Origin of the sequence: Pseudomonas sp. 382, assembly GCF_002759075.1 — a bacterium.
GTDB classification, from domain to species: domain Bacteria; phylum Pseudomonadota; class Gammaproteobacteria; order Pseudomonadales; family Pseudomonadaceae; genus Aquipseudomonas; species Aquipseudomonas vlassakiae.
Window position 1 is genome coordinate 1 of record NZ_PEMX01000010.1, and the last position, 112516, is coordinate 112516.

The window sequence follows — 112516 nt, forward strand, 5'->3', positions numbered from 1 at the left end:
TCTTTGCGGGTCTGCTTGCGCTTGCCGGCGTACTCGGCATCGGCGAAGGTCATCTGCTTCATCAGAAAACTCGGTGGGTGGCGTTCGGCTATTTTGCCAAAATCAGAAAGTCTTTTTCAGACTGTCCCTAACAGGCGCCACGTGCTGAGCAACCCATCGAAGGCCACCAGGTCTAGGGGCAACACGGGCGACAGGAGTACCTGCTGCATGCGGCCTCCTCATGTCTCGCTGGGTCAAGCTGACTATTCCTAGATCAAGCTAGGAGGCGCGATGTAGTGATGATCGTTGTCCTCTCCCAGCTAGGAGACGAGCACGGCTCGACGAGCCCGTGTAGATAGATCGTGTCTATCTGCACATAGATTATTCCAGTTTGACCACTTCTGAGCTTGATCCGATGCTGTCAAGACCGCAGAAGGAGACGCGGCCAACGGCTAGGCAGTACCACGATCGTTCTTCTTGACAGCGGTAAGTCTCGTTTCCCACTTCGATTTAGAAGATGGAAACATTAACGCACAGAGGTGACGAAATGACTCCGACCGGTAACCGAATCGTGACTTTCGAGAAGCCCTTGGAAATGAAGGTCAACACCTTCAAATTTCCAGAGCTGATAACCCCTCAAGGGAAAAGTGCACCCCACGGCGCTATCCTCAAAATAGTTACCACAAATATCTGTGGCAGCGACCTTCACATTTATCGCGGTTCGTTTGCTGTTCCCAAGGGAATGACCATGGGCCATGAAATGACCGGCGAAGTGATCGAAGTGGGATCAGACGTCGAAGTCGTGAAGAAGGGCGACATCGTTTCCGTCCCCTTCAATGTGGGTTGTGGGCGTTGCTACAACTGCAAGCATATGCGCTCCGATGTATGCGAGAACACCAACCCCGAAATCGACTGCGGAGCCTACGGGTTCAACCTCGGTGGCTGGACGGGGGGCCAAGGTGATTATCTCTTCGTACCGTATGCGGATTTCAATCTCCTGCGCTTTCCTGACAAGGATGCCGCCATGGAAAAGATCCGCGACCTGACCCTTCTCTCTGACGTACTACCCACAGCTTTCCATGGGTTCGCTGGCCCTGATTGGCCAGCCGCACCGGCCTACGTCGTCGGCGAAAACATCCTGATCTTCGGTGCCGGGCCGGTCGGCAGAGCGGGTGCCGCCTGCGCCAGACTTCTGGGTGCAGGCGCCATCATCGTTGCCGATTACATTCAAGAGCGGCTGGACCTTCTCAAGCCACACGGCGTGGAAACCATCAACCTTTCCGACGGCGTGCCGATCGAGGAACATCTCGAACGCATTACCGGGCACAGGGAGGTGGATCGCGTCATCGACTATGTTGGTGTGGACTGCCGCGGGTTTGGCGCGGAGGCTGACAAGATCGTGGAGAGCGCTGTTACCAACGCAATGCTCAAATATGTCCGCTTCGGCGGAATGACCAGCACGGTCGGTGTGTACTGCGCAAACCCGATCTCGAAAGACCCGAAAGCCAAGAAAGGCCATATGGATCTGGAATGGTCCAACGCCTGGATCAAGTCGCCGCGAATGTCGGCTGGTCAATCCCCGACGGCCAATTACAACCACGCGTTAATGCGGGCGATACTGAACGATCGCATGCCTTACCTTTCGCCGATGATGAACACTAAGTTCATCAAGCTCGAAGACGCGCCCGCCGCGTACAAAGAGTTCGACGCGGGTTCTGCATACAAGTACGTCATCGACCCGCATGGTTCAGTGCGGCAGTAAGTATCCGGCGCGGGCTACGCATCAGGATGTCTCACACTTTCTGGTGAGAGACATTCTGGCTCCTCTAGTCTCCGGCCAGCAACTGAAGCCGGCGAATATTTTCGCCGGCATTTGTCTGCTGCCCCAAGGCGTTGTGATTTTGACGGGGTGCTTGCCTTGGCTCGGGCCAGGAGCAGAACCTCAGCAATCCGCAGGTGATGATCAACCGCAGGCGTGTTCGAGCGCCTGGTTCGCAATCGGTCAAGGGTCGGACGGAGAAGATGCGCGGCATCCATTGATGTGCGTGGCTGAACATAGCCTTCGCCTGATCCTGACCACCCCACGGACTTGATCAGTCTCGCCTGGTGTTGTGCCGGCCTCGGGCCATCGCACGATCAGCCCAGCCCTGGCTCATTTAGCCAGAAGTTTCCAAAGACGTGGCCGAACTCGCCGCCGCCGAAATGGCAGTCACTTCTATAGGGAGATAGCACAGTGTTGGATAAGTCGGAACGGGAGGGTGGCCTATGGAGCTGCGCCATCTTCGCTGCTTCGTAGTTCTTGCTGAGGAGCTACATTTCACGCGGGCGGCTGAGCGCTTGCATATCGAACAACCACCGCTATCACGAGCCATCAAGGAACTTGAGGACGAGTTGGGCGTAGTGCTCTTCGACCGAAACCGACGAGGAACAGTTCTGACGGCGGCGGGTGCGGTCTTCTTGCAAGATGTACGCCGTCTATTCACTGTGCTGGAACAGGCTCGTGAAAATGCCAAGGCTGTGGCATCGGGCTTGCGCGGTAGCCTGCGCATCGCAGTATCAGATGGAGCTATCGATCCACGACTGTCGGCATTTCTGGCTCGTTGTCGCGCCGAGGAGCCGGAGATCGAAATACGCTTGTCAGAAGTGCCTCTGGCAGAGCAAGTGCGCGGTTTGCGCTCGGGCGACTTCATGATCGGGTTCGCGCACACGGCCGATGTCGGCGACGGTATCGCTGCCGAGGCAATCTGGCACGACCCGCTGGTGATTGCTGTGCCAGCTCGGCACTCATTGCTCACCTACAAGGAGGTGCCACTTCAAGAACTCCAAGGCCATCCACTTGTCCTGTGCGACCCGCAGGTATGCGAGGGTTATTGCCGCGAACTCAAGCGGCTGCTCAACACGTTGGAGCACAAGCTGAATGTTGTCGAGGAAGTATCCTCACTGGACATGATGCTCACCTTGGTCGGCGCCGGCTACGGCATCGGCTTCATGACGGCGACCAAGATTCCCATCTCTCAACGGCCGGATGTGGTGATCCGCCCCTTGGCGATGGATTCTGCCGTGATCACGACCTACCTGCTTCGGCCCGACGGCAGCAATTTATCGGCTTCGGTAGAGCGATTTGTCGTTCGCCTACGCGACTCATCGGACGGTTGACGGAGCCTGGCAAGCCAGACACTCAGGGATCGGTGTCGGCACGCAGATTGCGTTCGGTCGCCGTCATCAGGTCAGCCGCGCTTATTCCGAGTGCCGTAGAAATTTTCAGTATGAGCGGAAGCGTGGGCACGTGCTCACCACGCTCGATCTTACCCATGTGAGAACGCGAAATGCTTGCCCGAGATGCGAACTCGTCTTGCGCGACTCCTTGAGCGACGCGCGCAGCGCGCACGGCCTGTCCGAAGGCTAACGCCGACTCGGATTCATACGTCGATGTGCCAGAAGGACGGCCTGGCTGAATTGTTGATTTCTGCATTAGCAGAAGCGTCAAACAATCTGCCACAATTAACCACGTTAAAGATAACGACGTTAAACTTCACTCTTTACTGCGACGCTGGTTTGCCTTTCTGGACAGATCGCTTATTGGGGGCCCTCATGCATGACGCCACCAGCCAGTTTTCCCATTTCAGGCTTGCTATCGCACCTGGAGTGCCATCCTCTTGCCTCATAACGCTTCTTGCCCTTCAGCGCGCAGAGGAGCCTGAAGTCACCATCGCGTTCTTTGAGACCTCGGGCGACGACCTGATGACGGGCCTTGAGGAAGGCCGCTACGACGCCGGAATCTCGCTTCGGAACGCTGGTGCTCCAGCCGTGAAAAGCCAGCCGCTCTGGGTCGAGAACGTGGCCGTTGCAATGCCGCTGGGGTCCCCCTTACTTGCCCAGGCGAAGATCACGCTTGCCGAGCTTCTGGACTATCCGGTGTTTCGCTGGCCGGCGGAGGCATGCCTACTGCTCGATCAGCGACTGTCTTCCCTTCCGTTGAGCCAACAGAGCGTGCAGCATGTGACTTCGTTCGAGATGATGGCGCTTTGGGTCACCGCTGGCTACGGTGTGGGGCTCTCGGCGCAATCGCGCATGGAGCGTGCCCATGCGTGGGGGATCACTATGCGACCGCTTTCAGACGGCCCCTACGAGATCGTGACATACCTGCAGCGGCCCCACGGACGAGCCAATGCTGTTTCTGAGCGGTTCGAGCACAGGGCAATGCTGGTTGCCAGGGATAGGGCGGCTTGCTCGAATATCCCATAGCCCGCTCTCGCCGAGGCTGCGTTCGGGTAATTACCGCGGCACGCACCTGTTAGCGCGCCAGTGATAGCGCTTCCATCTTTGGCAATATGATGAATTAACATGGTCTTTGGAGGCACGAATGGTTGGAAGTGGTTGGGACCGAGTACCAATTGACTCGCAAAGCATCGATGCGCCGCTGTCGCGCGCGGCGGTGTTTCTCACGTTGACGGTCGCCGAGGGCCACGAGGCCCTTCAGGCGGTCGCCGGCATCTTGGACGGGCTGGACGACCTGATCAAAACGGTGGGCTTCCGCGATCTCAACGGCCGGCTGTCGTGCATCACTGCGCTGGGATCGGCGCTATGGGACCGTTTCCAGACCGGGAAGCGCCCGAAGGAACTACGGCCCTTCGTGCCCATCGAGGGTGCCAAGCACACCGCGCCTGCCACGCCCGGCGACCTGTTCTTTCACATCCGTGCCGAACGTGAGGATCTCTGTTTTGAATTCGAGCGCCTGCTGCTGGACCAACTGGGCAGCAGCGTGACGGTGGCCGACGAGGTGGTCGGTTTTCGCTACTTCGACTCCCGCGACCTGCTTGGCTTTGTCGATGGCACGGCCAACCCGACCGGGCACGACATCGGCGCCTCGACGCTGGTCGGCAGTGAAGATCAGGCGTTCGCCGGCGGTAGCTACTTGGTGGTGCAGAAGTATCTGCACCAAATGCAGCCGTGGGCTCGGCTCGCCAAGGACGAGCAAGAGCGGATCATCGGCCGGGAGATCGTCAGCAATGTCGAATTGCCCGACGCGACGAGCGGCCAGAAATCGCACAAGACCCTCGCCACAATCGTGGACGACGACGGCACCGAGCACGACATCCTGCGCGACAACATGCCCTTCGGCCGCCCCGGCCAGGGCGAATATGGCACCTACTTCATCGGCTACTCCAGGCATCTGTGGGTGACGCAGAAGATGCTGGAGCGCATGTTCCTCGGCGATCCGCCAGGCATGCACGACCGCCTGCTCGATTTCTCGACGGCGCACACCGGCGCCGTGTTCTTCGCTCCCGCACCGCGCACGCTGAGCGAACTCGTGGAGGCGGTGCAAGCGTAATGCAGGGGCCACAAGGCCCCTGCAAGGTTTGAGAGCCCTATGCTCCGTCTAGAACTACTGCGCTATCCACCAGCCGACGAACGCTTTGCCGCACATCCTCGGGGATGGGGTAAGGGGCAATGGCCTCGGGCATATCCGCATGGTGCTGGTAGTCGCCCATGATGACCCGGATGATCGCCGGCACGTTGGTCGGCGTGACCGCATCAATGGCCGCGCGGTCCCCCAGGTCAGGGTGCGGCTGGGTCAGCATGCGGTACAGATCCCACGAATCCGCGTGCAGGCACTGGTTCATGAGCACCTGGGCCAGCTTGTGCTTGAGCGGCACCAGTTGCCAATCGGGAACACGCTGCCCCCGATTACCCAAACTGATGGACAGCAACTTGCCCGCTTTCAGTTCGCGGTTGATCTGGTCCTTGGACTTTCCAGCCAGCTTGCCGAACAGCGGGACCGGCAAGCTGCTTGGAGACTCGTAGATGGTCAGCATTTCCTCGCGCTCGCGCTGGATCGCGGACACTTCCGGCTCTGGGGCATGCGTCGGAGGCGGCGGCACCTGAGACAGCCGCTGGAACGTGATCCCGCCGCTGCTCGGGGTTACGACAATAGGCGTGGCCACGACGGGCGGGACGCCGGGAGGAGTGGGCTCGGCCATCGTGAGGGTCGCATCCATCGTTTCCTCCACTTCTGCCATTGCCGGCACCCCGTCGATACGGATGGTCAGGTGCGCGCTCGCGGCTTCCACTTCGCCCTGTTCGAGCAGGTCGAGCCGATCGGCCCAGTCCTGCATCATCCGACGGCGCGGCTCAACGTACTTGGCGTGGTTGTAGGACGAACTCACCTTATTGGGGTCGGAATGGGAAAGCTGCGCGTCCACCCAAATCTTCGGGTAGCCAATCTCGTTGAGCGCCGTCGAGATGGTGCCGCGGATGCCGTGGCCGGTCAGGCGCCCCTCATAGCCCATGAGCTGCACGGCCTTGTTGAGGGTGTTCTCGCTGATGCGCTTCTTGAGTTCGCTGCGGTGTGACAGCAGGTACCTCTGCGCCGGCCGCATCACCCCCAGAAGATAGCGCACGATCTCGATGGCCTGCAGGGATAGCGGCACGATATAGGGGGGCACATCCTGCGGCCGCTTCCCTGCCTTGCGCATTTCATCCTGGAGCTGCTTGACGATCTGCGGCGGGATGATCCACAAGCCCCTGTCGAGGTCGAACTGTTCGGGTTCGGCCAACCGCAGTTCGCCGGTGCGCACCCCGGTCAGGAACAGCAGCCGGACGCCAAGCTGGGTCTGCCAGCCACGGGGGTTGTAGAGCCGGAGCTTCTGGAGGAACTCGGGCATCTCGGGCAGGTGCAAGTAGGGGTTGTGGGCTACCGGGGGCTTGGGTTCGGCTACCACGTCCAGGTCTGCGGCCGGGTTGACCTCCAGCCCCTCGGCGATGACCAGGGCATAACGGAACATCTGGTTGAACCAGGTGCGGACCTTTTCCGCAGTAGTGAACGCCTTGCGCTTCTCGATCGCCGCCAGGACGCCCAGAAGCTGAGGGCGGCGAATGTCATAGATCGACATCTTCCCCAGAGTGGGCAGCACGTCTTTGTTAAAGATGCGCAGGATCTGGGAAAGCGTGCTCTGACGGCCTTCCTTGAGTTCCTTACGGCGATGCTCGACCCAAGCATCGAAGACGGTCTTGAAGGTGTATTCGCCCGCCAGCTTGGCCGCGTGCCGTTTCTGGTCGCGCTCGACCTGGGGATCGATCCCCCTGGCAAGCAGGGCCTGGGCCTTGTCTCGCTCGGTCCGGGCTTCACGCAGGCTGAGGGCAGGATAGCCGCCCAGGCACAGGCGCTTTTGCTTGCCCAGCCAGTAGTAGCGGAATTGCCATGACTTGCCGCCTGCGGCTGAGACCATCAGGCCCAGGCAGTCGTTGTCGGAGAGGGTGTAGCGTTTTCCGGTGGTCTTCGCCTGCCGGACGGTCAGATCAGAGAGCGCCATTTCGAGACTCCTAAGTAATGACTTAGGCCCTATGCTCGTCATGGTTCCCGCTCAGCCCCAGCAACTATCCGGTAGCCGCCCCACCCGTATTCTTGTGCCTTATTTGGTCACTCAAAAACGGTAGCTGTGGGTGGATTTCCGTGGCACTCGCTGGAATGAAAAAAGGAGCCGAAGCTCCTTTTTTCAATGACCTACAGACCCCAGTAGAAGTCTGTGGATCAAAATTTGGAGCGGGAAACGAGACTCGAACTCGCGACCCCGACCTTGGCAAGGTCGTGCTCTACCAACTGAGCTATTCCCGCATTGGCGTCCCCTAGGGGACTCGAACCCCTGTTACCGCCGTGAAAGGGCGGTGTCCTAGGCCACTAGACGAAGGGGACACGCTGCTGGCATTGCTGCCTGCTTTCACTCCCTGCCGCGTTTCGCTGTGTGCTTTACGCTGCAAGTGGCGCGCATTCTAGGGAGGGTTGGAAGAGGCGTCAACCCCTTTGTAGAAATTTATTTAAATCAATGACTTCCGGGTTCGTTGGGGTGCAGATGCGGGCGGCGTGGTCGATATAGAGAAAGGGTTTGCCTGTGCTGCTATTCGCACCTTGGCAAACTCACTACACTCAAAGCTGTAATTCTTCTTCAATGAGGCGTTAACGGTGACACCACTTCTGATCACTCTGCTCATCGTGGCGGGTATCGCGTTGCTGATCGTGATCGGCTACCTCAACAACGTGGTCGAAAACAGCAAGCTTGAACGCGCCCGGCTGAAAGTCGAACTCGCCGACCGGGTGCGCCGCTGCGGCGAAATCACCGAGACCTTCCCGGGCCAGTTCATGACCCCGGCGCTCAAGCTGCTGCTGGCACGCCTGGAGCTGAACCTCAACCAGCGGCAACTGGCGCTGGACAAGCACAATGCGCAACTAAAGGCACGCATCGCTGAACTCGAAGGGCTGATTGCCCAAGGCGAGCGGATTCCGGTGAACAACCCGCCCTGCCCGATCCAGACCGAGGCCAAGGCCAAGGATGTGCGGTTCTTGCTAGAAGCCCTGCACACCCAGATCGTCAAAGGCACCCAGGAAAACGTCCTGCAGACCAACGAAGGCAAGCACTGGGTCAGGGAAATCCGCCACATGCTGGTGCTGCTGCACATAGAGTTCTTCAACAACCTTGGCCAGCAGGCCCTGCAGCAGGAGCAGCCCGGCCAGGCGCGCCTGGCTTTCGAACGCGGCGTGCAATACCTGCGCAAGCAGCCGGAACCGAAAGTGTATGAAGAGCAGCTGACCTATCTGGAGAAGCTGCTGGCGCGGGCCAATGCCCAGGTGCTGGACAAGATGGAGCCGGCGGAGAACGAGCAGAACGAACTGACCCAGGGGCTCAAGACCGATGACGAAGAGACCTGGAAGAAGCGCGTGATCTACGACTGATCTTCAAGCCTGCACCGGCCCTGTGGGAGCGGCCTTGTGTCGCGAAAGGGCCGCAACGCGGCCCCCGCAATTCTTGCTGCGAAGCTGAAACCCTCTGGGGCGCTTCGCACCCCTTTCGCGACACAAGACCGCTCCCACAGGGATTGGCGCAGGGTTAGCAGTCGGTCAACTGCAGAAAGATCGCCACCAACCTTTCCAGCCCTACCTGGTCTGCCTCACTGAAACGCGCCAGTTTCGGGCTATCCAGGTCCAGCACACCAATCAACCGCCCGTCCTTTACCAGCGGAATCACCAGCTCGCTGTTGGACGCGCTGTCACAAGCGATATGCCCAGGGAATGCATGCACATCCTCGACTCGCTGGGTCTGCCGGGTGGCTGCAGCCGCGCCGCACACACCTTTGCTGAACGGAATGCGCACACAGGCTACCTGGCCCTGGAACGGGCCGAGCACCAGCTGTTCGTTGCGGTTGAGGTAGAACCCCGCCCAGTTCAGGTCATCCACCTGGTGGTAGAGAAACGCCGAAAACTGCGCCGCATTGGCGATGAAGTCGCGCTCGTCGGCAAACAGCGCCTGTACTTGCGCGGCCAGCAGGTTGTAGCCGTCGAGGCCGGTGCTACTGGCATTGAGGTCGATCATGTTTACTTTTGCTCCAGCAATTGCAGCCCGACCCAGTAGCGGGCGAACTGATAGGCACAACGGCCATTACGGTTGCCGCGCCCGGTTGCCCAGCGCACGGCGAGAATGTCCAGGGCTTCGTCACGCTGCCAGGCCAGGCCTGCAGGGCGGGCCAACTGGCCGATCCAGTGCTCGACCACGTCGAGGAAGTGTTCCTGGCTGAACGGGTAGAACGACAGCCACAGGCCAAAACGGTCGGACAGGGCGATCTTGTCCTCCACCGCTTCGTTGGGGTGCAGCTCGCCGTCGACCATCTTCCAGTTTTCGTTGTCGCTCTGTTTTTCCGGCACCAGGTGGCGGCGGTTGGACGTCGCGTACAGCAGCACGTTGTCCGGGGCCTGCTCCAGCGAGCCATCGAGCACGCTTTTGAGCACCCGGTAGTCGCCCTCCCCGGCTTCGAACGAGAGGTCATCGCAGAACAGGATGAAGCGTTGCGGCAGCTTCTGCAGCTGCTCGACGACACGCGGCAGGTCGGCCAGGTGGTCGCGCTCGATCTCGATCAGGCGCAGCCCTGCACCCGCATGCTCGGCCAGCAGGGCACGTACCAGCGACGACTTGCCGGTGCCACGCGAACCCCACAGCAGGGCGTGGTTGGCCGGCATGCCATTGATGAACTGGTGGGTGTTGCGGCCCAACTGATCACGTTGCTTGTCGACACCGATCAGGTCGCTCAGGCGGATGTCCAGGCTGACTTCCAGCGGCATCAGGTAGCCCGTGCGGCCGTCGCGCTGCCAGCGTGCAGCCAGGGTGGTGCTCCAGTCGATGTGCGGGCGCGGCGCCGGCAACAAAGGTTCGAGACGCGCCAGCACCGATTCGGCACGTTCCAGGAAAGCATTCAAGCGAGCGTCCATGACGACTCCTACGGATTTCAGTTTTTTTGGGGCCGCAAAGCGGCCCCCGCTTGGCGATCAACTGAAATGAAAAGACAGACCCGCCAGCAGCCGGGGCTGATCGGCTATGCTTGCGCAGCGCAAGGGACGTTAAACCGGCTCGGGACTCATGGATATCAAGTTCACCAATCGCCTGTCATACAAGCAAGCCCGGTTGACAGTCCTGGTCGGCTTCATCCTGGGAACATTGCTGAGTCTCATCCAGATCGGCATCGATTATGCCAGCGAAGACGCATCCATCAACCGTGAAGTGCAGGCGTTGCTGCAAATCAGCCACAACCCGGCCTCGCGCATCGCCTACAACATCGATGCGGAGCTGGCGCTGGAACTCACCCGCGGCCTGCTGGAGTCGCCAGCAGTCATCCGTGCGCGGCTGATCGACAACAACGAAACGGTGCTGGCCGATGTCGAACGGCCACGGCTCGAGGACCGCTACCGGCCGCTGAGCGACTTTCTGTTCGGTGAAAAACGCCAGTTCAAGGAACGCCTGTACCTGACCCACATGCCCGAGGAATACCTCGGCACGCTGTACCTGGACGTCGACACCTTCACCTTCGGCAGCCGCTTCCTCGACCGCGCCGGGGTTACCTTGCTCAATGGTTTCGCCCGCAGCCTGGTGCTGACCGGCATCCTCCTTGCGCTGTTCTACATGATGCTGACCAAACCGCTGGTCACCGTGATCGCAGCCCTCACCGGGCGCGACCCGCGCCAGCCGGGGCAAACCCGGGTGGACTGCCCGCCCGGGCACGAACAGGACGAGATCGGCGTGCTGGTGCGGGTCGCCAACCAGCAGTTCGTCAGCATGGCCACCGAGATCCAGCAGCGGCGCACCGCGGAAAACCGCTTGACGTAGTACCTCAACGAACTGGAAGACATCGTCTCGGCCCGCACCGAAGAGCTAAAGGCCAGCAACAATCGCCTCAGCCAGTCCAATCAGGAGCTGGAAGAGGCCCGCCAACGAGCCCTGGACATGGCCCAGGCGCGCGCTGCGTTCCTGGCCAACATGAGCCATGAGATCCGCACCCCGCTCAACGGCATGCTCGGCATGATCGCCCTGGCCCTGGACAGCCCACTGGCCGGGGAACAGCGTCAGCAGCTGTCGATTGCCCACGATTCGGGCAAGGTGCTGGTGGAATTGCTCAACGATATTCTCGACCTGTCCAAGTTCGATGCCGGGCAGCTGGAACTGGAGCGCATCCCCTTCGACATGGGCGCCATGGTCGAGGACACCGCCAACCTGCTGTCGCAGAATGCCGCGCAGAACGTCGAGCTGACCTGCCTGATCGCTGGCGACTTCCCGAGTTCGGTGCTCGGCGACCCCACGCGGGTACGCCAGGTGGTCAGCAACCTGCTGTCCAACGCCCTGAAGTTCACCCGCTTCGGCCGCGTCGACGTGCGCCTGGCACGCATCGTCGGCGGTGTGCGCCTGGAAGTGCGCGACACCGGCATCGGCATTCCCGAAGCGGCCCAGGCGCGGATCTTCCAGCCGTTCACCCAGGCCGGCGCCGGCATAACCCGCCAGTACGGCGGCACCGGGCTGGGCCTGGCCCTGACCCGCAACCTGTGCAAGGCCATGCAGGGGCATCTGCACATCCAGTCCGAGCCTGGCTTTGGCAGCCGCTTCAGCGCCGAGCTGCCATTGCCCACTCACACCGAGGCCATCGCACCGGCCGCCCTGCAGGGCAAGGTCGTCGCCCTCAGCGACGCCGGCAGCGGCCTCAGCGAGCTGCTGCAGGGCCTGCTGCCGGGCTGGGGGCTGGACTATCAACGGCACGACGGCCGCGCCACGCTCGACGGCAGCGTCGACCTGCTGATCACCGACGACCTGGAGCAGCTGTTCCAGCTACGCCCGGCGCTGAAGGCGCCGATCCTGCTGGTGACCGCCTATGGCAACTTCCTGCCCGGCGAGCAATCGGCGCAACTGGCGCCTTTGCACCAACTGGCCCGGCCATTGGCGCGCAACGCGCTGTATCAGACCCTGCGCCGCACCTTGCAGGGGCATGCCCCGGAGCACCCCCTGGCCACCCCGCTGCTCACCGCCACCGAAGGCCGTGCGCGCATCCTGCTGGTGGAGGACAACCCGGTGAACCAGCTGGTGGCCAAGGGCATGCTGGCCAAGCTCGGCTGCCGGGTAGAAGTCGCCACCCAAGGCGCCGAGGCCCTGGAACGGCTGGAGCGAGAAGACTTCGACCTGGTGCTGATGGACTGCAACATGCCGGTGATGGACGGCTACGAGGCCAGCCGGCGGATTCGCCAGAGCGGGCGCTGGCCCCAGCTGCCGATCGTCGCCCTGACCGCCAACGCCATGCCTGAAGAACGCGAGCGCTGCCGCGCGGCGGGCATGAGCGACTACCTGGCCAAGCCGTTCCGCCGCGAGGAGCTACTGGCGCTGATCGACCACTGGGTGCCGCTCAGCGGCTGAGCAGGCGCTCGATGTCGGCTTGCAGTGCCTGTGGCTTGGTGGTCGGCGCGTAGCGAGCGACCTTGCCGCTGGCCGGGTCGACCAGGAACTTGGTGAAGTTCCACTTGATCTTCTGCGTGCCAAGCAAGCCTGGTGCACGCTGCTTGAGTTCGACGAACAGCGGGTGGGCGCCGGGGCCATTGACTTCGATCTTGCGAAACAGCGGGAAACTCACGCCGAAATTGGCCTCGCAGAACTGCGCGATGTCCCGCGCATCACCTGGCTCCTGCTGGCCAAACTGGTTGCAAGGGAAGCCCAGCACCACCAGGCCACGTTCGCGGTAGTCCCGCCACAGCTGCTCCAGCCCCTGGTACTGCGGGGTGAAGCCGCACTGGCTGGCGGTGTTGACCACCAGCAACGCCTTGCCAGCAAAGTCGCCGAGCTTTTTCTGCTCGCCGCCCAAGGTCACACAAGGGATGTCCAGCATCGATCCGGCCATTCTCAGGCTCCGTCACGGGGTTTGAAGTCCAGGCACACCGAGTTGATGCAGTAGCGCAGGCCGGTCGGTGGCGGGCCGTCGGGGAACACATGGCCCAGGTGGGCGTCGCACCGGGCGCAGGTGACCTCGGTGCGGATCATGCCGTGGGAGGTATCGCGGATTTCGATCATCGCGCTCGCTTCGATCGGCGCATAGAAGCTCGGCCAGCCGCAGCCGGAGTCGAACTTGGTCTGCGCGTCGAACAACGGCAGATCACAGCAGATGCAGTGGTACACGCCGGCACGGCGCTCGCTGTTGTACTTGCCGCTGAACGGCCGCTCGGTGCCCTTGAGGCGGCACACCTGATACTGGGCGGGGTCGAGCATTTCGCGCCATTCTTCAAGTGTCTTGTCGATCTTTTGCATGTGGGGACCTCGGCAGGCTGAATTTCACCTCGCGCCGTCTTTTCCGTAGCGCGGGTGGCACGTATATTAGTTGGCTTCGTGTGCAAGGCTTCCAGTCTGGCACCCGCTTCCTGCCCTTTCAAACCTTTCGAACGTTTCGGAGGGCCGCAGTGCGTATTCTCAATCGGGACCACATCATGCAGTTCAGCAAATCGAACAAGCTCGCCAATGTCTGCTACGACATTCGCGGCCCGGTGCTCAAGCACGCCAAACGCCTCGAAGAGGAAGGCCACCGCATCCTCAAGCTGAACATCGGCAACCCGGCGCCGTTTGGCTTCGAGGCGCCGGACGAAATTCTCCAGGATGTGATCCGCAACCTGCCCACCGCCCAGGGCTACAGCGATTCCAAGGGCCTGTTCAGCGCGCGCAAGGCAGTGATGCAGTACTGCCAGCAGAAGGAAATCGAAGGCGTCACCATCGAGGACATCTACCTCGGCAACGGTGTGTCCGAGCTGATCGTGATGTCGATGCAGGCGCTGCTGAACAACGGCGACGAAGTGCTGATCCCGGCCCCTGACTACCCGCTGTGGACCGCGGCCGTGAGCCTGGCCGGTGGCAAGCCGGTGCACTACCTGTGCGACGAGCAGGCCGACTGGTTCCCGGACCTGGAAGACATCAAGGCCAAGATCACCCCGAACACCAAGGCGCTGGTGATCATCAACCCGAACAACCCGACTGGCGCGGTGTATTCCAAGGAGTTGCTGCTGGGCATGCTGGAGCTGGCGCGCCAGCACAACCTGGTGGTGTTCTCCGACGAGATCTACGACAAGATCCTCTATGACGAAGCCGTGCACATCAGCACCGCCTCGCTGGCCCCGGACCTGCTGTGCCTGACCTTCAACGGCCTGTCCAAGTCGTACCGGGTGGCCGGTTTCCGTTCCGGCTGGCTGATCATCTCCGGGCCCAAGCACCACGCCCAGAGCTACATCGAAGGCATCGACATGCTGGCCAACATGCGCCTGTGCGCCAACGTGCCGGCCCAGCACGCCATCCAGACCGCCCTGGGCGGCTACCAGAGCATCAACGACCTGGTGCTGCCGCCGGGCCGCCTGCTGGAGCAGCGCAACCGCACCTACGAGCTGCTCAATGACATCCCGGGCGTCAGCTGCGTCAAGCCGATGGGCGCGCTGTATGCATTCCCGCGGATCGACCCGAAAGTCTGCCCGATCCTCAACGACGAGAAGTTCGCCCTCGACCTGCTGCTGTCGGAAAAACTGCTGATTGTTCAGGGGACGGCGTTCAACTGGCCGTGGCCGGACCACTTCCGCGTGGTGACCTTGCCGCGGGTGGATGACCTTGAGGCGGCGATCGGGCGGATCGGCAACTTCCTGCGGACTTATTCGCAGTAAGGTTCGACGGGATATTTGCGGTGGCGCCGAGATCGCGCGCCGCCCGCGCGGCGCATCGCGGGCAAGCCCGCTCCCACATCTGTTTCGGGCCAGTTATTCCTGTGCCGCCAACAGGATCCGCCTTGTTGGCATGGCGATACATCTCGGTGGCTCCACCTGTCTCCAGTCATGCACCAAGGCGGTCCCTGTTGGCTTCACAGGAGTGACTGGCCCGAAACAGATGTGGGAGCGGCGGTGCGGCGATCCGACTTGCCCGCGATGCGCCGCGCGGGCGGCGCTCGATCTCTATACCACCACAAATCTCATGGCATGGACCTTTTCTTACATCCTGCAACGCTCTATCTCACAGCCCGCGCAAAATCCTCTGCCATACTCCGCCGTACACAGTTTGAAATAGTCGCCCGATTGAAACCCAGCGACCGGCACCTTATATACCCCGCAGTAAGCAACAACTCATCCGTCAGGAGAACGTAACAACCATGATGCGCATTCTGTTGTTTGTAGCCACCAACCTCGCGGTGGTGCTGGTTGCAAGCATTACCCTGAGCCTGTTCGGTTTCAACGGGTTCATGGCCGCCAACGGGGTTGACCTCAACCTCAGCAGCCTGCTGGTGTTCTGCGCCGTGTTCGGCTTCGCCGGCTCCCTGGTTTCGCTGTTCATCTCCAAGTGGATGGCGAAGATGACCACCGGCACCCAGATCATCAGCCAGCCGCGCACCCGCCACGAGCAGTGGCTGCTGCAAACGGTCGAAGAGCTGTCGCGCGAGGCCGGCATCAAGATGCCCGAAGTGGGTATCTTCCCGGCCTACGAGGCCAACGCCTTCGCCACCGGCTGGAACCGCAACGACGCGCTGGTAGCCGTGTCCCAGGGCTTGCTGGAGCGCTTCTCGCCCGATGAAGTGCGCGCCGTGCTGGCCCACGAGATCGGCCACGTGGCCAACGGTGACATGGTCACCCTGGCGCTGGTGCAGGGTGTGGTGAACACCTTCGTGATGTTCTTCGCCCGCATCATCGGCAACTTCGTCGACAAGGTGATCTTCAAGAACGAAGAAGGCCAGGGCATCGCCTACTACGTGGCGACCATCGTTGCCGAGCTGATCCTGGGCATTCTGGCCAGCATGATCGTCATGTGGTTCTCGCGCCGCCGCGAATACCGTGCCGACGAAGCCGGTGCCCAACTGGCCGGTACCGCCGCGATGATCGGCGCCCTGCAGCGCCTGCGCGTGGAGCAAGGCCTGCCGGTACACATGCCCGACACCATGAAGGCCTTCGGCATCAATGGCGGCCTCAAGCACGGCCTGGCTGGCCTGCTGATGAGCCACCCGCCACTGGAAGACCGCATCGAGGCGCTGCGCCGCCGCGGTTGATCCAACCGGTAAAGGAAAGGGCGACCTCGGTCGCCCTTTTTCGTTTCCGCTCAGAACTTCACGCGGTACACCCGTTCGATCAGACTCGTGACCCCGGCCTGCAGGAACTTTGGGCTGTCGCTGATCACTTGCTGCGCTTCCAGCTCCTCCACCTGCCAGTTGGCAAACCCGCGCCTCACCTCCTCGTCAGCCACCGAAAACGGCGGCCCGGCCAGCAGTTCCTGCTGATAATCCAATGTCACCAGCAAGCCGGCGCCTACCGGCAATGCCTGTGAAAGCAAAGCCATGTATTGCGCACGCATTTGCGGCGGTAGGGCAATCACTGCGGCGCGATCATAGAGCGCTACGCAATCCGCCACATCCTCGGCCTGCAAGGCAAAGAAGTCGCCACACCAAAGCTCCACATCGCCATTGCGCCAGACTTCGAAGACACCCTGCTGCGTCACCTGTGGCTCCAGCCCATGCTCACGGAAGAACGCCTCCACTGCCTGGCGTGACAACTCTACCCCCAATACCCGGTGCCCCTGCCCCGCCAGCCAAGCGAGGTCCAGGCTCTTGCCGCACAGTGGTACCAGCACACGGCTGCCCGGCGCCAGCTGCAGTTGCGGCCAATACTTCGGCAGAAATGGGTTCACCCGAGATTGATGAAAACCGATCTGGTTGTCGGCCCACCGCTTCTGCCAGAACGCTGGCTCCATGATTACTCCCGATTTTTAGATGGTTTGTCGGTAAAACTTGGTTTGGATTTCGATCGATAGTTGATTGAAGATGACTGCATCATAACCTTCAGGACCCCGCCATGCTGCCCAGCCTGTTCATTTCCCACGGTTCTCCCATGCTCGCCTTGCAACCAGGCGCCAGCGGGCCGGCATTGGCCGGGCTGGCCAACGCCCTGCCACGGCCGAAGGCGATCGTGGTGGTGTCGGCGCACTGGGAAAGCCCTGAGCTGTGGGTGACCAGCAGCGCACAACCAGAGACCTGGCACGACTTCTACGGCTTCCCGCCGGCGCTGTACGCGGTGCAGTATCCGGCGCCGGGCGAACCAGGCCTGGCAAGCCGGGTCGCTGAACGGCTGCAGGCGCGCCTGGACCCGCAACGACCGTTCGATCATGGCGCCTGGGTGCCGCTGTCGCTGATGTACCCGGATGCGAGCATTCCGGTGATTCAAGTGTCACTGCCCAGCCAGATGGGGCCGGGGTTGCAGGTCAAGATGGGCAAGGCGCTGGCTGGGTTGCGTGCTGAAGGCGTTTTGCTGGTGGGCTCCGGCAGCATCACGCACAACCTGGGTGAACTGGACTGGCATGCCGGGCCGGATGCGATCGAGCCGTGGGCCCTGGCGTTCCGGGACTGGGTGGTGGAGCGGCTGAAGGCAGATGACCAGGCTGCGCTCCTGGATTACCGGAAACAGGCGCCGTTTGCAGCGCGTAACCATCCCAGTGATGAGCATTTGCTGCCGCTGTTCTTTGCCATGGGGGCTGGGGACAGGTTCGGGATCGTGCACCAGGGGTTCACACTGGGGGCGTTGGGGATGGACATTTACCGGTTCGACTGAATAACGCCGGGGGCGCTTTGCGCCCCTTTCGCGACACAAGGCCGCTCCTACAGGGGACCGCCCTCTCTTGTAGGAGCGGCCTTGCGTCGCGAAAGGGCTGCGCAGCAGCCCCAAAATGGCACAGGCAAAAAAAATCCCCGACCTAGGCCGGGGATTTTTTCATAGCATCAGGATCAATCTTCGCGATAACGGCGCAGCTTCAGCTGCTTGCCGGCTACGCGAGTGTCCTTGAGCTTGGACAGCAGCTTCTCCAGGCCATCTTCCGGCAGCTCGATCAGGCTGAAGCTGTCGCGCACCTGGATGCGGCCGATGGCGTCACGGGCCAGGCCACCTTCGTTGAGGATCGCGCCCAGCAGGTTCTTGGCAGCGATACCGTCACGGGCACCCAGGGCAGTACGGCAGCGCACGCGGCCTTCGGCCAGCGGCATTGGCGCACGACGCTCACGGTCACCACCGCGATCGCCACGATCGCTGCGCTCACCACGCTCGGTACGCTCGCCACGCGGGGCGAAGCTTGGTACCAGCGGCTGCTCGCGCTCGACGGTCGCCAGGTCCAGCGCCTGGCCGTTGGTGGCCTTGCGCAGCAGGGCCGAAGCCAGGGCGCGTGCGCTGCAGCCGAGGTCGGCAGTCAGGCGGTCGAACAGCTCGCCATGGGTGGCTTCTGCTTCGGCAACCAGCGGCGCCAGGCTGTTGGTCAGCTTCTTGATGCGGGCATCCAGCACAGCCTGGGCGTTCGGCAGGCGGGCTTCGGCAACCTTCTGCCCGGTCACGCGCTCGATCACCTGCAGCATGCGGCGCTCACGCGGGGTGACCAGCAGCAGCGCACGGCCATCGCGGCCGGCACGGCCGGTACGGCCGATACGGTGCACGTAGGATTCCGGGTCGTACGGCATGTCGACGTTGAACACGTGGGTGATGCGCGGTACGTCCAGACCACGGGCAGCGACGTCAGTGGCGACGACGATGTCCAGGCGGCCATCCTTCAGCGAGTCGATCACCCGCTCACGCTGGTTCTGAGCGATGTCGCCGTTCAGAGCGGCAGCCTTGTAGCCCTTGGCTTCCAGCGCGGCGGCCAGGTCCAGGGTGGCTTGCTTGGTGCGCACGAAGGCGATCAGCGCGTCGAACTCTTCGACTTCCAGCAGACGCAGCACAGCCGGGATCTTCTGGTCGGCATGGACCATCAGGTGGGCCTGCTCGATCGCGGTGACGGTCTGGGTCTTGCTCTGGATCTTGACGTGCTTGGGCTCGCGCAGGTGGCGTTCGGCGATCGAGCGGATCGACGACGGCAGGGTGGCGGAGAACAGCACGGTCTGGCGGCTGGCCGGGATTGCATCGAAGATCACTTCGAGGTCGTCCATGAAGCCCAGCTTGAGCATTTCGTCGGCTTCGTCCAGCACCAGGTACTGCACGGTCGACAGGACTTTCTCGTCACGACGCAGGTGGTCGCACAGACGGCCCGGGGTGGCGACGACGATTTGCGCGCCGTTGCGAATGGCGCGCAGCTGTGGGCCCATCGGGGCACCACCGTAGACGGCCACTACATTTACGCCTGGCATCTGCTTGGCGTAGGTTTCGAAAGCGGTAGCAACTTGCAGCGCCAACTCACGGGTTGGCGCCAGGATCAGGGCTTGCGGTTCGCGCTTGCTCACATCGATCTTGTTGAGGATCGGCAGGGCGAAGGCAGCGGTCTTGCCGGTGCCAGTCTGCGCCTGGCCGATCATGTCGTGACCGGCGAGGATGATCGGGATCGATTGTTGCTGAATGGCCGACGGCTCTTCGTAGCCGGTAGCCAGTACGGCAGCAACAATGTTCTGATTGAGATCGAGAGCGGCGAAGCCGCCGGTTTCCTGGGTCATGGGTCTGCCTCTAAGTGCATCCGCAAAGACCCATGCTGCAAAGCTGCACATGCCTTGAAAGACCGGAACGGTCACCCAGGCAGCTTTGTCGGCGGGGATTTGCGAAAACGATTGAAAAAGAAAAACTTGAGAAGGTCCGCCTAGCGGACGTGCAGCCGAAGCTGGACTCGGAGGATTTGCACCACCTGATTTTGAGGTCCGCTAAAAGACCGGCGCGTACTATACCCGAATTAATGCCGGGGAGTGAGTAAATTTTTCTGGCCGGTTAGCCAGTATCCGGCCATCAGCCTTGGCCTGCTGAATCGATTCCTTCTGATGGTTCCGAGTTGCCCTTTTCGCGGGCTCGCCCGCTCCCACAGGTACCGCGCAGATCCTGAGGGCAGAGGTATTCCTGTGGGAGCGGGCAAGCCCGCGAAGCAGGCGACGCGGTCTTCAGGTAGCTGGCCGGATCTCGCGGATCAGCCCGTCCAGGCTATACCCCAGGCGTGGCGCCAGGGCCTCGGCCCGCGCCCGCAGGCCATCGAGGTCCAGGTGCTGGTCCAGGTCCGCCGGCACCAGCAGGATGACATTGCCCTCCTTCACCGGCAGCTCCCAGTAATGCCGGTGGTACAACCCGCGCAGCAGCGCCGCGCCCAACGGCTTGCCGTCGTCGTTGGCCCACTGGTTGATCACCAGCCAGCCACCAGGGTTGAGTTGCTTCTGGCAGTTCTCGAGGAAGTTCCACGCCAGGTGCCCGACACCCGGCCCATGGTCGGTGTACAGGTCGACGAACAGCAGGTCGGCCTGCTCGGCCGTGGGCAACAACTCCAGGGCGTCGCCAATGCGCACGTACAACCGCGGATCATCGTCCAGCCCCATGTATTGCATGGCCAGACGCGGCACGTCGGCACGCAGCTCGATGGCCTCGATGTCCTCCAGCGGCAGGAATTTCATGCAGGCCTGGGTCAGGGTACCGGCGCCCAAGCCAAGAAACAGCGCACTTTCCGGCTGTTCATGGCACAGCGCACCGACCAGCATGGCGCGGGTGTAGTCGTACTCCAGCCAGCTGGGGTCAGCGGTGAATACGCAGCTCTGCTCGATGGCATCACCGAACTCGAGGAAGCGGTAATCCTCCACCTCGTACACGCTGATGACGCCAAAGGCATCCTCGACCCGGGCCAACAGCTTCTCTTCCCGCTCCGTCGCCATCTACCTGCCACCCACCCGCACAAAACACGCATTGTCCGCCAACGCCCCGGATGCAACAAGCTCGGCGCCGCTGTTACCATGGCAGGCAGCCTATAACAGCCAAAACCGAGCCTGTGATGAACCGACCGTGGAGCCCCGACAGCTGGCGTGCCCTGCCGATCCAGCAGCAACCGACCTACCCCGACGCCGCGCACCTGCACAAGGTCGAGCAGACCCTGGCCAGCTACCCACCCCTGGTGTTCGCCGGCGAGGCCCGCGAGCTGCGCCGGCAGTTCGCTGAAGTTACCGAGGGCCGCGCCTTCCTGCTGCAGGGTGGCGACTGCGCCGAGAGCTTCGCCGAGTTCTCGGCAGCGAAGATCCGCGACACCTTCAAGGTATTGCTGCAGATGGCCATCGTCATGACCTTCGCCGCCGGTTGCCCGGTGGTCAAGGTCGGGCGCATGGCCGGGCAGTTTGCCAAGCCGCGCTCCTCAGGCGACGAAACCATCGGCAACCTCACCCTGCCGGCTTACCGTGGCGACATCGTCAACGGTATCGGCTTCGACGAAAAGAGCCGCGTGCCGGACCCGGAGCGCCTGCTGCAGGCCTACCACCAGGCCACCGCCAGCCTCAACCTGCTGCGCGCCTTCGCCCAGGGCGGTTTCGCCGACCTGCACCAGGTGCACAAGTGGAACCTCGACTTCATCGCCAACTCGGCGCTGGCCGACAAATACCACCAGCTGGCCAACCGCATCGACGAAACCCTCGCCTTCATGCGCGCCTGCGGCCTGGACAGCGCGCCACAACTGCGCGAGACCAGTTTCTTCACGGCCCACGAAGCGCTGCTGCTCAACTATGAAGAAGCCTTCGTGCGCCAGGACAGCCTGACCGGCGACTACTACGACTGCTCGGCGCACATGCTGTGGATCGGCGACCGCACCCGCCAGCTCGACGGCGCCCATGTCGAATTCCTGCGCGGCGTGCACAACCCGATCGGGGTCAAGGTTGGCCCGAGCATGAACCCCGAAGAGCTGATCCGCCTGATCGACACCCTCAACCCGGCCAACGACCCTGGCCGCCTCAACCTGATCGTGCGCATGGGCGCCGGCAAGGTCGGCGCGCACCTGCCTGGGCTGATCCGCACCGTCGAGCGCGAGGGGCGCAAGGTGCTGTGGAGCTCCGACCCGATGCACGGCAACACCATCAAGGCCAGCAGCGGCTACAAGACCCGCGACTTCGCGCAGATCCTCGACGAGGTGAAGCAATTCTTCCAGGTGCACCAGGCCGAGGGCAGCCATGCCGGCGGCATCCATATCGAGATGACCGGGCAGAACGTCACCGAGTGCATCGGCGGCGCCCGGCCGATCACCGAAGATGCCCTGTCCGACCGCTACCACACCCACTGCGACCCACGGATGAACGCCGATCAGTCGCTGGAACTGGCCTTCCTGATCGCCGAAACCCTCAAGCAGGTGCGGCGCTGAGCAGGGCCTCACGCAGCTGGCTGCCCTCTGCCCGAGGGCAGTTCAGTTGCACCCGCTCCAGGCCCAGCCACTGGGCCATGCGCAGCAGATTCCCCGCCAGGGCCTGATAGCCCTCCGCGTCCAACGCTATCGATTGCGCGTGCACGGCATGCACCGCCAGTTGCCCTTGGGCGCGCTCGGCGCGCAGGTCCAGGCGCGCGGCGATGCGTTCGCGGTGCAGAAACGGCAACACGTAGTAGCCGTACACCCGCTTGTGCGCCGGGGTGTAGATCTCCAGGCGGTAGTGGAAATCGAACAGCCGCTCGGTGCGGTTGCGCTCCCAGACCAGCGAATCGAACGGCGACAGCAACGCGCTGGCGTCGATGCGCCGCGAAATGCGCGGTGTGCCGGCACAGTAGGCCAGCTGCTTCCAGCCCTGCACTTCGACCGGCTGCAATCGGCCATCGGCGACCAGTTCATCGAGCGCCGCCCTGCCCTGGCCGGGCTCAAGGCGGAAGTAGTCGCGCAGGTCACGCTCGGTAGCCACGCCCAAGGCCGTGGCGGCATGCAGCATCAGGCCTTGATGGGCTTCGGCTTCGCTTGGCAGCGCCTGATCGAGGATCGCCTTGGGCAAGACCTTTTCCGGTACGTCGTAGAGCCGCTCGAAGCCGCGACGCCCCGCGACCGTGACTTCACCGGCGGCGAATAGCCATTCCAGTGCGCGTTTTTCTTCGCTCCAGTCCCACCATGGGCCGGCCCGCTCCTGACGGGTGGACAGGCTGCCTGCGCCCAGGGCGCCCTGTTCGCGCACGGCGGCCAGCACGCGGGCAATCACGTCCTGGCGTTCGCGGCCGAACAGCGCGAGTTGACGGTAGATGCCGCGGCCATCAGCGGCATGGGCCATGCGCCAGCGCAGCAATGGGTAGAGGTTCAGGGGTAGCAGCGAAGCTTCGTGGCCCCAGTATTCGAACAGCTGGCGCTGGCGGCCACGGCCCCAGGCGAGTTGGTCGAGCATGGCTGTTGGATAGTCGCCAAGGCGGGAGAACAGCGGCAGGTAATGGGAGCGGACCACGGCGTTGACCGAGTCGATCTGCACCACACCCAGGCGTTGCAGCATGCGTTTCAGTGCGGGAAGGGTCGGTGGGGCGTCAGGCTGTTTGCCGAATCCCTGGGCTGACAGGGCCACACGGCGGGCCTGGCTTATGGACAACTTGAGCGGCAAGCCTGATCTCCTTTTATTGTCTGTTCCGGCCTCTTCGCCGGCACGCCCGCTCCCACAGGGATCGCACATAACCTGTGGGAGCGGGCGTGCCCGCGAAGAGGCCTTTACAGGTTTAGCCTATTTGCGCAACGGATCATCCCAGAAATGCCGCTCAGCCTCTTGCTGGATGTCCGCCCGGCTCAAGCCCAGGTCATGCAGGGTCGCATCACTCAGGCTGGCCAGTTCCTGGCGCTGGCGGTACAGCTGCAGCCACCGGGCCGGGCGGTCCAGGGCCACATGCCACAGGTGGTTCAAGGAAAAGGCAGGTTGCTGGATGCTGCTGACATGACCTTTCATCGTGAAGCCCTCCGTGTTGATGGCTTCAGTCTCCGCCCAGGCTTAAGATCAATCCAACGAATGTTTCTGATGTCATGCATCTCGGAGATTGATGCAATGTCCCAGTATCAGAGCCTTGATGCCGACGTGCTGCGCACCTTTGTCGCCATCGCCGAGCAAGGTGGCTTCACCCGCGCCGGTGAAGTGGTCAACCGCACCCAGTCGGCGGTGAGCATGCAGATGAAACGCCTGGAAGAAGACATCCTGCAGCGCCAGTTGTTCGAGCGTGACGGCCGCCAGGTGCGGCTTACCGCCGAGGGCCAGGTGCTGCTCGGCTACGCCCGGCGCATCCTCAAGCTGCATGGCGAAGTGTTCAACACCCTGCGCATGCCGCACATGGTCGGGCTGGTGCGCATCGGCACGCCGGATGACTACGCCATGCGCTTCCTGCCGACCATCCTCTCCAGCTTCGCCCAGGCTTACCCGCTGGTGCAGGTGGAGGTGCATTGCGACTCGTCCAAACAGCTGATGCTGCGCCAGGACCTGGACCTGACCATCGTCACCCGCGAACCGGGCAACGAGGTTGGCCAGTTGCTGCGCCAGGAACGCCTGGTATGGGCAGCCGCCGAAGGCTTCTGCCCGCAGGAACAACGGCCAATGCCGCTGGCGCTGTTCAACACCGACTGCTTCTGCCGCGCCTGGACCTGCAACGCTCTGGAGGCCCAGGGCATCGACTACCGCATTGCCTATACCAGCCCCAGCCTGGCGGCGATCTTTGCCATCGTCACCGCAGGGCTTGCAGTGACGGCGCAATTGCAGAGCCTGGTTGGTGGCAACATCCGCATTCTCGGCGAGAACGACGGGTTGCCGCAGTTACCACTGGCAAACGTGATGCTGCTGCGCAACAGCCAGGGCCAGTCGCCGATCACCGACTGCATGGCCGATTACATCGTTGAAGGGTTCCTTTGATCTGGGGCTGTTGTGCAGCCCTTTCGCGACACAAGGCCGCTCCTACAGAGGATCGCGCGCTTCTGTAGGAGCGGCCTTGTGTCGCGAAAGGGCCGCAAAGCGGCCCCGGCGATCTCACAGCTCGAACCCCAGCATCACCGCACACGCCACCAGAAACACACAGAACATCGCCCGCAATACTTTCTCTGGCAGTGCATGGGCCAGTTTCACCCCCCAGCTGATGCTCAGCAGCCCACCGACCGCCAATGGAATGCCCACGCTCCAGTCCACGCTGTGGTGCACCCCGTAGGTCACCAAGGTCACCAGGGTACTCGGCGCCGCCAACGCCAGTGACAACCCCTGCGCCACCACCTGGGTGGTACCGAACACACTGGTCAGGATCGGCGTGGCCACCACGGCGCCGCCGACACCGAACAACCCGCCCATGGTGCCGGCAAAGCTGCCCAGCACGCCCAGCCAGGGCCAGGCGTAACGCAGCTCGGCGCTGGGCGGCGAGACCTTGAGGAACATACGCGCCACGTTCCAGATGGCCAGCGCTATCAGGAAGCCGACAAAGCCCAGGCGCATCGAGTGGGCATCGATACCCACCGCCCAGACCGAGCCGAGCCAGGCGAACAGGAAGCTGCACAGCGAAAGCGGCACGGCATGGCGCAGCTCGATGCGGTTGCGCTGGTGATAACGCCACAGCGCCAGCAGCACGTTCGGCACCACCATGACCAGCGCCGTGCCTTGCGCCAACTGCTGGTCGAGGCCAAACAGCACGCCCAGTGCCGGGATGGCGATCAGCCCGCCGCCAATACCGAACAACCCACCCATGGTGCCAAGGCCTGCGCCCAGTACGATATACAACAACCACTCGATCATCAGGGCCTCATCCGCCTGCGTTGGTAATGCGGGCATGCTAACGATTGCGCTCTGGCGGGGAAACGCACAGCAACGCACAATGGCTATGCGTTTCTTGCAAAAGCGGATGATCATGAACCCCGATACCCTGACCGACCAGTTGAGCCTGTTTCTGGATGTGCTGGAGAGCGGAAGCTTCTCTGCTGCCGCTCGCCGCCATCCACTGACCCCGTCCGCCGTGGCTCGGCGCATCGACAACCTGGAGAGCGCAGTCGGTAGCCGCCTGTTCACTCGCAGCACCCATGCCGTACGCGCCACCCCGGCGGGCAATGCCTTCGCCGAACGCGCCCGGCGCATTCTCGAAGAGCTGCGCCTGGCCCGCGCCGAGGCCGTATCGCTGAGCAGTGCCCCGGAAGGCTTGATCCGCATCGATGCCCCGGCCGCCTTCGGTCGCCGTCACCTGGCGCCGGCAATCGCCGATTTCCTGGTGGCCTATCCGGGCCTGGACGTGCAATTGCGCCTGATCGACAGTTTCGTCGACCTGCATGGCAGCCACTTGGGCGAGGTCGACCTGGTGCTGCGCGCCGGCCCCTTGGCCGATACCCGGCTGGTGGCAACCAAGCTGGCGCACATGGTACGCATCGCCTGCGCCAGCCCGGCCTACCTGGCCAGCCGCGGCATGCCCAGCTGCCCCAGCGAATTGCCTAGCCACGACGGCCTTGACTGGGACGGCCTGGCACCGCCGTTCGCCTGGCGTTTTGCGGTCGACGGGCAGATGCGCCTGTACCGCCCGGCGCGCATGCGCATGGCCGCCAACAACGCCGAGACCCTGCTGTTCGGCGCCCTCGCCGGCCTCGGCATCGCCCACCTGCCTACCTGGCTGATCAGCGACTACCTGCTGCGCGGCGAACTGCTGCCGCTGTTCTGCGATAGCGGCCTGCCCGAAGCCGAAACCAGCGGCATTTATGCACTGCGCCTTGAACATGAAACGAACTCTCGCAGCCGTTTGCTGCTCGAATTTCTCAAGAGCCGCTTCAGCCCGGTCCCACCTTGGGACCTGGCGCTGCGCAGTGAACTGCGCTGGCAGTAAGCGCCCCAACCTTCAGCGTGCTAGATTTCTCCATTGATGACATTCAAGGACCTGCATGAACGCCAACACTCAAGCCTCTTGTGACGAGCTGCTGCTGGACAACCAGGTCTGCTTTGCTCTGCACTCCACCTCGTTGCTGATGACCAAGGTCTACAAGCCTCTGCTGCAAGCACTGGGCCTGACCTACCCGCAGTATCTGGCCATGCTCGTACTGTGGGAGCAGGACGGTCTTACCGTAGGCGAAATCAGCCAGCACCTGCTGACCGACCCCGGTTCGCTCACGCCCCTGCTCAAGCGCCTGGAAAGCGAAGGCCTGCTGCAGCGCAACCGCAGCCGCGAGGATGAGCGGGTGGTGCTGGTGCAACTGACCGACAAGGGCCGCGCCCTGCAGCAGCAGGCTCGGGAAGTGCCGCAATGCATTCTCAAGGCCAGCGGCCGCAGCCTCGAACGCCTGCAGCAGCTGCAGACTGACCTGCTGGAACTGCGCGACAGCCTGCAAAAAAACCTCTGACGGCTACGCTGTGTGCTGCCCGTTCCGATAAACGGTAAATATTTATCTTGCGCGCTAACTAATTGCGCGCCAAATTAAATCCCGTACCCACTTGACGCCACCTGATCACCAGGGGCGCACAGCACACTAGCGAGGCTCAAGATGCAAAAGGTCACTCCGCTGTACATCGCAGAAGCCACTTCCACCGGCGGTCGCGACGGCAAATCCCGCTCCAGCGACGGCAAGCTGGAAGTCAAGCTGAGCACCCCCAAGGAGCTCGGCGGCGCCGGTGGTGACGGCACCAACCCTGAACAGATGTTCGCCGCCGGCTACTCGGCCTGCTTCATCGGCGCACTGAAGTTCGTTGCCAGCCAGGAGAAGAAAGCCCTGCCCGCGGATGCCTCGATCACCGCCAAGGTCGGCATCGGCCAGATCCCCGGTGGTTTCGGCCTGGACATCGACCTGAACATCAACCTGCCGGGCCTGGCCCAGGCTGACGCCGAAGCGTTGGTGGAAAAGGCTCATAAGGTCTGCCCTTACTCCAACGCCACCCGCGGCAATGTGGACGTGCGCCTGCATGTGACCGTGTAAATCACAGGCACAAAAAAACCCGGCCAAGGCCGGGTTTTTGCGTTTCGCAAGAAGGATTACTTCTTGGAGCGGCCTTTGAAGCTGTTGTCGCGCGTGTCGATGTCGATGAACTCACCGATTTCGATGAAGTCGGCAACCGAGATCTCGGTACCGTTCTTCAGCTTGGCAGGCTTCATGACCTTGCCCGAGGTGTCGCCGCGAGCAGCGTTCTCGGTGTACTCGACCTGACGGCTGATGGTGGTCGGCAGTTCAACCGATACCAGGCGGCCTTCGAAGAACACGGCTTCGCAGACGTCTTCCATGCCTTCTTCGATGTACGGCAGAACGGCTTCGATGTCCTCGGCGTTCAGCTCGTACATGGTGTAGTCGGTGGTGTCCATGAAGGTGTATTCGTCACCGTTGATGAACGACAGGGTCGCTTCTTTGCGATCCAGGATCACGTCGTCCAGCTTGTCGTCTGCACCGTAGACGGTTTCAGTCTTGTAGCCGGTCAGCAGGTTCTTCAGCTTGGTCTTCATGATCGCGCTGTTGCGACCCGACTTGGTGAACTCGGCTTTCTGAACCAGCCACGGGTCGTTGTCGATCCGCAGTACGGTACCGGGTTTCAGTTCTTTACCAGTTTTCATTACGAAGTATCCGAATCTGGATGGATTTATAAAAATCGAGGCCGCATATCATAGCCAATTTCGGTAAAACTGTACCAGCGCCTTGGCAAGGTCCGGCCGAGCGGCCTGGCAAGTGGCCCAATCACGGGCGTGCTGCTGCAGTTCCGCCCAGTGTTTGCGGGCTCCTTGCCAGGCGGCGTGCATGTCGCGGTTCATGTTCCAGGCACGCCAAAAGGCCATCAGCGCCTCGCTGGCGGCGTCCGACAAGCCCTGTCGATAATGGCTGAGGAAGGCTTCGAGCTTTTCCCAGTGGGCATTTTCCTCCTGCACATAGATGTGCCAGAGCATCGGCCGGCCGGCCCACTGGGCGCGGACGAACGAATCTTCCCCGCGCACCGCGTTGAAATCGCAGCTCCACAGCAGGCGGTCATAGTCATCCTGACTGACGAACGGCAGGATTTGCACGGTCAAGGTGCCGCGCTGGTGCACAGCGCCGGCTTGCAGCTGCTGCTCACCCAGCCAGGCCCCAAGGTCGCCGAGGATGCGCCCTTGCGGGACCAGCAGGTGAACCGGTCGGGCATCCTCGGCCAGCGCATCGAGCCAGCGCCCCAGTTGCCCGTTTTCGTAGGCGAACAGCGATATCAGCAGCGCGCCAGGCTGCGCCTGCACGCCCAGGCTCTGGAGAAATGCCGCACGCGCCTCGGCCGACTGCTCAAAGGCTTGCCGGCGCGATAGCAGGCTGGCCTCGCGCAACAGCCCACCGGTCTTGTCGGTGAAGCCGGGAAAGAAGAACACCTTGCGCAGGCCATTGGGCTGGGGCGATGGCAAGCCATGGCAGCCTTCGACCCAGTCCTCGGCACTGAGGTATTCAAGGTTCAGCCACAGCACCGGCGCCGGGCGAGCGCGCATCGCCTCGATGTAGGCCGCCGGCAACTGGCAGGCAAAGGCACCGATCACCACGTCGGCCGGCTCTGCGGGCTGCCAGTCGGCAGGCCAGGCACGCACCTCGACACCCTGCTGCCATTGCTGCGCGGCACCGGGATCGGCGCCCGGGCACAGCGGCACGAAGGCATTCAGGTCGTCCACCCACAGGCGCACCGCCAGGTCGTGCTCGGCCACCAGCTGCCGGGCCAGGCGCCAAGTCACGCCAATATCGCCATAGTTGTCGACGACACTGCAGAAAATGTCCCAGGTGGTTTTCATATGCCCTGCCTTGCCTTGCGCGAAAAGGGCGAATTCTGCGGATAATTTGTCGTCGACAAAAGCGCCGCACAAAAATTCTCCGGCAGCATGCGACAATGCCCCCTTCGCCCGCTCTGCCAGGAAGCTGCCATGCCCCGCCAACGTGAATTGAAGATCACCCTCAAACCGCTGCAACTGATTTTCTGCGTGGCCTTGGGCCTGTGGCTCGGCGCCGTGGCGATTGGCCTGAGCCTGTGGCTGGCCCTGCAACTATGGCCTGAACAGGTGCAGCCTGTGGCCCAGGTCGTGGCACCGGCCTACAGCAAACCGGCACCGGCGACTGCACCGGCGCAGCCGGTGGACGCGCAGGGCGAGATGTTCGAGCGCTACAAGGACATCCTGCACAAGCAGGAAATCCAGCAGGCCGCTGAGGCTGCCCAAGGCAACCCGCGCAACCTCAATAGCCCCAAGTGCCAGTTCTGGCTTGCGCAGAACCGTACCGCGCCGACCGAGAAGAGCCAGGCCAACGTGCTGGAGTTCTGTTACTGACCATGGACAAGGCCACCCTGCTCAGCCGCATCGTCACTGCTCTGGAAACCGACATGGAGGTGCTGCGCCGTGCGGCGCTGACCGCCTACGAGGCCGCTACCGCCGAAGAGAACATCGCCGAGAACAAGTACGACACCCTTGGGCTGGAGGCGTCGTACCTGGCCACCGGGCAGGCGCGGCGCACGGCCGAGATTCGCCAGGCGCTGCTGACTTACCAGCAGTTGCGGTTGCGCGAGTATGACCCGGCGCGAGGGGTGCAGGTGAGCAACCTGGTGACTCTGGAGGATGACGATGGCGGGCGGCGCTTGCTTTTCCTCGGGCCTGAGGCCGCGGGTTTGAAGATTGGCGAGGGGGACGAGTTGGTGACCGTGATTACCCCCCGTTCGCCATTGGGACAGCAGCTGGTGGGCAAGAAGATCGACGACGAGGTGAAGCTTGGGGATCAGCTTTTCTACATCATTGATGCTGCCTGACCTGGCCTCTTCGCGGGCACGCCCGCTCCCACAGATAAGCACAAGATCTGAAGGCTGTGCAGTACCTGTGGGAGCGGGCGTGCCCGCGAAGAGGCCGGTACAAGCGACACCCCTTTAGGCCAAAGCGTCGAACCTCCCCGCCAACCCCCGCTCGGCAAACTGCTCCACCACAAAATCGATAAACGCCCGGGTCTTGCCCGGCAACAGCTTGTGCTCGGCGTAATACAGGCTGATATGCCCATCATCCACATACCAGTCTGGCAACACCCGCTGTAGCTGCCGGGCCTCCAGGTACGGCACGGCGAACGGCAAGCTGACCAGGGCGATGCCCAACCCTTGCTGCGCCACCGCACACGCCGCATCCGAATCGCTCATGGTCATCGCCTGACGCAACAGCAATGGCTGTTGTTCCTGCCATCGACTGGTCAAGGGCCAGGAACGTACCCGCCCGGTCTGTGGGGAACGGATCAGAATTCCGTCGTGGCGCTGCAGCACCTCAGGGCTGTTGATAGCGGCATGCCGATTCAAGTACGCAGGTGCCGCCACCAGCACCCGATGGGCCGGGGTCAGCTTGCGCGCCACGACGCCCAGCGGCAGCTCGAAACCACCGCCAATGGCCGCATCGAAGCCCTGGCCGATCAAGTCGACCTGGCGGTTGTCGAAATGCCAGTCCGGGATGATTGCCGGGTAGCGGCGCAGAAATTCACCCAGCAGCGGCAGCACGTACAAGCGGCCGAACACGATTCCCATGCTAACCCGCAGCAGCCCGGCCGGCTGGCCCTCGGCGCTGGCCAGGTTGGCCACGGCGTACTGGATGGTGCGGAAGCTGTCGCTCACCTCGCCCAGAAATCGCTGCCCGGCTTCGGTCAGGGTCAGCTTGCGCGTACTACGCTGGAACAGCCGCACCCCGAGGCGCGCCTCCAACTGGGCAACGTGCTTGCCCACCGCCGCCGGGGTGATGCTCAGGCGCCGGGCTGCCTCGGCGAAACTGCCCACCTCGGCACTACGGATGAAGCACTCGAGGGCGTTGAAGGATTCCATGGCCATTGATTACCAACCAAAGGTTTACTCTGCTAATAGTGATTGCGATCTTATCAGCAGGTAATCAGCAGTCGATACTGCGTCCATCCAAGGCATCCGGCCTTGCTTCCAGCAGGAGATCAGCATGTCCAAGCAACTTACCCTCGAAGGCAAAGTCGCCTTCGTCCAAGGCGGTTCGCGCGGTATCGGCGCGGCCATCGTACGGCGCCTGGCTCGAGAAGGTGCACAAGTGGCCTTCACCTACGTCAGTTCTGCCGGCCCGGCCGAAGCGCTGGCCGATGAGGTCAAGGCTGCTGGCGGTCAGGCCCTGGCCTTGCGCGCCGACAGCGCCGACGCCGCCGCGCTGCAACTGGCGATCGACGACGCGGTGAAGGCTTTCGGCCGCCTCGACATCCTGGTCAACAATGCCGGCGTGCTGGCGGTTGCGCCGCTGGCCGAGTTCGACCTGGCGGACTTCGACCGCACCCTCGCGGTCAACGTGCGCAGCGTGTTCGTCGCCAGCCAGGCCGCAGCCCGCTACATGGGCCAGGGCGGGCGCATCATCAACATCGGCAGCACCAACGCCGAACGCATGCCGTTTGCCGGTGGCGCCCCGTATGCCATGAGCAAGTCGGCGCTGGTCGGCCTGACCAAGGGCATGGCCCGCGACCTCGGGCCGCAGGGGATTACCGTGAACAACGTGCAGCCAGGGCCGGTGGACACCGACATGAACCCGGCCAGTGGCGAGTTCGCCGAAAGCCTGATTCCGCTGATGGCGATCGGGCGGTATGGGCAGGCGGACGAAATTGCCAGCTTTGTGGCCTACCTCGCGGGGCCCGAGGCGGGTTACATCACCGGGGCCAGCTTGTTGGCCGATGGTGGGTTTGCGGCCTGATTTCAGCCTGTACCGGCCTCTTCGCGGGGCAAGCCCGCGAAGAGGCCGGTACAGATCAACCACTGACCCCCAGGCTCTGCTCCATGACCTCGAGAAACGCCCGCGCCGCCGGTGTCGGGCTCTGCGCCCAAACGGCATACAGATGGCGCACCGGCGCATCCACCAGCCGCGCTACAGCCACTCCCTGGAAGCCTTGGGCCACGCGCTCCGGCACCAGCCCGAGCGCCATACCCCGCTGCACGAACTTTTCCACCAGGCGAATATGCCCGATCTCGAACTGCACGCGCCTTACCAGCCCCGCCGCCTGAAACGCCTCGTCCGTCTGGCGCCGCGCCCCGGTACCCTCAGGAAAATCCACCAGCACCTGATCCGCCAGGTCTGCCAAAGCCAGCTGCGCCCTGCCCGCCTGCGCATGCCCCGACGGCAACACGGCCACCAGTTCCTCCCGCGCCAGCAAGCGATGCTGCACCCCTTGCAGCACCTCGCCATGCCACAAGCCAATGAAACCGATATCCAGCCGGCGCTCGCAGACATCGGCAATCAACAGTTCGCTTTTTGCGGTAAGCCAACGCACGTCCACATCCGGGAAACGGCCATGAAACACTGCCAGCACATCGACCAGGTCCAACGCTGTCAGCGAGCTGATTTCGCCAATCGACAATCGCCCCCGAACCTGGCCGCACGCCGCCGCCACGTCATCGGCAATGCGCCTGGCCGCCTCCAGGGCAGGCCGGGCACTGAGCACGAACGCCTCACCGGCAGGCGTCAGGCGAACTCGCCGCGAACTACGCTCGAACAGGCTGACACCCAGCTGCGCTTCCAACCTTGCCACCTGGTGGCTGAGGGCCGACTGCACCACATGGCAACGCTCGGCGGCACGGGTGAAACTGCAGGTGTCGGCCACGGCCAGGGCGTATTCGAGTTGCTTGAGGTTCATCGATCTATCTGCTTTCAAGATTGATAAGCTGAAAACTATACATTGGCGTCATTCAAGACACTTCCAGATACTTGTTACCACTTACTGCCCGCGACGAGATTGCCCATGAAATCCCCCTCCCTGAGCCGCGCCCTGATCCTGCTGATGGCCACCGCCACCGGCCTGGCCGTGGCCAGCAATTACTACGCCCAACCGCTGCTGCACAGCATCGCGCAACAGTTCGGCCTGAGTACCGCCAGCGCCGGCAGCATCGTCATCGCCGCACAACTGAGCTACGGCGCCGGCCTGCTGCTGCTGGCACCGCTGGGTGACCTGTTCGAGCAGCGCCGGCTGATCGTGGTGATGACCGCGATCTCCACCTTGGGCCTGGTCATCAGCGCGTGTGCCCCAAGCCTGCCCTGGTTGCTGCTCGGTACCGCGCTTACCGGCCTGTTCTCGGTGGTAGCGCAGATCCTCGTGCCGATGGCGGCGACCCTCAGCGAGCCCCATCAGCGCGGCCGCGCAGTGGGCACCTTGATGAGCGGGTTGCTGCTCGGCATCCTGCTGGCGCGTACCGCGGCCGGCTTCATGGCCGAGCTGGGCGGCTGGCGCAGTATCTATGTGCTGGCCGCCGTGCTGATGGCACTCACCGCGCTGGCGCTGTACCGCAACCTGCCCGAACACAATAGCCATGCAGGCTTGAAATACCCGGCGCTGATCGGCTCGGTGTTTCGCCTGTTCATCGAAGAGCCGGTGCTGCGCCTGCGCTCGCTGCTCGGCCTGCTGGCGTTCAGCCTGTTCGCGCTGTTCTGGACACCGCTGGCGTTCCTGCTGGCACGCGAGCCCTATCACTACTCCGACGCGGCCATCGGGCTGTTTGGCCTGGCCGGCGCCGCAGGTGCACTGGCGGCCAACTGGGCCGGGCGCCTGGCCGACCGTGGCAAGGGCTCGCTGGGCACCACTGTTGGCCTGGCGGCGCTGCTGCTGTCGTGGGTCCCGCTGGGTTTTGCCGAAAGCTCGCTGCTGGCGTTGCTGGTCGGCGTGCTGGCCCTGGACCTGGCCGTGCAGCTGGTACACGTGAGCAACCAGAATGCCGTGATCGCCTTGCGCCCTGAAGCACGCACGCGGCTGAATGCCGGCTACATCACCTGTTACTTCATCGGCGGTGCGCTAGGCTCGTTGCTGGGCACGCAACTGTTCCAGCGCCAAGGGTGGATGGGCATCGTGGTGGCAGGCCTGGTGATCGGCACGCTGGCCTTGGTGGTATGGGGCGTTTCGCAGCGCAAGGCCGCCGCGCAACTGGCTTGAAGCCATCAGCGGACGTGACAACCCGCCGCATTACCCTCCGTCGCCTGGCCGTTGACTTGCCTGCCCCGGCGGCGCTCAGTAAGCGCTGGTCACAGACCTTTCGCTGACAGGACGACTCAATGACAAGACTCACGGTGCAATCCGGCGATTTCTTGCAAGGTGAAGGCGAGTTTCGCAATGGATCGCTCACACTCAAGACCCCGCGTAGCCCTTCACCCGGCGAGCGCATCTCACTGGCCCGCATCGCTGACCTGCGCCTGGCCAGCCTGGAGTCCAGCCGCAGCCTGGGCACCGCCCTCGGCTGGGGCGTGGCCGGGGCGCTGGTGGCCGGCCCGGTGGGGTTGCTTGCCGGGCTCTGGCTGGGCGGCAAAGAGGAAGAAGCCACCTTCCTGGCCACCTTCAAGGATGGGCGCAAACTGATGGCCATCACCGACGGCAAGACCTGGTCGAAGATCGACGACACCTGGCGCCAGCATCGCCGCCCTCCACCTGCCGATTGAAGACCCGCAGGACTGGGGCCTGATAAGATAGCGCCCCTTTTTCTGCCTGTTCCGGCCCTTTCGCGGGTTTACCCGCGAACAGGCCTGCGCGGTCTTTCGCCCCAAGGACGCTCCCTGCATGCCCTTGCTTCGCCCTCACCTGCCCCTGAGCCTGCTCAGCCTGGGCCTGGCCCTGCACACCCCCCACGGCCTCGCACAGGACAGTGTCGAACTGGCCCCGGTGCAGGTCTCCGACAGCTACGGGGATGAGGGCTATCAGGTGCACGAAGCGTCAGTCGGCGGCTTTCAGCCCGCACCACTGCTCGATACCCCGGCCTCGGTCAGCGTATTCAGCCAGCCACTGCTGGAAGACCGTCAGGTCCGCTTGCTCAGCGAAGTGCTGCAAAGCGACGCCTCGGTGGGCGAAAGCTATGCCCCGATCGGTTACTACGAAAACTTCAACGTGCGCGGCTTCGAGCTCAACGCCGCCAGCAGCTACCGCATCAATGGCCAGACCATCGCCGGCGAGCAGAACGTGGCGCTGGAAAACAAGCAGCAGGTCGAGTTGCTCAAGGGCCTGTCCGGGTTGCAGAGCGGCGTATCGGAGCCCGGCGGGCTGATCAACTACGTGACCAAGCGCGCTGCCGACGTGCGCAGCGTGACGATTTCGACCAACGCTCAAGGCCAGCGCTACCTGGCCACCGACCTCGGTGGCTGGTTCGGCAGCGAGCGGCAGTTCGGCCTGCGTGCCAACCTGGCGCACGAGGACATCCGCTCCTACGTCGACCATGCCGACGGCCAGCGCGACTTCGCCTCGCTGGCCTTCGACTGGCAGATCAACCCTGATGCCACCTTGCAGCTCGATGCCGAATACCAGCACCGCGAGCAACGTTCTGTGCCGGGCTACCAGCTGCTGGGGGGCAGCGCACTGCCCCACGCCATCGACCCGAGTGACCGCCTGGCCTACCAGCACTGGGCGAAGCCCGTACAGAACGACGCGTTGAATCTGGGTGGACGCTTCGAATACCGCTTCAACGAGGCCTGGACCGGTACCCTGAGTGCGTCGCGCAGCAAGGTGGTGATCGACGACTACAGTGCCTTCGCCTGGGGCAGCGAAGGTGGCTGGCAAGCGCACTTCAGCCCTGAAGGCGACTACGACATCTATGACTTCCGCAGCCCCGACGATACCCGCCGCACCGACGAGGCCCAGGCCATGCTCAATGGCCATTTCGACGCGCTGGGCATGCAGCACGACCTGACCGTGGGCAGCAGTGCCCAACGTCGCACGCTCGATCAGCGCCCGTATTACAACGAGTGGGTTGGCAGCGGCAACATCTACACCGGCGCACCGCCCGTGGCGCCGTCGGGTCAACAGGTCGGTGCCAGCGAAAGGCGCCTGGACAGCCGCCAGTACGGCCTGTTCGTCAGCGATCGCATCAGCTTCAGCGAGCAATGGCAAACCGTTGTTGGCGCCCGCGAAGTGCGCCTGGACGAAAAGACCTGGGACGAGGACGGCGTAGCCGGGCGCCATACCCGGCAATACCAGTTGCTGCCCAATGTTGCCCTGATCTACAAACCACGCCCGGACACCACGGTGTATGCCAGCTATGCCAAGGGCTTGTCGGCGGGTGGCACTGCCCCGTGGTATACCAGCAACGCGGCCGAGATCCTCGCCCCTACCCTCTCGCACCAGCTGGAGCTAGGCATCAAGCGCGACTGGCAAGGCATGAGCTTCAGCGCCGCACTGTTCCAGATTCGCCAGGCGTACCAATACGCACGCCCGGAAGGCGACGGCAGCTTCACCTATGTGCAACAGGGCCAGCAGAAGAACATCGGCCTTGAACTGGGTGCCAGCGGCTGGGCAACCTCCAACCTGCAACTTCAGGCCAGCGCAGCGGCGATTCGCGCCCGGGTGCAGAACAGCGGCACCGATGCCTATGAAGGCCACCAGGCGATCAACGTGCCGCGACTGCGCGCCGCCCTGCATGCCGAGTACAACCTGCCGGTTCCGGGCCTGGCATTGCTCGGTGGAGCACGCTACAGCGCCAGCAAGTATGCGAGCCAGGCCGGTAACGTCGAGGTGGGTGGGTACACTGTGTTCGACATCGGTAGCCGCTACCGCACGCAGATCGGTGGGTATGACACCGTGCTGCGGCTGACGGTGGATAACGTCTTCGACAAGCGCTACTGGCGCGATGTGGGGGATTACCTGGGCGACAACTACCTGTTCCAGGGGGCACCGCGAACGGCGCGGCTGTCTGCCTCAGTGAACTTTTGAGTCTCTGGAGCGAGTGACGGCCTTGTAGGAGCGGCCTTGTGTCGCGAAAGGGCTGCGAAGCAGCCCCAGCAATTTGTGCGTCTGCGCTGAAACCCTGGGGCTGCTTCGCAGCCCTTTCGCGACACAAGGCCGCTCCTACAAGGCCCCAGAATGCAAAAAGCCCCCGAACTTTTCAGCTCGGGGGCTTCTTGCAGAATGTGGCGGTGAAGAAGGGATTTGAACCCTTGATACGATTTCTCGTATACACACTTTCCAGGCGTGCTCCTTCGACCACTCGGACACTTCACCGTTTTCCCTTCAAGGCTTTCACCCCGTCGAGGCGCGCTAATTTAGTAGAAGAGCTTTTCTTTGGCAAGCATTTTTTTCAAATTTTTCATGCATTTAAGCCAACCCACTGAAAACCCGAGGTTGCCAGGGCAAAGCGGCCAATCTGGCCAGCGCTTTTTCTCGTCACAAACACTGCACCCTCGCCGCACAAGGCATTGCAGCCCGACGCTGACTGGCCGGTCAGCCTTGCTGCTTTACCTGGCTCGCGGTGCTGGGTAACGTCTTCGCCACGTCACCCTAAGGATTGCGCCATGAGCGAGCTGATTACCTACCACGCCGAAGACGGCATCGCCACCCTGACCCTGAACAACGGCAAGGTCAACGCCATCTCGCCGGATGTCATCGCGGCCTTCAATGCCGCCCTCGACCGCGCTACGCAGGAACGCGCCGTGGTGATCATCACCGGCCAGCCAGGCATCCTCTCGGGTGGCTACGACCTCAAGGTGATGACCTCGGGCCCTAAAGAAGCCGTCGCCCTGGTCACCGCCGGTTCCACCCTGGCCCGCCGCCTGCTCTCGCACCCGTTCCCGGTGATCGTCGCCTGCCCCGGCCATGCCGTGGCCAAGGGCGCTTTCCTGCTGCTGTCGGCCGACTACCGCATCGGTGTCGAAGGGCCGTACAAGATCGGCCTGAACGAAGTGCAGATCGGCATGACCATGCACCACGCCGGCATCGAACTGGCCCGCGACCGCCTGCGTCGCTCGGCCTTCCACCGCTCGGTGATCAATGCCGAAATGTTCGAGCCCAAGGATGCCCTGGATGCCGGTTTCCTCGACAAGGTAGTACCAGCCGAGCAGCTGCTTGAGGTCGCCCTGGGCATGGCGCGCGAGCTGAAGAAGCTGAACATGCTGGCACACAAGAACACCAAGCTGAAGGTGCGCAAGGCGCTGCTGGATAGCCTTGACGAGGCGATCCTGCTCGACCAGGGCCACATGGGCTGACCGGTACTGGCCCTTTCGCGGGTAAACCCGCTCCCACAGGTATCACTGCCCATGGGTGCAGCGCTGTCGCTGTGGGGCGGATTACCCGCGAAGAGGCCGCACCGGCTCACACCAGGGTTTGCCCCGGCCAGTGCACAGCCGTACACTGCGTCGCGACTGTCTGGTGTGAGTCGTACCATGCTTTACTCGCTTCGCATGTTCCTGCTGGGGCTGCATTTTCTGCTGGTGGGCTTCATCGGCCTGCTGATCGGCCTGCTGCGCCCCTTCAACCGCGACAACAGCCGTGTCTTCGCGCGCCTCTACAGCGTGCCAGCCACCTGGCTGATGCGCATCAAGGTCAAGGCCGAAGTCGGCCCGCTGTGGGACCAGCCGCCCGGCTGCGTGATCGTCGCCAATCACCAGTCCAACTTCGACCTGTTCATCCTCGGCCATGTGGTACCGCAACGCACCGTTGCCATTGGCAAAAAGAGCCTCGGCTGGATCCCGCTGTTCGGGCAGCTGTTCTGGCTCGGTGGCAATGTGCTGATCGACCGTAAAAACGCCTACCAGGCGCGCAAGGCCATGCAGACCACCACGCGCATCCTGCAAGACGACACCTCGATCTGGATCTTCCCGGAAGGCACGCGCAACCCCGACGAACAGTTGCTGGCGTTCAAGAAAGGCGCATTTCACATGGCCGTGGAGGCCGGCGTGCCGATCGTCCCGGTGTGCGTCAGCCGCTATGCCCGGCGCCTGAGCCTGAACAGCTGGCGGCGGCGGACCGTGATCGTGCGCTCGTTGCCGCCTATCGCCACCCGCGGCCTCAGCCAGCAGGACCTGCCCGCGCTGATCGAACAGTGCCGCACACAGATGCAGCTGTGCATCGATAACATGGAAAACGAACTGGCAAAGGCCTAGGTTGCTTTCGTCGCCAGCAAGCTTGCGCCGCCAGTTGCTCTACAGCCAACTACAGCCCAAGCTGTAACCCGTGTACAACCGAACAAGTGGATAACCATGGGTCGAGTCGTGGCATCGGCGGTGTATGCCGCCGGCAGAAAGGTCACCAACATCAATATCGACGAAGGCAGCGAGTGGGCGCGCAAGCCGGGGCACTTCGTGTGGATCGGCCTGGAAGAACCCAACGCCGAGGAACTGGCCAACTTGCAGTGCCAGTTCAACCTCCACGAACTGGCCATCGAGGATGCGCTGGAAAAACACAGCCGGCCCAAGCTGGAAACGTTCGGTGACGCGCTGTTCATCGTCACCTATTCGCCAGTCCGCCATCAGGGCAAGCTGGAGTTCATCGAAACTCACATCTTCGCCGGCAACGGCTACATCATCACCTGCCGCAATGGCCACTCGAAATCCTACGCGCTGGTGCGCCAGCGCTGCGAGGCGCGCCCGCTGCTGCTGGAACATGGCGAAGACTTCGTGCTGTATGCCCTGCTCGACTTCGTCACCGAGAACTACCAGCCGGTCAGCGAGGCCATTCATGGCGAGATCGAGGAGCTGGAACAGAGCGTGCTGAGCACCACGCTGCAGGAGGAAGATATCCAGCGCCTGCACGGCCTGCGCCGCGACATCCTGCGCCTGCGCCGCTATGTGGCGCCGATGGTGGAAATCAGCGAGGAACTGCAGCGCCTGAGCTTCCCGTTCATCGACAAGAACATGCGCCCGTACTTTCGTGATGTGCAGATCCACGTGACGCGGCAGATGGAGGACCTGGCCGGGATTCGCGACATCGCCAGCCAGACCATCGAAATCGGCATGCTGCTGGAATCGTCACGGCAGAGCATCGTGCAGCGCAAGTTCGCCGCGTGGGCGGCGATCCTGGCCTTCCCCACGGCGATTGCCGGGATCTACGGGATGAACTTCCAGAACATGCCAGAGTTGGGGTGGCACTATGGCTACTTCGCAGTGCTGGGTGTGATCGCGCTGGGGTGTACGGGGTTGTTTGCCAGCTTCAAGAAAGCCGGCTGGCTTTAGATTGCCGGGAGCGCTTTGCGCCCCGGCATTTGATCAGGCGGCGCTGTCGCTGGACTTGGCCGGCTGCTGGATGAAGCGCAGCATCCATTCGCCCACCAGGTCGCCCTGGTGCTCGGTGGCCAGGCTGGCAATCGCCTTTTGGTACACCTCGTCCCCGAGGTACTCCTGACGCGCATCGAGCAGCGCCCGCGAGTAGTCGTGGACGAACTCCGGGTGGCCCTGGAAACAAAGCACCTGGTCGCGGATGTGATACGCCGCATTCGGGCAGAAGTCGCTGGAGGCAATTACCGTGGCGCCTTCCGGCAGCTCGGTGACCTGGTCTTGATGGCTGATCAGCAAGGTCAGCTCGGAAACCTCCGGGTCCATCCACGGTGCATGCGCCGCCAGCGAGTAGCGGTGCACGCCCACGCCCCAGCCCTGGTCGGCGCGCTCGGCCTTGCCACCCAGGGTCAATGCCAGCAGTTGATGGCCGAAGCACACACCCAGCAGCTTCTCGCCACGCTCGTAGAGTTTGAGCAAGTAGGCCTTGAGCGTCTGGATCCAGGGGTCGCTGCCGAACGAGTCGGCCTTGCTGCCCGTCACCAGGTACGCATCGAAGCGTTCGCCGTCGGGCGGGTACACGCCGTTCATCACGTTGTACACACGAAACTCGGCTGCGATCGGCTGACGCGAGAAGAGCTGCTCGAACATCCTTCCGTAGCCCTGATACTGCGCGGTCAACTCCGGTCGCAGGACATCGGTTTCAAGGATGCAGATGCGTAACGACATAGGGATAGTCCTGAACGACATGGGTGGGAATCTGCTGTAGAGACTGACGCGAAAGCCACGTACAAGCAAGTAGGCTGCACTGACGAACGGTCACAATTTGTCGAATATCCAGGGAGGGATCTGCGGCTGTCTAGGCAGAGCTTGCCAGCGCGATAGCTAAAGGCCTCATAGCCAAACAGCATCATACATAACCCCTTTAGAACAAAGCGTTCTCGACAATGCATGACGTTCGCCCTGTGGGTGGTTTATATCCACATACATGAGGCAAGCAGACCCGACAAGGAAGCCACCGGGTATTCAGGAATAACAACAAGAAGGCGGTCCGCCATGTTCAGACAATCGAAACTTCGCCAAGCCGGGCTCATTCTCTTCGCCACGACTTTGCTGCTGATTCTTCCCAACCTCACGCGGTTGTTCGGCTGACAGCGCCAATGCTTCGCTTGGGTTAATCTTCCGGTTTTCTGGTCGGAGATTACCCATGCGTCATTGCCTGGCCCTGCTAGCCCTGTTGTTGAGCCTGCCGCTGTCGGCGGCGCAGTTGCACCTGGAGCTGGGTGACAGTGCCCGACAATGGTCCAGCGAAGCGCTGTTGAGGCACCCTCAGGCCCGCGATATCGACATCGATCAGGACGTTTCGTACAAGCGGCCCATGCATTTTCGCGCCGTGCCACTGGCAGCGCTGCTGCAAGGGGTAAAGCCCGAAGACCATCTGCAGGCGGTGGCGCTGGACGGTTTTGCCGCGGAAATGCCAGCCGGGCCGCTACTGCAGCAGGCGCCGGCACGCGCCTGGCTGGCAGTCGAGGACCCGGCCAAACCGTGGCCTGCGCTGGGTGACGGCAAGCCGAGCGCCGGGCCGTTCTACCTGGTATGGACCAACCCGCAGGCCAGCGGCATTCGCCCCGAACAATGGCCATTCCAGGTCGCCACGATCCGCCGCCTGGCGTCGGTCGAACAACGTTTCCCCGCACTGCTGCCCGACCCCAGGCTGGGAGCCAATGACCCGGTACGCCAGGGCTTCGCCCTGTTCCAGCAGAACTGCCTGGCCTGCCATCGGCTCAATGGCGCGGGGGATGCCCAGTTCGGGCCGGACCTGAATGTGCCGCACAACCCGACCGAGTATTTCCGGCCTGAGTATCTGCGCAGGTACATTCGTGATCCGCAGAGCTTGCGGCAATGGCCGCAGGCACGAATGCCTGGGTTTGCCGAGAGTGTGCTGAGTGAGCAGGAGCTGGATGCATTGCTGGCTTATTTGGGGCATATGGCCGGGCGCAGGCCTTGAAATCGAGGGACCTTCATCGCGGGCGGGCCCGCGAGGAAGGCCACATATTGTTTTCAGGCAGTCAGCCTTTCCTGCTTGACGCCCCACCCTTCGACTTCGCCGCCACAAGGTGAAACGACCTGCTCGAAGGCCTCCTCGAAATCCCCAATCCCGCCATAGGTGGCATACATGACCTTGCTCAGTTCCAGGTGCCACGCGCCATCGTCCAGTTCACGCACCTGAGCATTCAACGATTCGCCACGAAACTGCCCGGCTGCCCGCCGCGCGCCGGCTTCATCTGGAAATACCGCGTAGAACTCGATGGGGTGGATGCGGGTAAAGTCGAAACCGCCAGCTTTCATCTGGCGCAGGACATTGCTGCTGATATCGTCGTTCAGGCTGCTCATGAATCGTCCTCCCGAATAATGCGATGGATAGACTTTCCGTGCACTACGCACCTGCCGGCACTGCCGACAGATCGAGCTGATGCAAGACGCGAATTGAATGGGTGCAGGCCCGCAGAAAAGGCCGGCACCTTCCACCAGCGTAGTGCCTGCACCGGCACCACGCCAACCGGTGGTTCAGGGCGCTTCGTGGATGCTGGTGATGATCACGCCGGTCTGCTCCTTGAGCCAGCGTGCAGTGGGTGACGGGGCGCGGTCCTGAAAGTCGTTGAGGTCCAGCTCATCCATGACCGGAAACAGATGCGAACGGATGGCGCGAGCCGCCTCCTCTTCGCTGGGGCACTGTTCACCGTGCAGCAGCAAGGTGGTTGGCTCGCCTTTCTGATCGGCAAAGATGACTTCCCACTCTTTCATTGACTAGCCCTCTGAATCAAAGAACACCCGGTGAGTGATGCCTGTAGATGCAGACCTTGGCCCCAGACATTCGTTCCGGCAACAAAAAGGGCCGCATTGCGGCCCCTTTGTACTCACTGATTGCTGCCTGATGCTTATTTCTTCGGCGTACCGTGGACGACACCGGCGGTGTTGTCCAGCAAGCTCTTGGTCGCCGTCTGGATGAAGGCTTCGAGCTGCTGCAGCATCTGCGGCTGCTCCGGGCTTTCGATCAGTTCGGCCTTGAACTCGCTGCCCAGCTGGTAGCGGTACATGCGCGGGCTCATGTCCTTGGACTCGATGAGCAGGTGATCGCCCTTGACCAGGCCGACGATCTGCTCGCTGCCCGATGGCTTGATCATGCCGATGCCCGGGTCACCCTCAGGCAGGTTGAGCAGGTCGCGGCCCCAGCACTGATGACGCGTTTCGCCACCCAGGCGGCCCATGATGGTCGGCACGATGTCGACTTGGGTACCAACAGTGTGGTTGACCGCACCGAACTTCTCCTGGATGCCCGGCGCGATCAGCAGCAGCGGCACGTTGAAGCGGCCCAGGTCAAGCTCGGTGACCTGCTGCTGGTTGCCGAAGCCGTGGTCGCCGACGATAACGAACAGGGTGTCCTTGAAGTACGGCTCTTTACGCGCCTTCTCGAAGAACTGGCCCAACGCCCAGTCGGAGTAGCGCATGGCGGTCAGATGCTCGTCCAGGCGACCAAGCCCTGTGACCTTTTCCACCGGCAGGTTGCTTGGCAACGCGTACGGCGTGTGGTTGGACAGGGTCTGCAGCAGCGCGTAGATCGGCTTCTTCTGGTCGTGCTTGGCCAGTTCCTCGTTACCGCGGTCGAACATGTCCTGGTCGGACACGCCCCAGGTCGGGTCGGAGAACACCGGATTGACGAAGTCGTTACGGCCGATGAAGGTGGTCATGCCCTGGTTGCCGAAGAACCCGGACTGGTTGTCCCAGGCGAAGTCGCCGTTGTAGACATAGACGTCGTCGTAGTCGCGGGCGCTGAGCAGTGCCGGCAGGCCCGACAGCTTATGGCCACCCTCAGGGGTCTGCATCAGGTATTCGAAGCCTGGCAGGTTGGGGAAGCAGGCCATGGTGGCGAACATGCCCTGGTGGGTATGGGTGCCGTTGGAGAAGAAGCGGTCGAACAGCAGGCCTTCTTTGGCCAGCTTGTCGAAGTACGGGGTGATGTTGTTCGGGCTGCCCAGCGCACCGACCGAGTGGCCGGCGAAGCTTTCCATGAGGATCACCACGACGTTCTTGATCGGCAGGGTACGGTCGGCCGGCGGCACGAAGTCGCGGCGTACGGCGGCCTCGTCGGCGTCGACCAGGGTGTCGTTGGCAGTCAGCAGCTGCTTGCGCACGGTCTCGGTGGCCAGCTCTTGCTTCAGCACCGGCTTCCAGATGTTGGCGCGGTCTTCGCCGAAGCGGCTCTTGGCTGCGTCGATCAAGGTCAGGGTGCCGTTCAGGCCCAACTGGTTGACGAAGTTGGAGTCGGTGGTGAAGGCATCACCCCAACGCATCGGCGGGCCCTGGCGCAGGGTGCCACGGGCGGCGACCACAGCCAGCAGCAGGATAACCATGAACACCGCCAGGCGGTTGTACCACGGCGCCACGCGCTGTTCGCCGGTACCCCGGGTCAGGCGGTCGATGCCCTTGAACAGCAGGCTCAGCAGCCAGGTGCCGAAGGCCCAGGCCAACAGGTAGCGGACCACCGGGAAGCCGTACCAGAGCATGCTCAGAACGGTTTTCGGGTCTTCCTTGATGTACTGGAAAACCAGGCCGTTGAGGCGCTGGTGGAACTCACGGTAGAAGTCCATCTCCATCAGGCCGAGGAACATCACCACGCTCGAGGCGAGGGTCAGCCAGAAGCGGAACAGCCCGCGCCGGGCCATGAGCCAGGGGCTCAGCATCGCCAGCAGCAGAGGAATGCTCAAGTACACCACCACCCGCAGGTCGAAGCGCAATCCGTTGAAGAAGCCTTCGGCGACGGTCGAGTAAGGGGTGTCGCCGATCATGTCGCTGTTGTAGACCAGTAGCGCCAGGCGCACCAGGCTGAGCATCAACATGATCACCAGGCCGCTGAGCAGCGTATAGGCCAGGTGCGATTTCAAGGTCGGCGTGAACGCTCGCGCGCCCTGTTGCCTCAAGGCATCCGTGTTAGCCATGAATGGGAAGGTCCTAGGATTGCGGTTTGCGGAGGTGGCATTGGGGCTGGCCCAACGCAAGCATTATGCGGGAGCGGATTCTGTTTAATCCAATGTGAAAATTTTGTCACGTCACTATTGCTGATTTTGTCTGGGACGCAGCTTTCATGGACGGACATTGCCCCGCGGCCCGGCAATCGCCCAGATCACCAGGCCGATCACTGGCAGCAGGGCTATCAGCAGGATCCACAACACCTTGATCCCTACCTCGCTGCCGCTCTTGATCACGTTGAGAATTGCCCAGATGTCGAGGGCGAGGATAATCAGGCCGACCAGGCCATTGAAGGTAGAGCCCATGCCACGTTCTCCTTGAAAGGCTGTTGCTCAGCATAGTCCTCTATTGGAGCGATAGAAGTGAATCCTTGGCCTGCCGCGCAGGTCACTACCTACACTGCAAGCATTCCTGCATTCGAGGTTCCTATGCCCCCTGCTCACAGCCAAAGCGCCACCCCGCCCTCCCTGCTGAACGCCTGGCGCGAGCAATTGCTCGGCAGCCCATGGCTCAGCGCGGGCCTGGGCGTGAGCCTGCTGGCGGTCGCCGTGCTGCTGGTGGCCAGCTTCTGGAACGCCATCAACGGCGACCACGCCGACAACCTGCACCTGGCTGCGCTCGGCGGGCTTTCCGGTTTTGCCGCTACCGCCTTGGGTGCGGTGCTGGCGGTAGTACTGCGCGATGTCAGCGCACGCAGCCAGGATGTGATGCTCGGCTTTGCCGCCGGCATGATGCTCGCTGCCAGTTCGTTCTCGCTGATCCTGCCAGGCCTGGATGCCGCCCGCGCAATCACCGGCAATGGCCCGGCAGCGGCGTTCACCGTGGTGCTGGGAATGGGCCTGGGCGTGCTGCTGATGCTCGGCCTCGACCGCTTCACCCCGCACGAGCATGAGAGCACCGGCCCTTGCGGGCCGGAGGCCGAGCGCATCAGCAGGGTCTGGCTGTTCGTGCTGGCGATCACCTTGCACAACCTGCCCGAAGGCATGGCGATCGGGGTGAGCTTCGCCAATGGCGACATGAACATCGGCCTGCCGCTGACCAGCGCGATCGCCATCCAGGACATCCCCGAAGGCCTGGCCGTGGCCCTGGCCCTGCGGGCAACCGGGCTATCGAACCTCAAGGCTGCGCTGGTGGCGATTGGTTCGGGGCTGATGGAGCCCTTGGGCGCGGTGATCGGCCTGGGCATCTCCACCGGCTTTGCCCTGGCCTACCCGATCAGCATGGGGCTGGCGGCGGGGGCGATGATCTTCGTGGTGTCCCACGAGGTGATTCCCGAGACCCACCGTAACGGGCATCAGACGTCGGCGACCCTGGGGTTGATGGGTGGGTTTGCGGTGATGATGTTTCTGGATACCGCGCTGGGGTGAATTTTATTGGTTACCTGTGCTGGCCTCTTCGCGGGCTCGCCCGCTCCCACAGGGATCGCATACGCTTCGAGATTGTGCGGACCCTGTGGGAGCGGGCAAGCCCGCGAAGAAGCAAACGGTGTAATCAGACGTGAACCGCGACCTTCAAAGCCTCCAGCGCTGGCTCCACCTTGATCCCCACCTCTGCCCCCAGCTCCAGCACCCGCGCCAGGTCCTGCTGGCCAACCATCACCATCTGCAGCTCGTCATCGAGCAACTGGCTGAAGTTAAGCAGCACATAACCGCCCGCTTCCTTGTTCAACGCGCCCATCTGCACCTGGATGCGGTTGAGTGCGGTCAGCGGCTCGGTGCGCGCCAGCTGCTTGGGCTTGAGGGTGAATGGCACGCTCTGGTCGAACGAATCGCTGATGCGCTGGAACAGCTCCTGGTAGCTGTCGGCCTGGAATACCACGGTGTCTGGCAGGCTGCCGAGCACGACCCACTCACCCAGCGGGATCGGGAAGCTGTCGTCGTAGTTGATGTCCGGGTTGGCGGCGAGGAAGGCAGCGGGGTCGGCGTAGGCCTGGGCGGCCTCGTCGGCGATGCGCTCGATATCCTCATCGCGCATGCAGCCGGCGCCGACGAGGCTGATGAATTCGAGCAACTGGTTTTTCATGAAAGGGGGCCTGCGACGGGTGAAAAGTCGCCAAGGATAGCCGCAAATGCCCCCGGGCGGTTAGCCGGCCAGCGCTTGCAGGCGTGCGGCAGCGTCAACCGCGCCCATGGTCTGCGCCGCCATCAGCGCCGTGGCGCCACGGGCGTCCTGGTGCGCCGGGTCGGCGCCCTGGGCCAGCAGATAGTCGACAATCTCTGTGCGGTTGAACATCGCCGCCAGCATCAGTGCGGTGCGCCCATCCTGCGCAGCAGCATCCACAGGGACGCCGCTTTCCAGTAACAGGCGAATCATCGCCAGGTCACCCTTGAATGCCGCGCCGGCGATGGGCAACTGGCCATTGTCGTTGGCGATCAACGGGTCGGCCCCCTGGGCCAACAGCACCCGCACCGCTTCATGATGGCCGTGGTAGCTGGCCAGCATCAGCAAGGTATCGCCCTTGTGATTGCGCAGGTTTGCCGGCAGGCCGCTGGCCAACAGGCGGCCAAGCATCTCGGCGTCGCCCTGGCGGGCACGCTCGAAGACCTGCTCGGCAAACGCGGCGGTCTCGTCCTCGGTCATGGCGGTGGCGGTGGGTTGAGCGGACATCGGGAACCTCCTGGCATAAATGATTGCCCAAGTCTTTGTCAGGCATGCCATTGCGGTCAAAGGTTCAGATTCTATCGGGCCAATAGGAACAACCCGCGCCGTGCAAAATGCACTATGCAAAATGCACGACCATGCAGCCTGCACGATATCGCTGGTGGAAAAATTACCTAACTCACTGTATTTACTAGATTTTTCCCACTCTCAATTTCTGGCACGGTCACTGCAACAATCAACTCATGTCTGCACCCCCAAACAGTCAGGAGTTGATATGGACCTCATTCAGGAAAAATTCGTCTCGGTATTCCCGGCCTACCAGGTCGCTACCCAGCCCCGCCCTGACGGTGGCGTGCTGCTGACCCTGCGCGCCGCCGATGGCAAAGTGACCCGCCGCGTGCTGACCTACGGCCAACTGCACAGTGCCGAGCAGCTCTCTTGGGCCATCAGTGCCATCCGCCGTGACCTGGCCGAGCAGGCCAGTGAACTGCCTGTGATTTCCATGCTGCAAAGTCAGCAGCGGTTTGCGCTGCCGACCTACCGTTAAGCGTTTGTCTGCACCGGCCCTTTCGCGGCTAAAGCCGCTCCCACAGGTACTGCATTGCCCTTAGGGATGGCGGGGTTCATGTGGGAGCGGCTTTAGCCGCGAAGAGGCCGGGACAGGCATTACAGCTCGTCGATCCCGAGAAACGCCCGAGCAGTCGCATCGCCGGTAAACCGCGGCTCCACGCCCTGCTCACTGCCAAACAGGCGCAACGCCAGGCAGAACGGATTGTCCCCCAGCTCCACCCAGCGCCGCGTCCCTGCCGGCACCACAAGCTGGTCTCCCTTTTCACACAGCACCGCATATACAAACTCGCCCAGGCGCAGGCCAACCTGCGCGCGGCCGCTTACCACATTGAACACTTCGTCGCTGGCGTGCACATGCTCGTCACGTACATCCACCTGGGCCGCGTCGAGGCCATCACGGTTGAGCAGCGTGAACGCCGCACTGCCGTGGGCCGTCATCAATTGGTCAAGGTGTTCACGGCAGGCCTCGAGCACTTCAGCCTCGCTACTGCCCGGGCGCACGCGCAGCGCCAGCGGGCTGTGGCTGAAGCGCACGCCCTGCTCGGCCAGGGTCGCGGTAATGTCGTCGTGGTGGGTCAGCACCTTGTTCGGCAAGCCTGGGCTGGACGGGTGGAAAACACAGAGGATGCTCATCGGCTGCTGGTCCTGGTCGATTTCGAACGAGTGGCAATGATAACGGCTGCCGCCAACGCTGCGGCGCTGGCCATACCAAAGGTGAAGGACGGCCCCAGCAGTTTCCAGCTGTAGCCTGAATACAAGGCGCCCAGCGCACCACCGGTACCCGACAGCGCCGCGTACAATGCCTGGCCCTGGCCTTGCTGGCGGGCACCGAAACTGGCCTGCACGAAGGCGATGGACGCGGCGTGAAAGCATCCGAAGGTGGCCGCGTGCAGCAACTGGGCGAACACCAGCACCGCGGGCTCACTTGCCAGGTTGCCCAGCAGCAGCCAGCGCAGCGCCGCCAGCAGGAAGCTGACCAGCAACACCCGCTGCACGCTGATTCGGGCGAACAGGCGGCTCATCACCATGAACATCAGCACTTCGGCCACTACCCCCAGGGCCCACAGCAAGCCGATGGCACCGCGGCTATAGCCCAGGTGTTCGAGGTGCAGGGTAAGGAAGGTGTAGTACGGGCCGTGGCTGAGCTGCATCAGCGCTACACAGATATAGAAGGCGATCACCCCCGGCGCGGTCAATTGGCGCAGGAAACCGCCCGCCTCCCGTCGCTCGCCCTGCTCCACCGGCTGCGCGTTGGGCACCCACAAGCTGGCGGCGACGATGCCGGCCATGATGGTCACCAAGGCCACCGGGTAGATGTCCAGGCTCAGCCATTCGAACAGCCGCCCCAGGCCGACCACGGTGAGGATGAAGCCGATCGAACCCCACAGGCGCACCTGGCTGTAGCGCGAGGTCTGCCCGTGCAGGTGGGCCAGGGTGATGACTTCGAACTGCGGCAGCACCGCGTGCCAGAAGAACGCATGCAGCGCCATGACCAGCGCCAGCCAGGCGTAGCTCTTGCCGAAGAAGATCAGCGAGAAGGTGGCCAGGGTCGACAAGGCGCCCAAGCGCACGATCAGCAGGCGCTGGCCGCTACGGTCACCGAGCCAGCCCCACAGGTTGGGAGCAACGCAGCGCATCAGCATGGGGATGGCCACCAGCTCGCCGATGCGGGCCGGGGGAAAACCCAGGTGGTCGAAGTACAGGGCCAGGAACGGGGCGGTGGAGCCCAGCAGGGCGAAGTAGAACAGGTAGAAGCTGGACAGGCGCCAGTAGGGGATCGGGAACATGGAGTGGGCCTTGTGTGAGCCTGTTCCGGCCTCTTCGCGGGCTCGCCCGCTCCCACAGGGACCGCACAATATCGAAGGTTGTGGTGATCCTGTGGGAGCGGGCGCGCCCGCGAAGAGGCCGGGCCTGGCTAGATCAGAGCTGGCCCAGCACCGGGGTGTTGACCTTCACGTCAGCGTTCTGCGCACGGTGGCGCAGCAGGTGATCCATCAGCACGATGGCCATCATCGCTTCGGCGATCGGGGTGGCGCGGATGCCGACGCACGGGTCATGACGGCCCTTGGTGATCACGTCGACCGGGTTGCCGTCGACGTCGATCGAACGGCCAGGCACGGTGATGCTGGAGGTCGGCTTCAGCGCCAGATGGGCGACAATAGGCTGGCCCGAGCTGATACCACCGAGGATGCCGCCGGCGTTGTTGCTGAGGAAACCTTCCGGGGTCAGTTCGTCACGGTGTTCGGTGCCGCGCTGGGCAACGCTGGCGAAACCGGCGCCGATTTCCACGCCCTTCACCGCGTTGATGCTCATCAGCGCGTGGGCCAGTTCGGCGTCGAGGCGGTCGAAGATCGGCTCGCCCAGGCCCGGCATCACGCCTTCGGCCACCACGGTGATCTTGGCCCCGACCGAATCCTGGTCGCGACGCAGCTGGTCCATGTAGGCCTCGAGCTCCGGCACTTTGCTCGGGTCAGGGCTGAAGAAGGCGTTGTCCTCCACCGAATCCCAGCTCTTGAACGGGATTTCGATCGGGCCCAGCTGGCTCATGTAGCCACGCACCTGGATGCCCTGGGTGGCCAGGTATTTCTTGGCGATGGCACCGGCGGCCACGCGCATGGCGGTTTCCCGCGCCGAGCTGCGACCACCGCCGCGGTAGTCGCGGATACCGTACTTGTGGTGGTAGGTGTAGTCGGCGTGGGCCGGGCGGAACAGGTCCTTGATCGCCGAGTAGTCCTTGGACTTCTGGTCGGTGTTGCGTATCAGCAGGCCGATCGAGCAGCCAGTGGTACGGCCTTCGAATACGCCGGAGAGAATCTCCACTTCATCGGCTTCCTGGCGCTGGGTGGTGTGCCGGCTGGTGCCGGGCTTGCGCCGGTCGAGGTCATGCTGCAGGTCGGCGAGGGAGATTTCCAGGCCAGGAGGACAACCATCGACAATGGCGACCAACGCCGGGCCATGGCTTTCGCCAGCGGTGGTGACAGTGAACAGCTTGCCGTAGGTATTGCCGGACATGGACGCTCCGCGAAATCTGCCTGAGATGAACGAAAGCGGGCAGTATACAGATGGATTGCTTGCCTGTGCGGACGTCTTCGCGGCGGTTCGGCGCCTTGATGAACCCGCTGCCACGGGGACTGCACAAAGCCTGCAGGAGCAGGTTTACCCATGAAAAGGCCAGACCTGCCACATACAACTGGCGAACCTTCCCGCAAACATTGGGTCGAACCGTCATCACCCCACTGTAGTACCGCATGATGTCGCGCCTCGTCGCCTTGTTCCTCCTGCTGTGCACGGGCCTGGCCCAGGCCGCTGCCCCCACCGTGCTGCAACGCCCCATCGACCTCGATACCGGTCAAGGCGTGCTGCACGGCAGCCTGCTGCTGCCGCAGCAGGCCACGCCACCGCCGGTGGTGCTGATCATCGCCGGCTCCGGCCCCACCGACCGCGACGGCAACAACCCGGCCTCGGGGCGCGTCGACAACCTCAAGCGCCTGGCCCTGGTGCTGGCCAACGAGCACATCGCCAGCGTGCGCTACGACAAGCGCGGGGTGGCCGCCAGCCAGCCGGCTACGCCCGATGAGCGCGACCTCAGCGTGCAGCGCTACGTCGACGACGTGGTGGCCTGGAGCCGCAAGCTCAAGGCTGACCCACGCTTCGGCCCGCTGATCCTGGTCGGCCACAGTGAAGGGGCGCTCATCGCCAGCCTGGCCGCCGAACGTGCCGGCGCCAGCGCGGTGATCACCCTGGCCGGCATGGGCCGGCCACTGGCGGACGTGCTGCGCGAACAACTGGCCCAGCGCATGTCGCCTGCTTTACTGGCCGGTGGCAGCGCCCTGCTCGACCGCCTGCAGGCCGGGCAGACCAGCCTGGACGTGCCAGCACCGCTGCGCCAAGTGTTCCGCCCCAGCGTGCAGCCCTACCTGATCACCCTGCTCCAGCAGGACCCGGCGCAGGCCTTCGCCCGCCTGCCGATGCCGGCGCTGATCGTCCAGGGCCGCAATGACGTGCAAGTCGACGTGGCTGACGCCGAACGCCTCAAGGCGGCCAAGCCAGACGCCCAGCTGGTGCTGATCGACGGCATGAACCACATGCTGCGCATCAGCCCCAAGGACATGCACCAGCAGCGTGACAGCTACCTCAACCCGGAATTGCCGTTGGCCCGGGAGCTTGGCGAGCGGGTGGTCAGCTTCATTCACCAGTTGCCTTCGGCCTGACCCTCAAACATCGGCTAAACCTGCCGATAACGCGGTATTGGTGCTGAACGGGAGCGTTTTTCGGTCCTTTCAGCACCCGCCCGTATCTGAGGAAACGCCTAGATGACCGATGCCCCCGCCGCCGTCGAACCGGCCGAAGAGCCGCACGCTCCGGAACCTGCTGCCCTGCCTTGGGCCGACCTTGCCGTCGAACATTTCCAGTTGCTGCGCCTGGCGCCTTTGCCCACCGACCGCAACAGCGGTGCGCGGCCATTGCGCTTCGTCGAGTTCGCCTACGCCGAGCGCCATGACCAGGCCCACAGCCTGCTGCGCATGGAAATCCGCCTGCCGGGGCAAAAGGTACGCAAGGAACAGAACCAACTGGATGTGCGGGTAGACCACGCCGAGCGCCTGGTGACCCTCGGCAGCGACAGCGGCCTGCAACTGGAGCCGCTGAACCGTGGCCTCGGCCGCTTCATGCTCGGCCAGGCCGTGCAGTGGCTGCAGCGTCGCTGGTCGAACTACCGGGTCGAAGGCATGGCGTTGCCGAACAAGGATGCGCTGAACGAAGACACTCGCCTGCGCCGCGACCGTTTCATTACCGCCAGCGGCCTGGAAGTGGAATACGCCGATCCGCAGCACCTCAAGGGTCGCACCCTCGACACCACGGTGAGCCAGCTCAAGGGCGGCTGGAATACCGAGAAGGTGCAGCAGTTGAGCATGCTGGATGCGGCGGGCATGTTACAGCAGGCCGAGCAACAGTTGCTGGAGAAAGAGGGGCAACTGCGCGAACGGGATGAACGGGTAGCCAAGTACCGGCGTGAGGACAGCGGGTTGCGCTTCACCATCACCTGCCTGGTGGCGTTTGCCGTGTTCCAGGCGGGGTTGCTGATCTGGATCGCTACCCGGTAAACAGCTGGGGCCGCGTTGCGGCCCTTTCGCGACACAAGGCCGCTCCTACAGAAAAACGCGTACTCCTGTAGGAGCGGCCTTGTGTCGCGAAAGGGCTGCACAGCAGCCCCGGCAATCCAGCGTCAGACGCGAGCCTTGAACAGCTCCTGGTGCTGACGGCACTGCTCGGCGGTGAGCATGAACACACCATGCCCGCCACGCTCGAACTCCAGCCAGGCGAAGTCCACTTCCGGGTACAGCGCCTCGACATGCACCTGGCTGTTGCCAACCTCGACGATCAGCAAACCTTTGTCGGTCAGGTGGTCGCCTGCCTCGGCCAGCATCCGCCGTACCAGGTCCAGGCCGTCGTTGCCGCAGGCCAGGCCCATTTCCGGTTCGTGGTGATATTCGGCCGGCATGTCGCCGAAGTCCTCGGCATCGACATACGGCGGGTTGGACAGGATCAGGTCGAAGCGCTGCCCCGGCAGGCCGGCGAAACCATCACCCTGCACGGTGAACACACGCTCATCGAGGCCATGGCGCTCGATGTTCTGGTTGGCCACTTCCAGCGCGTCGAACGACAGGTCGGCCAGCACCACTTCGGCCTCGGGGAATACCTCGGCAGCCACGATACCGATGCAGCCGGAACCTGTGCACAGGTCGAGGATGCGTGCCGGCTCCTGCGCCAGCCACGGTTCAAAGCGCTTTTCGATCAGCTCGCCGATCGGCGAACGGGGCACCAGCACACGCTCGTCGACGATGAACGACATGCCGCAGAACCAGGCTTCGCCCAGCAGGTAGGCGGTCGGCACGCGGTCTTCGATGCGGCGCTTGAGCAGGTGCTGCAGGCGTACCCGCTCGTCATCCTCCAGCTGGCAGTCCAGGTAGCTATCGGCGATTTCCCACGGCAGGTGCACGGCGCCCAGCACCAGCAGGCGGGCTTCGTCCCAGGCATTGTCGGCGCCATGGCCGAAGAACAGCTCGTGCTCATGGAAGCGGCTGACCGCCCAGCGGATATGGTCGCGCAACGTGCGCAGACGAGATGTGATCACGGGGTACTCCTAATTCAGACCGTACAAAAGTCTAACAGCCCCACCCGCATATTTGTTCCCCGCTATGCCTCGACGGCAAGCCACAGGCCAGTAAACATGCCGCTTGCGATGTCAACCATTCCCATTGGCGCCAAGGCAAGGGAGAATAGGTATACAAAAGCCCTGACCCAAGGAGCCCTTGATGTCCGTTCCAACCACGATGTTCCGCCTCACTGGCCGCGATTACCCGCCGGCCAAGCTGAGCCAAGCCAGCCTGATCATCATCGATGCGCAGAAGGAATACCTGAGCGGTCCTCTGCAACTGTCGGGCATGGACGAGGCCGTGGCCAACATCGCCCGGTTGCTCGACGCCGCCCGCAAGGCCGGCCGTCCGATCATCCACGTTCGCCACCTCGGTACCGTTGGCGGGCGCTTCGACCCGCAGGGCCCGGCCGGCCAGTTCATCCCGGGCCTGGAGCCGCGCGAAGGTGAAATCGTCATCGAAAAGCGCATGCCCAACGCCTTCAAGAACACCAAGCTGCACGACACCCTGCAGGAACTGGGGCACCTGGACCTGATCGTCTGCGGCTTCATGAGCCACTCCAGCGTCAGCACCACCGTGCGCCGCGCCAAGGACTATGGTTATCGTTGCACCTTGGTGGAAGACGCCTCGGCAACTCGCGACCTGGCGCTCAAGGACCAAGTGATCCCCGCCGCGCAGATCCACGCGTGCGAAATGGCCGTGATGGCCGACAACTTCGCCTGTGTCGCCCCTACCGCCAGCCTGATCTGAGCTGACGTTGCGATGACCGCCCGGCAGCCGGGCGGAACCCAAGGGCCGGGCCCAGGTCGAATTCCGGATGTCCACAGAGGAAACTGGAATGAAGCTCAAAGGCAGTTTCGACGCCAAGCGTCTGCGCCCGCGTGAACCGCGTAACTGGGGTGCGCGTATTGCCGCCGGCCTGTCGGCCCTGATCGCCACGCTCGGCGTGCTGCTGGCCATGGCCGGCATCGCCGGGCTGCTCGGCAACTACCCCGCCCTGGCCGAACTCAATGCCAACCGCCCGCTGGCCAGCATCGTGGCCGTGGTCGGGCTGTTGCTGCTGTACCTTGGCGTGCGCTTCTGGCGACGCAGCCGCATCCGCCTGCGCCGCGGGCGCGAGCTGAACCTGTCGCCACACCTGATGAAAAAGCATGATTAGTCGTTTGTGCTGCCGGTCTCTTCGCGGGCGCGCCCGCTCCCACAGGGGCCGCGCAACACTCAACCTCGATGCAATCCTGTGGGAGCGGGCGAGCCCGCGAAGAGGCCGGTACTGACGACACTGGGTTGATCGCGTAAACTACGCCGCCCACGTGGAGGCACCATGCAAGACGACGATTTTTCCCTGTTCAGCGCTGAAGTGCGCGGCGTCAAGCCGATCAAGCACGACCGCGCTGATGTGGGCAAGCCGAAAACCGACCGCAAGCAGCTGGCGGGCCTGCGCCAGGCGGCAACCATCCGCAGCGACCAGGCCCTGGTGATCGACGGCCTGTCCGACCAGTTCGTCATCGACGTCGGCGCCGAGGACGAGTTGATGTGGCGCCGCGACGGCGTGCAGGAAAGCCAGATCCGCAAGCTCAAGCTGGGCCAGATCGCCTTCGAGGGCAGCCTCGACCTGCATGGCATGAGCGTGGAGAAGGCCCGTGAAACCCTGTGGGCCTTCATCGCCGAAGCCACCGAGCTCGAAGTCCGCTGCGTACGGGTGACCCACGGCAAGGCCGCACGCCTGGACGGCAAGCGTCCGATGATCAAGAGCCACGTCAACACCTGGCTGCGCCAGCACCCGCAAGTGCTCGGTTTCACCTCGTGCCAGGCCCGCCATGGCGGTACTGGCGCGGTGTATGTGATGCTCAAGCGGACCATGATGGAAGGCCGCGACGAGTAACGCCGTGCTTGCAGCGCCGCGCGCGGCGCCGTACCCTTCCTTTTTGCGATTTTTACCCACAGGTAGATACATGTCCCTGGAACAGAACTACACCGAGATCCTCAGCCAACTTGGCGAGGACGTCTCCCGTGAGGGCCTGCTCGACACGCCCAAGCGGGCTGCAAAGGCCATGAAGTACCTTTGCCGCGGTTACGAGCAGACGCTGGAAGAAGTCACCAACGGCGCGCTGTTCACATCCGACAATAGCGAGATGGTGCTGGTCCGGGACATCGAGCTGTATTCGATGTGCGAACACCACATGCTGCCTTTCATCGGCAAGGCCCACGTGGCCTACCTGCCCAAGGGCAAGGTCCTGGGCCTGTCGAAGGTTGCGCGCATCGTCGACATGTTCGCCCGCCGCCTGCAGATCCAGGAAAACCTCAGCCGTCAGATCGCCGAGGCCGTGCAGCAGGTGACGGGTGCCGCTGGCGTGGCGGTGGTCATCGAAGCCAAGCACATGTGCATGATGATGCGTGGCGTGGAGAAGCAGAATTCGACCATGCTCACCTCGGTAATGCTGGGTGAGTTCCGTGAAAACGCCGCGACGCGCAGCGAGTTCCTCAGCCTGATCAAGTGATCGGCGCATGACCCGAGCCGGCCCCCCAGGGGTCGGCTTTTTCATTTCAGGAGTAGCCCATGATCGTCAAAGCCCTGCGGGTCGGCCTCGGCCAGCTCATCGTGTTCGGCGACTGGATCAGCCGCCCGGCCAAGCAGAAGCGTGATGCAGCGGCCCAGGCGCGTGTCGAGCAGGAGGCCAAGGGCCTCGCGCTGTACCAGTTCCATGCCTGCCCGTTCTGCGTGAAGACCCGCCGTACCCTGCACCGCCTGAATGTGCCGGTGGCGCTGCGTGATGCCAAGAACGACGACGTGCATCGCCAGGCGCTGCTCGAAGGTGGCGGCCGGGTGAAAGTGCCGTGCCTGCGCATCGAAGAAGCGGGCAACGTGACCTGGATGTATGAATCCAAGGCCATCATTGCCTATCTGGACAAGCGCTTCGCGTAAGCCCTGCGCGGCTCTTGTGGGAGCGGCCTTGTGTCGCGAAAGGGCTGCGCAGCAGCCCCAGGGTATTTGCACTTATGCTGATATTACTGGGGCCGCTTTGCGGCCCTTTCGCGACACAAGGCCGCTCCCACAAAAAGCAGTCCCAGTGTTCAATCCACCATCGGCACATGCCGCGGATGGCTGGCCACCCGCTCAAGCCAGGCGCGCACCGCCGGGTAATCGGCGAGGTCGAACCCGCCCTGATGCGCCACATGGGTGTAGGCATACAGCGCCACATCGGCAATCGAGTACTGGTCCCCGACCAGATACGGCGTCATCTGCAACTGCCGCTCCATCACCTTCAACGCCTTGTACCCGCCCTTGTGCAGCTTGCGGTATTCCTCCACGCGCTCGTCCGGCAGCCCCAGGTAGAACTGGATGAACCGCGCCACGGCAATGTATGGCTCATGGCTGTACTGCTCGAAGAACTGCCACTGCAACACCTGGGTCCGCAGGCGCGGCTCGCTGGGCAGGAACTCGCTGCCGTCGGCCAGGTAGTTGAGGATCGCATTCGATTCCCACAGGCAGGTACCGTCCTCAAGCTTGAGCACCGGCACCTTGCCATTGGGGTTCATGGCCAGGAACTCTGGCGTTTCGGTCTCGCCCTTGAGGATATCCACCGACTGCCATTCATACGGGCGGTCAAGCAGGCTGAGCATCAGCTTGACCTTGTAGCAGTTGCCTGACTGGTAATCACCATACACCTTGAACATCGCCCGTCCCCTCCCCATGCAGTTGCGAAAACTTGCCCAATAGTTGGCGACTGTACGGCTAAAAGCAATGCCTGCTGTATGGCAAGGATCAATTCGGCTCGCGTTAGTCTGAAAAAACTGCTTACACATGGACAAGGACCCAACCCAATGACCGATGCCACCTCCGCACGCCTGCGGCCCCTGGCAGACACCTCCCCGTCGGCGGTGGTCGCCGGCTTCATCGCCATGCTGACTGGCTACACCAGTTCGCTGGTGCTGATGTTCCAGGCCGGCCAGGCAGCAGGCCTGACCAATGCGCAGATCTCTTCGTGGATCTGGGCGCTGTCGATCGGCATGGCGGTGTGCAGTATCGGCTTGTCGCTGCGCTACCGCACACCGATCACCGTAGCCTGGTCGACCCCCGGTGCGGCGCTGCTGATCACCAGCCTGGGTGGGGTCAGCTACGGCGAGGCCATCGGTGCCTACATCACCTGTGCGCTGCTGGTGGTGATCTGCGGCCTGACCGGCAGCTTCGAGCGCCTGGTCAAGCGCATCCCGGCGTCGCTGGCCTCGGCCTTGCTGGCCGGCATCCTTTTCAAGATCGGCAGCGAAATCTTCGTGGCCGCCCAGCACCGCACGCTGCTGGTGCTCGGCATGTTCTTCAGCTACCTGCTGGTCAAGCGCCTGTCGCCGCGCTACTGCGTGCTTGCCGCCTTGCTGGTGGGCACGGCATTGTCCGGCGCCCTCGGCCTGCTCGACTTCAGCGGCTTCAAGCTGGAAGTGGCGACCCCGGTGTGGACTACGCCAAGCTTCTCGCTGGCTGCGACCATCAGCATCGGCATTCCGCTGTTCGTGGTGGCCATGACCTCGCAAAACATGCCTGGCGTGGCCGTGTTGCGCGCCGACGGCTACCAGGTGCCCGCCTCGCCGCTGATTTCAACGACGGGTCTGGCTTCGCTGCTGCTGGCACCGTTCGGCTCGCACGGGGTCAACCTGGCGGCGATCAGTGCGGCGATCTGCACCGGGCCGCACGCCCATGAAGACCCGGGCAAGCGCTATACCGCAGCGGTGTGGTGCGGGATTTTCTATGGCATTGCCGGCACGTTCGGCGCCACCCTGGCGGCCTTGTTCGCGGCGCTGCCGAAGGAGCTGGTGCTGTCGATTGCGGCGCTGGCGCTGTTCGGTTCGATCATGAACGGGCTGACCGTGGCCATGAGCGAGGCCAGGGAGCGCGAGGCGGCGCTGATTACTTTCATGGTGACGGCTTCGGGGTTGACCCTGTTCTCGATCGGCTCGGCGTTCTGGGGGATCGTGGCGGGGGTGTTGACCTTGCTGATACTCAACCCGCGCAAGGCCTGAAGAAATTCATTGCCTGTGCCAGCCTCTTCGCGGGCACGCCCGCTCCCACAGGGATATCACCGCTCTCGGGCCTTGTGATATCTCTATGGGAGCGGGCGCGCCCGCGAAGAGGCCGGCACAGGTAATCACAGCCTGAAATGGCCGACCATGCCTTTGAGGTCATTGCCCAGCTGCGCCAACTCGATGCTGGACCGGGCATTGTCCTGCATCGCCAGCGCCGCCTGGTCGGCACTGCCACGGATCTGCGTCACGCTACGGCTGATTTCCTCGGCCACCGAACTCTGCTGCTCCGCCGCCGCCGCAATCTGCTGGTTCATCTGCTGAATCAACGACACCGCCACCGCAATGCTGCCCAGCGCGCTTTCGGTCTGCAGCGCATCAGCCACGGCCAGGCGCACCAGCTCGGTACTGCCGCGGATCTGCGCCACCGACTGCTGGGCATTGCCGCGCAGGCTGGCCACCAGCCGCTCGATTTCCTCGGTCGACTGCCGGGTACGCCGGGCCAGTGCCCGTACTTCGTCGGCCACCACCGCAAAACCACGCCCCTGCTCACCCGCCCGGGCCGCCTCGATGGCTGCGTTGAGCGCCAGCAGGTTGGTCTGTTCGGCGACGCTCTTGATCACCTCCAGCACATCGCCAATGGTGTGAATCTCGGCACTTAGGCTGTCGATGCCGGCGCTAGCCGTGTCCGCAGCCGTCGCCAGCTGCTCGATGCGCTGCATGCTCTCGCGCACCACGCGCTGGCCGGCGTCAACCTTGTCATCGGCGGCCTGCGCCGCCTGTGCGGCTTCTTCGGCATTGCGTGCCACATCGTGCACGGTGGCCGTCATCTGCTGCATGGCCGTGGCCACCTGCTCGGTCTCCTCCTTCTGGCTGCCGACTTCGCGGTTGGTCTGCTCGGTGACCGCCGACAACGCCTGGGCGCTGCCGGCCAGTTGCTCGATGCCCTGCTGCAGCCCGCTGACCACGCCAGACAGCCCAGCGGCCATCTGCTGCATGGCCTGCATCAACTGGCCGACTTCATCGCTGCGCGGCGCCTCGCTGTCCAGGCTCAACTCGCCGGCGGCAATACGCTGGGCTCGGCCGATCACGCGCTTGAGCGGGCCGACCACGGCGCGGGTGATCAGCCAGGCGGCGAGCACACCCACCAATAACGCCAGCCCGGTGGCCAGAGCAATGGCCAGGCTGTTGCGCGCCAGTTCAGCCTGCATGGCTTGCTGATCGACGGCATAGGCCTGGTCGACCCGCCCCGTGACCTGCTCGGCACGCGCCTGCAACTGCGCCTTGATGCCTTGCTCCTTGCCCAGCAGGTCGGTGTATTCATTAAGCTTGTCGGAGAAGCTGGCAATGTGCCCGGCCACCTCGCCGAGGACACTCTGGTAACCCGCGTCAGCGACCGCAGCCTTGAGCTGTTCGACCAGCTGCGCCGCCTCGACCGTCTGGGCGATGCGGCCTTGTTCCCCCTCCTCGCCCTTGCGGCTCTTGTCCAGACGTACCCGCGCTTCGTCCATGGCCTGCAACATTAGCCGCGACACTTGTGCCACCTGCCCGGCCTGCTCAAGGAACTCGCCGCCTTGCTGGCCCTGGGACTGCTTGAGGGTGTAGGTGCCATCGTCGGCCAGGCCGGCCTGCAGCACATCGAGGTTGTTGGCCACGCTGGACACCGACCAACTGGCCATGTCCAGCGCCAGCTCCTTGGCCTGCACTGCTTCGACGAAGGCTTCAAAGGCCTGGCCGTAAGCCGCCAGGTCAGCCTCGGCCGCCGCCAGTGCTGGCAGGCTGCGGGCGCGCTCGGCAAGGTTTTGCAGGCCGCTGCGCAAGGCCTCGGCCTCCTTGATGTCGGAGCGCAGGGCAAAGGCCTGCTCGTGCTGGCGCAGCCGCAGCAGGTCGGTATTGATCTGGCCCAGCTGGCGCAGGCCGTCGAAGCGCTGGCCAACACTGTGCAGCGCCGCGATACCGATGGCTGCGACCGCGACGGTCAGCAGCAACACCAAGGCGAACCCCAGGCCCAGTTTACGGGCCATGCCCAGGTTGGCCAGAACACCGTGCCTGCTCGTCGCCATCGCCGATTCCCCTTCACCGTGCAAGGTTTTGCCAAGGGCCAAGCGTGGCAACCTTGTTGCCCTGCAAACAAGAGGTTGGCGCCAAAATGGTGTCAAATAGCTATGAGCGTGTCGCGATCAGCTAGCTGAAGGTCGCCCTGCGTGCTGAAGGAAGCCTTGGGCGCGGGTGTCCTGCCCGTAGGCGACATTGATGCGCAGCCAGTCGCTGCCGGCGCCCTGGTAGTCGAAGGCACTGCCCGGGGTCAGCAACACCGCATGCTCCAGCGCCAGGCGTTCGAGGCTGGCGAAGTCACGCCCCGGCACCCGCGCCCAGACGAACATGCCGCCATATGGCTCGCAGAACACCTGCCAGCCGTACTGCTCCAACTGCCCGAGCAATTTGGCCATGTGCTGGCCCAGCCGCACCCGCAGACGCTGCACGCTCTTGCGGTAGCTGCCGTTGGCCAGCATCTGCCCGACCACCTGCTCGGCAAAGCGCGAGGTGCCGATGCCACTGACCATCTTCAGTTCGGCCAGACGCGCCAGCAGCGGCGCATCGGCCACCAGGTAGCCGACCCGCAGCGAACTGCTCAGGGTCTTGGAAAAGCTGGCCAGGTAGATCACCCGCTGTTCGCTGTCGAGGGTGGCCAGGCGGGTGGCCGGGCCTTCCTGGAAGTCGGCGTAGATATCGTCCTCGATGATGCGCAGGTCGTGCTCGCGGGCCAGCTCCAGCAGACGATAGGCAACCTTGGGTGCGAGGCTGGTGCCGGTGGGGTTGTGGTACAGGCTATTGGTGAACAGGCAGCGTGGGCGGTGCTCGGCCAGCAGACGTTCGAGCACCGCCAGGTCAGGGCCGGCCGCCGTGCGCGGTACCGGCAGCATGTGCACCTGATGCTGGCGTAATAGGTTGTAGAGGTTGTAATAGCCAGGGTTTTCCACCAGCACGGTGTCGCCGGGCCGCAACAAGGTCCGCACCAGCAGGTCGAGGCCATGGCTGGCACCCTGGACGGTGAGGATACGTTCGGGGCCGGCAGCGATGTCCAGCCGCGCCAGACGCTTGTGCACGTGCAGCCGCAGGCTGGCCAGCCCCAGCGGCGGGCAATAGTCGAACAGGTCCTGGGGGGCGCCGCGGCTGACCTGGCGGATCGCCTGGGCCAGTTCGACGTCTGCGCGCCAGCTGTTCGGCAGCCAGCCGCAGCCGAGCTTGAGCAGTTCGTCGTGGCCTTCGCGGAACTGGCGCCAGCTGCCGTCGCCTGCCTCGCCCCAGACCGGCGGATTGTCGCTTTCCAGGGTGACTTTGCGCTCGGCAACGAAGAAGCCAGTGCCGTGACGCGCCTCCAGCCAGCCGCTGGCGACCAGGCGGTCGTAGGCCTCGATCACGCAGGAGGCGCTGACCGACTGGTTACGGGCCAGTGTGCGGATCGACGGCAGACGGGCACCGGGGCGCAGGCGCTGCTGTTCGATCCAGGCTTGGAGTTCTCCGGTGAGTTGTTGCACCAGCGGGATCGGGCTTTGGCGGTCGAGGGTGAAGTGCATGGCGGTGGGTGTTTGCTTATTTTGAGCGAACAGTTAAGCACAAATGGGGCTTGGGTGTGCCTTGTTAGGTGTTTGCTCTGAGGGCAATGTCTCCTGAACTGGCCCTTTCGCGGGTAAACCCGCTCCCACAGGATCCCCACAGATTCCAGCATCTTTGCTGTACGTGTGGGAGCGGGTTCACCCGCGAAAGGGCCGGTACAGACAACCCGAGAACCAGGATCGTACCCAATGCCCTCGCGTCACTCCCCCGCCCTGCTGGCCTTCGCCCTGTGCCTGATCACTCTGGCGGTCAACCTGCAGGCCCCGCTGTACATCATCTATGCCGACCTCTCCGGCCAGGGCGCCGCTGCCACCGCAGTGGCCTTCTCCGGCTACGTGCTGGGCGTGCTGCCGGTGCTGCTGGCCCTGGGTGGGCTGGCCGACCGGGTCGGGCGACGGCCACTGATCCTCACCGCGCTCACGCTGTCGATGATTGCCACGCTGCTCATGCTGTTTGCTCCAAGCTTGCAGACCCTCGGCGTGGCGCGCTTCTTCCTGGGCCTGGGCACCGGCCTGGCCTCGGCCACGGCAACCGCCTACATGACGGAACTGATGGGCGCCGACACCAGTGCCCGCGCCGCCAACTGGGTCACCGCCAGCACCTCGCTGGGCTTTGGCCTGGGCGCAGCGCTGACCAGCCTGTTCCTGCTGCGAGGCCCGAGCCTGACGCCCGGCAGCTTCCACCTGCAGTTGTTACTGGGCGCAGTTGCAGTGCTGCTCGTCTGGCGCTTGCCCGACCCGCGACCGGCGCAACGCAGTGCCATGCTGCGCCTGCCCTGCTACCCCCAAGGCAGCGTGGTCTATGGCCTGGCCATTCTGCTGGCTTGGGCCTGCGTCGGGCTGGTGATCGCCCTGCTGCCCGGGATCCTGCGCCAGCACGGCTTGAGCGCCTGGTCGGGGTTCTCGACATTCTGCGTGATCAGTTGCGGCCTGCTGTTCCAGCCGCTGGCCAGGCGTATGTCGAGCCGCGCGGCCACCTTGCTGGGCATGGCAATTTTGCCGTGCAGCTATGCCTTGCTGGCCTGGGGCGCCGACAGCGGCCGCCTCTGGGCGGTGCTGGCCGGCGCGGTGGCGGCCAGCAGCGCCTGCTATGGGTTTATCTACCTCGGCGGGCTGGCGGCAGTGAATGAAATGGCCGGCGCCGAAAAGACCCGCGCCAGTGCAGGGTTCTTCCTGCTGGCCTACCTGGGCTTCAGCGTGCCGGTGATCCTGACCGGGGTGCTGAGCGACCACCTTGGCTCGGGCGTGGCCTTGCTGGGGTTTGGTGGGGTGCTGCTGGCGGGGTGCATGGCCGTTGCCGCGGCGTTACCACGTGCAAGGCAAGGCGTACATCAGCCGAGCAACCCGTAACGTTTCGAGTCACGCGGGGTGACTGCACAAGAACGCCTGCGGCGCGCGGCCGTGGATAAGCGTCTCGGCCTGATCGAGGCTGATCTTGGGGATGACCGATGCGGGGATCTTCGATGTGGCAGACAGGTTGTAGACGGCGAAGTGCTCGTTAACAACCCGATCGGCCATCAGCTTCAGCGAGGGCAGGATACGCCGTTCAAATGACTCGTCCAGGTGACAGCGCGAAACCGCCTGGCCGGGTTCTTCATAGAAGCGCCCGACCGACTGGTCGAGGTCGACACCCACCAGGAAAACCTGATTGAAGCCCAGGTGACAGGCAAGCTGCAACGCCGCATAAGCGACCGTACGTGCATCGAAAAACCCCAGGGAGAGATCCTTGCTGAAGCCTACCGAGCGCGAGCGGCTACCCCATAAGGTACGGCTGCGCACCAACATTGGCTCGGTATTGAACAGAGATTCTTGCAGGCTGGCGCGGGCTGCCTTGGCCAACGGGAAAACCTGCGCCTTGGTCGGCACCGGCAACAGACCGATTTCATCCGGCCAGATCGCCAGGCGCTGGCTGAGCCGTAGCGCCTTGGCGTAAAGATCAGGTTGCTGCTGCGCAAACCCAGTGTCGGTGCACACATAGAAATACGGGCGCACGCCATGCTCCGCGAACATCGAAATCGCGCCATTGACGGTGATCATCGGCACGCCGGCGAAACGCTGCACTGGGAAGCCCTTGGCAGAGGCTCCCGAGGCCACGATGAACACGGGCCCCTCGGCGATACCCCGGCACGCCGCAAAATCCGATATCGAGGCATGGCAGCCGGGCTTTTGGGCGCTGACGGTCTCCATGTCGCTTTCCAAAACCAGAAGAGCCAGAGTATATACAGCGAATCAGTAAGCCGGCTATACACGGTGCGTAGCACCTGCACCCGTCGATGTTCAGATCGCGGTGGCCCCGCCATCTACCGTCAGGCTGTGCCCGGTGGTGAAAGCCGCCCCGTCACTGCACAGGTACAGCACCGCGCTGGCAATTTCCTCGACCTTGCCGATACGCCCCACCGGGTGCATCGCTGCGGCAAATTCGGCCTTGCGCGGGTCTGCCTCGTAGGCGCGGCGGAACATGTCGGTGTCGATCACCGCCGGGCACACGGCATTCACCCGGATGCCCTTCTTGGCGTACTCGATGGCCGCCGACTTGGTCAGGCCGATCACCGCATGCTTGGAGGCGGCGTAGATACTCATCTTGGGCGCCGCCCCCAGGCCCGCCACCGAGGCGGTGTTGACGATCGCACCGCCGCCCTGGGCCAGCAGCAGCGGCAGCTGGTACTTCATGCACAGCCACACGCCTTTGACGTTGACGCCCATGATCGCGTCGAACTCGGCCTCGCTGCCCTCGGCCAGGCGCCCCTGTTCGATTTCGATGCCGGCATTGTTGTAGGCGTAGTCCAGCCGACCATAGGCCTCGATGGCCCGCTCATGCAGCTCGCGCACCTGCGCATCCTGGGTCACATCACAGGCCACGAACAGCGCCTCGCCACCCGCCTGGCGAATCAAGGCCACCGTGGCCTCGCCACCGGCCGGGTCGAGATCGGCCACCACCACCTTCAGGCCCTCGCGGGCAAAAGCCAGTGCCGTCGCCCGGCCGATACCTGCCGCACCGCCAGTGACCAGGGCTACCTGGCCGGAAAAGGTCATGCTCATCGTCTGCTCCTGAGAGTGATGAATTGGCCCTGAGTCTAGTCAGCCGGCCACCCGACTGGGCAGCATCATCAAGGCAGCAGTTGGGCTACCATGCTTACCAGTGATTTTGCGGACCAACCTGCATCAGCGGGTTAAATTGACTGCTGCACCTCATCGCCCACAAGGACCTGCCATGACCCAGACCAACCGCCGCTTCCTGCTAGCCAAACGCCCGGTCGGCGCCGTGCGCCGTGACGACTTCACTTTCGAGACCGTGCCTGCCGAAGCCCCTGCTGCCGGGCAAATCCAGGTGCGCAACCTGTACCTGTCGCTGGACCCGGCCATGCGCGGCTGGATGAACGAAGGCAAGTCATACATCCCACCCGTGGCGCTCGGCCAAGTGATGCGCGCCCTCGGCGTCGGTGAAGTGGTCGCCTCCAACCACCCGGACTACAAGCCCGGTGACCATGTCAGCGGCGCCCTCGGCGTACAGGACTACTTCACCGGCGAGCCCCAGGGCCTGCACAAGATCGACCCCAACCTCGCCCCACTGCCCCGCTATCTGTCGGCCCTGGGCATGACCGGCATGACCGCCTACTTCGCCCTGCTCGAGGTCGGCCAGCCCAAGGCCGGCGACACCGTGGTGATCTCCGGCGCGGCCGGCGCGGTGGGCAGCATCGTCGGCCAGATCGCCAAGCTCAAGGGCTGCCATGTGGTCGGCATCGCCGGTGGCGCGCAGAAGTGCCAGTACCTCAAGGACGAACTGGGCTTTGACGGCGTGATCGACTACAAGGCCGAAGATGTACTGGCCGGCCTGAAGCGCGAATGCCCCAAAGGCGTCGACGTGTACTTCGATAACGTCGGCGGCGACATCCTCGACGCGGTGCTTACCCGCATCAACTTCAAGGCGCGCATCGTCATCTGCGGCGCCATCAGCCAGTACAACAACAAGGAAGCCGTCAAAGGCCCGGCCAACTACCTGGCGCTGCTGGTGAACCGTGCACGCATGGAAGGCTTCGTGGTGATGGACCACGCCAAGGACTACGGCAAGGCCGCCCAGGAGATGGCCGGTTGGCTGGCCACGGGCAAGGTCAAGAGCAAGGAGGATGTGGTCGAAGGGCTGGAGACCTTCCCCGAGACGCTGCTCAAGCTGTTCAGCGGTGAGAACTTCGGCAAGTTGGTGTTGAAGGTCTGAGATTGGGGTAAGCCTGTGCCGGCCCTTTCGCGGGTAAACCCACAGGGATCGCACAGATTTCAGATGCTGTGCAGTACCTGTGGGAGCGGGTTTACCCGCGAAAGGGCCGGCACAGGCAAAGCAGATCTTGTAAGATTCCCCCTCGCCACTGAAACCAGTGACAAGGGATTTGCAGAGATGACCATGATCAAGATCACCCCCACCATCGAGTGCTCCAACACCGCCCCGTTCGTCCTCTTCGGCGGCATCAACGTGCTCGAGTCCGAGGACCTGGCCCTGACCGCCTGCGCCGAGTACGTTCGGGTTACCGAGAAACTGGGCATCCCTTACGTGTTCAAGGCCAGCTTCGACAAGGCCAACCGCTCATCGATCCACTCCTACCGTGGCCCGGGCATGGAAGAAGGCCTGCGTATCTTCGAGAAGGTCAAGGCCGAGTTCGGCGTGCCGATCATTACCGACGTACACGAGATCTACCAGTGCGCGCCGGTGGCCGAAGTGGTCGATGTGCTGCAGCTTCCCGCGTTCCTGGCCCGCCAGACCGACCTGGTGGTGGCCCTGGCCAAGACCGGCAAGCCGGTCAACATCAAGAAGCCACAGTTCCTCAGCCCGTCGCAGATGCAGAACATCGTGCACAAGTTCAAGGAAGCCGGTAACGACCAGCTGATCCTGTGCGACCGCGGTACCTGCATGGGCTACGACAACCTGGTAGTGGACATGCTCGGCTTTGGCGTGATGAAGCGTACCTGTGACGACTTGCCGATCATCTTCGACGTAACCCACGCCCTGCAGAACCGCGACCCGTCCGGTGCTGCTTCCGGTGGCCGTCGCGAGCAGGTGGTCGACCTGGCGCGTGCCGGCATGGCGGTTGGCCTGGCCGGGCTGTTCCTGGAAGCTCACCCGAACCCGGACCAGGCCAAGTGCGATGGGCCGAGTGCACTGCCGCTGGACAAGCTGGAGCCGTTCCTGACGCAGATCAAGGCGCTGGATGACCTGATCAAGGGCTTCCAGCCGTTGGTTATTGCCTGAATCGGCGAAGCATGAAAAAGGGCTGCAATGCAGCCCTTTTTCTTTGCCTTGTCCCGTCCTGAATAAGGTTTACACCTCCCATCCCGAATTTCCGGAGAGTCAGATGGAGCGAGGTGTAAAGCGCACACAGCGTGATTACTCACTGTCTTTTAAATTGGCGGTGGTTGATCAGATCGAAAAAGGCGAGATGACCTACGGCCAGGCCCAGGAGCGGTATGGCATTCAGGGCCGATCAACGGTTCTGGTATGGTTGCGTAAGCATGGTCGGCAGGAATGGAGCCAAGGGGCTTCTGCCCGAGCCGAGAGGAGCTGCGCGATGTCTGACCCCAAACCGCTCACTCCAGAGCAGCGGATCAAAGAGCTTGAGCAGCAGCTTAAGCTGATGAGCCAAAAGGCCCAGTTCTTTGAGACGGTCGTCGATGTTCTGAAAAATGACTACGGTGTCTCGGTCGTAAAAAAGCGATCCGGCAAGTCCTCTCGCAAGGCCAAGTCGCAGGACTGAGCATTGCCAGGGCTTGTCAGTTTCTAGGCATTAGTCGTCAGGCTTACTACAAGCGCAACCGAGCTGCTGATGGCAAAGAGCGCCAGGCAGACGGGGTGGTTAAGTTTGTTCAGCAAGTCCGGATGCGCCAGCCTCGTCTGGGTACACGCAAGTTGCACTATCTGCTGCATTGCCAGCCTGACAAACGATTCCAGGTCGGCCGGAAAATTGTTGGCCACCACGTCCATGAAAGCCTGCATGCCGAGTCAGTGGCGCAAGCCTTCAAGCAGGCATTAAGAAAGCGACGTCATCGCCAGCCATTAGTCCACCATTCGGATCGAGGCATCCAATATTGCTCGGCGCTATACCAGTCACTGCACCAACGGCACGATATTCAGTGCTCCATGACTGATGGATATGACTGCTACCAGAACGCGCTGGCCGAGCGAATCAATGGAATCCTCAAGATGGAACTCCTGTTGAGCAGCCCTGAAGATCTTGAGCAAGCGAGGCAGATGGTTGACGAGGCAGTACAGATCTACAACACAGAACGGCCCCATATGGCCCTGAAAAACAAAACGCCCGATGCAGTGCATCGGGCGTTTTGAGGCCTGTCGGCCTACCTGAACAGGTGTAAACCTATTTCAGGACTAGACATTCGGTTTAGCAGCGTATTTCAGCGACCACTGCGGCCAGCGCCTGGGCCGGGTCCGCCGCTTTGCTGATCGGGCGGCCGATCACCAGGTAATCGGAACCTGCGTCCAGCGCCTGGCGCGGCGTCAGAATGCGGCGCTGGTCGTCCAGCGCACTACCCGCCGGGCGAATGCCTGGAGTCACCAGCTGCAGGCCAGGGTGCGCAGCCTTCAACGCTGGCGCCTCCAGCGCCGAGCACACCAGCCCGTCCATGCCGGCCTTTTCGGCCAGCGCAGCCAGGCGCAGCACCTGCTCCTGCGGGTCCACGTCCAGACCAATACCCGCCAGGTCTTCACGCTCCATGCTGGTCAGCACGGTAACGCCGATCAGCAGCGGCTGCGGGCCGCTGCGCTTGGCCAGCTCTTCACGGCAGGCCGCCATCATGCGCAGGCCGCCGGAGCAGTGGACGTTGACCATCCACACACCCATTTCCGCCGCAGCCTTCACGGCCATGGCGGTGGTGTTCGGGATATCGTGGAACTTGAGGTCGAGGAACACCTCGAAGCCCTTCTCGCACAAGGTCTCGACGATGCCTGCAGCACTGCTGGTAAACAGCTCCTTGCCCACTTTCACCCGGCACAGAGCAGGATCGAGCTGGTCGGCCAGCTTGAGGGCGGCATCACGGGTGGGGAAATCCAGGGCGACGATCAGGGGCGTCTGGCAGGCGGACATGGTCAAGGTCTCTTTGGTAATTCGTAAACGGCGCGCATTGTAAACGAAGTGAGCGTGCCTTGGGGGCCAGGGCGGCATCAGAATTGGCCCAGACAGTCATGGCTCCTATAATTGAACCAACGGATATGGCCATCGCTCATATTTTGTACAAGCGAAGCCTTCAAAGCGCATAGGAGAAACGACAATGCCCTGGTATGCCTGGCTGATACTCATCATAGCCCTCGGCTCGATCGTGGGCGGGTTGATGATGTTGCGCGATACGGCGAAGAAGCTGCCACTGACGGAAGAACAGCTACGCAAGGTGCATGAACGCAATGCCGAGGCGGATGCCAAGGATGCGCAGGATCGGTAACTTGCAGGCGGTGATGCCGGGGCAGACGATTGCCAGCCCCGGCCAGCTACCCTACTCCACTACCAACTTGTCCCGATTACGCTCCAGCAGTGCATTGCCAATCCCTTTGATCTCCAGCAGTTCATCTACCGAAGCGAATGGCCCGTTGGCGTCCCGATAGGCCACGATTGCTTCGGCCTTCGCTTTGCCGATGCCATTCAGTTTCGTTTGCAAGGTCGGCACATCTGCGGTGTTCAGATTCAGCATGCTGGACGGTGTTTGAACCTGGCTGACCATCGGCATCGGGTCCTTCGGTGCGGTGGCCGTCGCAGGCGCGGCGCTGAGTGAAAAAGACAAGCCGGCAAACAGCGGCAACAGCAGGTAATTGAGGACGGTATTACGCATGACGGTCACTCCTGTGAGTTGAGTTTGAAAGCAGCAAGATCCTTGGCTGCCCACTCAAGCTAGCGGCTCACAGGCCATTCTCCCAGCATTTGTCGCAAGGGAATGGTAACCAGATTAGACGTCACAGCATGTTGCACGCCCGCCAGGTAAAACATCCCACGGCAGGCGTGCACAGTCCCTTCAGCGTCAGAAGATTGTGTCGCGCAGCACCCGTTGCAGGTACTGACCATAGCCGTTCTTCATCAGAGGCGCGGCCAACTTCTCGAGTTGCTCAGCGTCGATCCAGCGCTGACGGTAGGCAACCTCTTCAGGACAGGCGACTTTCAGGCCCTGGCGGCGTTCGATGGTGGCGATGAAACCGCTGGCTTCGAGCAGCGAATCGTGGGTGCCGGTATCCAACCAGGCATACCCCCGCCCCATCACCTCGACGGACAACTGCTCGCGCTCAAGGTAGAGGCGGTTGAGGTCGGTGATTTCCAACTCGCCGCGAGGCGAAGGCTTGAGACCCTTGGCCATCTCGATGACGTCCTGGTCGTAGAAGTACAACCCGGTGACCGCATAGTTGGACTTGGGTTTGAGCGGCTTCTCTTCCAGGCTGATGGCCTTGCCGCGGCTGTCGAACTCGACCACACCATAGCGCTCGGGGTCAGTCACGTGGTAGGCGAAGACGCTCGCCCCCTCGTTACGACCCATGGCATCGAGCAGCAGCGTCTGGAAGTCGTGGCCGTAATAGATGTTGTCGCCTAGCACCAGTGCCGACAGGTCGTTACCGATAAAGTCCTCACCTATGATGAACGCTTGGGCTAGGCCATCGGGAGACGGTTGCACGGCATAGGTGATGTTGACGCCCCACTTGTGGCCATCGCCAAGCAACTGCTCGAAGCGCGGTGTATCTTGCGGGGTGGAGATGATCAGGATGTCACGAATGCCCGCCAGCATCAGCGTGGTCAGCGGGTAGTAGATCATCGGCTTGTCGTACACCGGCAGCAATTGCTTGGAAATTGCCAGTGTGGCCGGGTGCAGGCGCGTGCCGGAGCCGCCAGCGAGAATGATGCCTTTACGTTGCTTGAGTGTGCTCATTTGTCGTGCTTCCCTGAACGGCAGCTGTAGTTCTTTTCTACCCATTCCCGATAACTGCCCGACTGCACGCCCTCGACCCATGCTGCATTGTCCAGGTACCACTGCACTGTCTTGCGAATACCGGTTTCGAACGTTTCACTCGGTTTCCAGCCCAGCTCGCGCTCGAGCTTGCTGGCATCGATGGCATAGCGTCGATCATGCCCCGGACGGTCGGCAACGTAGCTGATCTGCTCCGCATAGGGCTTGCCGTCTGCCCGGGGGCGCAGCTCATCCAGCAGGGCGCAGACGCGCTCGACGATTTCCAGGTTCGGTTTCTCGTTCCAGCCACCGACGTTGTAAACCTCACCCACCGTGCCAGCCTCGAGCACCCGTCGGATGGCGCTGCAATGGTCCTTCACGTAAAGCCAGTCGCGAATCTGCTGACCATCGCCGTACACCGGCAGCGCTTTGCCAGCCAACGCGTTGACGACCATCAGGGGGATGAGCTTTTCCGGAAAGTGCAGAGGTCCGTAGTTGTTCGAGCAATTGGTGGTCAGCACGGGCAAGCCGTAGGTGTGGTGGTAAGAACGCACCAGGTGGTCGCTGGCCGCCTTGCTTGCCGAGTAGGGGCTGTTGGGTTGGTACTGATGGGTTTCGGTGAACGCCGGCTCGCCGACCTTGAGCGAGCCGTAGACCTCGTCGGTGGACACATGCAGAAACCGGAACGCTTTTCGCCCCGTTTCATCCAGCCCCTGCCAATAGTTGCGTACCGCTTCGAGCAACTGGAAGGTGCCGACCACATTGGTCTCGACGAACGCCTGCGGACCGTGAATGGAGCGGTCGACGTGTGACTCGGCGGCAAAGTTCAGCACCGCGCGCGGTTGATGCTCGGCCAGCAACAGCTGCAACAGCGGGCCGTCGCCGATATCCCCGTGCACGAACACATGCTGCGGATTACCGTGCAGCCTGGCCAGGCTTTGCAGATTGCCGGCGTAGGTCAGTTTGTCGAGGTTGATGAGGGTTTCGCCCGATTGGTTCATCCAATCCAGCACGAAGTTCGCACCGATAAAGCCGGCGCCGCCGGTAACCAGGATAGTCATGGATTCAGGTCGGTCTCATGCGGGTCGGTAGGTAAGATGCCGTAAGTGTAATCGAGATCGTTGAAAGCGTATCGGCTAGGGTGGGGCCTGGCTTGAGGACCAAGGCTGCGAAAGCATGGACGGTGTGCGGCTCATGCTACTGACAACACGCGAAGCAGCGCGTAAAGTGCCTCCATTTTTAAAGCAATGACTGATCCGTCCTCACCTGTCAGATTCGATAAGGAATTCAACACCGTGCATGCACTGTTTCGCCGAGCATCGATCGTAGCGTGCGCAATCGGTACATTGATGTTGCTGGGTTGGCTACTCAAGTTCAGCGCATACGGAATCGATTTCACTGACGAAAGCTTCTATCTGGTCTGGATCTCCACACCGTATCTCTACAGTGCTTCCACTACCCAGTTCGGCTTTGTTTACCACCCGCTCTATCAACTGCTGGGGGGGGATATCACCGCCTTGCGGCAAGCAAACATACTCATCACCTTTGCCCTCGCATGGGGACTGTCCCAAACGTTCCTCAACTCAATCGTGCCAAAGCAATCGGAGGAGCGCCTACTGCGAGCGACCTTGAGTGCTGGCTTGGCAACAGCCGTATTGCTGATCTTCGATACCTGGCTCGTGACTCCGAGCTACAACAGCCTGACGCTGCAGGCGTTGCTGATAACAGCCACCGGTTTGCTAATGGCGGACAAACCTCTGCATCGCGCCAGCCTGGCAGGCTGGACGCTGATCGGTATTGGTGGTTGGCTCGCGTTCATGGCCAAACCGAGCAGCGCGATGGCGCTAACGTTAGCAGTAATCGTGTGGTTGCTGGCGTTGCGACGATGCTCCGTGCGCTCGCTGCTACTCACTGCCGTTAGTGCCCTGATTCCATTGCTGGCCAGTGCCTGGCTGATCGACGGTTCTGTCGTCACGTTCGCGGCTCGCATAAAAAAGGGTATCCAGCTTACTCAGGACCTGGGGGGTGGACATACTCTGCTCAATATCCTGAGGGTCGACACTTTTACGCTGGACGACATGCTTCTGTACCCGTTGCTGGCGACAGCCCTCGCCATCTTCATCGCCACAGGGCTCCTGCTTGCTAAAAACCAGCGTTGGCAGTACCTGAGTTTGCCATTGTCACTCGCATTCTTCGTTTTAACGGCATCACTGGTGCTCGGCCAGCCGCTATGGGCTGTAAATCTCGGACCGTATCAAAGTCTGTGGATCTTCGCTGTGATGCTGGCCGCTCTGGTGGCCCTTCTCACCATTGGACGCCTCAAGGCACTGACGAACATCACCCTCGCGCAATGGGTCATGGCCGTGGTGCTCATAGTTACTCCACATATGTACGCATTCGGCACCAATGGCAACTACTGGAATACCGCAGGGTATGCCGCGATCTTCTGGTTACTCGCCGGATTGACCTTGGTGGGGCCGCTGATCCGCCAAAAGGCTTCGTTGTTCCCCCTGCTTCCGGCCACTCTCGCTACCCAGGCGATGGTAGCCACTATGTTGCAAACCGGTCTGGAGCAACCTTACCGCCAGCCCCAACCCCTGAAGCTCAACACCAGCACTCAATCGGTCAATGGGAGCAAGCTCCAACTCTCTGAAGGATACGCTCTGTACTTTTTCAGCGCGATCCAAGCTGCTCGAACGGCCGGGCTGGAGCCGGGTACGCCGATGATCGATCTGTCCGGCCAGTCGCCGGGAATTCTTTATGCGCTCGGCGCCCAAAACATCGGCCAGGCATGGCTGGTTGGCGGCTACCCTGGCAGCCTCAAGCGCGCCAGCGAAGCGCTCTCGCTGGTGGATTGCCAGACACTTGCCGTTTCGTGGGTGCTCTGGGAGCCAGATGGCCCGCGCAGCCTGCCCACTGAAACACTATTGCAGCAAGGTGCTCGGTTCCCGGACGACTATCGCCAAGTGGGCACTTGGCACACTGCACGGGGTGCTGGCGGATATGACTTTGAGCGGGAACAGGTGCTCTTTGCTCCTGTCAACGTCGAAGGCACCGCACGTGCTTGCCTGGCCAAAAGTGAACGATGATGCCTACCACCGAGAACCTTTCGACTACTCACGGCCAACGCTCAGGCATTAGTGTGGTAGTGCCGGTCTATCGCAGTAAAGATACGCTGCATATCTTCCACGAGAGGATCTCGCGGCAACTGGATGCCCTTACTGATGATTGGGAATTGATCCTGGTTGACGACGCCAGCCCGGACGATACCTGGATTACCGCGTGTGAGCTGCATGAAAAGGACGGTCGTGTCAGATGCATCCGCCTGGCGCGCAACTTTGGCCAGCAACACGCTACCCTGTGTGGCTTGAGCTATGCCAGCAAGGGCTACGTATTTACCATCGATGACGACCTGCAGGGCTTTCCCGAAGACTTGCCGCTATTCACCGAACAACTCGATGCGGGAAAACGAGTAGTCATCGGCAAGATCGACGCTGGCGAGAAACAACACCACTGGTGGCGCAACATCGGCTCCCGGGTGAATTTGCACCTCGCGGGCAAAATCATCGGAAAACCTAAGGCGATGGGGCTGTCCAGCTTTCGTGCCATGACCCTCGACGTGGCTCGTAAGTTGACCGCCTACAAAGGCGCGCACCCGCACATCGCCGCCATGCTCTTCAAATCAGTGCCGCACTCGTTGATTTGCAACGTGCCCATTCGCCATGCCTCTCGCCTCGATGGGCAAAAGACCACTTACTCAGTGGCGAAACTGATCAAGACGTTGTCGTATCTTGTCATCAACCACTCTTATCTCCCGCTGCGTTTCATGATCGGCTGGGGGGTGGTGATCAGCTTGCTGAGTATCGCCTATGCCGTATGGGTCATCGTCCAATCCATCTTTGCCGAGCATTCCGCACCAGGCTGGGCCTCTCTGGCCGTACTGGTTTCATTTCTGAGCGGCAACATACTTCTGGCACTGGGCGTACTCGGGGAATACCTTGGCCGCCTGGTGGAAGAAGCCAGCAACGTTGAACAGTTTTCGGTTTTTGAAGAGAAGCTCTGATGACCACTCGCCTCAATCACGTTCACCGCTTCGACATCAGTGATCATTTCGCCGCTGAAGTCATCGTCGAGGGCGGCAACTTCGCCACTCTCGATGAAGCCGACACCACCACATCGGGTAGCCTGGTGTACTGCCAGACCCTGCATTACCTGCAGAAGGCCGCAAAGAACCCAAACGTCTCTGCAGTTATCTGCACACCCACGCTGAGCGACGAACTGACTGGCACCGGAAAGGCAATCATCGTCGCCGAGAACCCGCGCCACGCGTTCTTCGAACTGTATCTGCGCCTCAAGGCCAGCGGTGACATCCTCCCCAAGATGAGCTACGGAGTCGGTGAGGGATGCCGTATCCATCCCAGCGCAGTGGTATCGCCCAAGGCCCGACTGGGTAATCGCGTGGTGATTGGCGCCCACAGCGTCATCGAAGATTATTGCGAACTCGGCGACGACGTCGAGATAGGCGCCAATGTGGTCATCGGGGCCGAGGGCCTGCTCACCCTTCGCCAGGCCGACGGGCGGCTGGTGCGAGTCAGCCATGCCGGCGGCGTCACGATCAGTGAGGGCTGCCAAATTCTCTCGGGCGCGGTAATTGCCAAGTCGCTGTTTCGCGGGTTCACGTTCATAGGTCCACACACCCAAATCGGCATCATGACCAACATCGGCCATGGCGCTTACGTGGGCGAGGCCTGTGTCATCTCAGGCAACTCCGTCATTGCCGGGCGCAGCCGCCTGGAAGATCGAGTGTGGGTAGGCACTTCGGCATCGATCGCGCAAGGGCTGATCGTGGGCCAGGGCGCACAAATCAAGATGGGCGCAGTGGTGGTGGCCGATGTGCCGGCCGGCGCCGTGATGTCGGGTAACTTTGCCGTCAATCACCGGGTGAACATGGCCCGCTACCTGAAGGGAACTGCCTGATGGAACGCTATCCGCTGGACATTGGTTTCAAAGGGGAACGCAATTATATCCAGGGGCCGGATATGTTGAATCAGGCAATGCAAATTATTCAAATAAATCGCTTGGGTGAGATCCGTGATATCGAATTTTTCATCCAGCGCATGACCTCCCAGCACTTGCAACTTGAAATAGAACAGGCAGAAGCTTCAAGAAGCAGTAGCCCCGATGATGTTGCCGTCATTAAATTCACTATTGGCGAAGAACGACTTTTCGCGCGATTGACGACTGCACCAGGCGCACCGCAGGCTCGCGTGCCTTATGACGAATCGCTGGTTACCCGGCACTGCCAGATCAACACTGTTGACAGAAGCATACGCCTGGCCGAAGACAGCTCCGGCCACAGCAGCATCGAAAAGCTGGTATCGATGAACAAGGCCTTGCATCTGGCCCTGCTTGAGAAGCCTGACGACACACAATGGGTATTTTGCCGCTGGGACAGCGCTGGCTGGCCGCTGCCCGAGGATCTGAACCATGCTGAAGTCGTTCTAAAGCAAACGCTGGGTTCACGCCTGACCCGTGCCGACGTCATGTTGAATGAGTGCCAACTGGGACAAATCTATTTCAGCGCCAAGCCGACCTCGTGATAGGCTCCGACGCAGCATGGCAACCACATCACCAAGCCTGCACCATCTCGGCACAACGTGCGCAGCAGCAATGTGTATCAGAACAAAAGGAATATCCAATGCCCGTCACCCGTGAAGATATTGTTGATGTAATCCGCAAGGCCAAGGCCATCGAGGCACCGGACAGACTGCGACCCGAGTTGAGCATTACCGAGCAGGGCGTTGACTCCCTTGGCCTGTTCAGCATTGTCCTGGCCGTACAAGATGCTTATGGCATCACCAATAACGATGCAGAGGTCGACCAGCTGCAAACCCTCGATGATCTGGTGGCTTACGCCAATACTCATAGCGCGTGAAATCGATGAGTGCGAGTCACGGGCGCCTCGTCGACCTGTTTCGAAAAGGCACCCGCTATCCGATTGTTCGGTATGGCATCGTTGGTGTGGTAAATAACCTGCGTGGTTACTTGATCTACCTATTGCTGACGTGGCTATGGCTCGAACCCAAGACAGCGGTCACCATCATGTACCCCGTAAGCGCTGCGATGGCTTATTTTGGGCATGCGCGCTATTCGTTTTCGTATCAGGGACGCGCGGGATATGGAGCCCTTCGTTACTGTATTGCACATGTGATCGGTTACACCGCGAGCATCGGCATCCTTTACATACTTTCAGACAAGTTGGGTTTTCCTCACCAAGTGGTGCGACTTTTCGCCATTTTCGCAGTGGCCGGTATCCTTTACGTTCTCTTTCGTTACTTCGTATTTCCCAATCGTCCATCGTCGTCTTGAGATACTCATGCTCCCAAGCCCTTCATGGGCAAACAGAGGCACACGCCTGCTCATGCAGACCAAAGTCGCTTGCCAGTGCATAAGTTGATCGTTTACAGGCGTTGAACCTGAACTTGTAAAGCAAAAACGACTGTTTTCACGATGCCAGTTTCGAAAGATGAACTCGCGTAGATACCGACAGTATCTGGTTCAGATCACCCAGGCGATCGTGCAATAGGCATAGTTAAAAGGTACCAACCTATGACTGAGAAAATTCCGTTCAACCGTCCTTACATGACCGGCAAAGAGTTGTACTACATCGCCGAAGCCAAGTTCGGTAACAAGCTGGCCGGCGACGGTCCTTTCACCATGCGCTGCCACGACTGGCTGGAACGTACAAGTGGTTGCAACATAGCCTTGCTCACCCACTCCTGCACCGCCGCACTGGAAATGGCAGCCCTACTGCTGGACATTCAGCCAGGCGACGAAGTCATCATGCCTTCGTACACCTTCGTTTCGACAGCCAATGCCTTCGTGCTGCGCGGCGGCGTACCGGTGTTCGTGGACATACGAGAGGACACGCTGAACCTTGACGAGCACCTGATCGAGGCCGCCATCACACCACGCACCCGCGCCATCGTTCCGGTGCATTACGCAGGCGTTGCCTGCGAAATGGACGCCATCATGGCTATCGCCGCTCGCCACGGGCTGAAAGTGGTTGAAGATGCTGCCCAAGGGGTCATGGCCTCCTACAAAGGTCGCCCTCTTGGCAGCATCGGCGACTTGGGCGCCTACAGCTTCCATGAAACCAAGAACGTTATTTCGGGCGAAGGTGGTGCGCTGCTAGTAAACGAGTCGGCACTGACACAGCGAGCGGAAATCATTCGCGAAAAGGGTACCGACCGTAGCCGCTTCTTCCGCGGCGAGGTAGACAAATACACCTGGCAGGAGGTGGGCTCATCGTTCCTGCCCGGTGAACTGATCGCAGCGTTTCTCTGGGCGCAACTTGAGGAAGCCGAGCAGATCACCAAAGACCGCCTGGCGATCTGGCAGCGCTACCACGAACTGTTACAGCCACTGGAACTACAAGGCTTCTTGCGCCGGCCAATCATTCCAGCAGATTGCCAGCACAATGCTCATATGTACTACGTACTGCTGGCTCCCGAGATTGACCGACGGCATGTGCTGGCTGAACTGAAGAGAAACGACATTAACGCTGTTTTCCACTACGTTCCGCTGCATACATCACCTGGAGGCCGTCGCTACGGGCGTACCCATGGTGATCTGACAGTAACCGAGGAGCATTCGGAGCGCCTGTTGCGCCTGCCGTTGTGGCATGGCCTGTCGTTGCAACAACAGGAGCGAATCGTGAAGACACTGCACAACGCGGTAACCTGAAGGTCCGCCCGCGCCTTTCGCTGAGCTAGAAGCTGCGCTTACGCGTGCCATTTGCCAAACGAAGTTCGGCAAATGGCACGGGAGCCCGAACTCTGCTACACGTCAGGGTGTTGGCTCAGGGTTCAAGCCGGCGCTGCTGGTAGATCCAGTCAACGATCTCCCCCTCAGGGGCATAACCAATCACGGTTTCACGCAACAACTGGCGGACCCGCACAAAGTCATCGTGCGAGGCTGCATCCAACAACTGCGTCAATGCGTCCTTGAGCGCATCCCACTGGATGAAGTCTTCGTTGGCACTCATGATCATCGGGTGCCGCGTGGCAAGCACGTTGTCTCCAATCAAGAGCTCTTCGTACAACTTCTCTCCCGGACGCAAGCCAGTAAACTCGATGGCAATGTCGCCCATAGGGTTGCGCTCGGAGCGAACGCTGAAGCCTGAGAGATGAATCATCTTCTCGGCCAGTTCCACGATGCGTACCGGCTCACCCATGTCCAGGACGAATACGTCCCCGCCCTTGCCCATCGACCCAGCTTGAATAACAAGCTGTGCAGCTTCAGGTATGGTCATGAAGTAGCGGGTGATCTTCGGATGCGTGACAGTGAGGGGACCGCCAGTCTTCAATTGCTTGTGGAACAGCGGAATCACCGAACCTGACGAGCCCAGCACGTTGCCAAAGCGGACCATGGTGAAACGGGTCTTGTTGACCTGCGAGACATTGCCGACATCACCGAACAGTACAGGCGCCAGTTCTCGACTGAGTGCCTGCAGGGTCATCTCGGCGAGGCGCTTGGTGCTGCCCATCACGTTGGTCGGTCGCACGGCCTTGTCGGTGGAGATAAGTACGAAGTTGGACACGCCAGCCTGCAAGGCAGCCTGGGCGGTGTGCAAGGTACCAATCACATTGTTGAGCAAACCCTCAGCAATGTTGTGCTCGACCATCGGCACATGCTTATAAGCCGCAGCGTGATAAACCGTATCGACGTGCCAGGTCTTCATGATGTCCAGCAGCTGGGCCTGGTTTCGCACTGACCCGAGAATCGGGATCAGGCGAATTGCCAGGGACTCACGAGCAATACGCTGTTCCAGCTCCGACAGGATGCTGTACAGGTTGAACTCACTATGGTCGAACAACAGCAAGGTGCGTGGCGCCTGGCCGAGTATCTGCCGGCACAGTTCCGAACCGATCGAGCCCCCTGCCCCCGTCACCAATACTGTCTGATCCACAATGCAACGCTGCAACAGGTCAGGCTGTGCAGGGACCGCATCGCGGCCAAGCAGGTCGGCAATATCGACTTCGCGGATATCATCGACCTTGACCCTGCCACTGGCCAGATCCATGAATCCGGGGATCGTCCGGACATGCAACGGGTAGCCTTCAAGGAAATTGAGGATTTCCCGCCGACGCGTGCGAGTGGACGATGGAATTGCCAGCAGAATCTCTTGAGCGCCCGTTACATCGATCAGTCGCTGAAGCTGTTCCGGATGGTACACCTGCAGGCCGGCAATCACACGGTCGGTAAGGCTAGCGTCATCATCAATGAAGGCAACCGGACGCATGACTTTATCCATGCGCAACGCAGCCACCAACTGGTTGCCTGCTGCACCGGCGCCATAAATAGCGACTTTAGGCAAGCCATCATCACGGCTGGCGAACGGCACATGCTGCACCGCGGCAGTGAACCAGTCGCCAAGAAAATACTGGCGCATCGCCAAGCGCAGACCACCAACCATGATCAGGCTTAACCACCAGTAGTTGAAGGTAATCGAGCGCGGCACCACATTCTGATGGTTGCTCGACCAGTAGATGATGAAACCGAGAATCAGGGCCGAGAGCGTGACCGACTTGATGATGGCAATCAGCGCGTCGTTACCGAAGTAACGCATCACGGCGCGATAGAGGCCAAACCGGATAAATAGCGGAATCGCCACCAGTGGCGCGCAAACGAAAAGCCATGTGTGATCGATGATCGGGTTGGCCATCTCATCGATGCCCAGACGCACGACAAAAGCCAGCCACAAGGCAACCCATATCAGCACGATATCAGTCATGACCTGCAGCAGCCGTTTATGCCGCCGTGGCAGAGCTAGCAGTTTTGTACGCACGTTATCCATAAATCCTCTGAAGGCTTCCACATTACCTAAGCGAAACGCTCTACCCAACTCTAGTGCCTATCTTCCAGGTCGCCTGCGCGATAGCGAATCGCCAGGGCGACCAGCGGAACATAGGCGATAACCACACCCAGAGCGCCGTCCAGCCCAAGCCGCGCCACACAGTATGCAACTGGCAGCAGCCAGCACAGGTTAAGCGCTGCGACGGCGAGCGTAACAGGCAGATGTTTGCCATGCTTGCGCGAAGCAAACTGATAAGCATGACTGCGGTGCGCCTCGTACACCTTATCACCCCGCAACAAGCGCCTGATCAAGGTGTAGGTAGCATCGACAATGAATACGCCGAGCAGAATCAGCCAGCACCAGAACATCGGCGGCGAAACCCAGGCCGCTTGTAACGACAGCCCGCCCAGCACGATGCCTATGAAGCCACTGCCAGCGTCGCCCATGAAAATTTTAGCTGGTGGAAAGTTCCAGAACAGAAAACCACCCACCGCTGCGGCCATGAGCAATGGCAGGATGGCGGGCCCGTTGAGGCCAGAAAGCCAATACAACAGGGCGCCGCTCAAGCATGCAGTGATTGCCTCGATACTGGCGATGCCATCAATCCCATCCATGAAGTTGTAGAGATTGAGCAACCAGACCAGATAGACAGCTGCGAGCACGCCCCCGACCCACCCCAACTCCATTTCCCAGCCGAACAGTGACAAGGGGGCCAGCCCCCCCATCCAGGCTAAGATCCATGCCGCAGCAGCAAAATGCCCGAGCAGCCGCCAACGTGCGGCGATATGGCCGTGGTCATCCATGAAACCGATGATCGCAATCAGCGCACCACCGCCGCCAAGCGCAACGAGAGTAGTGATGTGCTCGGAACCGGTCATCATCAACGCCACAATCGCCAGCAGGAACGACATGACAATGGCCACGCCACCGCCACGTGGGGTGGGCACCGTGTGAGAGCTGCGCGCATTGGGCACGTCAATGACACTGCGCGCCAAGGCGTAGCGTCGCAATGCAGCCGTCATCACCAAGGACACGATCAATACGGCGAGAAGAGACCACAGAAGCATCATTTCTTAACGGTTTCCTGGTAGTGCCTGGCAGCGGCCAGCAAGGCCACATCAACTTTGACCGGTGGTTGCCAACCGAGCAACTCGCGGGTTTTACGAATATCCACCTGCAGCGACCCACATAAGCGCTGGGACAGCGAGCGCTTGCCGAGCGACATAGCGGCTGCGCTCAGGACCCAGGCCGGGATAGGCAACAGCCGCGCATTCTTGCCCAGCGCCGTTGCCATTCGCCGCAGCAACGCCGTGGTGGACAGGTCTTCACCATCGCTGACCAGGAAGGTCTGGTTGGCCGCCGTCGGGTGGTCGATACACGTCACGATCAAATCGACCAGATTATCCAACGCTACCAAGCTACGGCGATTGTCGATGGCACCGAATGGCAGTGGCACACCGCGATCGAGCCAGCGCATCATGTTGAGGAAGTTGGCCTTCACTCCCGGCCCATAGACCAGCACAGGGCGGATGATCACCACTTCCAGGCCAGACTGCTGCGCCAGCTTGCGCAGCTCCACTTCCGCTTCCATCTTGGAAACGCCATAAGGGTCCAGAGGCATGGGCTGATCATCAGCAGTATAGGGCTCGCCCTTACGGGTTCCCTCGCCATTGACCTTGATCGAACTGATGAACACGAAGCGCTTGACGCCAGCGGCGATCGCTTGCTTCGCCAATGCAAGTGTTCCCTGGACATTGACCTTGCGGAAGGCCGCCAGTGGGTCGGTTTCGGTATCGTTCATCACGTGGACACGGGCAGCGCTATGAATGACTACGTCGCATTCAGTCAGCGTTTCATGCCAGTCATTACCCTCTTCGAATGCCTCGAAGGCGAAGGTGCGCACGCTTGCAGGCAGCTTCGCCCCCCCGTTGCGCACTGCGGCAATCACCTCACGCCCCTCCGAGCTGAGCCTGCGCAATACCGCGCTGCCCACGAAACCACTGGCCCCGGTAAGAAAAACCTTTTGTGTCATCGTCCTGACCTTCTCAAAGTAGCCTCGCTGAACAGACGCTCCAGACGCGATAGCAATGCGGGCTTGGCGAACTCCCGTTCATAGTATTGGCGCCCGGACTCGCCCATCCTGTTGCGCTCAGTCAACGACAAGCCCGCCAGTTTCTCGGTAATGGCGGCCAGCGCCGAGCCATTTCCAGACTCGCAAGCAAAGCCGGCACCCGACTCTTCGATAACCCGGGCAGCCTCACCATTGATCATACCGATCACAGGCCGGCCGGAAGCCAAGTAGGCTTGCACCTTGCCAGGAATGGTCTTCTCGAAAACATCATTGGTGCGCAAGGATACCAACAGCGCGTCCGCCTGGGCGAACAAGGGCGGCATGGCCTCCAGCGGATGACGGCCAAGCAGCAGGACATTGTCCAGCGCCCGGTTGCGAACCTGCTCCTCGAGCCAATCACTCATTCGCCCGTCACCGACAATCACCCAACGAATGGACAGCTTCCCGCGTAGCGCTTCGGCAGCGTCGAGAATCGCCGGAAAGTCCTGCGCCTCCCCTACGTTGCCTGCGAACACTACAGTGAAGGTGGCGTCATCACGCTCTACCAGCTGCGAAGGCTCAAGGTCTTTAGCCGAGAAATCATCTTCAGCCCAGCTGGGGAAGTACACCAGGCGCTCGGCATCGATAGGCCGCGTGCAGTACTGGCGCACGTTGTCGAAGAAACCATGCGATTGCAACAGCAAATAATCGGTACGGTTGTAAATCCAGGACACCGCTTTGCCGACCAATCCCAACAGTTTGGGGTTATGAATGACATTCACCGCGCGAAGCGTTTCAGGCCAAAGATCGAGAACCCAGACAAAAACCGGTGCGCGCTTGAGTTTGCCAAGAAGGACTGCAGGAATTGCAGAAAGAATCGGCGACACTGCATAGACGAACATTGCGTCATAGCGGCGCCCTCTCAACTTGAAAGCACCAACAATCGATGCCGAAACCAGAAACGACAGGTAGTTCAAAACCAGCTGAATACTACGTTTCCCGCGCGGAACCAGCGGTACACGCACGATTTCAGCACCTTCATAGCTGGAAAACGCAGCGGGATCATCCTTGTATCGTTGAAACACCTGCCCTTCCGGATAGTTGGGTAACCCAGTAAGCACGGTAACCTCATGGCCTTTTTCGACAAAGTCGCGGACCATGTCGTTGACACGCATGTTCTCAGGCCAGAAGTACTGAGTTACAACGAGAATCTTCAGCTGCTTTTGCGTTAGTCCTTCCACGTGTTCAGTACCGCTTCCAGACAGTTCGGTTCACGTAATCGGTGTAGCTGTGAACGATTCGCACGACCTTGTCCGAAACATTGGGCATGCTGTAATCGCCGACCAGGCGCAAACTACGCTCTGCACCACGCAGCTGACTTTCAAGAATGCTCATGCCTTGCAGCACGCGTTCCGTATCGAGCCCAACCATCATCGCTGCGGCCTCTTCCATGCCTTCCGGGCGCTCATGCGCTTCGCGTATGTTCAGCGCTGGGAAGTTGAGTATCGACGCTTCTTCGTTGATCGTGCCGCTATCGGATAGCACCGCTTTGGAAGTCAGCTGCAGTTTGTTGTAATCCTTGAAGCCGAGTGGCTTGAGCAGACGTACATTGGCATGGAATGTCACGCCCATGGCATCGACCCGCTTCTGCGTACGTGGGTGAGTAGAGACGATTACCGGAAGGTCAAACTGCTCGGCCACGGTGTTGAGCACATCGACCAACTTGAGGAAGTTCTTGTCAGAATCGATGTTCTCTTCACGATGTGCACTAACCACGAAGAACTTGCCTGCCTTCAGACCCAGGCGCTCCAGCACGTCAGAAGCCTCAATGCCTTCGCGGTAGAAGTTGAGGACTTCGAACATCGGGCTGCCAGTTTTGATGACGCGATCTGCAGGCAGGCCTTCACGCAGCAAGTAGTCACGGGCAATGGTGCTGTAGGTGAGGTTGATGTCTGCGGTGTGATCGACGATACGACGGTTGATCTCTTCCGGCACACGCATGTCGAAACAACGGTTGCCTGCCTCCATGTGGAACGTCGGAATCTTGCGGCGTTTGGCCGGGATCACTGCCATGCAGCTGTTGGTATCCCCAAGTACCAGCATGGCTTCCGGTTGCACCTCGGCCAGAACCTTATCCACCGCAATAATCACATTACCAATCGTCTCAGCACCGGATGCACCCGCCGCATTGAGGAAGTGGTCCGGCTTGCGAATACCCAAATCCTGGAAAAAGATCTCATTCAGTTCGTAATCGTAGTTTTGTCCGGTATGGACCAGAATGTGGTCACAGTGCTCATCAAGCGCGCTCAAAACACGCGACAAGCGAATGATTTCGGGGCGGGTGCCAACGACGGTAACGATTTTCAGCTTTTTCATAAAAACCTCAATTCATGCTTTTGCCAGGTTGGGGCAGACTGGCAAGGCATAGGTGTCCGGTAGTTCGCGGTCGAAAATTTCGTTGGCCCAGAGCATGACGATCATTTCGTCATCTCCGATATTGGTGATGTCATGGGTCCAACCAGGCACCGTTTCGACGATAGTTGGCGTATCGCCACTCGTCTGCAGCTCGTAGAATTCATCAGTGACTACGTGGCGGAAGCGGAAGTTGGCCCTTCCCTTGATCACCAGGAATTTCTCGGTCTTGGAATGGTGATAATGACCGCCGCGGGTAATCCCTGGATGCGCAGTAAAATAAGAGAACTGCCCCGCCTCTGGGGTTTTTAGCATTTCCACGAACACCCCACGAGGGTCGCCATATTTTGGCACTTCGTAGGTAAACGATTCCGGCGGCAGGTAACTCAGGTAGGTGGAATAAAGTGCTCGCACCAATCCAACGCCAACATTTTCGGTCACCAGCGTAGAGCGACTGCCGCGGAAGCGGCGCAGTTGGTCAGCCAGTGCGCCCACTGTTGTGGAATAAACGGGCTCTACATCGACCATGCCGGATGCCACCTTAGCCCCATCCATGATGCTGACGAATCGCCGAACCACATCATCCACATAGACCAGGTTCAGTGCAGCCGACTCGTCATGTATCTGAACCGGCAGGTCACGCGCGATGTTGTGGCAGAAAGTCGCTACTGCCGAGTTATAGTTTGGGCGCGCCCATTTACCGAATACATTCGGCAGACGGAATATGTAAACCGGGCTGCCATGCTGCTCAGCCAGTTCGAGCAGCGCGCGCTCGGCCGCCAACTTGCTGATACCGTAGGGGTTATCACGTTCAGCCTGGATTGACGAGGTGTAGACCACAGTCGGCTTGCGCCCGCATACTTTCACTGCGTCACAAAGCTGTTGGGTAAGCTCGCTGTTGCCGCTGCCAAACTCCATGGGGTCCTGAGGCCGGTTGACCCCTGCCAGATGGAAGATGCAATCCGCCTCAGCCACTTTTGCCTGCAGCGCTTTCAGATCATCGCCGCGGGCGAACAGGCTTACCTCGACATCCTTACGCTCACCCAAATGAACCAGCAAGTTGCGAGCAATGAAACCGTTGCTACCGGTAACCAGAACTTTCATCAATCACTCCTCCGGCGTTGCATGCTCGCCACGCTGGATGGCCTTGATGAACTCGAGCTTCAGCAGGAGCGCCTGCATGCCGGCGACGTCGAGGCGCTCGGTATTATGCGAGTTGTAGTCTTCGGTGTGAGAAATCTTCTCTTCGCCCTGCTCGACGAACTTGCTGTAGTTGAGGTCACGCAGATCCGGTGGCACACGGAAGTATTCCCCCATGTCTTCGGCGCATGCCATTTCCTCACGGCTCAACAAGGCCTCGTAAAGTTTCTCGCCATGGCGCGTGCCAATGACCTGAATGGGATGCTTGTCCTGTCCGAGCAACTCGGTCAGGGCCTTTGCCAGCGTCTGAACAGTCGCTGCTGGTGCCTTTTGCACGAACAGATCACCGTTGTTGCCGTGTTCGAAGGCGTAAAGCACCAGATCCACGGCATCCGCCAGGGTCATCATGAAGCGGGTCATGTTGGGGTCGGTGATTGACAGCGCCTTGCCGGCACGGATCTGATCAATGAACAACGGAATGACCGAACCGCGGGACGCCATAACGTTGCCGTAACGGGTTCCGCAAATAACGGTTTTGGCTTCATCGACATTGCGCGACTTGGCCACCATGACTTTTTCCATCATCGCCTTGGAAATACCCATGGCATTGATGGGGTAGACCGCCTTGTCGGTGCTCAAGCAAACCACACGTCGCACTTCATTCTGAATGGCTGCCTCAAGGACATTCTCGGTACCGATGACGTTAGTCTTCACCGCCTCCATGGGGTGAAACTCGCAAGAAGGTACCTGCTTCAACGCCGCCGCATGGAAGATGTAGTCAACACCCCGCGTAGCGTTGAGCACACTCTGATAATCGCGGACATCACCGATGTAGAACTTCAGCTTGGCGTTGTCGTAACGCTTGCGCATGTCGTCCTGCTTCTTTTCATCACGGCTGAATATACGAATCTCCGCGATGTCGCTGTCGAGAAACCGCTTGAGAACTGCATTGCCGAACGAACCGGTACCGCCGGTGATGAGAAGCTTTTTACCCTTGAACATATGATCTGACCCTTGCCACGCGCCTGAAGAGTTATCGAGCCCGCAGAGCTGAATAAATGATGTCGTCTTTCTGCTGAGCACTTGGATAGCTGATCAACACAGCGCGGTAGGCCCCTTTGAATACAAAGAAACTGCCCGCAGCCACACCAACCACACCGCATGCCTTGATCACGCTAGCCATATCCTCAAGCGAACCACCACCTCCAAGGATGGTGATCGGAATATGAACTGCAGCGCGCAGTTTGCTTGCCAGCTCGATGTCATAACCCTTCATCTTTCCATCATTTTCGATGGAGTTGAGGACTATTTCACCAGCGCCCAACTGTTCGAATTCCTGGGCAACTTCCAGCACACTGCGCTTGGTATTGCGCGTACCGTTGTGGGTCCACACTTCCTGAGTCTTGCTCAGTAAACGAGACTTGTGGTCAAGCACTACGACCACACTCTGGCTACCAATTTCTTCGGCGATCTGGGTGATCAAGCGCGGGTTGTCGAGCGCAGCTGAGCTGATGGCAACTTTCTCGACGCCCAGCTGGATGATTTTCTTGGCTTGCTCGGCAGTGCGTATGCCACCGCCATAGCACAGCGGCATGCGGCACTCGGCGGCAAGCTTGGCAATCTGCGTGTAGTTTGGCTCGACACCATGTGCGGTTGCGTCGATATCGACGACGATCAGCTCATCAGCTTCCTTTTCATTGAAGATCTTCACCGCGTTGATGGGATCTCCGACGTACTTCGGGTCCTTGAACTTGACCGTCTTTACCAGCCCACCGTCCTGGATGAGCAAGCATGGAATGATCCTGGGTCTTAGCATTTGTCAGTTTCCGCTCACAGTTCCGCGAAGTTTTTCAACAGGCCTACGCCAAAATGGTGGCTTTTCTCTGGATGGAACTGCACACCATATACGTTTTCTGCCTGTACGGCGCAGCTGAATTCCAAGCCATAGGAAGACATGGCTGCCCGATGCTGCTGTTGCTCACACTCGAAGAAGTACGAATGGAGGAAATAGAAGCGTGCCTCCTCCTCGAAACCTTTGAACAAGGCGTTGTCATCGAGCGCCGCTACGTCATTCCAGCCCATGTGAGGCAATGGAAGATCGGTCAGGTCAGGCACCGACTTGAACGAGCGCACCCGCCCCGGTACCCAACCCAAACCCGGCAGGCTGCCCTCGTCGCTGCTATTGGCAAGAATCTGCATGCCGACGCAGATACCGAGCACCGGTACCTTGTGCTTTTGTACCAGTTCATCCAGCGTCGGTCGCATACCCGATGCATCCAGACGCTCAATCGCGTGGTCGAAAGCGCCCACCCCAGGCAAGATCAGCTTTGTCGCGCCGTCCAGCTGTGCGGCGTTCTGTGCGACTGCCACGGGAATGTGCAAGCGTCGATAGACGTTAACGAAGGCCTGGATATTGCCGAGACCATAGTCAATGATGGTGATCATCTGAACAGCCTTCTCTCCAGTCCGATGGCACTGAGCACCCGAGCGCCGATACCAATCAAGAAACGCTTGTTTTTGTAGTCATGGAAGGTCTTGTTCTGACCCTCGAAAATGCCTTGAAGCTCGGGCACAGTCAAGTCCAGCTTGTGAGCAACATACTCGAATTCTGACTTGAGGAAATTTTCGTCCAGTTCAGGCTTGGCGATGCGTTCCAGCGCTGCTTCACGTGTCATCTGCCCGGTCATGATCAGGCTGGAGAAATGCGCGCGGCGCTTCTCGTAACCGAATTTGCGCGGCATCCAGTAGTCCTCGTAGAAACGAGTGAACCGGGACTCATGGTGCTTGTGCTGGAATCGCTTCCAGCCGAACAAGCGCTCCAGCGTCGCTTCCGCTTCATGCTTGACATAGGGAACGTGATTCAATGGCCGGACAACTTGCATACCCAGAATATATCGATAGTAAATCTTGTACGACAGTACATCTACCAATGGGAACGACTTGAGCTTGCGCTTGCCGAACTTGCCGTGAATATCGTTAATCAGGGTTGTGTCGATACCAGGGTAGGCGCCCCACTCCTCTGGCTCACGGCAGCACTCTGTCGAGTAGTTACCCCCGGTTAGGACATATTTAATCTTGTTTGCCTTGGCGAACTTGTAAAGGCCAGAGAAAAAAGCGGTATCTTGAGGGATATCCTGATCCGGCACCTGCGCCTTGAGGAAGGCCACTTGCAGGCTTTTCATCTCTTCCCAGTTGATGACATCAGTAAAGAGCTCAAGGCCAAGACCATCCACCAGACGTTCGATATTGCCGACAGCCTGGTCAGTGTTCCAACCAGCGTCGACATGGAACAGCAAAGGGCGCAAGCCCATTTTTTCCTTGGCAACGTAAGCAAGGTAGGAGCTGTCTAGGCCACCGCTCAGGCCGATAATGCAATCATAATCGCGCCCCTTGCCATCAGCCTTGATCTTTTCAGCGATTTTCATCAACTCGGCTTCACCCGCCGCGCCAGTATCCCAGTTAGGCTTGATGTTGTTGTTGAAGTTATTGCAGTATTCGCAAACGCCCTGAGTATCAAATGCAATATTGGGATCCGAAGTATCCATAATGCAAGACGTGCAGATTTTATAATTCGGGTTTTTCATATTCATTTGTGATCTCTTGCCTTTGCCTGGCCAATGACTTCCGCATACTGTGTCGCCTGCGAGCGCCGCGATAACCCCTGAGCAAACTCCGAAACCGAGTTAGGCTTGCGCTCATAAAATTCGGGCTCACAAAATCTTTCGAAGAAAATCTCCGAGCTAACACCAATCACATTTTCATCGCCAGCACGCTTCAGGAATGATCCCGCCAACGTTTCAGTTGAAATATCACCAAGCACAGGTCGGCCCGCGCCCAAGTATTCAAAGAGCTTGGTAGTCAAAATACCTTGAGCACTCAACGTCTGGGTTGAAGACGTCTCTGCAAAAATCAAATAATCCGCCTCGACAATCAAACGCAGCGAGTCCAGATAAGGAACTGCTGAGTAATAGGAGAATGCAGACTCAATGGCAGGATACTGCCGAGAGACGGCATCCTTGATCAAATCCGCACCGCCGTAATACTCAATGCGAAAGCGCCCGAACAACTCTGGGGAAACCTGCTTAAGCTTCACCAATGCCTGCATGATGTTATGTGGCACTCGACCCGGTGAAACGATTCCCATATAGCGAAGCACAACAGTTCCATCAGCTGGAACTCCTGCTTGAAGCCTGGCCGCATCGAGCACCTCGTGATCATAGCCATTCATGATCGTTGCCACACTTGGCGACATAGTCCGGTAATAAGAACTCATCGGCTCAGAAATGGTTACTAGTTGATTGGCGCTCCCAACCAGCCACCTATCTATCTTGAGCTCTAACCATTTAGCGAATGCGCCACCTGGCATTTCATGACATTCACTAAAGTGATCACGATAATCCAGAACGCAAGGAACTTTGAATCGCTTCTTGCAAATAACCGCGGCAAGTAGCATTGGCCAAGGAGGAGCGGATCCGATTACAACATCCGCTTTGGCCAGAACATTCTTAACATCCACATTCATCCAAGGGCTCGCGAAAGAAATCGCGAATGGAAGCCGAGGATCAGGCACCTGACCGAAAAGATTCAAGACAACATCTTTTATTCGTCGCTTCAACGAAGGACGCTCTGTATACATCGGCTCGAAAACGCCAGACGATTCTTGAGATTTTTGCAAGCGACCGAAGGCATCAAGTTCTATAACGCGAACACCTTTCGGATAGACTTCTGTAAAGCGACCATCAGATGCGCTTTTACTAGTTGTAATAACCGTGACATCGTGCCCGTCAGCTGCAAGATATTTCGAGATCGCTTCAACGCGTTTCGCACCAGAGCTATTCACCGGCGGAAAATAATGAACCAAAAAAACAATATTCATTCTACATGCACCTTTTGCACACTTGACGAATCGACTTGATCGCCAGCGATAGCTCTATTCCCTGCGCCCAGATTAACCCGAATCAACAAAGCATGTAACAACATGTACACAAAGCCATTACTTATAAGCATACCTATCAGCGACGCGGAAAACAAGGTAAACGCGAAAACGGGCCAGAGCGACTTAAACGCTATGTCCTTAGATAGCCTGAACCACCTGAACACCTGTCCGATCAGCATGCTGAAAAGTACCACGCCGGGCCAACCAAAATTAACAAAAGCATCCGTTATGAATACAGCATTAGCATTGGCAATCTCATTCCAACTGCCAAACTGATGCTGAAACACGTAGCGCTCGATATTGATTCGCTCAGCACCAGTGAGAAGAGACAGAAGAAGACTAGTCGCCCCCATCAGGCAATCGCCCTTGAAAATTTCTGCGTGTACCTGCAACGTATCTGTTGCCGTGAATAGCGGCACTGCGAACGCACGCCAGATAAAATAATCTCCACCACCGGAGGGCAAATAGGTGGCTGAAAAGTACTCTGCCAGCGGCGTGCTCTCTGCAAAGCTGGCGCCGCTCCCCCCACCACCCAACGATATAAAGACTGCTGCCAACAACAAAAGGACGGCTAGAGCCATGCATATAACCAACGCCTTAAACGACAGCCTGCCGGACAAAGCAAAACATACCATAACAGGCATGAACACATTTAAAAAAAGCGACTTCTGCAAAAAACTGATACAAAAGGCGAACGCAACCAGGAGAAACAGATACCTGAGTGCCGACCCGTTCAGAAACATCAGTACCAAGCTATATGGAATCAACACAGTTGTGAAAATAGTACTCAAATACAGCAAGACAGCCTCAAAACCACTCCGCCCTTTAAAAAAGTCCCCTCGCTGCTGACTGAGATCATCAGCACCCGCCCCTTGAATTGCACTTAGCAACGGTATGGAAGGGGCAGTGTAAAACGTATAAAATGCAAATATGAAAAAGAATGCCCACACAACAAAATTAAACAATCTACTCGACAAAATAACTCTCGGCGCACCCGGCACAAATTGCCCGTCCAGCACAGGAAGCATGTAGCCTGAAAAAAGTGCGAGTATAGCTACGACAGTAAGAAGCGAAAGCTGCAAAAAATACTCGCTGGCTCCTCCGTAGGAATACAAATAAAATGGCAATATGCCGTAGGTAAAACCTACGGCACACACGAACAGGTAGAACCCGAATCGCGGGGAGAATAATTTGGCACCCAACCCTCTATACAATTGACTCACCCTTGCACATTAATTATCGCAGTAATTTATATCAAACCAGCTTCTTCAACACCTGAATTATATTGCTAGCAGCCCGACCGTTACCGTACAAGTCCTCACCAAATCCATAATCAACAGGGGACTGAAGTGCCGACGTAATTTTCTCGGCAGAAGCACCTACGAGCACATTCACTCCTTTCTCAGTAAGTTCGACCCACTCAGTCTCGTCTCGAAGTGTCACGCAGAACTTACCATGGAAGTAAGCTTCTTTCTGCACCCCCCCTGAATCGGTAGCAATCATCTTGCACTTGGACTCCAACCAATTCATCTCAAGATAGCCAAGCGGGTCCACGACATGAATATTGCCAGAAAAGGCAACATCCAAATCCTTCATTTTTTTACGCGTTCTAGGATGGAGAGGCAAAATGATAGGCAACTGCGATGCTTCAAGCCCTTGTACAATATTTCTCAGGCGCACTTCCGAATCTGTATTCTCTGCACGATGGATTGTGCAAAGAATAAACTCATACTCGGCGAGATTGAGCGCCTCAAACCAACTAGGCTTTTCAGCCTTGCTCTTGTAGAACGCCGTCGCATCACACATCACGTCACCGACAACATGAATCTTGTCCGCGCTGATACCTTCGCGTTCAAGATTGAGCTTGGCAACTAGAGTAGGTGCAAACAGCGCGCTAGAGACGTGATCAGTTAGAACCCGGTTAATTTCCTCAGGCATGGCTCGATTGAAAGAACGCAAACCGGCTTCGACATGCGCAATCGGTATGTGTAACTTAGCAGCGGCAATCGAGCCTGCAAGGGTGCTATCAGTATCCCCGTAGACCAGTACCCAATCTGGTTGCTCCTTAAGTATCAGAGCTTCAAGACCCTCAATCATCTTACCGGTGTTCTGCCCATGGGTTCCGCCACCCAGGCCCAAATTGTAATCCGGCTTCGGAATACTCAACTCATCGAAAAAAACATCCGACATATTATTGTCATAATGCTGTCCCGTATGAACCAGAATTTCTCTAACTGGGAAGTCTGCTTCGGAAAGCGCTCTCGACACCACAGCAGCTTTGATAAATTGTGGTCTTGCACCTACGACGGTGAATACTTTCATTTCTCTACAACCCCCAGAACTCAATCCGTGTTTAATCTTTCAGAACCCGCAACGTCACAAGAACATTGATTGCATACATGACAAACATCAGCATACTAAACGCCAACATACTCATGGCGAAACTCGCGCCTGAAACGGCGGTAATCACCAAGCCAGAATTGGGCACGATGAGTCTTGCAAAATCCCATTTCAGTTGAACATCTTGTCGCTGAATCACATTTAACGTCTGGCTTAACGGTGACACCACGAACTGCCCAAGAAACATTGGAACCAGCACGATCATGATCCCTGATGCTTCAGACCACTCTGCGCCAAAAATCATGTCAACTGTAAAATAGAGGACCACGGCCCCAAGAATGACCACAGGTAACCCTGCAATCGTCAGATTTATTAAGGAACGTTTGTAGAAGTTAACGGCATCCGACCTGGAAGCCTCAACAACCCTTGGTATTTCAGATAAGTAGACATTCGCAATTGCTGTACCCAAGAACGCCATAGGCACGCCCATTGCCCGTTGCGCAAGCGCAAAAAGCCCCGCTTCATGCATACCGAATGTGTAGATGATGACAAATGGGGAGACATTTAGCGCAGCAGCATTCAGCATGGCTGCAGGCGCAGCCAAGAATGGGAAATTTTTATACTTTTTCACAAGCGCTACCAGCCTGAGCCTGCTGGGAGCCTTGCGCCCCTCAAAGGCCCTGCTAATAATACGCAAGCCGGCAGTAGCCTGGCTAACTACATAACAGATAACTAATGCAAAGCCACCCAGCGAGGCCAAGCCAGCTGCCACCTGCAGAATAGATTGAACCACACTTCGCTGAATATTGGCGCTGGTCAGCCCTTTAAAGTCCTTATTTCTGATAGCGATGTACGTCGCAATCTGAAATGCCCCGGCAAATAGCAAGCCCGGGGGAATTAACCAGTAATAATCCTGAAAAGAGACAGGCACCAGCAGCCGTGCGCCACCCACCAGGGCTATTGATATCACGGCCAACACGCCGAGAATATAAAAAGATAGTACTGCCACCTCAAAGGCTTGTTTTTCCACCTTTACTTGAGGAATAGCCAACTCAAACTTCAGCGATGCAAGTGATATCAATATCGTGAGGGCCGATGTAAAGGCCGCGAGCACCCCAAAGCTTTCCGGGCTAAATAACCGTGTCAGGACCGGAGTGACAGCAACAATTATCCCTTGAGACACAAAGGCTCCACCCGCCACCAAAACCACGGCGCGAACAAAGCCAGTGTTAAACTTCGAATAAATTCGAGTCAGCATTTCTCTAGGGCTGCAGCAACAAGGTTGATCTCTTTTTCCGTGAGATACGGATGCATGGGCAGACTTAGCACCTGACCAGCGACTTCGTCACCCACATTCAAAAGGGCGCTTTCATCAGCTACTGCCGGCTGTTTATTCAGAGGAATGGGGTAGTGAACGACACTAGGAATTCCTTCAGCCTTGAGCGTCTCCTGCACTGAAGGACGATCAGCAACCCTCACTGTATATTGAGCATAAACACTAGTTGAGTGTTTCTCTATGTAAGGCAGGCTTAGCAAACCCAAGCCACTCAATTTTGCCTCGTATAGATCAGCCACTTGTTGACGAAGCGAAATTTCCTCATCGAAGATAGCGAGTTTTTGTAAGATAATCGCAGCCTGGAGCGTATCCAAACGGCTATTCATCCCTACCCGGACGTGGTGATATCGACGATCCTGCCCGTGCCGCGCAATTTGCCGTAAGGCCAATGCAATCTCATCATCATTGGTGAACATAGCACCGCCGTCACCATAGCAACCCAGCGGCTTGCTCGGAAAGAAACTCGTGCAAGCTACAGTACTGAGACTGCAGGAGCGCCTGCCTTTGTAAACGGCACCGAAACTCTGCGCTGCGTCTTCGATAACGGGAATGTTGTGCTTGCTTGCAATTCCGTTAATCTTGTCAAAATCTGCACATTGACCGTACAAGGAGACAGGAATAATTGCTTTGGTTTTGTCCGTGATCCGTGCCTCCAGCAGGTCTGCATCCATGTTGTAGGTCTTAGGATCGATATCAACGTATACAGCTTTGGCACCGAGCACTGCAGCGGCCTCGGCAGTGGCAATGTAACTGAATCCAGGCGTTATAACCTCATCACCAGCTTTGACGCCTAAGGCCATGAGAGCAATTTGAAGAGCATCAGTTCCGTTGGCACACGTAATACAGTGCTTGACACCAACGAAAGACGCCAGTTTCTCTTCAAGCTCTGACACTTCAGGGCCTAAGATGTACTGGCCATGGCTTAGAACTCGCTGAATGGCCTCATCAAGGTTATCTTTGATGCGTGATTGCTGCTTTTTCAGGTCAATGAACTCGATCATTTAACAGCTTCCATTTTGCAGATAACGTTGCCTTGCAACATATAGGTGGCACCGCTGTGCCCACACATGACCGATGCCTCACCGCTTAACGGTAAAGCCAGCTGCTCTCCATACTCACTCATCCAACCGATCTGACGTGCGGGAACACCAACCATCAGAGCATAGTCAGGCACATCACGGTTTATCACGGCACCCGCGCCGATGAAAGCGAACGCACCAATAGTGACACCGCAAACAACCGTGCAGTTTGCCCCCAGGGTCGCCCCCCGCTTTACCAGGGTGTCGCGATACTGATCTTTACGTTCAATCAAAGAGCGCGGGTTATAAACGTTGGTAAAAACCATGCTGGGCCCGCAGAATACGCCCTCTTCAAGCGTAACATTATCATAGACCGAAACATTGTTTTGAACTTTACAATGGTCTCCGATAACTACCTTGTTGCCGACAAAGACGTTTTGCCCCAAGGAAACGCCTGCTCCAATGCGCGCACCCGCGCAGACATGCACAAAGTGCCATACACGCGACCCTGCACCAATCTGGGCGCCCTCATCGACGATCGCACTGGGATGTTGATAGTGGTTCATTGCTTAAGACTCACCTCAGATTGGGTTTGCTCAAACAAGCTCTGTAACTTCGCGCCAGCAAAATGCCCGTAGCGACGCGAGCCGACCTCATTCAAGTGTTGATTGTCCAAGTAAATCAGATCGCCCTGCTCGTAAGGGGCATCTGCAAAAAAAGTCGAACTTGAGAAGTCCACGTAATGCGCCGACTTATGACTTGCTGCTAATACCTCGACCTGGCGATTGGCAATACGCCAGTCATCGGCTAACGAAAGAGAAGCAGGTAATCCGATTTCCTGAAAACGCCTGACGCGCTGTACATTAGAACTGAACATCGGCACCTGCCCCATGACAATAACTTGCTTGCCGGAGCGCTCGACATTATCTAAAAATGACTTCAGCGCCGTTACGAAAGGTACACTCTGCATCTGGTATTGCCACATGGCAGCGATTATGAGTTTATCTGCATGCGGCAGCGCCTCTTCCACAGCAGTAATCTGTGCCTTGCAAGCTTCTCGAGCCCATTCAGGCAAGCGTTCAATATCAAAGCCTGGAATAGGTACGCAGCTACTCGCCGTCAACACGCGATAAGCTATACCTAGTTCACTGCCAGCTTGATCGAAAAAGTAATTTAGCTGAGCTGCATGACTATCGCCAATTACCAGAATGGAAGGTTGTACTTCTTCGGCACCTCGCTTGCAGTCCCCCACTTGATGCCCATGACAAATCAGTTCAGCGTCCGCATAGCGTTTTTGCTCTTCGGTCAACGGGCTATCCAATAGACGATTGCCATGGCGCGCCAGCAGGATGAATAGAAGCATCAGGCCTGCTGCGGCAGCCCATTTTGCAAAAGGTTTAGCGGTATTCGACTTCCTTCGCCCCGGCACTTCGACGAAGTGATACGACAACCAGGCCAACGCCAAAGATGCTATCAGAGCCAATACCACCCATCCTGAACCGAGCTCATACTGCCCCGTGTAATACCGGATAAATGCTAGAACTGGCCAATGCCAAAGGTAGAGCGAGTAGGAGATGCCGCCCAGCCAAACCAGGCCACGCGTCGAGAGCAAATCATTGATAGGCCCACGGCGCGCGATTATTATCGCTGCCGTTCCGATGCAAGGCACTATCGAGAAAAAACCTGGAAAGCTTCCTTTGTCAATGAATAGAAAACCAACAATAAGCAGTGCTGCGCCCAACACACCGAGAAGCGTCGATGATAGTGAGGACATTACGGCGTGGCGCACACCAATAGCTACGATTGCCCCCACCATGAATTCAGGCACACGCGCAATCAAAGAAAAGTAGAGCTTATCCTGTTGACCCGATAAAACCTGGATACCCGACCACACAAACAAAACCAGCGCAATCAATGACAATGCCGGCAGATGCCACGACCGTGGCAAGCACAATATCAACAATGGAAAAAATACATAAAATTGCATTTCAATGGCCAGCGACCATGTATGCAGCAAAGGCAACTCTTCGGACTTGGGCGCAAAATAGCTACCAAACTCAGCAAAATAATGATTACTGACGAAAAGTGCAGCCGATTTAAGGCTTCGATAGAAAAAACTAAAATCCGGCGGAAGGAATAGAAAGGCTGAAAGCACGCAGACAATCGTAAGCATGACCGCGTAGGCCGGTACAATCCGTTTAGCGCGACCGACATAGAACGCCAACAAATCAACCTTGCGGCCCGCCTCAGTCAACAAGGTCGTAATAATAAATCCGGATATGACGAAAAATACATCAACACCAATAAACCCAGCTTTTAGCCACCCCCCGTTCACGTGATAGAGAATGACAGCCAAGACTGCGACCGCGCGCAACCCCTGGACATCCAGGCGGACGCCCCCAACTGGTGTTGGCGAGCCCGATACGGCAGAGGGGGATGGATTAATGGTAACCACGCTAGCCAAGACCTTGTGAATATATGTAATTACATGCTGAGTCGGGTGGTCCAAGACCACCCTAAACATTACGCTCTATCAGCGATAAAGCCCAAGGACAAATGGATGCGCCTCATTGTCTTTTGCCTGCGAAACAACAGAACTCCTGATGGTATTCACAGTTTCAACACAGTGGCGCGCGTCTTCAATGCCATATCCACGACCAGCAAGTATTTCTTCGTAGCTAGTAGTATGCAAATCCGTAAAGCCTTCAGAGAACTCCATCTCCTCACCGTCAACGGTGATCGAGCGATAAGTTGGCTTTTTGCCTTTAACAGATTCCGGCAAGTCATTGGCATCAACTGACAAGAACCAGCGCACACGCGCCTTCTCATACTCCAGGTAGCCTGCAGCCTTATGTTCCGACGTAAAGTGAACAACGTTACGCTGTAGCTTTCCGAAAATGAAATGCAGCATATCATAGAAATGCACGCCAATATTTGTCGCTACGCCGAACGACTTTCGTGGATCCCCCTTCCAACTTTTCAGGTACCAGTTACCACGAGACGTAATATAGGTAAGATCAACCTCATACTTGTGTGCTCGCTGTTCACTCGCAACCTTCTCTTTCAGCTTGATAATCGCTTGATGATGCCGAAGCTGAAGAATATTGAAAAGCCGCTTACCAGTTTCCCGCTCGATGAGAGAGAGTTCATCAAGCATTTCCGGAGTTGGAACAAGCGGCTTCTCACAGATAACGTCGCACCCCAAACGTAATCCGGCAGCAATATGTGGATAGTGCAGATAGTTGGGCGAGCAAATAGCGACATAGTCCAATGTGCTTGCCGGATCTCGCTTCAACGAGTAAGCATGATCCAGGAAAAACTCGAACTCAGTGAAAAACTCACTTTGAGGGGAAATACTGTCGATGATGCCTACGGAATCATTCACATCATAGGCAGAGACAAGACGGTTACCGGTATCCTTGATGGCTCGCATGTGTCGCGGGGCAATGTAACCAGCGGCGCCGATCAGAGCAAAGTTTTTCATGCGTCAACCTTCCAAAACTACGAAAAAACCACCCGGCTATTACCCCAGGTGGAACACAGTAAACCTTTTGATCACGCTTTAATCACATTGGCCGTGACATCGCGGTATTTACCTCGACTATCAACAATCAGTTGAGCCTTAGCTTGGATCAACTCATAATCAAATTTGTCGTGATCAGTTGCCAGCACCACAGCGTCAAAGCTGGCCAGGTTTTCCGCAGTTAATGCTTCACTGCTGAGTTCAAAATGGTGCTCACGCATCTTAGGGAAGACCGGTACGTGTGGATCGCTGTAAGCAACAACTCCCCCCTTGGCCTCGATGAGCTCCATGATTTCAACAGAAGGTGACTCGCGCATGTCGTCGACGTTTTTCTTGTACGCGATGCCAAGCACTAAAACGCGACTGCCCTTCAACGCCTTGCCACTGTCGTTCAAGCCATCCATGAGTTTGCCCAAAACATAGGCGGGCATTGCTTGGTTCACTTCACCTGAAAGCTCAATGAAACGGGTATGCAAGCCATATTCTCGAGCTTTCCAGGTAAGATAGAATGGATCGATGGGAATACAGTGTCCACCCAACCCGGGGCCGGGATAATAAGGAGTGAAGCCGAATGGCTTGGTGGCCGCTGCATCGACAACTTCGAAAATATCGATTCCCATACGATCGGCAACGATCTTCATCTCGTTCACTAAGCCGATGTTCACTGCGCGATGGATATTTTCCAGCAGTTTTGTCATCTCGGCAGCTTTGGTCGAGGTGACAGGTACTACTTTGTCAATTGCTTGTTCATACAGCGCGACACCTACTTCAAGACACTCGCGTGTATGGCCACCGATTACTTTTGGAATGGTGCGGGTTTCAAAATTAGGGTTACCCGGATCCTCACGCTCAGGTGAATAAACCAGATAAATGTTCTCACCGACTACCAAACCACCCTCCTGCACGCGTGGCAGTAACTCCTCTTCCGTAGTACCTGGATAAGTTGTACTTTCCAGCGAGACAACTTGACCGGCACGCAAATAAGGCTTGAGTGCATCGGTAGTATTGATCACAAAGCTCATATCTGGCTCGCGATACTTATTCAACGGCGTCGGCACGCAAAGAATCAGCGCATCGCAATCACTGGCACGCTTAAAGTCAACGGTCGCTTCAAAACCGGTTTGGCGTGCCTTGCCAATACTAGATCCCGGTATATGCTCAATGTAACTTTCACCACGATTGAGCTTTTCTACCTTGCTGCGATCAATATCAATGCCCAATACGTTAAAACCAATCGCGTTATAACGAAGCATTAATGGCAAGCCAACATAACCGAGACCGACAATACCAATCAACGCCTGTCGGCTTTTAAACTTTTCAACCACCGTATTCTTGTCTGTCATGCTTAGCAACTCACCTTGAATTTAACCGCCCGTCGCCTTTTTTGCATAACGGGTCAAAGAACCTACAGTGATTCATTCGTCAGTCGAGTGAATCCATCCACCAGCAGCACGTACTCGTCGCTCCGCGGCAAAGCGCCTGCCTGACACGCCCGATGGCTGCCAAAAATGAAAGGCGCCACAATCATAGGCTGTTCAGCTGTCGCATTCCATCGGTGTTTTCCTCTGAAACCGACAAACAGAAGGCCATCGAAATACCATCAACCTTGCGAAGGCCTGATCTAAGCCTCCGACAACACTACACCACCCTGACGCGAAATGCCTTCAGGTAATACGGGCGCAACAGCATCCCCTAGCCTTAGTGTACGCATTTGACGCACACGACTCTTGAAAGCTGCCCGCACCAAAGCAATGATCACCCCTAGAGCGAGGCCGACTACCAATGCAATTACCACAACAAATACCTTGCGTGGTTTTATCGGTTTACCAGAAGCCACCGCTCGCTGGTCGATACTGACGAGACGCAAGCCAAGCAGTTGAGTATCAATGGATTGCAAGCGAGCACGCTCAACCCGCAGTGCTTCGACGCCCTCCAGGAAATCTTGCTCGTTTGCGCGCGCCTTAATAGCCTCTACGCTGCGATTATTAGAGAGCAGAATAAGTTCTTTACGTATCTGGCCGATTCTTGGCTCAACAAAATCGTCAGACGTACGCTTGAGCAAGGCTGCTCGCTCAGCCACTAGCACCTCTGTGCCCATGAAGTATAACGGAACCGGCCGACCATTAACTTCGGTACGGATGATATTACCGCTGGTGGAAACTTCATCAGCCATCAGGGATGGTGTAGATGGCTTCTTCAAGCCCAGGCTACTGGCAATGGATATCGCCTCACCAAGCTCTGCCAAACGTGCCTGACGCTGCAGTTTCAATTGCACACGCAAAGCCTTGAGCTCATCCTCCAATTGCGCACGCTTGATAGCGTCATCTTCCTCGAGACGAGCGATACGCCCATCGTTCCCAGCCCGGTATTCTGAAAGCGCGGAGTTCAGTTTGGCATCTACCTCGAGCATCCGATTGGACAAAATGATCTGCATATCCCTGGACAGCTCGTTCCGCTCTTGCTCAATGGCATAATCTACAAAATCATTGAGGACAGCCGCGCCATTGATATCTTCCCCATAATGCATCTTCAAACCAATAAATTCGCTTAACACATCGGTTTTTTTGGGGTCAGCCAGAACCACGCTAAGTGCAGTACTGTTGAACTCCTGAAAAGCCTGTTCAATACTCTGCCCTTCATCCTGGAAGGCTTCGATCAGATCAGGCCTGGCTCGAAAAAACTCTAGCCTTGCATTATAGGAATCCAGTTTTGCCCCCACCCTTTTCAACGCCTCTGCCGGGGGTAGTGAGTAGATTTTCGAGCGATTCAATGCATCCAGTTGATTGAGTTCAACTGGACGCAAGGTGGTAGAGACTTCGTACACTGGAGGAATGGCGTAACTCAGTGCCACACCGATGATCGCGAAAGTCAACCCCGTTGCGAGGACGAAAGCACGCCTGCGCCAGATGGTACGGAAAAGACCAAAGAGGTCTACTTCGCCAGAAGCGGCCACATAGGGGCCACGTGGATCAATATTCAAAATGATTTGCCTGCTAGCTAACGGTGTTATCACCCAAGACAGGCAGGGCAGGCAAGCGCTTCTTGCACCTTCTTCCAGCTATCCATGTCATCGGCGGCGAGTGCGCATTGTTACACCTTCCGCAGTCGACAACAACGCCCCCGCGACCTGCTTTAGCTAGCTAAGTTCAATCACTCGATGTGTCGCCGTCTCAGCCACAGCTCGCGACCGATCGCTACACACGCCCCCATACCGATGCCTACCAGTACCGCGAGCAACATGATGATCACCTTGCGCGGCTTTACCGGCTTATCCGGCTGAGACACTGCGCCATCCTGCTGATACATGGCAACAAGCGAAGGGTCAATTTTCAGATTGCGCAGAAAATTAAGCTTCTCTTGCCTCTCGCGTAGACCTGGTATGTAGGGATCGTTAGAAGACCGAGCCTCGAGGTTGGCAATCTCAGCTTCCAGAGCCTTTGCTCCACGCATGTACGTGAGAGCGCCACCCATGCCGGCAGATACCTCGCTGGACAAGGTGTTTGAAATTATCGGAGGCTTCTCCAGACCTATGGATTTCGCGATCCGCAGCGCTTCTTTAAGCTGCGCAATCTGGTCGGCACGCTGATTACTCGCACTGGCACGCGAAGCCCGTATCTGTTGCTCAAGGTTGTCTGCCATGATTGATATGTCGCTGCGAGCACCGCTTAACAGCTCATCCTTCGCCCGCTCTGCGGCTATTTCTGCATAGTTGGACACCCACATCGCAGCTAACCGCGGATCCTCAAGACTAGCGGTAATAACAAAGCGATCAGGCATATCCCTGGCTGCCAGAGCCACAGTCAACATGCCGTTGAATTGGGCATACAACAAGTCGCGCGAGCCCTGACGCTCATCTTGGGTTACCGTGGGAAGAAAGGCATTTCGGAAGAATTTATCGCGCACCGCTTCTGATTGAAGCGCCTTCAAGTAAATGCTGTATACATCCTTGGCGCTCAGCGGGGCCAACCCCGTACCCTCCCCTCGACCGAAATTCAGCTGTGCAATCTCATTCTGAGTAGGGGGCCGAATGTAAAGTTTCGCCTCGTACACCGGAGAAGCGAGCATCACATAAGCCAAAGCCATTCCAATCACCGGTACCGCGACTAGCGCCATCCAAAGCTTTTGCCGCCAAACCCCCCGCACAAGCTCAACCAGGTCAATCTCATCACTACCACTCAGGCGCTCGCGTTCATTGCGCATTTAGTCTTTTTTTCCTTGGGTCCGTCTGATTGCGTCAACAGAGGGGGGCCACCTTCAAGCCGCAAGGCCCTCCCACCCCCTCTCGGGTCCAGCGTAGCGGCAATTTGCCAACCTGCCTGCGATATTTCAATCGCTTCGCGTTAATCAGTAGTAGAGAGACCCGACCTAAGGAAGTTCCTCACTTTTTGCCAGATTACGCGCTTCCCGCCCAACGGTCATTCCGCAATCGTGACGCTCAGCTCATTTCCCGCCGCCGCAAACGTTTCCCTCAATACCCGTGCCAGCACCTGCTTCGCCCGTCCCTCACCATGCACCAACACTACCTGCCGCGCATTACAACCCAGCGCAAATCTCACCAGCCCCGCCTGATCCGCATGCCCCGAATAGCCTCCAAGCGAAACCACCTTGGCCCGGATCTCATACAGCTCACCATCCAGATCAATCTGCACAAATCCTTCCGCACCTTCACTAGCCTGGATCACAGCCCCAGGAGTGCCCTTGGCCTGGTAGCCAACAAACATCACCTCATGCCGCGGGTCCGCCAGCATCGCCTTGAGATAGCCAACAATCCTCCCGCCTGAGCACATCCCATTCCCAGCAATGACAATCGCCGGGCGTCCGGTGCTCTTCAGGTAATTCACCACCTGCCGGTGACGTGCGTGTGTATCGACGCAAACCAGCTGACCAAACCCCAAGGGGTCGCGCCCCTGATCCAACCGCGCTCTGGCCTCGTCATTCCAGTAGTCATGCAGCTGTCGATAGACACCCGTAATACGCTGTGCCAATGGCGAGTCGAGAATTATGGGTAGCTGCGACCATGCATAGGTGTCATCGCCCTGCACTACAGCAGGGTCGCCAAGCAGCGCCTTGCGGTGAAGGATATCTTCGAGCTCGAACAACAACTCCTGGGTGCGGCCCAGGCTGAATGCGGGAATGAGGATGGTGCCACGGTCCTGCAGCGCGCGATCGATGACCCGCTCGAGCTGCTGCTGGCGATCACTGCGATCCGGATGAAGGCGGTCACCGTAGGTGCTTTCCAATACTAGAACATCAGCCCGCTCCGGTGGCTGTAACTGGCGCATCAATGGATTACCTTCGTGACCAAGGTCACCGGAGAAGACGATACGCTGATTGACGTCCGCCGCTTGCACATCACATTCCACGTAGGCGGAGCCCAGTAAATGCCCGGCACGCTGCAAACGAATCATGCACTTGAGTTCGGATTTTTCGACCACTGTGTGCCAATTCCCAAAGGGAACCGGCACTACCAGACTATCGATGATCTCAAGGTATCGTGCTACGTGGGCAGGCTCGCTGCTGATGGTCAGCTTGTAGGCATCTTCCAGAACAAGTGGCAACAACTTTGCAGATGGCTCACTGCAAAGGATCGGGCCACGATAACCAGCGGCGAGCAGTGCCGGGATTCGCCCGACATGGTCGAGATGCACGTGAGTGATCACCAGGGCCTGGATACCCTGCACTGCAAAATCGGGAGGCAGCGAACCCGCCCCTGAGGACGCCTCGGCGCCCTGCTCCAGGCCGCAATCCACCAACAGGCTGGTAGTCGAATCCAGATGGAGCCGGTGGCAGGAACCGGTTACGCCGCGGGTACCACCGTGATGGGAAATGCTAGGGAATTGCATATGAATAAGCGCTCGCCTGGGCTTCTGAATGGATGCCTATTACTCCACTCCCCCAACTGCGCGCATAGGTGAAGCTTTCCTACGAAGCTGTAGGCGGCTTCATCAATTGCCGTCGAGCAGCGCTTGGCGTGCAGATGCGCGAATCTTGCGCTTGCTACGCTGCACCCCATAAGCACCAAGCAGCGGACCAACAGCCAGGCCCACGACCAGAGCCGCCAGCACAGGTACCGCCACAGGCAAGGCCGGAGCCGACCAACCGAAGAGCACCAGTGATACGGCCTGCTGATTCTCCAGCACGAAGAACAACACGACAGCCGCCAGCAGCAGCACAAACAACGCCGCCAGGGCGCGCTTCAGGTTACGCATCAGACTGCTCCTTCTGACTCAAGTGTGCTCGTGCTCTTCTTCGTTGACCCGGTCACGCAGCTCTTTGCCCGGCTTGAAATGCGGCACGAATTTGCCTTCGAGCTCGACCGACTGGCCGGTCTTGGGATTGCGACCTACCCGCGGAGCGCGATAGTGCAAGGAGAAACTGCCGAAACCGCGGATTTCGATACGATCTCCGGTGGCCAGGCATTGGGACATCTGTTCAAGCATGGTCTTGATGGCCAACTCCACGTCCTTGGACGAGAGCAGCCCCTGATGGGTGACAATACGTTCGATCAGCTCCGACTTCGTCATATTTTTCCCTTCGTTATCAAGCAGCTAGATCATTGCTTAATCAGTTTGTAGCACGCTCGGAAGGATTTGAACAGGGTGGTTCTTGACTTAATAAAAAAATTCAAGATTGGATTTGTTAAGAAATAAGAGCTGACCCCCGCTTTTGGCGGTCATGCCGCCTTTTGCTGGAGGCAGTGTTGATGTCATAAACCGGAAAGGTAGCCAGCGTATACGTGAAAATCGTCAGCGCGACACACCTAAGCCTTGTAGGATTTGTCATAATCGCGAGTAGGACACATCTGCTTTGATCTGACTTGAAGCGGATTCAAAAATACCTAACCTACCTTGCTCGTTGAGTCGTACTCACAAGGATCGTTTATGCGGATCTCTCCCCTTTCGCTCGCACTTGCGACCCTCTTAAGCACCTCGGTCAGCTTTGCTCAATCCGGCGGCCAGCCGCAGCCTTGGGACAATGAGCCATCAGAGTTTCTAGGCGTCCCGTTTCAGGGCGACTTCAAAGCCCAGGTTCCTGAATGCCCTGACAGCAACCCACGCCAAGCGACGCTGTGCCGGACAAGCACCACGGATCCTGACAAGTATGAGATTCACGGATTGCCCTACCTTCCGATCAGTTCTGGATACCAGCTTTTCGCGGCCGTGAAAGACGACGCTGTCAGTCAGCTGATGTTGACCGGCAATTCCAGCAGCCTCGAATTGGTCAATGATTTTCTGACGGATACCCTGGGGCAACCTAGCTCGAGCTTGAGCCGCCGGATCCAGCTAAGCTCGGGTGCTTCCTATGAGATGAAGACCATCTCGTGGCAAGGCAAGCGAGTCGCAGTGCATTTCCAGCGAAACGAAAGCGACCTGAGTCGCTATACCGTCACGTTCACACCTTCGGCTGCAGACCTCAAAACCTTGGGCGCTAACTCGGCAGCCGGCACCCCAAGCGAACAAACTGCTGCTCGCTGAGCTGGAGAGGCCTGGGGCTGCTCCCGTGCTCTCGGCGGTTTGACACCGTGTTAAACCGCCCTTCACGAAACGCATTACATCAACGAAATCGCAGGCAAAAAAAAAGGGGTGGCCCGAAGGCCACCCCTTTTTACCGATCAAACAGAACTCAGTTCTGCTTGGCCATAGCTTCGCGCAGCAGCGCAGCCATGGTGGTGTCGGCAGCCGCTTCCGGAGCGTTTTTCAGGCTCTGGATGGCTTCACGCTCTTCAGCGTCGTCTTTCGACTTGATCGACAGGCTGATGACGCGCGATTTGCGGTCAACGCTGATGATCTTGGCTTCGATCTCTTCGCCTTCCTTCAGGACGTTACGCGCGTCTTCAACGCGGTCACGGCTGATTTCGGAAGCTTTCAGAGTGGCTTCGATGTCGTCGGCCAGGGTGACGATGGCGCCTTTGGCGTCAACTTCTTTCACGATGCCCTTGACGATAGCGCCCTTGTCGTTGACAGCAACGAAGTTGGAGAACGGATCGTCTTCCAGCTGCTTGATGCCCAGGGAGATGCGCTCGCGCTCTGGGTCAACCGACAGGATGACGGTTTCCAGCTCGTCGCCCTTCTTGAAACGACGTACTGCTTCTTCGCCGGTTTCGTTCCAGGAGATGTCGGACAGGTGAACCAGGCCGTCGATGCCGCCGTCCAGACCAATGAAGATACCGAAGTCGGTGATCGACTTGATGGTACCGGTGATCTTGTCACCCTTGTTGAACTGGCCGGAGAAGTCTTCCCATGGGTTGGACTTGCACTGCTTGATGCCCAGGGAGATACGACGACGCTCTTCGTCGATGTCCAGAACCATGACTTCCACTTCGTCGCCAACCTGAACGACTTTCGACGGGTGGATGTTCTTGTTGGTCCAGTCCATTTCGGAAACGTGTACCAGACCTTCAACGCCTTCTTCCAGCTCAGCGAAGCAGCCGTAGTCGGTCAGGTTGGTAACGCGAGCCTGTACACGGGTACCTTCTGGGTAACGTGCAGTGATAGCGACCCACGGATCTTCGCCCATCTGCTTCAGACCCAGGGAAACGCGGTTGCGCTCACGGTCGAACTTCAGAACGCGTACGTCGACTTCGTCGCCAACGTTAACGATTTCCGATGGGTGCTTGATGCGCTTCCAGGCCATGTCGGTGATGTGCAGCAGGCCGTCGATACCGCCCAGGTCCACGAATGCGCCGTAGTCGGTGAGGTTCTTGACGATACCTTTGACTTGCTGGCCTTCCTGCAGGGTTTCCAGCAGGGCTTCGCGCTCGGCGGAGTTCTCGGCTTCCAGCACGCTGCGACGGGAAACGACAACGTTGTTGCGCTTCTGGTCCAGCTTGATGACCTTGAATTCCAGCTCTTTGCCTTCCAGGTGGGTGGTGTCGCGCACTGGGCGGACATCAACCAGGGAGCCCGGCAGGAACGCACGGATGCCGTTAACGTCGACAGTGAAGCCGCCCTTAACCTTACCGTTGATAACGCCCTTGACCACTTCTTCGGCGGCGAAAGCTGCTTCCAGAACAATCCAGCACTCGGCGCGCTTGGCTTTTTCACGGGACAGTTTGGTTTCGCCAAAGCCGTCTTCGACCGCGTCCAGCGCAACGTGAACTTCGTCACCGACCTTGATGGTCAGCTCGCCAGCTTCGTTGTAGAACTGCTCGAGCGGGATGACGCCCTCGGACTTCAGGCCAGCGTGTACGGTAACCCAGTCGCCGTCGATGTCGACAACGATACCGGAGATGATGGCACCCGGCTGAAGATTGAGGGTTTTCAGGCTTTCTTCAAAGAGTTCTGCAAAGCTTTCGCTCATTTTAATTCCTGTAGATTCGGGCGAAACAGACGCCCATCGCCACATTCCAGACAATGTGGGTTTGTTTTAAGTAAAGGAAAGCCGGCAGGACGTTGACTGGTGCCCCCGCCTGCTCTCCTGGCTATCAGACCAAGTCGCGCTGGGCGAGCTCGCTCCTGATACGTTGCAACACCTGCTCGATGGACAACTCGGTAGAGTCCAGCTGAATGGCATCGGCCGCTGGTTTCAGCGGGGCCACTGCACGCTGGGTGTCACGCTCATCACGCGCACGAATCTCATCTAGCAGACTCGACAGACTAACATCTTCGCCCTTGCCCTTCAACTGCAGGTAGCGGCGACGGGCACGCTCCTCGGCACTGGCGGTGAGGAAAACCTTCAGCGGCGCGTCCGGGAACACCACGGTACCCATGTCGCGACCGTCTGCGATCAGGCCTGGCATTTCACGGAACGCCCGCTGGCGCTCCAGCAGCGCATCACGCACCGCTGGCAGCGAGGCGACCATCGAAGCACCGGCACCGACGGTTTCAGTACGGATGACCTGGCTGACGTCCTCGCCCTCGAGAATGGTCTGTTGAAGCTTACCGGGCTGGGCGGCGATGAACTGCACATCCAGATGGGCGGCAAGCTTGGTCAGCAGCTCTTCGTTGGTCAGGTCGACGCCGTGATTGCTGGCGTTGAAGGCCAGCAAGCGGTAGAGCGCGCCGGAATCCAGCAGGTGCCAACCGAGCTCGCGGGCCAGCAGCCCGGCGACCGTACCTTTACCGGAGCCGCTCGGGCCGTCGATGGTGATGACCGGTGCCAGGCTATTCACGCTTTGCCCTCTTCGGCGACGCGGATGCCGACGTCGGCGCACAGCTTGAGGAAGTTCGGGAACGAGGTGGCGACGTTGGCGCAATCATGGATGCGGATCGGCGCACTGGCACGCAGCGAGGCAACGCTGAAGGCCATGGCGATTCGGTGGTCACCGTGACCGTGCACTTCGCCACCGCCGAGCTGGCCGCCGTCGATGATTATGCCGTCCGGGGTCGGCTCGCACTTGATGCCCAGGGTAATCAGGCCGTCGGCCATGACCTGGATGCGGTCAGACTCCTTCACCCGCAGCTCTTCGGCACCACGCAGCACGGTACGCCCTTCGGCGCAGGCAGCGGCCACGAACAGCACCGGGAACTCGTCGATGGCCAGCGGCACCAGCTCTTCAGGGATATCGATACCCTTGAGCCTGGCGCCGCGCACGCGCAGATCGGCCACGGGCTCGCCGCCGACTTCACGCTGATTCTCCAGAGTGATGTCGCCACCCATCAGGCGCAGGATGTCGATCACGCCGGTGCGGGTCGGGTTGATGCCAACGTGCTCGAGCACCAGCTCGGAGCCTTCGGCAATCGATGCAGCCACCAGGAAGAACGCCGCCGACGAGATGTCTGCCGGCACTTCGATACGGGTAGCGGTGAGCTTGCCACCGGATTGCAGCGAAGCGACCGGGCCGTTGCTCTCGACCGCGTAACCGAAGCCGCGCAGCATGCGCTCGGTGTGGTCACGGGTCGGGGCCGGCTCGGTGACGGTGGTCTTGCCTTCGGCATACAGGCCCGCCAGCAGCAGGCAGGATTTGACCTGTGCACTGGCCATCGGCAGCGTGTAGGTTAGCGCCTTCAGCTTGCTGCCGCCACGAATGGTCAGCGGCGGTCGGCCGTCCGGGCCAGTCTCGACCACCGCGCCCATTTCGCGCAGCGGGTTGGCCACGCGGTTCATCGGGCGCTTGGACAGCGAGGCGTCGCCGGTCATGGTGACATCGAACGGCTGGCCGGCCAGCAGGCCGGAGAGCAGGCGCATCGAG

General features: G+C 60.0%; 108 protein-coding genes, 3 tRNA genes and 4 pseudogenes (1 of these 115 cut by a window edge). 48 read left to right on the forward strand and 67 right to left on the reverse strand.

The window, feature by feature from the left end; translation table 11 throughout:
* The first annotated feature begins 526 nt into the window (after positions 1–526).
* Both CQW31_RS13500 and CQW31_RS13505 read left to right on the forward strand, forming a co-directional pair.
* A complete protein-coding gene (locus CQW31_RS13500; RefSeq protein ID WP_009459598.1) occupies positions 527–1741 on the forward strand; it encodes a glutathione-independent formaldehyde dehydrogenase in 1215 nt (404 codons plus the stop codon).
* A 503-nt stretch (positions 1742–2244) separates the two neighbouring features.
* The gene (locus CQW31_RS13505; RefSeq protein WP_019726376.1) at positions 2245–3135 is read left to right on the forward strand and encodes a LysR family transcriptional regulator; all 891 of its coding nucleotides are present in this window, start codon (positions 2245–2247) and stop codon (positions 3133–3135) included.
* 22 nt (positions 3136–3157) lie between these two features.
* Here CQW31_RS13505 and CQW31_RS13510 read toward each other — a convergent pair whose 3' ends face one another.
* The gene (locus tag CQW31_RS13510; RefSeq protein ID WP_009459591.1) at positions 3158–3451 is read right to left on the reverse strand and encodes a helix-turn-helix domain-containing protein; all 294 of its coding nucleotides are present in this window, start codon (positions 3449–3451) and stop codon (positions 3158–3160) included.
* Positions 3452–3570: 119 nt separating this feature from the next.
* Here CQW31_RS13510 and CQW31_RS13515 point away from each other — a divergent pair, with 119 nt between their 5' ends.
* Both CQW31_RS13515 and CQW31_RS13520 read left to right on the forward strand, forming a co-directional pair.
* Complete coding sequence (locus CQW31_RS13515; protein ID WP_019726377.1) at positions 3571–4224, forward strand: substrate-binding domain-containing protein; 654 nt, start codon at positions 3571–3573, stop codon at positions 4222–4224.
* 118 nt (positions 4225–4342) lie between these two features.
* A complete protein-coding gene (locus tag CQW31_RS13520) occupies positions 4343–5311 on the forward strand; it encodes a Dyp-type peroxidase (RefSeq protein ID WP_009459580.1) in 969 nt (322 codons plus the stop codon).
* Positions 5312–5348: 37 nt separating this feature from the next.
* Here CQW31_RS13520 and CQW31_RS13525 read toward each other — a convergent pair whose 3' ends face one another.
* The 3 genes from CQW31_RS13525 to CQW31_RS13535 all read right to left on the reverse strand — a co-directional run bounded on the left by CQW31_RS13525 (position 5349) and on the right by CQW31_RS13535 (position 7672).
* Entirely contained in the window at positions 5349–7292 is a 1944-nt protein-coding gene (locus CQW31_RS13525; protein ID WP_009459572.1) for an integrase arm-type DNA-binding domain-containing protein, read from the reverse strand.
* Between the two features lie 226 nt (positions 7293–7518).
* A tRNA-Gly gene (locus CQW31_RS13530) sits at positions 7519–7594 on the reverse strand.
* A gap of 2 nt (positions 7595–7596) precedes the next feature.
* A tRNA-Glu gene (locus tag CQW31_RS13535) sits at positions 7597–7672 on the reverse strand.
* Between the two features lie 267 nt (positions 7673–7939).
* On the opposite strand from CQW31_RS13535, the gene CQW31_RS13540 reads away from it, so the two are divergent.
* A complete protein-coding gene (locus tag CQW31_RS13540) occupies positions 7940–8707 on the forward strand; it encodes a hypothetical protein (RefSeq protein WP_099814693.1) in 768 nt (255 codons plus the stop codon).
* Between the two features lie 154 nt (positions 8708–8861).
* Here the strand turns inward: CQW31_RS13540 and CQW31_RS13545 are convergent, their stop codons facing one another.
* Together CQW31_RS13545 and CQW31_RS13550 are read right to left on the reverse strand one after the other, a co-directional pair.
* Positions 8862–9344 (reverse strand): GAF domain-containing protein, encoded by a 483-nt coding sequence (locus tag CQW31_RS13545; protein ID WP_099814694.1) that lies wholly within the window; start codon positions 9342–9344, stop codon positions 8862–8864.
* A gap of 2 nt (positions 9345–9346) precedes the next feature.
* The gene (locus CQW31_RS13550; protein ID WP_099814695.1) at positions 9347–10234 is read right to left on the reverse strand and encodes an ATP-binding protein; all 888 of its coding nucleotides are present in this window, start codon (positions 10232–10234) and stop codon (positions 9347–9349) included.
* A gap of 148 nt (positions 10235–10382) precedes the next feature.
* Between CQW31_RS13550 and CQW31_RS13555 the strand changes: the two are divergent.
* A pseudogene (locus CQW31_RS13555) lies at positions 10383–12695 on the forward strand (response regulator).
* Here CQW31_RS13555 and CQW31_RS13560 read toward each other — a convergent pair.
* The gene (locus CQW31_RS13560) at positions 12685–13173 is read right to left on the reverse strand and encodes a glutathione peroxidase (protein ID WP_099814696.1); all 489 of its coding nucleotides are present in this window, start codon (positions 13171–13173) and stop codon (positions 12685–12687) included. The pseudogene CQW31_RS13555 and the gene CQW31_RS13560 overlap by 11 nt on opposite strands.
* Before the next feature lie 2 nt (positions 13174–13175).
* Complete coding sequence (msrB, locus tag CQW31_RS13565) at positions 13176–13577, reverse strand: peptide-methionine (R)-S-oxide reductase MsrB (RefSeq protein ID WP_099814697.1); 402 nt, start codon at positions 13575–13577, stop codon at positions 13176–13178.
* A 176-nt stretch (positions 13578–13753) separates the two neighbouring features.
* Here msrB and CQW31_RS13570 point away from each other — a divergent pair, with 176 nt between their 5' ends.
* The gene (locus tag CQW31_RS13570; RefSeq protein ID WP_012313392.1) at positions 13754–14965 is read left to right on the forward strand and encodes a pyridoxal phosphate-dependent aminotransferase; all 1212 of its coding nucleotides are present in this window, start codon (positions 13754–13756) and stop codon (positions 14963–14965) included.
* 479 nt (positions 14966–15444) lie between these two features.
* Complete coding sequence (gene htpX / locus CQW31_RS13585) at positions 15445–16332, forward strand: protease HtpX (RefSeq protein WP_003259721.1); 888 nt, start codon at positions 15445–15447, stop codon at positions 16330–16332.
* Between the two features lie 50 nt (positions 16333–16382).
* On the opposite strand, the gene CQW31_RS13590 is transcribed toward htpX, so the two are convergent.
* Positions 16383–17030 carry a thiopurine S-methyltransferase gene (locus CQW31_RS13590; protein ID WP_099814699.1) on the reverse strand — a complete coding sequence of 216 codons (648 nt, stop codon included), beginning with the start codon at positions 17028–17030 and terminating at the stop codon, positions 16383–16385.
* Between the two features lie 101 nt (positions 17031–17131).
* Between CQW31_RS13590 and CQW31_RS13595 the strand changes: the two genes are divergently transcribed.
* Positions 17132–17884, forward strand: coding sequence for a class III extradiol ring-cleavage dioxygenase (locus CQW31_RS13595; protein WP_099814700.1), 753 nt, complete (start codon positions 17132–17134; stop codon positions 17882–17884).
* A gap of 173 nt (positions 17885–18057) precedes the next feature.
* Here CQW31_RS13595 and CQW31_RS13600 read toward each other — a convergent pair.
* Both CQW31_RS13600 and CQW31_RS13605 read right to left on the reverse strand, forming a co-directional pair.
* Positions 18058–19774: pseudogene (locus CQW31_RS13600) on the reverse strand (DEAD/DEAH box helicase).
* A gap of 398 nt (positions 19775–20172) precedes the next feature.
* Positions 20173–20928 (reverse strand): spermidine synthase, encoded by a 756-nt coding sequence (locus tag CQW31_RS13605; protein WP_099814701.1) that lies wholly within the window; start codon positions 20926–20928, stop codon positions 20173–20175.
* A 116-nt stretch (positions 20929–21044) separates the two neighbouring features.
* Between CQW31_RS13605 and CQW31_RS13610 the strand changes: the two genes are divergently transcribed.
* Positions 21045–22391: a class II 3-deoxy-7-phosphoheptulonate synthase gene (locus CQW31_RS13610; protein ID WP_099814702.1), complete on the forward strand. Its 1347-nt coding sequence runs from the start codon at positions 21045–21047 to the stop codon at positions 22389–22391.
* Here the strand turns inward: CQW31_RS13610 and CQW31_RS13615 are convergent.
* Together CQW31_RS13615 and CQW31_RS13620 are read right to left on the reverse strand one after the other, a co-directional pair.
* Positions 22372–23592, reverse strand: a complete 1221-nt coding sequence (locus tag CQW31_RS13615) for a winged helix-turn-helix domain-containing protein (protein WP_099814703.1) — start codon at positions 23590–23592, stop codon at positions 22372–22374. The two genes, CQW31_RS13610 and CQW31_RS13615, sit on opposite strands and share 20 nt — an antisense overlap.
* Before the next feature lie 117 nt (positions 23593–23709).
* On the reverse strand, positions 23710–23928 hold the full coding sequence (locus CQW31_RS13620; RefSeq protein WP_027919490.1) for a DUF1127 domain-containing protein: 219 nt from the start codon (positions 23926–23928) through the stop codon (positions 23710–23712).
* Positions 23929–24024: 96 nt separating this feature from the next.
* On the opposite strand from CQW31_RS13620, the gene CQW31_RS13625 reads away from it, so the two are divergent.
* A complete protein-coding gene (locus tag CQW31_RS13625) occupies positions 24025–24876 on the forward strand; it encodes a LysR substrate-binding domain-containing protein (protein WP_054883767.1) in 852 nt (283 codons plus the stop codon).
* Positions 24877–24990: 114 nt separating this feature from the next.
* On the opposite strand, the gene CQW31_RS13630 is transcribed toward CQW31_RS13625, so the two are convergent.
* Positions 24991–25740, reverse strand: a complete 750-nt coding sequence (locus CQW31_RS13630; RefSeq protein ID WP_099814704.1) for a sulfite exporter TauE/SafE family protein — start codon at positions 25738–25740, stop codon at positions 24991–24993.
* Between the two features lie 112 nt (positions 25741–25852).
* Between CQW31_RS13630 and CQW31_RS13635 the strand changes: the two genes are divergently transcribed.
* The 3 genes from CQW31_RS13635 (at position 25853) to CQW31_RS13645 (ending at position 27890) form a co-directional block, all read left to right on the forward strand.
* Positions 25853–26809: a LysR family transcriptional regulator gene (locus CQW31_RS13635; protein ID WP_099814787.1), complete on the forward strand. Its 957-nt coding sequence runs from the start codon at positions 25853–25855 to the stop codon at positions 26807–26809.
* A 55-nt stretch (positions 26810–26864) separates the two neighbouring features.
* Positions 26865–27320: a MarR family winged helix-turn-helix transcriptional regulator gene (locus CQW31_RS13640; RefSeq protein ID WP_054883704.1), complete on the forward strand. Its 456-nt coding sequence runs from the start codon at positions 26865–26867 to the stop codon at positions 27318–27320.
* Positions 27321–27461: 141 nt separating this feature from the next.
* Positions 27462–27890, forward strand: a complete 429-nt coding sequence (locus CQW31_RS13645) for an organic hydroperoxide resistance protein (protein WP_054883703.1) — start codon at positions 27462–27464, stop codon at positions 27888–27890.
* 56 nt (positions 27891–27946) lie between these two features.
* Here CQW31_RS13645 and efp read toward each other — a convergent pair whose 3' ends face one another.
* Together efp and earP are read right to left on the reverse strand one after the other, a co-directional pair.
* Positions 27947–28516, reverse strand: coding sequence for an elongation factor P (gene efp, locus CQW31_RS13650; RefSeq protein WP_054883702.1), 570 nt, complete (start codon positions 28514–28516; stop codon positions 27947–27949).
* Positions 28517–28564: 48 nt separating this feature from the next.
* Complete coding sequence (gene earP, locus CQW31_RS13655) at positions 28565–29698, reverse strand: elongation factor P maturation arginine rhamnosyltransferase EarP (RefSeq protein WP_054883701.1); 1134 nt, start codon at positions 29696–29698, stop codon at positions 28565–28567.
* Between the two features lie 129 nt (positions 29699–29827).
* Here earP and CQW31_RS13660 point away from each other — a divergent pair, with 129 nt between their 5' ends.
* Entirely contained in the window at positions 29828–30226 is a 399-nt protein-coding gene (locus CQW31_RS13660) for a hypothetical protein (protein ID WP_099814705.1), read from the forward strand.
* Positions 30227–30228: 2 nt separating this feature from the next.
* Positions 30229–30699, forward strand: coding sequence for a GreA/GreB family elongation factor (locus tag CQW31_RS13665; protein WP_054883699.1), 471 nt, complete (start codon positions 30229–30231; stop codon positions 30697–30699).
* Between the two features lie 114 nt (positions 30700–30813).
* Here the strand turns inward: CQW31_RS13665 and CQW31_RS13670 are convergent, their stop codons facing one another.
* Positions 30814–31746, reverse strand: coding sequence for a LysR family transcriptional regulator (locus CQW31_RS13670; RefSeq protein WP_099814706.1), 933 nt, complete (start codon positions 31744–31746; stop codon positions 30814–30816).
* Positions 31747–31864: 118 nt separating this feature from the next.
* Here CQW31_RS13670 and CQW31_RS13675 point away from each other — a divergent pair, with 118 nt between their 5' ends.
* A complete protein-coding gene (locus CQW31_RS13675; RefSeq protein WP_054883697.1) occupies positions 31865–32614 on the forward strand; it encodes a 3-oxoacyl-ACP reductase family protein in 750 nt (249 codons plus the stop codon).
* A gap of 55 nt (positions 32615–32669) precedes the next feature.
* Here the strand turns inward: CQW31_RS13675 and CQW31_RS13680 are convergent, their stop codons facing one another.
* On the reverse strand, positions 32670–33551 hold the full coding sequence (locus CQW31_RS13680) for a LysR family transcriptional regulator (RefSeq protein WP_099814707.1): 882 nt from the start codon (positions 33549–33551) through the stop codon (positions 32670–32672).
* Between the two features lie 105 nt (positions 33552–33656).
* Between CQW31_RS13680 and CQW31_RS13685 the strand changes: the two genes are divergently transcribed.
* The 3 genes from CQW31_RS13685 to CQW31_RS13695 all read left to right on the forward strand — a co-directional run bounded on the left by CQW31_RS13685 (position 33657) and on the right by CQW31_RS13695 (position 37595).
* Positions 33657–34838 (forward strand): MFS transporter, encoded by a 1182-nt coding sequence (locus CQW31_RS13685; protein ID WP_099814708.1) that lies wholly within the window; start codon positions 33657–33659, stop codon positions 34836–34838.
* A 119-nt stretch (positions 34839–34957) separates the two neighbouring features.
* The gene (locus tag CQW31_RS13690) at positions 34958–35338 is read left to right on the forward strand and encodes a hypothetical protein (RefSeq protein WP_054883694.1); all 381 of its coding nucleotides are present in this window, start codon (positions 34958–34960) and stop codon (positions 35336–35338) included.
* Between the two features lie 118 nt (positions 35339–35456).
* Positions 35457–37595, forward strand: a complete 2139-nt coding sequence (locus CQW31_RS13695; RefSeq protein ID WP_099814709.1) for a TonB-dependent siderophore receptor — start codon at positions 35457–35459, stop codon at positions 37593–37595.
* Between the two features lie 198 nt (positions 37596–37793).
* On the opposite strand, the gene CQW31_RS13700 is transcribed toward CQW31_RS13695, so the two are convergent.
* A tRNA-Ser gene (locus tag CQW31_RS13700) sits at positions 37794–37883 on the reverse strand.
* A 290-nt stretch (positions 37884–38173) separates the two neighbouring features.
* Here CQW31_RS13700 and CQW31_RS13705 point away from each other — a divergent pair.
* The 3 genes from CQW31_RS13705 to CQW31_RS13715 all read left to right on the forward strand — a co-directional run bounded on the left by CQW31_RS13705 (position 38174) and on the right by CQW31_RS13715 (position 40828).
* Complete coding sequence (locus CQW31_RS13705; protein ID WP_099814710.1) at positions 38174–38863, forward strand: crotonase/enoyl-CoA hydratase family protein; 690 nt, start codon at positions 38174–38176, stop codon at positions 38861–38863.
* 177 nt (positions 38864–39040) lie between these two features.
* The gene (locus CQW31_RS13710; protein WP_099814711.1) at positions 39041–39760 is read left to right on the forward strand and encodes a 1-acyl-sn-glycerol-3-phosphate acyltransferase; all 720 of its coding nucleotides are present in this window, start codon (positions 39041–39043) and stop codon (positions 39758–39760) included.
* A gap of 96 nt (positions 39761–39856) precedes the next feature.
* Positions 39857–40828 (forward strand): magnesium and cobalt transport protein CorA, encoded by a 972-nt coding sequence (locus CQW31_RS13715; RefSeq protein WP_054883690.1) that lies wholly within the window; start codon positions 39857–39859, stop codon positions 40826–40828.
* A gap of 33 nt (positions 40829–40861) precedes the next feature.
* Here CQW31_RS13715 and CQW31_RS13720 read toward each other — a convergent pair whose 3' ends face one another.
* Complete coding sequence (locus tag CQW31_RS13720; protein ID WP_099814712.1) at positions 40862–41596, reverse strand: amidotransferase; 735 nt, start codon at positions 41594–41596, stop codon at positions 40862–40864.
* Between the two features lie 222 nt (positions 41597–41818).
* Here CQW31_RS13720 and CQW31_RS30900 point away from each other — a divergent pair, with 222 nt between their 5' ends.
* Together CQW31_RS30900 and CQW31_RS13725 are read left to right on the forward strand one after the other, a co-directional pair.
* The gene (locus tag CQW31_RS30900) at positions 41819–42019 is read left to right on the forward strand and encodes a hypothetical protein (RefSeq protein ID WP_143524220.1); all 201 of its coding nucleotides are present in this window, start codon (positions 41819–41821) and stop codon (positions 42017–42019) included.
* Positions 42020–42074: 55 nt separating this feature from the next.
* Entirely contained in the window at positions 42075–42875 is an 801-nt protein-coding gene (locus CQW31_RS13725; protein WP_099814713.1) for a cytochrome c, read from the forward strand.
* Between the two features lie 53 nt (positions 42876–42928).
* Here the strand turns inward: CQW31_RS13725 and CQW31_RS13730 are convergent, their stop codons facing one another.
* The 4 genes from CQW31_RS13730 to CQW31_RS13745 all read right to left on the reverse strand — a co-directional run bounded on the left by CQW31_RS13730 (position 42929) and on the right by CQW31_RS13745 (position 46200).
* Positions 42929–43261, reverse strand: a complete 333-nt coding sequence (locus CQW31_RS13730) for a ribonuclease E inhibitor RraB (protein ID WP_054883687.1) — start codon at positions 43259–43261, stop codon at positions 42929–42931.
* Positions 43262–43435: 174 nt separating this feature from the next.
* Entirely contained in the window at positions 43436–43672 is a 237-nt protein-coding gene (locus CQW31_RS13735; protein WP_054883686.1) for a hypothetical protein, read from the reverse strand.
* Positions 43673–43806: 134 nt separating this feature from the next.
* On the reverse strand, positions 43807–45864 hold the full coding sequence (locus CQW31_RS13740; RefSeq protein WP_099814714.1) for an LTA synthase family protein: 2058 nt from the start codon (positions 45862–45864) through the stop codon (positions 43807–43809).
* A 144-nt stretch (positions 45865–46008) separates the two neighbouring features.
* A complete protein-coding gene (locus tag CQW31_RS13745) occupies positions 46009–46200 on the reverse strand; it encodes a PLDc N-terminal domain-containing protein (RefSeq protein WP_054883684.1) in 192 nt (63 codons plus the stop codon).
* Between the two features lie 123 nt (positions 46201–46323).
* Between CQW31_RS13745 and CQW31_RS13750 the strand changes: the two genes are divergently transcribed.
* Entirely contained in the window at positions 46324–47262 is a 939-nt protein-coding gene (locus CQW31_RS13750) for a ZIP family metal transporter (RefSeq protein ID WP_099814715.1), read from the forward strand.
* 124 nt (positions 47263–47386) lie between these two features.
* On the opposite strand, the gene CQW31_RS13755 is transcribed toward CQW31_RS13750, so the two are convergent.
* Positions 47387–47917: a hypothetical protein gene (locus CQW31_RS13755; RefSeq protein ID WP_099814716.1), complete on the reverse strand. Its 531-nt coding sequence runs from the start codon at positions 47915–47917 to the stop codon at positions 47387–47389.
* A gap of 60 nt (positions 47918–47977) precedes the next feature.
* A complete protein-coding gene (locus CQW31_RS13760; protein ID WP_054883681.1) occupies positions 47978–48502 on the reverse strand; it encodes an ankyrin repeat domain-containing protein in 525 nt (174 codons plus the stop codon).
* Positions 48503–48770: 268 nt separating this feature from the next.
* Here CQW31_RS13760 and CQW31_RS13770 point away from each other — a divergent pair, with 268 nt between their 5' ends.
* Positions 48771–49043 carry a DUF3509 domain-containing protein gene (locus tag CQW31_RS13770; RefSeq protein WP_054883680.1) on the forward strand — a complete coding sequence of 91 codons (273 nt, stop codon included), beginning with the start codon at positions 48771–48773 and terminating at the stop codon, positions 49041–49043.
* A 119-nt stretch (positions 49044–49162) separates the two neighbouring features.
* Here the strand turns inward: CQW31_RS13770 and CQW31_RS13775 are convergent, their stop codons facing one another.
* The 3 genes from CQW31_RS13775 to aroC form a co-directional block, all read right to left on the reverse strand.
* Entirely contained in the window at positions 49163–49699 is a 537-nt protein-coding gene (locus CQW31_RS13775) for an oxidase (RefSeq protein WP_099814717.1), read from the reverse strand.
* Complete coding sequence (locus CQW31_RS13780) at positions 49696–50853, reverse strand: MFS transporter (RefSeq protein ID WP_099814718.1); 1158 nt, start codon at positions 50851–50853, stop codon at positions 49696–49698. The genes CQW31_RS13775 and CQW31_RS13780 overlap by 4 nt, the downstream gene beginning before the upstream one ends.
* A gap of 133 nt (positions 50854–50986) precedes the next feature.
* Positions 50987–52078 (reverse strand): chorismate synthase, encoded by a 1092-nt coding sequence (gene aroC, locus CQW31_RS13785; RefSeq protein WP_054883677.1) that lies wholly within the window; start codon positions 52076–52078, stop codon positions 50987–50989.
* A 236-nt stretch (positions 52079–52314) separates the two neighbouring features.
* Between aroC and CQW31_RS13790 the strand changes: the two genes are divergently transcribed.
* Together CQW31_RS13790 and CQW31_RS13795 are read left to right on the forward strand one after the other, a co-directional pair.
* Positions 52315–53277 carry an alpha/beta hydrolase gene (locus CQW31_RS13790; protein ID WP_054883676.1) on the forward strand — a complete coding sequence of 321 codons (963 nt, stop codon included), beginning with the start codon at positions 52315–52317 and terminating at the stop codon, positions 53275–53277.
* Positions 53278–53379: 102 nt separating this feature from the next.
* The gene (locus tag CQW31_RS13795; protein WP_054883675.1) at positions 53380–54168 is read left to right on the forward strand and encodes a hypothetical protein; all 789 of its coding nucleotides are present in this window, start codon (positions 53380–53382) and stop codon (positions 54166–54168) included.
* Between the two features lie 122 nt (positions 54169–54290).
* On the opposite strand, the gene prmB is transcribed toward CQW31_RS13795, so the two are convergent.
* Entirely contained in the window at positions 54291–55199 is a 909-nt protein-coding gene (gene prmB / locus CQW31_RS13800; RefSeq protein ID WP_054883674.1) for a 50S ribosomal protein L3 N(5)-glutamine methyltransferase, read from the reverse strand.
* A 181-nt stretch (positions 55200–55380) separates the two neighbouring features.
* Between prmB and CQW31_RS13805 the strand changes: the two genes are divergently transcribed.
* The 5 genes from CQW31_RS13805 (at position 55381) to CQW31_RS13825 (ending at position 58144) form a co-directional block, all read left to right on the forward strand.
* Positions 55381–55971 carry a cysteine hydrolase family protein gene (locus CQW31_RS13805; RefSeq protein ID WP_054883673.1) on the forward strand — a complete coding sequence of 197 codons (591 nt, stop codon included), beginning with the start codon at positions 55381–55383 and terminating at the stop codon, positions 55969–55971.
* A gap of 88 nt (positions 55972–56059) precedes the next feature.
* Complete coding sequence (locus CQW31_RS13810; protein WP_054883672.1) at positions 56060–56380, forward strand: hypothetical protein; 321 nt, start codon at positions 56060–56062, stop codon at positions 56378–56380.
* Positions 56381–56542: 162 nt separating this feature from the next.
* Positions 56543–57103 (forward strand): Smr/MutS family protein, encoded by a 561-nt coding sequence (locus tag CQW31_RS13815; protein ID WP_099814719.1) that lies wholly within the window; start codon positions 56543–56545, stop codon positions 57101–57103.
* A 70-nt stretch (positions 57104–57173) separates the two neighbouring features.
* Positions 57174–57719: a GTP cyclohydrolase I FolE gene (folE, locus tag CQW31_RS13820; protein ID WP_054883671.1), complete on the forward strand. Its 546-nt coding sequence runs from the start codon at positions 57174–57176 to the stop codon at positions 57717–57719.
* Positions 57720–57778: 59 nt separating this feature from the next.
* The gene (locus CQW31_RS13825) at positions 57779–58144 is read left to right on the forward strand and encodes a glutaredoxin (RefSeq protein WP_099814720.1); all 366 of its coding nucleotides are present in this window, start codon (positions 57779–57781) and stop codon (positions 58142–58144) included.
* Positions 58145–58293: 149 nt separating this feature from the next.
* Here the strand turns inward: CQW31_RS13825 and CQW31_RS13830 are convergent, their stop codons facing one another.
* Positions 58294–58896: a glutathione S-transferase family protein gene (locus CQW31_RS13830; protein ID WP_099814721.1), complete on the reverse strand. Its 603-nt coding sequence runs from the start codon at positions 58894–58896 to the stop codon at positions 58294–58296.
* 147 nt (positions 58897–59043) lie between these two features.
* On the opposite strand from CQW31_RS13830, the gene CQW31_RS13835 reads away from it, so the two are divergent.
* Entirely contained in the window at positions 59044–60234 is a 1191-nt protein-coding gene (locus CQW31_RS13835; protein ID WP_054883668.1) for a benzoate/H(+) symporter BenE family transporter, read from the forward strand.
* 125 nt (positions 60235–60359) lie between these two features.
* Here the strand turns inward: CQW31_RS13835 and CQW31_RS32150 are convergent, their stop codons facing one another.
* The 3 genes and pseudogenes from CQW31_RS32150 to CQW31_RS13850 all read right to left on the reverse strand — a co-directional run bounded on the left by CQW31_RS32150 (position 60360) and on the right by CQW31_RS13850 (position 63812).
* The gene (locus CQW31_RS32150) at positions 60360–61241 is read right to left on the reverse strand and encodes a methyl-accepting chemotaxis protein (protein ID WP_371858380.1); all 882 of its coding nucleotides are present in this window, start codon (positions 61239–61241) and stop codon (positions 60360–60362) included.
* Positions 61221–62297 (reverse strand): annotated as a pseudogene (locus tag CQW31_RS32155) (HAMP domain-containing protein); the annotation flags it as partial. The pseudogene CQW31_RS32155 and the gene CQW31_RS32150, both read right to left, overlap by 21 nt.
* 117 nt (positions 62298–62414) lie before the next feature.
* A complete protein-coding gene (locus CQW31_RS13850; protein WP_099814723.1) occupies positions 62415–63812 on the reverse strand; it encodes a PLP-dependent aminotransferase family protein in 1398 nt (465 codons plus the stop codon).
* 228 nt (positions 63813–64040) lie between these two features.
* Between CQW31_RS13850 and CQW31_RS13855 the strand changes: the two genes are divergently transcribed.
* Entirely contained in the window at positions 64041–65201 is a 1161-nt protein-coding gene (locus CQW31_RS13855; RefSeq protein ID WP_099814724.1) for an MFS transporter, read from the forward strand.
* A 9-nt stretch (positions 65202–65210) separates the two neighbouring features.
* On the opposite strand, the gene CQW31_RS13860 is transcribed toward CQW31_RS13855, so the two are convergent.
* On the reverse strand, positions 65211–66038 hold the full coding sequence (locus tag CQW31_RS13860) for a hypothetical protein (RefSeq protein ID WP_054886627.1): 828 nt from the start codon (positions 66036–66038) through the stop codon (positions 65211–65213).
* Positions 66039–66128: 90 nt separating this feature from the next.
* Entirely contained in the window at positions 66129–66890 is a 762-nt protein-coding gene (locus CQW31_RS13865) for an SDR family oxidoreductase (protein WP_054886626.1), read from the reverse strand.
* Positions 66891–67062: 172 nt separating this feature from the next.
* On the opposite strand from CQW31_RS13865, the gene CQW31_RS13870 reads away from it, so the two are divergent.
* The 3 genes and pseudogenes from CQW31_RS13870 (at position 67063) to CQW31_RS13885 (ending at position 70179) form a co-directional block, all read left to right on the forward strand.
* Positions 67063–68064, forward strand: coding sequence for an NADP-dependent oxidoreductase (locus CQW31_RS13870; protein WP_099814725.1), 1002 nt, complete (start codon positions 67063–67065; stop codon positions 68062–68064).
* 183 nt (positions 68065–68247) lie between these two features.
* Entirely contained in the window at positions 68248–69090 is an 843-nt protein-coding gene (gene kdsA / locus CQW31_RS13880; RefSeq protein ID WP_099814789.1) for a 3-deoxy-8-phosphooctulonate synthase, read from the forward strand.
* A 103-nt stretch (positions 69091–69193) separates the two neighbouring features.
* Positions 69194–70179, forward strand: a pseudogene (locus tag CQW31_RS13885) (integrase core domain-containing protein).
* Between the two features lie 55 nt (positions 70180–70234).
* On the opposite strand, the gene pyrF reads toward CQW31_RS13885, so the two are convergent.
* A complete protein-coding gene (gene pyrF, locus CQW31_RS13890; protein WP_099814726.1) occupies positions 70235–70936 on the reverse strand; it encodes an orotidine-5'-phosphate decarboxylase in 702 nt (233 codons plus the stop codon).
* Positions 70937–71120: 184 nt separating this feature from the next.
* Here pyrF and CQW31_RS13895 point away from each other — a divergent pair, with 184 nt between their 5' ends.
* Positions 71121–71288: a DUF2897 family protein gene (locus CQW31_RS13895; protein ID WP_003252762.1), complete on the forward strand. Its 168-nt coding sequence runs from the start codon at positions 71121–71123 to the stop codon at positions 71286–71288.
* Between the two features lie 51 nt (positions 71289–71339).
* Here CQW31_RS13895 and CQW31_RS13900 read toward each other — a convergent pair whose 3' ends face one another.
* From CQW31_RS13900 to rfbB, 3 genes are all read right to left on the reverse strand, one after another.
* A complete protein-coding gene (locus CQW31_RS13900; RefSeq protein WP_099814727.1) occupies positions 71340–71672 on the reverse strand; it encodes a ComEA family DNA-binding protein in 333 nt (110 codons plus the stop codon).
* A 186-nt stretch (positions 71673–71858) separates the two neighbouring features.
* Positions 71859–72752, reverse strand: a complete 894-nt coding sequence (gene rfbA, locus CQW31_RS13905; protein WP_099814728.1) for a glucose-1-phosphate thymidylyltransferase RfbA — start codon at positions 72750–72752, stop codon at positions 71859–71861.
* On the reverse strand, positions 72749–73831 hold the full coding sequence (gene rfbB / locus CQW31_RS13910) for a dTDP-glucose 4,6-dehydratase (protein WP_099814729.1): 1083 nt from the start codon (positions 73829–73831) through the stop codon (positions 72749–72751). Before rfbB ends, rfbA begins: the two co-directional genes overlap by 4 nt.
* Positions 73832–74065: 234 nt before the next feature.
* On the opposite strand from rfbB, the gene CQW31_RS13915 reads away from it, so the two are divergent.
* From CQW31_RS13915 to rffA, 7 genes are all read left to right on the forward strand, one after another.
* On the forward strand, positions 74066–75859 hold the full coding sequence (locus CQW31_RS13915; protein WP_099814730.1) for a hypothetical protein: 1794 nt from the start codon (positions 74066–74068) through the stop codon (positions 75857–75859).
* A complete protein-coding gene (locus CQW31_RS13920; RefSeq protein ID WP_099814731.1) occupies positions 75856–76833 on the forward strand; it encodes a glycosyltransferase family 2 protein in 978 nt (325 codons plus the stop codon). Before CQW31_RS13915 ends, CQW31_RS13920 begins: the two co-directional genes overlap by 4 nt.
* Positions 76833–77747 carry a hypothetical protein gene (locus CQW31_RS13925; protein ID WP_099814732.1) on the forward strand — a complete coding sequence of 305 codons (915 nt, stop codon included), beginning with the start codon at positions 76833–76835 and terminating at the stop codon, positions 77745–77747. The genes CQW31_RS13920 and CQW31_RS13925 overlap by 1 nt, the downstream gene beginning before the upstream one ends.
* Positions 77747–78370 carry a hypothetical protein gene (locus CQW31_RS13930; RefSeq protein WP_099814733.1) on the forward strand — a complete coding sequence of 208 codons (624 nt, stop codon included), beginning with the start codon at positions 77747–77749 and terminating at the stop codon, positions 78368–78370. The genes CQW31_RS13925 and CQW31_RS13930 overlap by 1 nt, the downstream gene beginning before the upstream one ends.
* A gap of 98 nt (positions 78371–78468) precedes the next feature.
* Positions 78469–78705 carry an acyl carrier protein gene (locus CQW31_RS13935; RefSeq protein WP_099814734.1) on the forward strand — a complete coding sequence of 79 codons (237 nt, stop codon included), beginning with the start codon at positions 78469–78471 and terminating at the stop codon, positions 78703–78705.
* A gap of 5 nt (positions 78706–78710) precedes the next feature.
* Positions 78711–79139, forward strand: a complete 429-nt coding sequence (locus CQW31_RS13940; protein ID WP_099814735.1) for a GtrA family protein — start codon at positions 78711–78713, stop codon at positions 79137–79139.
* Between the two features lie 240 nt (positions 79140–79379).
* A complete protein-coding gene (gene rffA / locus CQW31_RS13945) occupies positions 79380–80516 on the forward strand; it encodes a dTDP-4-amino-4,6-dideoxygalactose transaminase (RefSeq protein ID WP_099814736.1) in 1137 nt (378 codons plus the stop codon).
* Positions 80517–80631: 115 nt separating this feature from the next.
* Here the strand turns inward: rffA and CQW31_RS13950 are convergent, their stop codons facing one another.
* The 24 genes from CQW31_RS13950 to ihfB form a co-directional block, all read right to left on the reverse strand.
* Positions 80632–82629 (reverse strand): nucleoside-diphosphate sugar epimerase/dehydratase, encoded by a 1998-nt coding sequence (locus tag CQW31_RS13950; protein WP_099814737.1) that lies wholly within the window; start codon positions 82627–82629, stop codon positions 80632–80634.
* Positions 82630–82679: 50 nt separating this feature from the next.
* On the reverse strand, positions 82680–83699 hold the full coding sequence (locus tag CQW31_RS13955) for a glycosyltransferase family 4 protein (RefSeq protein ID WP_099814738.1): 1020 nt from the start codon (positions 83697–83699) through the stop codon (positions 82680–82682).
* A complete protein-coding gene (locus CQW31_RS13960; protein WP_099814739.1) occupies positions 83696–84661 on the reverse strand; it encodes an SDR family oxidoreductase in 966 nt (321 codons plus the stop codon). The genes CQW31_RS13955 and CQW31_RS13960 overlap by 4 nt, the downstream gene beginning before the upstream one ends.
* Positions 84658–85854: a glycosyltransferase family 4 protein gene (locus tag CQW31_RS13965; RefSeq protein WP_099814790.1), complete on the reverse strand. Its 1197-nt coding sequence runs from the start codon at positions 85852–85854 to the stop codon at positions 84658–84660. Before CQW31_RS13965 ends, CQW31_RS13960 begins: the two co-directional genes overlap by 4 nt.
* 70 nt (positions 85855–85924) lie before the next feature.
* Complete coding sequence (gene wecB / locus CQW31_RS13970; protein ID WP_099814740.1) at positions 85925–87055, reverse strand: non-hydrolyzing UDP-N-acetylglucosamine 2-epimerase; 1131 nt, start codon at positions 87053–87055, stop codon at positions 85925–85927.
* A gap of 12 nt (positions 87056–87067) precedes the next feature.
* Positions 87068–88195, reverse strand: a complete 1128-nt coding sequence (locus tag CQW31_RS13975; RefSeq protein WP_099814741.1) for a capsular polysaccharide biosynthesis protein CapF — start codon at positions 88193–88195, stop codon at positions 87068–87070.
* Between the two features lie 3 nt (positions 88196–88198).
* Positions 88199–89233 (reverse strand): polysaccharide biosynthesis protein, encoded by a 1035-nt coding sequence (locus CQW31_RS13980; RefSeq protein ID WP_099814742.1) that lies wholly within the window; start codon positions 89231–89233, stop codon positions 88199–88201.
* Between the two features lie 31 nt (positions 89234–89264).
* Complete coding sequence (locus tag CQW31_RS13985; protein WP_099814743.1) at positions 89265–90047, reverse strand: AglZ/HisF2 family acetamidino modification protein; 783 nt, start codon at positions 90045–90047, stop codon at positions 89265–89267.
* A 14-nt stretch (positions 90048–90061) separates the two neighbouring features.
* A complete protein-coding gene (gene hisH / locus CQW31_RS13990) occupies positions 90062–90676 on the reverse strand; it encodes an imidazole glycerol phosphate synthase subunit HisH (protein WP_099814744.1) in 615 nt (204 codons plus the stop codon).
* Positions 90673–91815 (reverse strand): N-acetyl sugar amidotransferase, encoded by a 1143-nt coding sequence (locus CQW31_RS13995; RefSeq protein WP_099814791.1) that lies wholly within the window; start codon positions 91813–91815, stop codon positions 90673–90675. Before CQW31_RS13995 ends, hisH begins: the two co-directional genes overlap by 4 nt.
* Before the next feature lie 2 nt (positions 91816–91817).
* Positions 91818–93107, reverse strand: coding sequence for a glycosyltransferase (locus tag CQW31_RS14000; protein WP_099814745.1), 1290 nt, complete (start codon positions 93105–93107; stop codon positions 91818–91820).
* Positions 93104–94390 carry a hypothetical protein gene (locus CQW31_RS14005; RefSeq protein WP_099814746.1) on the reverse strand — a complete coding sequence of 429 codons (1287 nt, stop codon included), beginning with the start codon at positions 94388–94390 and terminating at the stop codon, positions 93104–93106. Before CQW31_RS14005 ends, CQW31_RS14000 begins: the two co-directional genes overlap by 4 nt.
* A gap of 31 nt (positions 94391–94421) precedes the next feature.
* Positions 94422–95489 (reverse strand): non-hydrolyzing UDP-N-acetylglucosamine 2-epimerase, encoded by a 1068-nt coding sequence (wecB, locus tag CQW31_RS14010; RefSeq protein WP_099814747.1) that lies wholly within the window; start codon positions 95487–95489, stop codon positions 94422–94424.
* A gap of 31 nt (positions 95490–95520) precedes the next feature.
* Positions 95521–96765 carry an oligosaccharide flippase family protein gene (locus CQW31_RS14015; protein ID WP_099814748.1) on the reverse strand — a complete coding sequence of 415 codons (1245 nt, stop codon included), beginning with the start codon at positions 96763–96765 and terminating at the stop codon, positions 95521–95523.
* Positions 96759–97844: a DegT/DnrJ/EryC1/StrS aminotransferase family protein gene (locus CQW31_RS14020; protein WP_099814749.1), complete on the reverse strand. Its 1086-nt coding sequence runs from the start codon at positions 97842–97844 to the stop codon at positions 96759–96761. The genes CQW31_RS14015 and CQW31_RS14020 overlap by 7 nt, the downstream gene beginning before the upstream one ends.
* Positions 97841–98428 (reverse strand): UDP-2-acetamido-3-amino-2,3-dideoxy-D-glucuronate N-acetyltransferase, encoded by a 588-nt coding sequence (gene wbpD / locus CQW31_RS14025; protein ID WP_099814750.1) that lies wholly within the window; start codon positions 98426–98428, stop codon positions 97841–97843. Before wbpD ends, CQW31_RS14020 begins: the two co-directional genes overlap by 4 nt.
* Positions 98425–100386, reverse strand: a complete 1962-nt coding sequence (locus tag CQW31_RS14030) for an acyltransferase family protein (protein ID WP_099814751.1) — start codon at positions 100384–100386, stop codon at positions 98425–98427. The genes wbpD and CQW31_RS14030 overlap by 4 nt, the downstream gene beginning before the upstream one ends.
* A 9-nt stretch (positions 100387–100395) precedes the next feature.
* A complete protein-coding gene (wbpB, locus tag CQW31_RS14035; protein ID WP_099814752.1) occupies positions 100396–101346 on the reverse strand; it encodes a UDP-N-acetyl-2-amino-2-deoxy-D-glucuronate oxidase in 951 nt (316 codons plus the stop codon).
* A 71-nt stretch (positions 101347–101417) separates the two neighbouring features.
* Positions 101418–102728, reverse strand: a complete 1311-nt coding sequence (wbpA, locus tag CQW31_RS14040; protein ID WP_099814753.1) for a UDP-N-acetyl-D-glucosamine 6-dehydrogenase — start codon at positions 102726–102728, stop codon at positions 101418–101420.
* 278 nt (positions 102729–103006) lie between these two features.
* On the reverse strand, positions 103007–104365 hold the full coding sequence (locus CQW31_RS14045) for a Wzz/FepE/Etk N-terminal domain-containing protein (RefSeq protein WP_256587403.1): 1359 nt from the start codon (positions 104363–104365) through the stop codon (positions 103007–103009).
* A gap of 170 nt (positions 104366–104535) precedes the next feature.
* A complete protein-coding gene (locus CQW31_RS14050; protein ID WP_099814755.1) occupies positions 104536–105585 on the reverse strand; it encodes an LPS O-antigen chain length determinant protein WzzB in 1050 nt (349 codons plus the stop codon).
* A 215-nt stretch (positions 105586–105800) separates the two neighbouring features.
* Positions 105801–107228, reverse strand: a complete 1428-nt coding sequence (locus tag CQW31_RS14055; RefSeq protein ID WP_099814756.1) for an MBL fold metallo-hydrolase RNA specificity domain-containing protein — start codon at positions 107226–107228, stop codon at positions 105801–105803.
* A gap of 102 nt (positions 107229–107330) precedes the next feature.
* A complete protein-coding gene (locus tag CQW31_RS14060) occupies positions 107331–107594 on the reverse strand; it encodes a LapA family protein (protein ID WP_099814757.1) in 264 nt (87 codons plus the stop codon).
* An 18-nt stretch (positions 107595–107612) separates the two neighbouring features.
* Positions 107613–107909, reverse strand: a complete 297-nt coding sequence (ihfB, locus tag CQW31_RS14065) for an integration host factor subunit beta (protein WP_054886605.1) — start codon at positions 107907–107909, stop codon at positions 107613–107615.
* Positions 107910–108266: 357 nt separating this feature from the next.
* On the opposite strand from ihfB, the gene CQW31_RS14070 reads away from it, so the two are divergent.
* The gene (locus tag CQW31_RS14070; RefSeq protein WP_099814758.1) at positions 108267–108860 is read left to right on the forward strand and encodes a hypothetical protein; all 594 of its coding nucleotides are present in this window, start codon (positions 108267–108269) and stop codon (positions 108858–108860) included.
* Positions 108861–109008: 148 nt separating this feature from the next.
* On the opposite strand, the gene rpsA is transcribed toward CQW31_RS14070, so the two are convergent.
* From rpsA to CQW31_RS14085, 3 genes are all read right to left on the reverse strand, one after another.
* Positions 109009–110685 carry a 30S ribosomal protein S1 gene (gene rpsA, locus CQW31_RS14075; protein ID WP_012313291.1) on the reverse strand — a complete coding sequence of 559 codons (1677 nt, stop codon included), beginning with the start codon at positions 110683–110685 and terminating at the stop codon, positions 109009–109011.
* A gap of 124 nt (positions 110686–110809) precedes the next feature.
* The gene (gene cmk, locus CQW31_RS14080; RefSeq protein ID WP_054886603.1) at positions 110810–111496 is read right to left on the reverse strand and encodes a (d)CMP kinase; all 687 of its coding nucleotides are present in this window, start codon (positions 111494–111496) and stop codon (positions 110810–110812) included.
* A protein-coding gene (locus CQW31_RS14085) for a bifunctional prephenate dehydrogenase/3-phosphoshikimate 1-carboxyvinyltransferase (protein WP_054886631.1) crosses the window boundary here: on the reverse strand, positions 111493–112516 show its final stretch. Its footprint extends 1184 nt past the window's final position; the window shows 1024 of its 2208 coding nt (coding positions 1185–2208); its start codon lies beyond the right edge, outside the window — the gene reads right to left on this strand; it ends in the stop codon at positions 111493–111495. The genes cmk and CQW31_RS14085 overlap by 4 nt, the downstream gene beginning before the upstream one ends.

Excerpts from the sequence above, each read along its gene's own strand:
- CQW31_RS13500 (WP_009459598.1), top strand. The coding sequence starts at position 527 with ATGACTCCGACCGGTAACCGAATCGTGACTTTCGAGAAGCCCTTGGAA.
- CQW31_RS13505 (WP_019726376.1), top strand. The coding sequence starts at position 2,245 with ATGGAGCTGCGCCATCTTCGCTGCTTCGTAGTTCTTGCTGAGGAGCTA.
- CQW31_RS13510 (WP_009459591.1), bottom strand. The coding sequence starts at position 3,451 with ATGCAGAAATCAACAATTCAGCCAGGCCGTCCTTCTGGCACATCGACG.
- CQW31_RS13515 (WP_019726377.1), top strand. The coding sequence starts at position 3,571 with ATGCATGACGCCACCAGCCAGTTTTCCCATTTCAGGCTTGCTATCGCA.
- CQW31_RS13520 (WP_009459580.1), top strand. The coding sequence starts at position 4,343 with ATGGTTGGAAGTGGTTGGGACCGAGTACCAATTGACTCGCAAAGCATC.
- CQW31_RS13525 (WP_009459572.1), bottom strand. The coding sequence starts at position 7,292 with ATGGCGCTCTCTGATCTGACCGTCCGGCAGGCGAAGACCACCGGAAAA.
- CQW31_RS13545 (WP_099814694.1), bottom strand. The coding sequence starts at position 9,344 with ATGATCGACCTCAATGCCAGTAGCACCGGCCTCGACGGCTACAACCTG.
- CQW31_RS13550 (WP_099814695.1), bottom strand. The coding sequence starts at position 10,234 with ATGGACGCTCGCTTGAATGCTTTCCTGGAACGTGCCGAATCGGTGCTG.
- CQW31_RS13560 (WP_099814696.1), bottom strand. The coding sequence starts at position 13,173 with ATGGCCGGATCGATGCTGGACATCCCTTGTGTGACCTTGGGCGGCGAG.
- msrB (WP_099814697.1), bottom strand. The coding sequence starts at position 13,577 with ATGCAAAAGATCGACAAGACACTTGAAGAATGGCGCGAAATGCTCGAC.
- CQW31_RS13570 (WP_012313392.1), top strand. The coding sequence starts at position 13,754 with ATGCAGTTCAGCAAATCGAACAAGCTCGCCAATGTCTGCTACGACATT.
- htpX (WP_003259721.1), top strand. The coding sequence starts at position 15,445 with ATGATGCGCATTCTGTTGTTTGTAGCCACCAACCTCGCGGTGGTGCTG.
- CQW31_RS13590 (WP_099814699.1), bottom strand. The coding sequence starts at position 17,030 with ATGGAGCCAGCGTTCTGGCAGAAGCGGTGGGCCGACAACCAGATCGGT.
- CQW31_RS13595 (WP_099814700.1), top strand. The coding sequence starts at position 17,132 with ATGCTGCCCAGCCTGTTCATTTCCCACGGTTCTCCCATGCTCGCCTTG.
- CQW31_RS13605 (WP_099814701.1), bottom strand. The coding sequence starts at position 20,928 with ATGGCGACGGAGCGGGAAGAGAAGCTGTTGGCCCGGGTCGAGGATGCC.
- CQW31_RS13610 (WP_099814702.1), top strand. The coding sequence starts at position 21,045 with ATGAACCGACCGTGGAGCCCCGACAGCTGGCGTGCCCTGCCGATCCAG.
- CQW31_RS13620 (WP_027919490.1), bottom strand. The coding sequence starts at position 23,928 with ATGAAAGGTCATGTCAGCAGCATCCAGCAACCTGCCTTTTCCTTGAAC.
- CQW31_RS13625 (WP_054883767.1), top strand. The coding sequence starts at position 24,025 with ATGTCCCAGTATCAGAGCCTTGATGCCGACGTGCTGCGCACCTTTGTC.
- CQW31_RS13630 (WP_099814704.1), bottom strand. The coding sequence starts at position 25,740 with ATGATCGAGTGGTTGTTGTATATCGTACTGGGCGCAGGCCTTGGCACC.
- CQW31_RS13635 (WP_099814787.1), top strand. The coding sequence starts at position 25,853 with ATGAACCCCGATACCCTGACCGACCAGTTGAGCCTGTTTCTGGATGTG.
- CQW31_RS13640 (WP_054883704.1), top strand. The coding sequence starts at position 26,865 with ATGAACGCCAACACTCAAGCCTCTTGTGACGAGCTGCTGCTGGACAAC.
- CQW31_RS13645 (WP_054883703.1), top strand. The coding sequence starts at position 27,462 with ATGCAAAAGGTCACTCCGCTGTACATCGCAGAAGCCACTTCCACCGGC.
- efp (WP_054883702.1), bottom strand. The coding sequence starts at position 28,516 with ATGAAAACTGGTAAAGAACTGAAACCCGGTACCGTACTGCGGATCGAC.
- earP (WP_054883701.1), bottom strand. The coding sequence starts at position 29,698 with ATGAAAACCACCTGGGACATTTTCTGCAGTGTCGTCGACAACTATGGC.
- CQW31_RS13660 (WP_099814705.1), top strand. The coding sequence starts at position 29,828 with ATGCCCCGCCAACGTGAATTGAAGATCACCCTCAAACCGCTGCAACTG.
- CQW31_RS13665 (WP_054883699.1), top strand. The coding sequence starts at position 30,229 with ATGGACAAGGCCACCCTGCTCAGCCGCATCGTCACTGCTCTGGAAACC.
- CQW31_RS13670 (WP_099814706.1), bottom strand. The coding sequence starts at position 31,746 with ATGGCCATGGAATCCTTCAACGCCCTCGAGTGCTTCATCCGTAGTGCC.
- CQW31_RS13675 (WP_054883697.1), top strand. The coding sequence starts at position 31,865 with ATGTCCAAGCAACTTACCCTCGAAGGCAAAGTCGCCTTCGTCCAAGGC.
- CQW31_RS13680 (WP_099814707.1), bottom strand. The coding sequence starts at position 33,551 with ATGAACCTCAAGCAACTCGAATACGCCCTGGCCGTGGCCGACACCTGC.
- CQW31_RS13685 (WP_099814708.1), top strand. The coding sequence starts at position 33,657 with ATGAAATCCCCCTCCCTGAGCCGCGCCCTGATCCTGCTGATGGCCACC.
- CQW31_RS13690 (WP_054883694.1), top strand. The coding sequence starts at position 34,958 with ATGACAAGACTCACGGTGCAATCCGGCGATTTCTTGCAAGGTGAAGGC.
- CQW31_RS13695 (WP_099814709.1), top strand. The coding sequence starts at position 35,457 with ATGCCCTTGCTTCGCCCTCACCTGCCCCTGAGCCTGCTCAGCCTGGGC.
- CQW31_RS13705 (WP_099814710.1), top strand. The coding sequence starts at position 38,174 with ATGAGCGAGCTGATTACCTACCACGCCGAAGACGGCATCGCCACCCTG.
- CQW31_RS13710 (WP_099814711.1), top strand. The coding sequence starts at position 39,041 with ATGCTTTACTCGCTTCGCATGTTCCTGCTGGGGCTGCATTTTCTGCTG.
- CQW31_RS13715 (WP_054883690.1), top strand. The coding sequence starts at position 39,857 with ATGGGTCGAGTCGTGGCATCGGCGGTGTATGCCGCCGGCAGAAAGGTC.
- CQW31_RS13720 (WP_099814712.1), bottom strand. The coding sequence starts at position 41,596 with ATGTCGTTACGCATCTGCATCCTTGAAACCGATGTCCTGCGACCGGAG.
- CQW31_RS30900 (WP_143524220.1), top strand. The coding sequence starts at position 41,819 with ATGACGTTCGCCCTGTGGGTGGTTTATATCCACATACATGAGGCAAGC.
- CQW31_RS13725 (WP_099814713.1), top strand. The coding sequence starts at position 42,075 with ATGCGTCATTGCCTGGCCCTGCTAGCCCTGTTGTTGAGCCTGCCGCTG.
- CQW31_RS13730 (WP_054883687.1), bottom strand. The coding sequence starts at position 43,261 with ATGAGCAGCCTGAACGACGATATCAGCAGCAATGTCCTGCGCCAGATG.
- CQW31_RS13735 (WP_054883686.1), bottom strand. The coding sequence starts at position 43,672 with ATGAAAGAGTGGGAAGTCATCTTTGCCGATCAGAAAGGCGAGCCAACC.
- CQW31_RS13740 (WP_099814714.1), bottom strand. The coding sequence starts at position 45,864 with ATGGCTAACACGGATGCCTTGAGGCAACAGGGCGCGCGAGCGTTCACG.
- CQW31_RS13745 (WP_054883684.1), bottom strand. The coding sequence starts at position 46,200 with ATGGGCTCTACCTTCAATGGCCTGGTCGGCCTGATTATCCTCGCCCTC.
- CQW31_RS13750 (WP_099814715.1), top strand. The coding sequence starts at position 46,324 with ATGCCCCCTGCTCACAGCCAAAGCGCCACCCCGCCCTCCCTGCTGAAC.
- CQW31_RS13755 (WP_099814716.1), bottom strand. The coding sequence starts at position 47,917 with ATGAAAAACCAGTTGCTCGAATTCATCAGCCTCGTCGGCGCCGGCTGC.
- CQW31_RS13760 (WP_054883681.1), bottom strand. The coding sequence starts at position 48,502 with ATGTCCGCTCAACCCACCGCCACCGCCATGACCGAGGACGAGACCGCC.
- CQW31_RS13770 (WP_054883680.1), top strand. The coding sequence starts at position 48,771 with ATGGACCTCATTCAGGAAAAATTCGTCTCGGTATTCCCGGCCTACCAG.
- CQW31_RS13775 (WP_099814717.1), bottom strand. The coding sequence starts at position 49,699 with ATGAGCATCCTCTGTGTTTTCCACCCGTCCAGCCCAGGCTTGCCGAAC.
- CQW31_RS13780 (WP_099814718.1), bottom strand. The coding sequence starts at position 50,853 with ATGTTCCCGATCCCCTACTGGCGCCTGTCCAGCTTCTACCTGTTCTAC.
- aroC (WP_054883677.1), bottom strand. The coding sequence starts at position 52,078 with ATGTCCGGCAATACCTACGGCAAGCTGTTCACTGTCACCACCGCTGGC.
- CQW31_RS13790 (WP_054883676.1), top strand. The coding sequence starts at position 52,315 with ATGATGTCGCGCCTCGTCGCCTTGTTCCTCCTGCTGTGCACGGGCCTG.
- CQW31_RS13795 (WP_054883675.1), top strand. The coding sequence starts at position 53,380 with ATGACCGATGCCCCCGCCGCCGTCGAACCGGCCGAAGAGCCGCACGCT.
- CQW31_RS13805 (WP_054883673.1), top strand. The coding sequence starts at position 55,381 with ATGTCCGTTCCAACCACGATGTTCCGCCTCACTGGCCGCGATTACCCG.
- CQW31_RS13810 (WP_054883672.1), top strand. The coding sequence starts at position 56,060 with ATGAAGCTCAAAGGCAGTTTCGACGCCAAGCGTCTGCGCCCGCGTGAA.
- CQW31_RS13815 (WP_099814719.1), top strand. The coding sequence starts at position 56,543 with ATGCAAGACGACGATTTTTCCCTGTTCAGCGCTGAAGTGCGCGGCGTC.
- folE (WP_054883671.1), top strand. The coding sequence starts at position 57,174 with ATGTCCCTGGAACAGAACTACACCGAGATCCTCAGCCAACTTGGCGAG.
- CQW31_RS13825 (WP_099814720.1), top strand. The coding sequence starts at position 57,779 with ATGATCGTCAAAGCCCTGCGGGTCGGCCTCGGCCAGCTCATCGTGTTC.
- CQW31_RS13830 (WP_099814721.1), bottom strand. The coding sequence starts at position 58,896 with ATGTTCAAGGTGTATGGTGATTACCAGTCAGGCAACTGCTACAAGGTC.
- CQW31_RS13835 (WP_054883668.1), top strand. The coding sequence starts at position 59,044 with ATGACCGATGCCACCTCCGCACGCCTGCGGCCCCTGGCAGACACCTCC.
- CQW31_RS32150 (WP_371858380.1), bottom strand. The coding sequence starts at position 61,241 with ATGCAGGCCATGCAGCAGATGGCCGCTGGGCTGTCTGGCGTGGTCAGC.
- CQW31_RS13850 (WP_099814723.1), bottom strand. The coding sequence starts at position 63,812 with ATGCACTTCACCCTCGACCGCCAAAGCCCGATCCCGCTGGTGCAACAA.
- CQW31_RS13855 (WP_099814724.1), top strand. The coding sequence starts at position 64,041 with ATGCCCTCGCGTCACTCCCCCGCCCTGCTGGCCTTCGCCCTGTGCCTG.
- CQW31_RS13860 (WP_054886627.1), bottom strand. The coding sequence starts at position 66,038 with ATGGAGACCGTCAGCGCCCAAAAGCCCGGCTGCCATGCCTCGATATCG.
- CQW31_RS13865 (WP_054886626.1), bottom strand. The coding sequence starts at position 66,890 with ATGAGCATGACCTTTTCCGGCCAGGTAGCCCTGGTCACTGGCGGTGCG.
- CQW31_RS13870 (WP_099814725.1), top strand. The coding sequence starts at position 67,063 with ATGACCCAGACCAACCGCCGCTTCCTGCTAGCCAAACGCCCGGTCGGC.
- kdsA (WP_099814789.1), top strand. The coding sequence starts at position 68,248 with ATGATCAAGATCACCCCCACCATCGAGTGCTCCAACACCGCCCCGTTC.
- pyrF (WP_099814726.1), bottom strand. The coding sequence starts at position 70,936 with ATGTCCGCCTGCCAGACGCCCCTGATCGTCGCCCTGGATTTCCCCACC.
- CQW31_RS13895 (WP_003252762.1), top strand. The coding sequence starts at position 71,121 with ATGCCCTGGTATGCCTGGCTGATACTCATCATAGCCCTCGGCTCGATC.
- CQW31_RS13900 (WP_099814727.1), bottom strand. The coding sequence starts at position 71,672 with ATGCGTAATACCGTCCTCAATTACCTGCTGTTGCCGCTGTTTGCCGGC.
- rfbA (WP_099814728.1), bottom strand. The coding sequence starts at position 72,752 with ATGAGCACACTCAAGCAACGTAAAGGCATCATTCTCGCTGGCGGCTCC.
- rfbB (WP_099814729.1), bottom strand. The coding sequence starts at position 73,831 with ATGACTATCCTGGTTACCGGCGGCGCCGGCTTTATCGGTGCGAACTTC.
- CQW31_RS13920 (WP_099814731.1), top strand. The coding sequence starts at position 75,856 with ATGATGCCTACCACCGAGAACCTTTCGACTACTCACGGCCAACGCTCA.
- CQW31_RS13925 (WP_099814732.1), top strand. The coding sequence starts at position 76,833 with ATGACCACTCGCCTCAATCACGTTCACCGCTTCGACATCAGTGATCAT.
- CQW31_RS13930 (WP_099814733.1), top strand. The coding sequence starts at position 77,747 with ATGGAACGCTATCCGCTGGACATTGGTTTCAAAGGGGAACGCAATTAT.
- CQW31_RS13935 (WP_099814734.1), top strand. The coding sequence starts at position 78,469 with ATGCCCGTCACCCGTGAAGATATTGTTGATGTAATCCGCAAGGCCAAG.
- CQW31_RS13940 (WP_099814735.1), top strand. The coding sequence starts at position 78,711 with ATGAGTGCGAGTCACGGGCGCCTCGTCGACCTGTTTCGAAAAGGCACC.
- rffA (WP_099814736.1), top strand. The coding sequence starts at position 79,380 with ATGACTGAGAAAATTCCGTTCAACCGTCCTTACATGACCGGCAAAGAG.
- CQW31_RS13950 (WP_099814737.1), bottom strand. The coding sequence starts at position 82,629 with ATGGATAACGTGCGTACAAAACTGCTAGCTCTGCCACGGCGGCATAAA.
- CQW31_RS13955 (WP_099814738.1), bottom strand. The coding sequence starts at position 83,699 with ATGATGCTTCTGTGGTCTCTTCTCGCCGTATTGATCGTGTCCTTGGTG.
- CQW31_RS13960 (WP_099814739.1), bottom strand. The coding sequence starts at position 84,661 with ATGACACAAAAGGTTTTTCTTACCGGGGCCAGTGGTTTCGTGGGCAGC.
- CQW31_RS13965 (WP_099814790.1), bottom strand. The coding sequence starts at position 85,854 with ATGCGTGTCAACGACATGGTCCGCGACTTTGTCGAAAAAGGCCATGAG.
- wecB (WP_099814740.1), bottom strand. The coding sequence starts at position 87,055 with ATGAAAAAGCTGAAAATCGTTACCGTCGTTGGCACCCGCCCCGAAATC.
- CQW31_RS13975 (WP_099814741.1), bottom strand. The coding sequence starts at position 88,195 with ATGAAAGTTCTGGTTACCGGTAGCAACGGTTTCATTGCTCGCAACTTG.
- CQW31_RS13980 (WP_099814742.1), bottom strand. The coding sequence starts at position 89,233 with ATGTTCAAGGGTAAAAAGCTTCTCATCACCGGCGGTACCGGTTCGTTC.
- CQW31_RS13985 (WP_099814743.1), bottom strand. The coding sequence starts at position 90,047 with ATGCTAAGACCCAGGATCATTCCATGCTTGCTCATCCAGGACGGTGGG.
- hisH (WP_099814744.1), bottom strand. The coding sequence starts at position 90,676 with ATGATCACCATCATTGACTATGGTCTCGGCAATATCCAGGCCTTCGTT.
- CQW31_RS13995 (WP_099814791.1), bottom strand. The coding sequence starts at position 91,815 with ATGAAAAACCCGAATTATAAAATCTGCACGTCTTGCATTATGGATACT.
- CQW31_RS14000 (WP_099814745.1), bottom strand. The coding sequence starts at position 93,107 with ATGAATATTGTTTTTTTGGTTCATTATTTTCCGCCGGTGAATAGCTCT.
- wecB (WP_099814747.1), bottom strand. The coding sequence starts at position 95,489 with ATGAAAGTATTCACCGTCGTAGGTGCAAGACCACAATTTATCAAAGCT.
- CQW31_RS14015 (WP_099814748.1), bottom strand. The coding sequence starts at position 96,765 with ATGCTGACTCGAATTTATTCGAAGTTTAACACTGGCTTTGTTCGCGCC.
- CQW31_RS14020 (WP_099814749.1), bottom strand. The coding sequence starts at position 97,844 with ATGATCGAGTTCATTGACCTGAAAAAGCAGCAATCACGCATCAAAGAT.
- wbpD (WP_099814750.1), bottom strand. The coding sequence starts at position 98,428 with ATGAACCACTATCAACATCCCAGTGCGATCGTCGATGAGGGCGCCCAG.
- CQW31_RS14030 (WP_099814751.1), bottom strand. The coding sequence starts at position 100,386 with ATGTTTAGGGTGGTCTTGGACCACCCGACTCAGCATGTAATTACATAT.
- wbpB (WP_099814752.1), bottom strand. The coding sequence starts at position 101,346 with ATGAAAAACTTTGCTCTGATCGGCGCCGCTGGTTACATTGCCCCGCGA.
- wbpA (WP_099814753.1), bottom strand. The coding sequence starts at position 102,728 with ATGACAGACAAGAATACGGTGGTTGAAAAGTTTAAAAGCCGACAGGCG.
- CQW31_RS14050 (WP_099814755.1), bottom strand. The coding sequence starts at position 105,585 with ATGCGCAATGAACGCGAGCGCCTGAGTGGTAGTGATGAGATTGACCTG.
- CQW31_RS14055 (WP_099814756.1), bottom strand. The coding sequence starts at position 107,228 with ATGCAATTCCCTAGCATTTCCCATCACGGTGGTACCCGCGGCGTAACC.
- CQW31_RS14060 (WP_099814757.1), bottom strand. The coding sequence starts at position 107,594 with ATGCGTAACCTGAAGCGCGCCCTGGCGGCGTTGTTTGTGCTGCTGCTG.
- ihfB (WP_054886605.1), bottom strand. The coding sequence starts at position 107,909 with ATGACGAAGTCGGAGCTGATCGAACGTATTGTCACCCATCAGGGGCTG.
- CQW31_RS14070 (WP_099814758.1), top strand. The coding sequence starts at position 108,267 with ATGCGGATCTCTCCCCTTTCGCTCGCACTTGCGACCCTCTTAAGCACC.
- rpsA (WP_012313291.1), bottom strand. The coding sequence starts at position 110,685 with ATGAGCGAAAGCTTTGCAGAACTCTTTGAAGAAAGCCTGAAAACCCTC.